General features: G+C 65.1%; 100 protein-coding genes (2 of these 100 only partly in view). 35 read left to right on the plus strand and 65 right to left on the minus strand.

Annotation, left to right across the window (positions count from 1 at the left end; genetic code table 11):
- On the minus strand, window positions 1-1,032 hold the 5' portion of the coding sequence (locus K2O51_RS06490) for an LLM class flavin-dependent oxidoreductase (RefSeq protein WP_011301540.1). The gene continues 84 nt to the left of window position 1, outside the view; 1,032 of the gene's 1,116 nt are visible here — the first part of the coding sequence; the start codon lies at window positions 1,030-1,032; its stop codon lies beyond the left edge, outside the window.
- A gap of 317 nt (window positions 1,033-1,349) precedes the next feature.
- Between K2O51_RS06490 and K2O51_RS06495 the strand changes: the two genes are divergently transcribed.
- The gene (locus K2O51_RS06495) at window positions 1,350-1,811 is read left to right on the plus strand and encodes a MarR family winged helix-turn-helix transcriptional regulator (RefSeq protein ID WP_140953246.1); all 462 of its coding nucleotides are present in this window, start codon (window positions 1,350-1,352) and stop codon (window positions 1,809-1,811) included.
- A 12-nt stretch (window positions 1,812-1,823) separates the two neighbouring features.
- Here the strand turns inward: K2O51_RS06495 and K2O51_RS06500 are convergent, their stop codons facing one another.
- The 12 genes from K2O51_RS06500 to K2O51_RS06555 all read right to left on the minus strand — a co-directional run bounded on the left by K2O51_RS06500 (window position 1,824) and on the right by K2O51_RS06555 (window position 15,656).
- Entirely contained in the window at window positions 1,824-2,441 is a 618-nt protein-coding gene (locus K2O51_RS06500; protein WP_140953245.1) for a flavin reductase family protein, read from the minus strand.
- 75 nt (window positions 2,442-2,516) lie between these two features.
- Window positions 2,517-3,290: a maleate cis-trans isomerase family protein gene (locus K2O51_RS06505; RefSeq protein ID WP_280640407.1), complete on the minus strand. Its 774-nt coding sequence runs from the start codon at window positions 3,288-3,290 to the stop codon at window positions 2,517-2,519.
- Window positions 3,290-4,324, minus strand: coding sequence for a carbon-nitrogen hydrolase family protein (locus tag K2O51_RS06510; RefSeq protein ID WP_140953244.1), 1,035 nt, complete (start codon window positions 4,322-4,324; stop codon window positions 3,290-3,292). Before K2O51_RS06510 ends, K2O51_RS06505 begins: the two co-directional genes overlap by 1 nt.
- A 68-nt stretch (window positions 4,325-4,392) precedes the next feature.
- The gene (locus K2O51_RS06515) at window positions 4,393-5,304 is read right to left on the minus strand and encodes a fumarylacetoacetate hydrolase family protein (RefSeq protein ID WP_140953243.1); all 912 of its coding nucleotides are present in this window, start codon (window positions 5,302-5,304) and stop codon (window positions 4,393-4,395) included.
- 53 nt (window positions 5,305-5,357) lie between these two features.
- Window positions 5,358-6,479 (minus strand): cupin domain-containing protein, encoded by a 1,122-nt coding sequence (locus tag K2O51_RS06520; protein WP_140953242.1) that lies wholly within the window; start codon window positions 6,477-6,479, stop codon window positions 5,358-5,360.
- A 14-nt stretch (window positions 6,480-6,493) separates the two neighbouring features.
- Window positions 6,494-8,800, minus strand: coding sequence for a bifunctional salicylyl-CoA 5-hydroxylase/oxidoreductase (locus tag K2O51_RS06525; RefSeq protein ID WP_220629969.1), 2,307 nt, complete (start codon window positions 8,798-8,800; stop codon window positions 6,494-6,496).
- Window positions 8,801-8,881: 81 nt separating this feature from the next.
- Window positions 8,882-9,310: an acyl-CoA thioesterase gene (locus K2O51_RS06530; RefSeq protein WP_220629970.1), complete on the minus strand. Its 429-nt coding sequence runs from the start codon at window positions 9,308-9,310 to the stop codon at window positions 8,882-8,884.
- 22 nt (window positions 9,311-9,332) lie between these two features.
- On the minus strand, window positions 9,333-10,826 hold the full coding sequence (locus tag K2O51_RS06535) for an indolepyruvate oxidoreductase subunit beta family protein (protein ID WP_425332984.1): 1,494 nt from the start codon (window positions 10,824-10,826) through the stop codon (window positions 9,333-9,335).
- Window positions 10,827-10,846: 20 nt separating this feature from the next.
- Window positions 10,847-13,042 (minus strand): thiamine pyrophosphate-dependent enzyme, encoded by a 2,196-nt coding sequence (locus K2O51_RS06540; RefSeq protein WP_220629972.1) that lies wholly within the window; start codon window positions 13,040-13,042, stop codon window positions 10,847-10,849.
- A 161-nt stretch (window positions 13,043-13,203) separates the two neighbouring features.
- Window positions 13,204-13,989, minus strand: coding sequence for a cyclase family protein (locus K2O51_RS06545; protein ID WP_220629973.1), 786 nt, complete (start codon window positions 13,987-13,989; stop codon window positions 13,204-13,206).
- A gap of 22 nt (window positions 13,990-14,011) precedes the next feature.
- Entirely contained in the window at window positions 14,012-14,551 is a 540-nt protein-coding gene (locus K2O51_RS06550) for a flavin reductase family protein (protein WP_245001782.1), read from the minus strand.
- Window positions 14,541-15,656, minus strand: coding sequence for an LLM class flavin-dependent oxidoreductase (locus tag K2O51_RS06555; protein ID WP_011301540.1), 1,116 nt, complete (start codon window positions 15,654-15,656; stop codon window positions 14,541-14,543). Before K2O51_RS06555 ends, K2O51_RS06550 begins: the two co-directional genes overlap by 11 nt.
- A 111-nt stretch (window positions 15,657-15,767) precedes the next feature.
- Here K2O51_RS06555 and K2O51_RS06560 point away from each other — a divergent pair, with 111 nt between their 5' ends.
- The 4 genes from K2O51_RS06560 to K2O51_RS06575 all read left to right on the plus strand — a co-directional run bounded on the left by K2O51_RS06560 (window position 15,768) and on the right by K2O51_RS06575 (window position 19,295).
- Entirely contained in the window at window positions 15,768-16,322 is a 555-nt protein-coding gene (locus K2O51_RS06560) for a winged helix DNA-binding protein (RefSeq protein ID WP_011301539.1), read from the plus strand.
- Window positions 16,323-16,793: 471 nt separating this feature from the next.
- Window positions 16,794-17,108 carry a FeoA family protein gene (locus tag K2O51_RS06565; protein ID WP_041680328.1) on the plus strand — a complete coding sequence of 105 codons (315 nt, stop codon included), beginning with the start codon at window positions 16,794-16,796 and terminating at the stop codon, window positions 17,106-17,108.
- 14 nt (window positions 17,109-17,122) lie between these two features.
- Window positions 17,123-18,976, plus strand: coding sequence for a ferrous iron transport protein B (feoB, locus tag K2O51_RS06570; protein WP_220629974.1), 1,854 nt, complete (start codon window positions 17,123-17,125; stop codon window positions 18,974-18,976).
- 4 nt (window positions 18,977-18,980) lie between these two features.
- Window positions 18,981-19,295: a DUF6587 family protein gene (locus tag K2O51_RS06575; RefSeq protein WP_011301536.1), complete on the plus strand. Its 315-nt coding sequence runs from the start codon at window positions 18,981-18,983 to the stop codon at window positions 19,293-19,295.
- 421 nt (window positions 19,296-19,716) lie between these two features.
- On the opposite strand, the gene K2O51_RS06580 is transcribed toward K2O51_RS06575, so the two are convergent.
- Complete coding sequence (locus K2O51_RS06580; RefSeq protein WP_049796517.1) at window positions 19,717-21,060, minus strand: hypothetical protein; 1,344 nt, start codon at window positions 21,058-21,060, stop codon at window positions 19,717-19,719.
- Window positions 21,061-21,716: 656 nt separating this feature from the next.
- Between K2O51_RS06580 and K2O51_RS06585 the strand changes: the two genes are divergently transcribed.
- The gene (locus tag K2O51_RS06585; protein ID WP_011301534.1) at window positions 21,717-22,367 is read left to right on the plus strand and encodes an OmpW/AlkL family protein; all 651 of its coding nucleotides are present in this window, start codon (window positions 21,717-21,719) and stop codon (window positions 22,365-22,367) included.
- A gap of 101 nt (window positions 22,368-22,468) precedes the next feature.
- Here the strand turns inward: K2O51_RS06585 and K2O51_RS06590 are convergent, their stop codons facing one another.
- Complete coding sequence (locus K2O51_RS06590; RefSeq protein WP_373460902.1) at window positions 22,469-23,956, minus strand: AMP nucleosidase; 1,488 nt, start codon at window positions 23,954-23,956, stop codon at window positions 22,469-22,471.
- A 198-nt stretch (window positions 23,957-24,154) separates the two neighbouring features.
- Here K2O51_RS06590 and K2O51_RS06595 point away from each other — a divergent pair, with 198 nt between their 5' ends.
- Complete coding sequence (locus K2O51_RS06595) at window positions 24,155-24,544, plus strand: GNAT family N-acetyltransferase (protein WP_041680327.1); 390 nt, start codon at window positions 24,155-24,157, stop codon at window positions 24,542-24,544.
- A gap of 33 nt (window positions 24,545-24,577) precedes the next feature.
- Here the strand turns inward: K2O51_RS06595 and K2O51_RS06600 are convergent, their stop codons facing one another.
- Window positions 24,578-25,345 (minus strand): NADPH-dependent F420 reductase, encoded by a 768-nt coding sequence (locus K2O51_RS06600; RefSeq protein ID WP_220629975.1) that lies wholly within the window; start codon window positions 25,343-25,345, stop codon window positions 24,578-24,580.
- Window positions 25,346-25,569: 224 nt separating this feature from the next.
- Between K2O51_RS06600 and K2O51_RS06605 the strand changes: the two genes are divergently transcribed.
- Window positions 25,570-27,882, plus strand: a complete 2,313-nt coding sequence (locus tag K2O51_RS06605; RefSeq protein ID WP_011301530.1) for a TonB-dependent receptor — start codon at window positions 25,570-25,572, stop codon at window positions 27,880-27,882.
- A 34-nt stretch (window positions 27,883-27,916) separates the two neighbouring features.
- Window positions 27,917-28,981 carry a beta-propeller fold lactonase family protein gene (locus tag K2O51_RS06610; protein ID WP_011301529.1) on the plus strand — a complete coding sequence of 355 codons (1,065 nt, stop codon included), beginning with the start codon at window positions 27,917-27,919 and terminating at the stop codon, window positions 28,979-28,981.
- A 10-nt stretch (window positions 28,982-28,991) separates the two neighbouring features.
- Here K2O51_RS06610 and K2O51_RS06615 read toward each other — a convergent pair whose 3' ends face one another.
- The gene (locus K2O51_RS06615; RefSeq protein ID WP_425332963.1) at window positions 28,992-29,660 is read right to left on the minus strand and encodes an ankyrin repeat domain-containing protein; all 669 of its coding nucleotides are present in this window, start codon (window positions 29,658-29,660) and stop codon (window positions 28,992-28,994) included.
- 302 nt (window positions 29,661-29,962) lie between these two features.
- Here K2O51_RS06615 and K2O51_RS06620 point away from each other — a divergent pair, with 302 nt between their 5' ends.
- Together K2O51_RS06620 and K2O51_RS06625 are read left to right on the plus strand one after the other, a co-directional pair.
- Window positions 29,963-31,693, plus strand: a complete 1,731-nt coding sequence (locus K2O51_RS06620) for a pyrroloquinoline quinone-dependent dehydrogenase (protein WP_140950351.1) — start codon at window positions 29,963-29,965, stop codon at window positions 31,691-31,693.
- Between the two features lie 67 nt (window positions 31,694-31,760).
- Entirely contained in the window at window positions 31,761-32,318 is a 558-nt protein-coding gene (locus K2O51_RS06625) for a c-type cytochrome (protein ID WP_235679854.1), read from the plus strand.
- A gap of 11 nt (window positions 32,319-32,329) precedes the next feature.
- On the opposite strand, the gene K2O51_RS06630 is transcribed toward K2O51_RS06625, so the two are convergent.
- From K2O51_RS06630 to K2O51_RS06695, 14 genes are all read right to left on the minus strand, one after another.
- Window positions 32,330-33,700 (minus strand): sigma 54-interacting transcriptional regulator, encoded by a 1,371-nt coding sequence (locus tag K2O51_RS06630; protein ID WP_011301525.1) that lies wholly within the window; start codon window positions 33,698-33,700, stop codon window positions 32,330-32,332.
- 38 nt (window positions 33,701-33,738) lie between these two features.
- Entirely contained in the window at window positions 33,739-35,430 is a 1,692-nt protein-coding gene (locus tag K2O51_RS06635; protein ID WP_140950350.1) for a TadG family pilus assembly protein, read from the minus strand.
- Window positions 35,427-35,777, minus strand: a complete 351-nt coding sequence (locus K2O51_RS06640) for a DUF3613 domain-containing protein (RefSeq protein WP_140950359.1) — start codon at window positions 35,775-35,777, stop codon at window positions 35,427-35,429. Before K2O51_RS06640 ends, K2O51_RS06635 begins: the two co-directional genes overlap by 4 nt.
- Window positions 35,777-36,640, minus strand: coding sequence for a tetratricopeptide repeat protein (locus K2O51_RS06645; RefSeq protein WP_011301522.1), 864 nt, complete (start codon window positions 36,638-36,640; stop codon window positions 35,777-35,779). The genes K2O51_RS06640 and K2O51_RS06645 overlap by 1 nt, the downstream gene beginning before the upstream one ends.
- A complete protein-coding gene (locus tag K2O51_RS06650) occupies window positions 36,637-37,671 on the minus strand; it encodes a type II secretion system F family protein (RefSeq protein WP_140950348.1) in 1,035 nt (344 codons plus the stop codon). Before K2O51_RS06650 ends, K2O51_RS06645 begins: the two co-directional genes overlap by 4 nt.
- A gap of 8 nt (window positions 37,672-37,679) precedes the next feature.
- Window positions 37,680-38,606, minus strand: coding sequence for a type II secretion system F family protein (locus tag K2O51_RS06655; RefSeq protein WP_140950358.1), 927 nt, complete (start codon window positions 38,604-38,606; stop codon window positions 37,680-37,682).
- The gene (locus K2O51_RS06660) at window positions 38,599-39,921 is read right to left on the minus strand and encodes a TadA family conjugal transfer-associated ATPase (RefSeq protein WP_011301519.1); all 1,323 of its coding nucleotides are present in this window, start codon (window positions 39,919-39,921) and stop codon (window positions 38,599-38,601) included. Before K2O51_RS06660 ends, K2O51_RS06655 begins: the two co-directional genes overlap by 8 nt.
- Before the next feature lies 1 nt (window position 39,922).
- The gene (locus K2O51_RS06665; RefSeq protein WP_011301518.1) at window positions 39,923-41,194 is read right to left on the minus strand and encodes a CpaE/TadZ family protein; all 1,272 of its coding nucleotides are present in this window, start codon (window positions 41,192-41,194) and stop codon (window positions 39,923-39,925) included.
- Window positions 41,195-41,242: 48 nt separating this feature from the next.
- Entirely contained in the window at window positions 41,243-42,595 is a 1,353-nt protein-coding gene (locus K2O51_RS06670) for a type II and III secretion system protein family protein (RefSeq protein WP_425291347.1), read from the minus strand.
- Between the two features lie 67 nt (window positions 42,596-42,662).
- On the minus strand, window positions 42,663-43,619 hold the full coding sequence (cpaB, locus tag K2O51_RS06675; RefSeq protein WP_011301516.1) for a Flp pilus assembly protein CpaB: 957 nt from the start codon (window positions 43,617-43,619) through the stop codon (window positions 42,663-42,665).
- Between the two features lie 98 nt (window positions 43,620-43,717).
- Window positions 43,718-44,182 (minus strand): TadE/TadG family type IV pilus assembly protein, encoded by a 465-nt coding sequence (locus K2O51_RS06680; RefSeq protein WP_011301515.1) that lies wholly within the window; start codon window positions 44,180-44,182, stop codon window positions 43,718-43,720.
- Between the two features lie 66 nt (window positions 44,183-44,248).
- Window positions 44,249-44,749 (minus strand): A24 family peptidase, encoded by a 501-nt coding sequence (locus K2O51_RS06685; protein ID WP_011301514.1) that lies wholly within the window; start codon window positions 44,747-44,749, stop codon window positions 44,249-44,251.
- A 12-nt stretch (window positions 44,750-44,761) separates the two neighbouring features.
- Window positions 44,762-44,962, minus strand: coding sequence for a Flp family type IVb pilin (locus K2O51_RS06690; protein ID WP_011301513.1), 201 nt, complete (start codon window positions 44,960-44,962; stop codon window positions 44,762-44,764).
- A gap of 371 nt (window positions 44,963-45,333) precedes the next feature.
- Window positions 45,334-46,491: a collagen-like triple helix repeat-containing protein gene (locus K2O51_RS06695; protein WP_220629977.1), complete on the minus strand. Its 1,158-nt coding sequence runs from the start codon at window positions 46,489-46,491 to the stop codon at window positions 45,334-45,336.
- Window positions 46,492-47,145: 654 nt separating this feature from the next.
- Here K2O51_RS06695 and K2O51_RS06700 point away from each other — a divergent pair.
- A complete protein-coding gene (locus K2O51_RS06700; RefSeq protein ID WP_140950345.1) occupies window positions 47,146-48,519 on the plus strand; it encodes a collagen-like triple helix repeat-containing protein in 1,374 nt (457 codons plus the stop codon).
- A 124-nt stretch (window positions 48,520-48,643) separates the two neighbouring features.
- The gene (locus K2O51_RS06705; RefSeq protein WP_220629978.1) at window positions 48,644-50,311 is read left to right on the plus strand and encodes a ShlB/FhaC/HecB family hemolysin secretion/activation protein; all 1,668 of its coding nucleotides are present in this window, start codon (window positions 48,644-48,646) and stop codon (window positions 50,309-50,311) included.
- Window positions 50,312-50,360: 49 nt separating this feature from the next.
- On the opposite strand, the gene K2O51_RS06710 is transcribed toward K2O51_RS06705, so the two are convergent.
- The 4 genes from K2O51_RS06710 to K2O51_RS06725 form a co-directional block, all read right to left on the minus strand.
- A complete protein-coding gene (locus tag K2O51_RS06710) occupies window positions 50,361-51,389 on the minus strand; it encodes an MBL fold metallo-hydrolase (protein WP_220629979.1) in 1,029 nt (342 codons plus the stop codon).
- A 206-nt stretch (window positions 51,390-51,595) separates the two neighbouring features.
- Complete coding sequence (locus K2O51_RS06715) at window positions 51,596-52,564, minus strand: Bug family tripartite tricarboxylate transporter substrate binding protein (RefSeq protein ID WP_220629980.1); 969 nt, start codon at window positions 52,562-52,564, stop codon at window positions 51,596-51,598.
- Between the two features lie 61 nt (window positions 52,565-52,625).
- Window positions 52,626-52,970: an AtuA-related protein gene (locus tag K2O51_RS06720; RefSeq protein WP_011301507.1), complete on the minus strand. Its 345-nt coding sequence runs from the start codon at window positions 52,968-52,970 to the stop codon at window positions 52,626-52,628.
- 13 nt (window positions 52,971-52,983) lie between these two features.
- Complete coding sequence (locus K2O51_RS06725) at window positions 52,984-54,345, minus strand: acyclic terpene utilization AtuA family protein (RefSeq protein ID WP_220629981.1); 1,362 nt, start codon at window positions 54,343-54,345, stop codon at window positions 52,984-52,986.
- Window positions 54,346-54,462: 117 nt separating this feature from the next.
- Here K2O51_RS06725 and K2O51_RS06730 point away from each other — a divergent pair, with 117 nt between their 5' ends.
- Entirely contained in the window at window positions 54,463-55,356 is an 894-nt protein-coding gene (locus K2O51_RS06730) for a LysR family transcriptional regulator (protein WP_011301505.1), read from the plus strand.
- A gap of 128 nt (window positions 55,357-55,484) precedes the next feature.
- Here K2O51_RS06730 and K2O51_RS06735 read toward each other — a convergent pair whose 3' ends face one another.
- The 7 genes from K2O51_RS06735 to K2O51_RS06765 form a co-directional block, all read right to left on the minus strand.
- Window positions 55,485-56,621, minus strand: a complete 1,137-nt coding sequence (locus tag K2O51_RS06735; RefSeq protein WP_011301504.1) for an ABC transporter substrate-binding protein — start codon at window positions 56,619-56,621, stop codon at window positions 55,485-55,487.
- A gap of 247 nt (window positions 56,622-56,868) precedes the next feature.
- Window positions 56,869-57,381, minus strand: coding sequence for a hypothetical protein (locus K2O51_RS06740; RefSeq protein WP_011301503.1), 513 nt, complete (start codon window positions 57,379-57,381; stop codon window positions 56,869-56,871).
- A gap of 166 nt (window positions 57,382-57,547) precedes the next feature.
- Complete coding sequence (locus K2O51_RS06745; protein ID WP_140950343.1) at window positions 57,548-58,984, minus strand: acetate kinase; 1,437 nt, start codon at window positions 58,982-58,984, stop codon at window positions 57,548-57,550.
- A gap of 78 nt (window positions 58,985-59,062) precedes the next feature.
- Window positions 59,063-60,016: a flagellin gene (locus K2O51_RS06750; RefSeq protein WP_342394085.1), complete on the minus strand. Its 954-nt coding sequence runs from the start codon at window positions 60,014-60,016 to the stop codon at window positions 59,063-59,065.
- Window positions 59,997-60,638 carry a C39 family peptidase gene (locus tag K2O51_RS06755; RefSeq protein WP_373460900.1) on the minus strand — a complete coding sequence of 214 codons (642 nt, stop codon included), beginning with the start codon at window positions 60,636-60,638 and terminating at the stop codon, window positions 59,997-59,999. Before K2O51_RS06755 ends, K2O51_RS06750 begins: the two co-directional genes overlap by 20 nt.
- Before the next feature lie 56 nt (window positions 60,639-60,694).
- Window positions 60,695-61,144: a hypothetical protein gene (locus tag K2O51_RS06760; RefSeq protein WP_011301499.1), complete on the minus strand. Its 450-nt coding sequence runs from the start codon at window positions 61,142-61,144 to the stop codon at window positions 60,695-60,697.
- 194 nt (window positions 61,145-61,338) lie between these two features.
- Complete coding sequence (locus K2O51_RS06765; protein WP_011301498.1) at window positions 61,339-62,826, minus strand: hypothetical protein; 1,488 nt, start codon at window positions 62,824-62,826, stop codon at window positions 61,339-61,341.
- Between the two features lie 673 nt (window positions 62,827-63,499).
- Here K2O51_RS06765 and K2O51_RS06770 point away from each other — a divergent pair.
- The 4 genes from K2O51_RS06770 to K2O51_RS06785 all read left to right on the plus strand — a co-directional run bounded on the left by K2O51_RS06770 (window position 63,500) and on the right by K2O51_RS06785 (window position 67,243).
- Entirely contained in the window at window positions 63,500-64,282 is a 783-nt protein-coding gene (locus K2O51_RS06770; RefSeq protein ID WP_011301497.1) for a GntR family transcriptional regulator, read from the plus strand.
- A 119-nt stretch (window positions 64,283-64,401) separates the two neighbouring features.
- Window positions 64,402-65,415 (plus strand): tripartite tricarboxylate transporter substrate binding protein, encoded by a 1,014-nt coding sequence (locus K2O51_RS06775; RefSeq protein ID WP_011301496.1) that lies wholly within the window; start codon window positions 64,402-64,404, stop codon window positions 65,413-65,415.
- Window positions 65,412-66,716 (plus strand): 3-isopropylmalate dehydratase large subunit, encoded by a 1,305-nt coding sequence (locus K2O51_RS06780; protein WP_011301495.1) that lies wholly within the window; start codon window positions 65,412-65,414, stop codon window positions 66,714-66,716. The genes K2O51_RS06775 and K2O51_RS06780 overlap by 4 nt, the downstream gene beginning before the upstream one ends.
- A 20-nt stretch (window positions 66,717-66,736) precedes the next feature.
- Complete coding sequence (locus K2O51_RS06785) at window positions 66,737-67,243, plus strand: LeuD/DmdB family oxidoreductase small subunit (RefSeq protein ID WP_140950096.1); 507 nt, start codon at window positions 66,737-66,739, stop codon at window positions 67,241-67,243.
- 15 nt (window positions 67,244-67,258) lie between these two features.
- Here the strand turns inward: K2O51_RS06785 and K2O51_RS06790 are convergent, their stop codons facing one another.
- Window positions 67,259-67,948 carry a phosphoribosyltransferase gene (locus tag K2O51_RS06790; RefSeq protein WP_140950097.1) on the minus strand — a complete coding sequence of 230 codons (690 nt, stop codon included), beginning with the start codon at window positions 67,946-67,948 and terminating at the stop codon, window positions 67,259-67,261.
- A gap of 252 nt (window positions 67,949-68,200) precedes the next feature.
- Here K2O51_RS06790 and K2O51_RS06795 point away from each other — a divergent pair, with 252 nt between their 5' ends.
- Entirely contained in the window at window positions 68,201-68,365 is a 165-nt protein-coding gene (locus K2O51_RS06795) for a hypothetical protein (protein ID WP_166487113.1), read from the plus strand.
- Here the strand turns inward: K2O51_RS06795 and K2O51_RS06800 are convergent.
- Window positions 68,358-69,260 carry a LysR family transcriptional regulator gene (locus tag K2O51_RS06800; RefSeq protein ID WP_140950098.1) on the minus strand — a complete coding sequence of 301 codons (903 nt, stop codon included), beginning with the start codon at window positions 69,258-69,260 and terminating at the stop codon, window positions 68,358-68,360. The two genes, K2O51_RS06795 and K2O51_RS06800, sit on opposite strands and share 8 nt — an antisense overlap.
- Before the next feature lie 160 nt (window positions 69,261-69,420).
- Between K2O51_RS06800 and K2O51_RS06805 the strand changes: the two genes are divergently transcribed.
- Together K2O51_RS06805 and K2O51_RS06810 are read left to right on the plus strand one after the other, a co-directional pair.
- Window positions 69,421-69,879, plus strand: a complete 459-nt coding sequence (locus K2O51_RS06805) for a nucleoside deaminase (RefSeq protein WP_011301491.1) — start codon at window positions 69,421-69,423, stop codon at window positions 69,877-69,879.
- A gap of 4 nt (window positions 69,880-69,883) precedes the next feature.
- Window positions 69,884-71,110, plus strand: a complete 1,227-nt coding sequence (locus tag K2O51_RS06810; RefSeq protein WP_140950111.1) for a cyanate transporter — start codon at window positions 69,884-69,886, stop codon at window positions 71,108-71,110.
- Between the two features lie 43 nt (window positions 71,111-71,153).
- On the opposite strand, the gene K2O51_RS06815 is transcribed toward K2O51_RS06810, so the two are convergent.
- Window positions 71,154-71,297 (minus strand): hypothetical protein, encoded by a 144-nt coding sequence (locus tag K2O51_RS06815; protein ID WP_166487112.1) that lies wholly within the window; start codon window positions 71,295-71,297, stop codon window positions 71,154-71,156.
- A gap of 486 nt (window positions 71,298-71,783) precedes the next feature.
- On the opposite strand from K2O51_RS06815, the gene K2O51_RS35540 reads away from it, so the two are divergent.
- The 4 genes from K2O51_RS35540 to K2O51_RS06830 all read left to right on the plus strand — a co-directional run bounded on the left by K2O51_RS35540 (window position 71,784) and on the right by K2O51_RS06830 (window position 74,893).
- Window positions 71,784-71,909, plus strand: a complete 126-nt coding sequence (locus tag K2O51_RS35540) for a hypothetical protein (RefSeq protein ID WP_041680323.1) — start codon at window positions 71,784-71,786, stop codon at window positions 71,907-71,909.
- 38 nt (window positions 71,910-71,947) lie between these two features.
- On the plus strand, window positions 71,948-72,265 hold the full coding sequence (locus K2O51_RS06820; protein ID WP_011301489.1) for a YXWGXW repeat-containing protein: 318 nt from the start codon (window positions 71,948-71,950) through the stop codon (window positions 72,263-72,265).
- 672 nt (window positions 72,266-72,937) lie between these two features.
- Window positions 72,938-73,885: a response regulator transcription factor gene (locus K2O51_RS06825; RefSeq protein ID WP_011301488.1), complete on the plus strand. Its 948-nt coding sequence runs from the start codon at window positions 72,938-72,940 to the stop codon at window positions 73,883-73,885.
- Window positions 73,886-73,963: 78 nt separating this feature from the next.
- A complete protein-coding gene (locus K2O51_RS06830; RefSeq protein WP_011301487.1) occupies window positions 73,964-74,893 on the plus strand; it encodes a glycosyltransferase family 2 protein in 930 nt (309 codons plus the stop codon).
- Between the two features lie 5 nt (window positions 74,894-74,898).
- Here the strand turns inward: K2O51_RS06830 and K2O51_RS06835 are convergent, their stop codons facing one another.
- Together K2O51_RS06835 and K2O51_RS06840 are read right to left on the minus strand one after the other, a co-directional pair.
- Window positions 74,899-75,990 carry a GNAT family N-acetyltransferase gene (locus K2O51_RS06835; protein WP_011301486.1) on the minus strand — a complete coding sequence of 364 codons (1,092 nt, stop codon included), beginning with the start codon at window positions 75,988-75,990 and terminating at the stop codon, window positions 74,899-74,901.
- Between the two features lie 287 nt (window positions 75,991-76,277).
- The gene (locus K2O51_RS06840; protein WP_011301485.1) at window positions 76,278-77,474 is read right to left on the minus strand and encodes a DegT/DnrJ/EryC1/StrS family aminotransferase; all 1,197 of its coding nucleotides are present in this window, start codon (window positions 77,472-77,474) and stop codon (window positions 76,278-76,280) included.
- Window positions 77,475-77,937: 463 nt separating this feature from the next.
- On the opposite strand from K2O51_RS06840, the gene K2O51_RS06845 reads away from it, so the two are divergent.
- From K2O51_RS06845 to K2O51_RS06865, 5 genes are all read left to right on the plus strand, one after another.
- Complete coding sequence (locus K2O51_RS06845; RefSeq protein WP_011301484.1) at window positions 77,938-79,932, plus strand: polysaccharide biosynthesis protein; 1,995 nt, start codon at window positions 77,938-77,940, stop codon at window positions 79,930-79,932.
- A 247-nt stretch (window positions 79,933-80,179) separates the two neighbouring features.
- Window positions 80,180-81,457 (plus strand): Vi polysaccharide biosynthesis UDP-N-acetylglucosamine C-6 dehydrogenase TviB, encoded by a 1,278-nt coding sequence (tviB, locus tag K2O51_RS06850; protein WP_011301483.1) that lies wholly within the window; start codon window positions 80,180-80,182, stop codon window positions 81,455-81,457.
- A 25-nt stretch (window positions 81,458-81,482) separates the two neighbouring features.
- Window positions 81,483-82,571, plus strand: a complete 1,089-nt coding sequence (locus tag K2O51_RS06855) for an NAD-dependent epimerase/dehydratase family protein (protein ID WP_041680322.1) — start codon at window positions 81,483-81,485, stop codon at window positions 82,569-82,571.
- A 30-nt stretch (window positions 82,572-82,601) separates the two neighbouring features.
- Entirely contained in the window at window positions 82,602-84,632 is a 2,031-nt protein-coding gene (gene asnB, locus K2O51_RS06860; protein WP_220629982.1) for an asparagine synthase (glutamine-hydrolyzing), read from the plus strand.
- Window positions 84,620-85,738 (plus strand): glycosyltransferase family 4 protein, encoded by a 1,119-nt coding sequence (locus tag K2O51_RS06865; RefSeq protein WP_011301480.1) that lies wholly within the window; start codon window positions 84,620-84,622, stop codon window positions 85,736-85,738. The genes asnB and K2O51_RS06865 overlap by 13 nt, the downstream gene beginning before the upstream one ends.
- Window positions 85,739-85,884: 146 nt before the next feature.
- Here the strand turns inward: K2O51_RS06865 and K2O51_RS06870 are convergent, their stop codons facing one another.
- A complete protein-coding gene (locus K2O51_RS06870; protein WP_084791975.1) occupies window positions 85,885-87,033 on the minus strand; it encodes a glycosyltransferase family 4 protein in 1,149 nt (382 codons plus the stop codon).
- Window positions 87,034-87,476: 443 nt separating this feature from the next.
- On the opposite strand from K2O51_RS06870, the gene K2O51_RS06875 reads away from it, so the two are divergent.
- From K2O51_RS06875 to K2O51_RS06890, 4 genes are all read left to right on the plus strand, one after another.
- Window positions 87,477-88,556, plus strand: coding sequence for a polysaccharide biosynthesis/export family protein (locus K2O51_RS06875; RefSeq protein ID WP_041680630.1), 1,080 nt, complete (start codon window positions 87,477-87,479; stop codon window positions 88,554-88,556).
- Window positions 88,557-88,570: 14 nt separating this feature from the next.
- Entirely contained in the window at window positions 88,571-89,059 is a 489-nt protein-coding gene (locus K2O51_RS06880) for a low molecular weight protein-tyrosine-phosphatase (RefSeq protein ID WP_011301477.1), read from the plus strand.
- Window positions 89,034-91,277 carry a polysaccharide biosynthesis tyrosine autokinase gene (locus K2O51_RS06885; protein ID WP_011301476.1) on the plus strand — a complete coding sequence of 748 codons (2,244 nt, stop codon included), beginning with the start codon at window positions 89,034-89,036 and terminating at the stop codon, window positions 91,275-91,277. The genes K2O51_RS06880 and K2O51_RS06885 overlap by 26 nt, the downstream gene beginning before the upstream one ends.
- A gap of 104 nt (window positions 91,278-91,381) precedes the next feature.
- Window positions 91,382-92,050 (plus strand): acetyltransferase, encoded by a 669-nt coding sequence (locus K2O51_RS06890; RefSeq protein WP_011301475.1) that lies wholly within the window; start codon window positions 91,382-91,384, stop codon window positions 92,048-92,050.
- A 44-nt stretch (window positions 92,051-92,094) separates the two neighbouring features.
- Here K2O51_RS06890 and K2O51_RS06895 read toward each other — a convergent pair whose 3' ends face one another.
- Together K2O51_RS06895 and K2O51_RS06900 are read right to left on the minus strand one after the other, a co-directional pair.
- Window positions 92,095-92,763 carry a membrane protein gene (locus K2O51_RS06895; protein ID WP_011301474.1) on the minus strand — a complete coding sequence of 223 codons (669 nt, stop codon included), beginning with the start codon at window positions 92,761-92,763 and terminating at the stop codon, window positions 92,095-92,097.
- A gap of 59 nt (window positions 92,764-92,822) precedes the next feature.
- A complete protein-coding gene (locus K2O51_RS06900; RefSeq protein WP_011301473.1) occupies window positions 92,823-93,440 on the minus strand; it encodes a sugar transferase in 618 nt (205 codons plus the stop codon).
- A gap of 172 nt (window positions 93,441-93,612) precedes the next feature.
- On the opposite strand from K2O51_RS06900, the gene K2O51_RS06905 reads away from it, so the two are divergent.
- Window positions 93,613-94,647: a DUF1839 family protein gene (locus K2O51_RS06905; RefSeq protein WP_011301472.1), complete on the plus strand. Its 1,035-nt coding sequence runs from the start codon at window positions 93,613-93,615 to the stop codon at window positions 94,645-94,647.
- A 70-nt stretch (window positions 94,648-94,717) separates the two neighbouring features.
- Here the strand turns inward: K2O51_RS06905 and K2O51_RS06910 are convergent, their stop codons facing one another.
- The 15 genes from K2O51_RS06910 to K2O51_RS06980 all read right to left on the minus strand — a co-directional run.
- The gene (locus K2O51_RS06910) at window positions 94,718-97,279 is read right to left on the minus strand and encodes a beta-mannosidase (protein WP_011301471.1); all 2,562 of its coding nucleotides are present in this window, start codon (window positions 97,277-97,279) and stop codon (window positions 94,718-94,720) included.
- A 29-nt stretch (window positions 97,280-97,308) separates the two neighbouring features.
- Window positions 97,309-98,307 (minus strand): amino acid--[acyl-carrier-protein] ligase, encoded by a 999-nt coding sequence (locus tag K2O51_RS06915; protein ID WP_011301470.1) that lies wholly within the window; start codon window positions 98,305-98,307, stop codon window positions 97,309-97,311.
- A 10-nt stretch (window positions 98,308-98,317) separates the two neighbouring features.
- Complete coding sequence (locus K2O51_RS06920) at window positions 98,318-99,526, minus strand: acyl-CoA dehydrogenase family protein (RefSeq protein ID WP_011301469.1); 1,209 nt, start codon at window positions 99,524-99,526, stop codon at window positions 98,318-98,320.
- Window positions 99,523-99,774: an acyl carrier protein gene (locus K2O51_RS06925; RefSeq protein ID WP_011301468.1), complete on the minus strand. Its 252-nt coding sequence runs from the start codon at window positions 99,772-99,774 to the stop codon at window positions 99,523-99,525. Before K2O51_RS06925 ends, K2O51_RS06920 begins: the two co-directional genes overlap by 4 nt.
- Window positions 99,775-100,046: 272 nt before the next feature.
- The gene (locus K2O51_RS06930; protein ID WP_011301467.1) at window positions 100,047-102,449 is read right to left on the minus strand and encodes a polysaccharide biosynthesis tyrosine autokinase; all 2,403 of its coding nucleotides are present in this window, start codon (window positions 102,447-102,449) and stop codon (window positions 100,047-100,049) included.
- Window positions 102,450-102,537: 88 nt separating this feature from the next.
- Window positions 102,538-103,260: a Crp/Fnr family transcriptional regulator gene (locus K2O51_RS06935; RefSeq protein WP_011301466.1), complete on the minus strand. Its 723-nt coding sequence runs from the start codon at window positions 103,258-103,260 to the stop codon at window positions 102,538-102,540.
- Window positions 103,261-103,611: 351 nt separating this feature from the next.
- The gene (locus K2O51_RS06940; RefSeq protein ID WP_220629983.1) at window positions 103,612-105,732 is read right to left on the minus strand and encodes a glycoside hydrolase family 2 protein; all 2,121 of its coding nucleotides are present in this window, start codon (window positions 105,730-105,732) and stop codon (window positions 103,612-103,614) included.
- Window positions 105,729-106,712, minus strand: a complete 984-nt coding sequence (locus K2O51_RS06945; protein ID WP_140950106.1) for a DUF1839 family protein — start codon at window positions 106,710-106,712, stop codon at window positions 105,729-105,731. Before K2O51_RS06945 ends, K2O51_RS06940 begins: the two co-directional genes overlap by 4 nt.
- A gap of 566 nt (window positions 106,713-107,278) precedes the next feature.
- Window positions 107,279-107,557 (minus strand): hypothetical protein, encoded by a 279-nt coding sequence (locus K2O51_RS06950; protein WP_011301463.1) that lies wholly within the window; start codon window positions 107,555-107,557, stop codon window positions 107,279-107,281.
- A gap of 95 nt (window positions 107,558-107,652) precedes the next feature.
- Window positions 107,653-108,123 (minus strand): response regulator transcription factor, encoded by a 471-nt coding sequence (locus tag K2O51_RS06955; RefSeq protein ID WP_041680321.1) that lies wholly within the window; start codon window positions 108,121-108,123, stop codon window positions 107,653-107,655.
- A gap of 246 nt (window positions 108,124-108,369) precedes the next feature.
- Entirely contained in the window at window positions 108,370-109,266 is an 897-nt protein-coding gene (locus K2O51_RS06960) for a helix-turn-helix transcriptional regulator (RefSeq protein WP_220629984.1), read from the minus strand.
- Between the two features lie 977 nt (window positions 109,267-110,243).
- Window positions 110,244-111,461, minus strand: a complete 1,218-nt coding sequence (locus K2O51_RS06965) for a benzoate/H(+) symporter BenE family transporter (protein ID WP_245001784.1) — start codon at window positions 111,459-111,461, stop codon at window positions 110,244-110,246.
- 310 nt (window positions 111,462-111,771) lie between these two features.
- Window positions 111,772-112,977 (minus strand): hypothetical protein, encoded by a 1,206-nt coding sequence (locus K2O51_RS06970; RefSeq protein WP_342394086.1) that lies wholly within the window; start codon window positions 112,975-112,977, stop codon window positions 111,772-111,774.
- A gap of 345 nt (window positions 112,978-113,322) precedes the next feature.
- Window positions 113,323-114,267: a glycosyltransferase family 2 protein gene (locus K2O51_RS06975; protein WP_011301457.1), complete on the minus strand. Its 945-nt coding sequence runs from the start codon at window positions 114,265-114,267 to the stop codon at window positions 113,323-113,325.
- Window positions 114,260-114,378 carry the end of an O-antigen polymerase gene (locus K2O51_RS06980; protein ID WP_011301456.1) on the minus strand. Its footprint extends 1,114 nt past the window's final position, so 119 of the gene's 1,233 nt are visible here — the last part of the coding sequence; its start codon lies beyond the right edge, outside the window; it ends in the stop codon at window positions 114,260-114,262. The genes K2O51_RS06975 and K2O51_RS06980 overlap by 8 nt, the downstream gene beginning before the upstream one ends.

The following is a 114,378-nucleotide window of genomic DNA, read 5'->3' on the forward strand; positions in this document are numbered from 1 at the left end:
CTCCTTCACGTAGTCCACGAACGACAGCGTCGTGCCTTTGAAGCCGGCTTCGGCCAGTGCGCAGATGCCATCGGCCACTTGCTCCGGCGTGCCGACCAGCGGGAAGCCACCGTGGCCCGCTGCCATGCGGTCGCGGATCAGTGCCAGCAGGTCGTGCGGGAACGATTGCGCATTGGCGAACTGCAGCGCCACGAGGTTGTCCACCGCGGCCCAGTCCGCATTGTCCTGCGCGAAGTGGCGCAGGTAGTCGCGCGCTTCCTGCTCGGTCGGGCGGCACACCACGTGCGAGAACGTCAGCACGTTCACCGGCTTGTTCGCTGCCTTCGCCTTCTGCTTGAGTTCGGCCACTTCCACCTTCGAGCGCTCCAGGTCGATCGCCGGCGTGAACAGGAAGTTCGCGTTGTTGATCGCAAACTCGCGGCCTTCGCCCGAACCCGCAGCGTTCAGGATCGGCGGACGCTCGCCGTTCCACGGCTTGGGCAGGCCGTAGATGCCCTTCAACTTGAAGTTCGCGCCGTCGTAGTTGAACGCGCCGTCGCGCTCCCAGATCTGCTTGATCACGTCGAACCATTCGCCCGCAAACGCGTAGCGCTGGTCGTGGCTCACCGCCAGGTCCTGGCCCATCGCCTCGTACTCGGGGCGGTTCCAGCCCGCCACGATGTTCAGGCCCGCGCGGCCCTGGCCAATCTGGTCCAGCGTCGCGATCTGCTTGGCCACCACCGCCGGGTGGTTGCACGCCGTGTGGATCGTCGCGAACACCGTCAGGTGCTTGGTCTGTGCCAGCAGCGCCGCTGCCCACGTCATCGTCTCGAGCACCGAGCCGTGGAAGTCCGTCTCGCCGCCGTAGCCGATCCAGCGCGCGATCGGCAGCATGAAATCGATTCCCGCCTCGTCCAGCATCTGCGCCAGCTTCGCGTTGTTCTCCCACGAGTTGTCCCAGCGCTCGCCAATCTTCGTCACCGACATCCCGCCCGAGCAGTTCGTCGCAAACGTCCCCAGGACAAAGTCCTTCGTGTTCAGAATTTTTCTCATGCCGTCACCATTCAAAGAGTTGGGGTTGGGGTGCAAACGGAGGCTGCAGCACTCCGTACAGGTTGTCTGACGCGTGATCCGTCGCCTCGCGCCGTTGTATGAATATGATTATGTTTATATATAAACTATTCCATAATCATGGTTTACCCCCGAGGCGTTTTTAGTGCGTGATGCGGTACCTGCAGGCACCTTCAAGGTGCGTTTCCGAGCGAGCGTTTCGCCGTCTCGGCGCATGTGCGCAACGGAGTGGCCTCGTGTCGTGGTATGTTCTTGGCCGTCCCGCGGCCCGCAAGGCCGCTTACCGCCTGCCAATACGCATGAACGATCCGAAAAAGACCCAAGACGAAGCGGATTTCGTCGACGACTACACCCCCGCGCTGCTGGCCCAGGCCAGCCAGCTGATCTCGGGGGAATTCCACGTTATCGTGCAAGCCAACGGCTTCACCATCTCGGACTGGCGCGTGCTGTCCTCGCTGTCGGGCGGCAAGGCGCTTAGCATTGGTGAACTCGCGCAGATCTCAGTGACCAAGCAGCCGACCGTGACGCGCCTGCTCGACCGCATGGAAGCGCAGGGCTACGTCAAGCGCATTCCGCATGAAACCGATCGCCGCATTACGCTCGTACGCATTACGCCGCGCGGGCAGAAGCTGACGTCGAGCCTGATCGAACAGGCCCGCAAGCACGAGGATGAAGTGCTCGCGCCGCTCGGCAAGAAGAAGGCCGACGAGCTGCGCGCAACGCTCAAGCTGCTGATCGACCTGCACCGCCCGGCCAACTGAGGTCGTGCGCACTTACATGGGGCGGCGCATGTGGAACAGCGTCGAGTGGCTGACCTCGAAGTAATCGCCGAGGCCGCCGCCGCGCAGGATGGGGCGTGCTGCCGCCGTGTCGTAGACGCCATCCGTCAGGAACGCGCGGTCGATATGCACGCCGACCACCTCGCCCAGCACCATCCACGTATCGACCAGCTCGCCGTCTGACTTGCCGAGCTGCATCACGCGCGTCACACGGCATTCGAACGACACCGGGCTTTCCTGCACACGCGGCGCGGCGACAAGCCGCGATGCGACAGGTGTCAGGCCCGCCAGTGCGAACTCGTCCTCATCCGGTCCCACACCCGCACTGGTCATGTTCATGCGCTCGGCCAGCGGACGCGTCACGAGGTTCCACACGAACTCGCCGGTCGCCTCCGCATTGCGCACCGTGTCCTTGTAGCCGACGCTCGAGAACGCCACGATCGGCGGCGTGTAGTTGAACACGTTGAAGAAGGCGTAAGGCGCGAGGTTCGCAACGCCTGCCTTGTCCATCGTGGAAATCCAGCCGATGGGCCGCGGCCCCACGATGGCCGCCAGCGGGTCATGCCGCAGGCCATGGCCGCGCGTGGGTTCGTAGAAGTGGATATCGTCCATGCGAGTCACAAACAACAACACGCCGTCCCCACGCAGGCGGGGACAGCGTCAGTTCAACAAAGGCGAACGGCCAGATCAGTACTTGCCGCTGAGCAGCTCGCCGCAGCCCTGCACTTGCGCGCGCAGGCCGAGCTTGCGCAGCATCTGCCACGTGGTCGCCACGGCGGCCGACACGGTCGGAATGCCCGACTCTTCCTGCACCTTCTGGATCGACGGCAGCGACTGCATCTGCACACAGGCCGACAGCACGATGGCATCGACGCCTGTCGTGTCGACGCGCTTGTAGATCTCCAGCAGATTCGCCGGATCCTGCGCCGCGACCTGCAGGTTATCGGGGATCTCGAGCGCGCAGTAGTCCTTGACCTCGATGTCTTCGCTTTCGATGTACTCGACCACCATCTTGGTCAGCGGCTTCATGTACGGGCACACCACGGAAACGCGCTTTGCGCCCATCGCTTTCAGGCCGTCGATGAGCGCACCTGCGCTGGTCACGACCGGCGCCGGGTTGCCATTCTCGACCGTGCGTTGTGTCAGGCGTTCCTCCGACACGCGGTGGTAGCCCTTGCCCATGCTCATGATCGCAACCAGGCACGCATAACCAAGCACATCGACGCGCGCGTCCGACAGCTCGATCGCGCAGCGGTCGCTGTCGCGGTCCATGGCTTCGAGTTCTTCCTTGACCACCTTCTTCATGCGCATGCGGCTCGAATGGAAGGTGAAGCGCTCGGCGAAGTCGAGTTCGCGCGCGCGGAACATGGCGGGAATCTCGGTCTCCATCGTGGTGTTGGACGACGGCACGATCTGGCCGATACGCAGCGGCTTCTGCGGGGTAAAGATTGGGGACTGCATTACTTGGTCTCGGTCAGTTCGAATGCGTTGAGTTCGGCCTCTTCGGCTTCCATGTCGATCTGCGCCGCCATGCCGTCGAGGAACTGCGCCGGCTGCAGCGCGCGGCGGTTCACGCGCAGGTCGAAGATGTCGAAGCGGTTGTAGTGGCCGGTGATGTCGTGCATCTGGCGCGGCTGGATGCAGCGCGACAGGTCGATGTCGGCGTAGACGATGCCTTCCTCGTCGATCAGCGGCTCGCCGATCACGCGGCCGTCCGGACCCAGGAAGCCGGAGAACGCGCTGTTGCGGCGCGACATCAGTTCCCGTGCCTTCGGATTGAGGGCTTCCATCGCGGCGATAATTTCCTCCGACACGGTCGAGCACGACACCGCCGTGAAGACCTTCCCCTCGAAGCAGTGCGCAGCGGCGCGCACCTTGATCGCTTCCGCCATGTCGTAGTCGGCCGGCGCGACGGGCAGCGAGATGTAGCTGGCCACGTGCATCAGCTCGCCCTGCGACAGCAGCGAAAAGCGCGCGAGCGTGTTGGTGTTCTCGCCGCACGCGAGCGAACCGAGCGGACCCACGCTGGTCTGGTGGACGCGCAATGCCGATGCATCGCCATTGGCCCACGTGAGCTTCTCGGCCCACGTCGGCACGAGCTTGCGGTGGCGGCCCAGGATGCGGCCTTCCTCGCTGATGGTCACCAGCGTGTTGTACAACGTGCCGACACCGGTCTTGCTGCGCTCGTTGACGCCGACAACCACGTTGATGTGATTGGCCTGCGCAGCTTGCGCGATCTTGCGGATCTCGGGGCCGGGAATTTCGATCGAGGCCTTGACCAGCTTTTCGAACCACGGGCTTGCGTCGACAGGGTTGGTCAACCAGCTCCAGTACGGGTAGCCGGCGACGAACACTTCCGGAAACGCGACCAGCTTCGCGCCGTTGTCGGCGGCTTCCTTGATCAGACGGCAGACCTTGTCGACGGTGGCGTCGGCATCGAGAAAGACCGGCGCGGCCTGCACCGCAGCGGCCTTGAACTTGGGCAGGTTGAGCATGGAATTCTCCGTTCTGCTCCCCGCTCCTCTACGGAACGGGGAATCGTTCATGCGAGGATGTCGAGGCCTCAGACAGCGACCACCGGGTGGCGCAATTCACCAATGCCTTCCACCTTGGCCACCACCACGTCGCCCGGCCACAGCCATTCCTGCGGCGCACGGCCCGCGCCCACGCCATCCGGCGTGCCAGTGGCAATGATGTCGCCTGGCTCCAGCGTCATGCCCTTGCTGATGTCGGCGATCAGCGCGTTGACGTTGAACAGCATGTGGCGCGTGTTGGAGCTTTGCTTGGTCACTCCGTTGACGGTCAGCGACAGGTCCAGCGCGTGCGGATCGGCGATCTCGTCGGCGGTGACGATGACCGGCCCAAACGGTGCGTAGGTGTCCTGGCCCTTCGAGTAGATCCACTGGCCGGCGCGGCGGCAGTCGCGCGCCGAGATGTCGATCATCACGCTGTAGCCGAACACGTAGTTGAGCGCGTCAGCTTCCTTCACGCCCTTGCCGCGCGTGCCGATGACCACGGCCAGTTCGACTTCCCAGTCCATTTGCTGGGTGATTTCCTTGTTGTGCTCGATCGCATCGCCCGGGCCGATCACGGTGGTCGGCGGCTTCGAGAAGATCACCGGCTCCTTGGGCAGTTCCTTCGAGGTGTCCAGGCTGCGGCTCGATTCGGCCACGTGCTCGACGTAGTTCAGGCCGATGCCCCAGATGTTCTTGCGCGGGCGCGGGATCGGCGCGAGCAGCTTGACGTTCGATGCCGGCACGGCCACGCCGAACGGGAAGCGGCCCTTGTACTCGTTGAGCAGCGCACTGGTCGACTTGACCGCTGCCGGGCCGAGGTCGATGAACGACAGCATGTCGGACGGAATGCTCGCGCCGACGGCTTCGCCGAAACGGGCCAGGTCGACGACATAGCCGTCCATGATGGCGCCCAGGCGGGCGGCGGCGGCAACTTCAGTGCGGAAGGTAACGAGACGCATGGTTTTACTACTCCGATGAGAATTCAGTAATCAGGGATAAGGGGGGCGAGGGATCAGGCCAGGCGTTGTTGGCCGTCGTTCTCCGCCAGCGCTTCCTCGCGGTACAGGCCGAGCGAGTGCATCACCGGCAGGTCGTTGAAGCAGAACAGCACGGCGTCGTCGCGGGCCGATGCGTTTGCGTGTTCGTGGAACGCCCACGATGGCACGCAGAAGATGTCGCGCTCGGTCCAGTCGAAGCGCTGGCCGTTGATGACCGAGTAGCCGCTGCCCTTGGCCACCTGGTAGATGAAGCTGCCGGTGTGGCGGTGGGCCTTGGTGGCCTCGCCGGGACGCAGCAACTGCATGCTCGCGCCGATGGTCGGCATGACGGGGCCGCCGGTGACCGGGTTCACGTAGTGCATCAGCACACCGTCGAACGGGCTGCCGTCGGTGACCTTGCTGTAGCGCACCAGTGCCTCGTAGGTCGGCGCCCATTCGTACTTGTACAGCGGCGAGTACGGCTTGCTCCACGACCCGCCATGCGGCTTCAGGCCCTTGCCGCCCCAGATAGCGGGCATGTCGTCGACAGGGTGCGTGACGACTTGCTGCAGGTTCGGGTGCACCGCATAGAAACCGGCTTCCATGGCGTTGACGAGCGGAATGTCCAGGCCGTCCTGCCAGATACAGGTGGTGCCTTCGGCCGACACCCCGTGCTCGTGCCACGTGCCGTTCGGCGTCAGCACGAAGTCATTGGCGCCGAGCGTCATCTTGTGGCCATCGACGATCGTGTACGCACCACTGCCTTCCATGATGAAGCGCAGCGCCGATGACGAATGCGCGTGCGCCGATGCGGCCTCGCCCGGATGCATCACCTGCAGGCCCGAGTAGAGCCAGCCCACGGCGGCTGACACATCCTGGCGGCCGGGGTTGTTCAGGTAGATCACGCGGCGCCCTGCCTTCTCCGGCGTTACCAGGTCTACCGAGCGCAGCACATGGTCGCGCAGGTCGCGGTAGCGCCACAGCACCGGCACCGACTCGGATTTGGGTTGCCACGGCTCGATCTTGTTGGCCACGGTCCACAGCGCCCCGGTCTTCAGCGTGTCGAGTTCCCTGTAGTAGGCCACCAGTTCCGGGGTGTCCTCCACATCGGCGCGGCCGGCGACGCTTTCGCGGTAGGTGTCGTAGTTCTCAGCCATCTTGTCTCCTTCTCTCAGGCGGCGGCGCGCTTGATACTGCGCTCGAGTTGATCCTTGGCGAACAGGTACTGCCTGGGCCATTCGACGCGACGGAAGCCCAGTTGCGCGGTTTCGCGCAGCACCCACGCCGGGTCGGCCAGGTGCGGGCGCGACAGAGCGCACAGGTCGGCGCGGCCCGAGGCGATGATCCCGTTCACCTGGTCGGCCTCGGTGATCGCGCCGACAGCGATGGTCGGCACGCCGGCTTCGTTGCGCACGCGATCCGCAAACGGCGTCTGGAACATGCGGCCGTAGACGGGCTTCTGATCGGGCGTGACTTCGCCGGACGAACAGTCGATCATGTCGGCGCCGGCTTTCTTGAACAGGCGCGCCATGTCGACGGCGTCGTCCGCGCTGTTGCCGCCCTCGACCCAGTCGGTCGCCGAAATGCGCACTGAAATCGGCTTGTCCTGCGGCCATGCGGCACGCACCGCGCGCAGCACTTCGAGCGGGAACGCCATGCGGTTCTCGAGCGAGCCACCGTATTCATCCGTGCGCTGGTTGGTCACGGGCGAAATGAAGTTCGACAGCAGGTAGCCGTGGCCGGCCTGCAGTTCGAGCCAGTCGAAGCCGGCGGCGGCAGCGCGGCGCGTGGCAGCGACGAAGTCGTCGCGCACGCGGTCCATGTCTTCACGGGTCATCGCGCGCGGCGTCTGCGAGACGCCCGGCAGATACGGCAGCGCCGATGCGGAGATCAGCGGCCAGTTGCCGTCCGCCAGCGGGTGATCCATCTTTTCCCAGCCGACCTGCGTGGAGCCGCGACGGCCCGCATGACCGATCTGCACGCCGATGCGCGCGCTGCTGTGCTCGTGCACGAACGCCACGATACCGGCGAAGGCCGCAGCCTGTGCGTCGTTCCAGAGGCCGGGGCAGCCCGGGGTGATGCGGCCATCGGGCGATACCGAGGTCATCTCGACCATCACCAGCCCGGCGCCGCCCAGCGCGCGGCTGCCGAGGTGGACCATGTGGAAATTGCCCGGCACACCGCTCTTGCATGAGTACATCGCAGTCGGCGATACCACCACACGGTTCTTCAGCTCCACGCCGCGCACGGTGAACGGCGTGAGCATCGGCGGAACAGCTGCGGGCTTGGTGCCCGCGCGCTCGGCCAGCCAAGACTCGTAGCCTTCCAGCCATTCCTTGTCGCGCACGCGCAGGTTCTCGTGCGAGATGCGTTGCGAGCGCGTCAGCAGCGAGTATGCGAACTGCTCGGGCTCAAGGTCCTCATAACGCTTGACGTTCTCGAACCACTCGGTGGAGTTGCGCGCAGCGTTCTGGATCTTGAGCACTTCGACCGAGCGAACGGCTTCGTAGTGCCTGAGGGCCTCTTCAAGCAAGCCATCGACACTCTTGATCGTGCGTGCGAGTTCGATCGCATCTTCGAGCGCAAGCTTGGTGCCCGAGCCGATCGAGAAGTGCGCGGTGTGCGCGGCATCGCCCATCAGCACGACGGGTACGCGCTTGCCGCCGATCTCGTTCCAGTGCACCCAGCGCTCGCAGATCACGCGCGGGAACTGGATCCAGATGGCCGATCCGCGCAGGTGGCCGGCGTTGCTGATCAGCGGGTTGCCGTCGAGGTACGGGGCGAAAAGCTTCTCGCAGTAGGCGATGCCTTCTTCCTGGCTCATCTGGTCGATGCCCGCCGCCTTCCACGTCTCTTCGGGCGTTTCGACGATGAAGGTCGAAGTACCGTCTTCGAAGCGATACGCGTGCGCCTGGAACCAGCCGTGCTCGGTCGGCACGAAGATGAAGTTGAACGCATCGAAGACCTTCTTCGTGCCGAGCCAGACGAAACGGCACTTGCGGGTGTCGATGTCGGGACGGAAGGTGTCAGCGTAGCGCTTGCGCACCACACTGTTCAGGCCGTCGGATGCGATCACAAGGTCCGCGCCGTACTTGCGCGCGATCTCCTGGTCATCTTCGATGAAGGTCTCGAACACGAGTTGCACGCCAACCGCTTCGCAACGCGCCTGCAGGATGTTGAGCAGCTTCTTGCGGCCGATACCGATAAAGCCGTGGCCGCCACTGCGCACGGCGCGTTCCTTGAAGTGGACCTCCACGTCGTCCCAGCGGTTAAAGGCGTCACCGATGGTTTCCGCCGACACGGGGTCGGCTTCACGCAGGTTGCCCATGGTGGCGTCGGAAAACACCACGCCCCAGCCGAAGGTGTCGTACGGGCGGTTGCGTTCCACCACCACGACGTCGTTGGCGGGATCCTGCAGTTTCATCAGCAGGCCGAAATACAGGCCGGCGGGACCACCGCCGATACATACGATCTTCATTGCAGCTTCCAGTCAAATGCTAGGGTCGGGATGCCTTGCCGGGCGCGGCGCGTACCACCCCTTGTTGGGTCTGTCGCGCCCTCAGGCCGCGGCCGCCATGCGCGCTTCGATCGCCGCATGCAGGTCGTCAGGTACGGCAATGGACAAGTGCGTGTCGAGCGAGGTGACGACAATGGTCTGGGTGACCGCCATCCTCAGGTCCCCGTCCTTGCCGGTGCAGCGCCAGGCCAGGGTGATCGACTTGGTGCCCAGGCGCATCACATCGAGCGACAGCGTGACGTCGTCGCCCATGCGGCTGATGGCGCGGAAATCCGCTTCCAGGTGAACCGTCGGCATGCCGGTGCGGCGCTGCACGATCAGGCCCTTGAATCCTTCCGGCAGCATGTCGTCGATCCATGCTTCCATCAGGTTGTTGAACATCACGAAGTACTGCGGGTAGAACACGATGCCGGCGGGATCGCACTCCGAGAAGCGGATGCGATGCTGGCGTTGAAAGACGGTCTTGCTCATGGCGGAGAATCCAGCGGTAAGTTCAGGCGAGCGCGTGTTGCGCGAGCAGCGCGTGCAGCTTCTTGCCGTGCTCGTCGGCCAGCGCGGCTTCGCGCAGTTCGCGCAGCGTGGCCGGCGCCAGGTGCGCACCGGCGCGCACGACGGCGCCCATCAGCGTCTGGTAGTTGGTCAGGCCGCGCACATGGGTGTCGCTGTAGCCCTTGACCAGGCGCTGGCACTGCACGACTTCGAGCGCGAGCGCCGGGTTGATGCGTGCAGCGTCGAGCACCTGGCGCAGCCAGCCTTCGATGCGCTCGGTTTCAAGCGCGTAGCGCAGCGTGCTGCGGCGGATTCCGCGCAGGCGCGCGACGGTCCAGAGCATCAAATAGCCGCGCAGCGAGCTGGTCGTGACCACGCGGCCCGCCTTGGTGAAGCGGCGCACGAGGCGATGCACCCAATGCGGTTTGGCAAGCCAGCGACCGAGACCTGCGGGCAGCGTCTCGCAGATTTCTTCGAGACGCGGATGCATGAACTCGTTGATGGCCAGCAGCTGGTTGTCTGCGGCGCGCACTTCGCCACGCACCCGTTCGAAGCGCGTGCCGCGGATCTTGAGGTCGGCCACGCGGATGGTGTCTTCGTACGACATCCACAGCGCGAGGTGTCGCGCGGTCTCGCGCAGCAGCACGGTGTCAGCCTGCGGCATGGCGCGGCGCACGGCAGCCAGCCGGTCGAGGTACAGGCCGGCGTAGGCGACGTCCTGGTAGTCGATCATGCGGCGCACGCCTTCGATCACGATCGGGTCGATCTCGGATGGCTGCTCCGCACGGACGCGGCCGAGGACCTTGGCCACCGCGGCATCCTTCGGCTGGGCAAGGGGCACGCCCTTCGGCGACTCGGACGGGACGTCGCCGGATTCCGTCTTTGCGAACGCAGCGCCGAACGCCCGCAGGCTCGGCTTGACGCCGACACCGCCGCGCTCGATGGTGGCTTCGAACTGCGCGCGGCTGAACGGCAGGACGCCGGTGCCCGCAAGCGCTCCGAACAGCACCGCGCTGATCACGCTGCCATTGGCCTCGGCTTCCTGCGCCATGTCGAAGCGCACGTAGCGCTTGGACGCCTTGGTCGCGTGAGCAATCAGTTCGTGGCTGTCGACGCGGCCATCGCCCATCGCGGATTTCTCGGCGATCGAGTAGACACGGTGCGTCGACGACACCAGCGTGGTGCGGTCCGGCGTGACAAGCCCGCGTTGGACGGCGCGACCGGCTTCCATCAGTTCGGAAGCGAGCACCACGTCGACATCGCCCGGCGTCGGCATCAGTGCGAGCACCGGCGTGCGACCGGCACGCTCGGCGACTTCGCGCGGGAACAGCTCGACGTAGTAGATGGTGGCGCCGGTGCGCTGAGCCACGCCCGGCACCGAAGTGGTCTGGGCGATGTAGCCGTTGTGCTCGCCGAGGTCGACAATCCAGTCGGCCAGCACGCCGCCGCCTTCACCGCCCATGGCGAGAATGGCGACCTTGATGGGTTTTGCGTTGATCATGTTCGGGCCTTCCAGGTTCAGAGTGCGTAGCGCGCGCGGCGGACAGCGTCGCGCTGCTGCAGGAAGCCGATGACGGCATCGCGCAGGCGCTGGCGCAGCTTGTCCCAGCGAGTCGGGTTGCTGACGATCTGCGCACGGTAGAACGACGGGCACAGCACCGCGGCGTGCGAGACCTCGCCGCACAGGCCGCAGCCCACACAGCTGTCAAGCACGGACGCGACCGGGTCGGTGCGCAGCGCGTCAGGGTTCGGCTTGATCGAGAGCGACGGGCAGCCGGACAGGCGGATGCACGAGTGGTCGCCGGTGCAGGTATCCGAATCCACGCCGAAACGCTCGCGCACCACACGCTCGCCATTGGCGATGGCCTTGCGGACCTTCGGCTTTTCTCGGCGCTGCTTGTTGAGCATGCATTCGCTCTGCGCGATCAGCACCTTGGGGCCCTTGGTGCCAGTGGTCAGCGCTTCCTTGAGCGTTGCCTTCATCGACTTGAGGTCATAGGTGCGGCGGATCGTGCGGACCCACTTGACGCCTACTCCGCGCACCGCATCCTCGATCGCATGGCCGGTGCTGCGCGTGTCGTTGTGCGCGGTGGACGACAGGATGTCCTGCCCGCCGGTCGCCGACGTGTAGCTGTTGTCGACGACGATGGTCAGGTTGTCGCTCTTGTTGAAGACCGCGTTGGCGATGCCGCTGGTCAGGCCGTTGTGCCAGAAGCCGCCATCGCCCATCACGGAAATCGCACGCTTGCCGGCCGGCGCGTTGAGCGCGGCTGCGCTGGCGCTGCCGAGACCGTAGCCCATGGTCGTGTTGCCAAGGTTGAACGGGGGCAGGATCGAGAACAAGTGGCAGCCGATGTCGGCGCTCACGTGGTGTTCGCCGATCTCGCGCTCCACCAGCTTCATCGCGGTGAAGATCGGGCGTTCCGGACAGCCGGTGCAGAAGCCCGGCGGACGCGCATGCACGCTTTCATCGACAATTGCCTTCGGCTCCAGCACTTCGGCGGCCACTGGGTCGGGCGTCGCCTGCACGAGCGGGATCACCTTGCGTACGGGTACGGGCTGGGGCAGCGGCTCGATCTTCTCGTACTGCTCCAGGAATGCGCGCAGGCCCTTCAGGACCGTGGCGGTGTTGTACTCGCCGGCCAGCGGCAGCACATCCTTGCCGTGCAGCGCGGCAGTAGTGCCCGCCATGCGCAGGATGTTTGCCGCGTTCTGTTCGATGAAGTTTGGCTGGCCCTCTTCGAGCACGAGCACGGCGCGCTTGTCGGCGCAGAAGCGCTCCCACTCGCTGTCGATCAGCGGGTATGCGACGTTCATGACGTACAACGGAATCTTCGATTCGCCGAACACGTCGGCCAGGCCGAGTTGCTCGAGCGCACGGATCAGCGTGTTGTAGCTGCCGCCCTGCACCGCAATACCGATGTCGGCAAAATTGTCGTCGTCACCGTCGAAGAACTCGTTGAGCCTGCGCGCTTCGATGAACTTCACGGCGGCGGGCCAGCGCTGCTTGATCTTTTCGTGTTCGTGCAGGAAGCTCGCCGGCGGCAGCACGATGCGGCTGACGTCGCGCGTGGGGTTCTCGAGCGCGTCCTGGATCGAGAACCTGGAACGACGATTGTCGGATGCGACGAACTGGCCATGCACATGGCACGAACGCACGCGCAGTTGCAGCATCACCGGCGTGTTGGACGCCTCGGACAGATCGAAGCCGTCCTTCACGGCCTGCACGATGCACGGCAGATTCGGGCGCGGATCGAGCAGCCACATCTGCGACTTCATCGCGAACGCGTGGCTGCGCTCCTGCATGATCGACGAGCCCTCGCCGTAGTCTTCGCCGACGATGATCAAGGAGCCGCCGGTCACGCCACCCGAGGCCAGGTTGGCCAGCGCGTCGGACGCGACGTTTGTGCCAACCGTGGCCTTGAAGGTCACCGCGCCGCGCAGCGGGTAGTTCACCGATGCCGCCAGCGATGCGGCGGCCGTGGCTTCGCTCGCGCTGTTTTCAAAACGGATGCCGTTCTCGGCCAGGATGTCCTGCGCGTCGGCGAGCACGTCCATCAGGTGCGAAATGGGCGAGCCCTGGTAGCCGGCCACATAGGCCACGCCCGATTCCAGCAGTGCCTTGGTCACCGCCAGGATGCCCTCGCCGCTGAACACTTCGCCAGCGCCGAGGCGCAGCTTCTTCACTTCTTCGACAAATGACCGCTCTGCCATGGCCCTTCCTTTTGAGTCTTTCGGGGGAACCGCCCGGCGCACCGCGCCGCGTCTGGCTTCCTATAGTTTAGATTTGAATATATCCAAAATCATAGATTAGGACGGACTGGGACGACAAGGATTTCGTGTTGGGCCTCGCGTTTACCCTAGGAAATGTGCCGTCAGATGGCGTCTGCCAAGAGGGCGAGCACGCGCAGCGGGCTACCGGAGCCGTTCTGGATCTTCAGCGGTGCGGCAACGATCACGGCCCCTGTGGCGGGCAGCTGGTCCAGGTTCTTCAGGCACTGCAGGCCGTATTTGTTGGCGCCGTGCATCAGCGTGTGGCACGGGTACGGCACCGGCCATGCGTACGACTGGCCTGCGTCGGTGTTGATGGTCTCGACGCCGAAACCGTGGACGTCGCGCTCCCGGATCAGCCACTCGACCGCTTCCTGCGTCGGGCCCGGCGTGTGAGCACCGTCTTCGCGCAGGCCGAGGAATTCCTGCGGGTCGGTCTTCTTGCTCCAGTCCGTGCGCAGCAGGACCCAGGCGCCAGCGGGGATCTGGCCGTGCTTCGCTTCCCAGGCCTGCAGGTACGGAACCGTCAGCGTCCAGTCCGGGTCTTCGGCGACCGGGCCGCTGGCGTCGATCACGACTGCCGGAGCGATGAAGTGCTTCGCATCGATCGTATCGACCGAGTTCTGCGCGTGATCTTTGCCGCTGATCCAGTGCACAGGCGCGTCGAAGTGCGTGCCGGTGTGTTCGCCACAGGAGAAGTTGTTCCAGTACCAGCCGGGACCCTTCTCGTCATACTGGCTGATGCGTTCCATCTTGAACGCCCAGACCTGGCCGAACTCGGGTGGCAGGACGAGGGCCGGGAAGTCCGGCGACAGCGTTTGCGTCAGGTCGACGACTTTGACCGCACCGTTGGCCATCTCAGTGGCCAGTTGCATGAGGCTGTTGCTCATGGATGTACTCCTCGTTCGTAGCTCAGTTGGCGTGTTGCGCCAGTCGCGTGTAGCGGCCTTGCCAGTACAGCAGCGGGGCTGGCGCTTCTTGCGCGACGCGGATCTCGCGGACACGGCCGATGATCAGGTAGTGGCCGTGGCGCTCCAGCAGTTCGTCGACTTCGCAGTCCATGGCCACAACTGCATCGGCCAGCACCGGTGCACCGTCGGCCAGCAGTTGCGTCCACGCATCGCTGCCGTAGCGCTCTATCCCGGCTTCACCACCGAAGCCCGTGAAGCGCTGCGCGATCGCCTGCTGCTCTTCCCGCAGCAGGTTCACGCCAAAGCGGCGCGTGCGCTGCAGCAGCTCCGCCGACGAACTCGTTGCCTTCATCGACGCCACCACCATCGGCGGCGTGGCCGAGAACGACGAGACCGACGTCGCCGTGAAGCCGCTGCGCTCGGACTCGTTCAGCGGATCGGCCACCGTCACCACGCTCACCGCGCCGGCGAAGCCGCGCATCGCCTGCTTGAACGATTGCTGCAGCGCCTCCAGCGCCGCCGGCATCTTGTCAGTTCCCATGCTTCGATCCACCGGGCTTGCGCAGCCCGCGTGCCTCCAGGATCGGCAGCACCGTGTCGCGGAAGTACGGGAACTCCTTCACGTAATCCACGAACGACAGCGTCGTGCCCTTGAAGCCGGCTTCGGCCAGTGCGCAGATGCCATCGGCCACTTGCTCCGGCGTGCCGACCAGCGGGAAGCCACCGTGGCCCGCTGCCATGCGGTCGCGGATCAGTGCCAGCAGGTCGTGCGGGAACGATTGGGCATTGGCGAACTGCAGCGCCACGAGGTTGTCCACCGCGGCCCAGTCCGCATTGTCCTGCGCGAAGTGGCGCAGGTAGTCGCGCGCTTCCTGCTCGGTCGGGCGGCACACCACGTGCGAGAACGTCAGCACGTTCACCGGCTTGTTCGCTGCCTTCGCCTTCTGCTTGAGTTCGGCCACTTCCACCTTCGAGCGCTCCAGGTCGATCGCCGGCGTGAACAGGAAGTTCGCGTTGTTGATCGCAAACTCGCGGCCTTCGCCCGAACCCGCAGCGTTCAGGATCGGCGGACGCTCACCATTCCACGGCTTGGGCAGGCCGTAGATGCCCTTCAACTTGAAGTTCGCGCCGTCGTAGTTGAACGCGCCGTCGCGCTCCCAGATCTGCTTGATCACGTCGAACCATTCGCCCGCAAACGCGTAGCGCTGGTCGTGGCTCACCGCCAGGTCCTGGCCCATCGCCTCGTACTCGGGGCGGTTCCAGCCCGCCACGATGTTCAGGCCCGCGCGGCCCTGGCCAATCTGGTCCAGCGTCGCGATCTGCTTCGCGACCACCGCCGGGTGGTTGCACGCCGTGTGGATCGTCGCGAACACCGTCAGGTGCTTGGTCTGCGCCAGCAGCGCCGCCGCCCACGTCATCGTCTCGAGCACCGAGCCGTGGAAGTCCGTCTCGCCGCCGTAGCCGATCCAGCGCGCGATCGGCAGCATGAAATCGATTCCCGCCTCGTCCAGCATCTGCGCCAGCTTCGCGTTGTTCTCCCACGAGTTGTCCCAGCGCTCGCCGATCTTCGTCACCGACATCCCGCCCGAGCAGTTCGTCGCAAACGTCCCCAGGACAAAGTCCTTCGTGTTCAGAATTTTTCTCATGCGTGTCTCCGGCAAAGTAAAATTTGTAAATCGCACGCCGCTTATAGAAAAATGATGCGCGGCTTACATCGCTTGAAATTCAATGCGCCACATTCAGGCGCTTACCTGACAATGACCAAACCCGAGCAGGAATCCGAAAAATCCGAACGCGCCGCACGGCAGCACCGCTGGCATCTGGCCACGGATGATTTCGGCGTCGAGATCACCGATCTCGAATATGCCGTGATGCGGGTTTATCAATCCTTCCTGCGCTGGCAATCCGAATGCCTGGCGGCCGTCACCGGCATTAACCTGAGCGGGCAGGAAAATACACTGCTGCACATTATCCGGATGCACGATCGGCCAAAGACCATTCGCGATCTGGCGCAAATGACCAACCGCCAGGACATCCCGAATATCCAGTACGACCTGCGGAAACTGCTCAAAGCAGGGCTCATCGACAAATACGGTACTGCCCGTACCGGGATTTATTACGTCACGACCGAACAAGGTGTTCGCGTGTGCGAGGATTTCGCTAAGCTGCGCAGCGATATATTGCTGGAATCAGCCCGACCGGAATTTGATTCCAAACCGGACGCCGGCAATATCACGGCCCGCCTGGAACAGCTGGAAAAGGTCTACGAAACCGCCACGCGCGAAATCACCACGTTTCACCGGCGCCGCTAACTGGTTATCGCTTGTACCGACATGAGGCTGACTCCTTGTTGCATGCGCTGTCTCACACACATCAAATAAATTATTACATTGAATTTTTATTTGATTGAATCGTAGCGCATGCGGGCGACCATCGCCAAGGCTTTTGGGGTAGGGGAAAACACCAAGCCCCGCTGACCGCGAGCGGAGCCGGTCAGCCAAAGAGACGTTTACTGCGCCAGGTCGGCCGCGACCGCTTCGCCGAGGGCATGCGGCTGGCCGGAATACGGGTATGCCGGCACGGCCCGCCTTGGGTAACATCACAACTTTTCTACATTGCATGCTGCAATGTGGACTGCAGACCTCCGCTGGCGCACGTTGCCGGCGCATCGGCGCCGACACCATGGCTGAGTTGAGATACAATGAAAACGATTTTCATTTACGTACCCTGGCGCGAGCTTGCTGTCCGTGCGGCTGCAGGTGCGCCTTCGGACTGGAAGCATGATGCGCTTGTCTGAACTTCCGCGGCGCACGCCCGCCGTTGTGCAATCGGTGGACGATGCCGCGCCGAACGACCCGGTTGCGCGCCGCTTGCGCGAACTGGGTTTCGTCCCTGGCGAGGCGGTACAGGTGATCGCCTTCGGCCCCTTCGGCATGGATCCGCTCGTGGCTCAGGTTGGCTTCACGCGCTTCGCGCTGCGCCGCTCGGAGGCCGCCCGCATCGGCGTTGAAGTCGTCAGCGCCACCGTTACCAGCATCGCGCCGGCCAGTGAATCCGCCGGCCAGCCTGATACCAGGGCGGCGCAACGCACCGCCTGAGTTCTCCCGCGAATATGTCTGCAGCTCCTTCTTCCTCCGCCTTGCGTATTGCGCTGGTGGGCAACCCCAACTGCGGCAAGACCGCGCTGTTCAACCGCCTGACTGGCAGCCGCCAGAAGGTGGCGAACTATGCCGGCGTGACGGTGGAGCGCAAGGAAGGCTTCTTCGTCTCGCCGGCCGGCCGGCAGATCCGCATCCTCGACCTCCCGGGCGCATACAGCCTGCACGCGGCGAGCCTGGACGAGGCCATCACGCGCGACATCTGCATGGGCAAGCGCCCCGGCGAGCCGAAGCCCGACCTGCTGGTCTCCGTGGTCGACGCCACCAACCTGCGCCTGCACCTGCGCTTCGTGCTGGAGTTGCGCCGCCTTGGACTGCCGATGGTGGTGGTGCTCAATATGAGCGATGCGGCGGCCAAGCGCGGCATCCATATCGACCGCGACAAGCTTGCGTCGGCGCTCGGCGTGCCGGTCGTGCAGACCGTGGCGATCAAGCGCGAAGGCGCGGCGGCCTTGCTCAGCGTACTCGATGGCACCCTTCCTCCCGCGCCGCAGGCCTTGCCTCCGGCCGATGACCTGGAAGTGCACGCAGAGGTCAACCGCCTGTTGAACACGGCGGTGACCATGCCTGCACGTACAGCCGCGCTGGATGACCGCCTCGATCGCATCGTGCTGCATCCGGTCCTGGGCCTTGTGCTGCTGGCCGTGCTGCTGTTCCTGATGTTCCAGGCGGTGTTCTCGTGGGCCGCGCCGCTGATGGATGGCATCGAGGCCGGCGTGCACTGGTTCGGTGAGATCGTCGGCACGCATATGCCCGACGGCATGCTGAAAAGCCTGCTTGTCGATGGCCTGATCGCGGGCCTGGGCAGCGTGGTGGTGTTCCTGCCGCAGATCCTGATCCTGTTCCTGTTCATCCTGACGCTCGAGGAATCGGGCTACCTGCCGCGCGCGGCGTTCCTGCTGGACCGGCTGATGATGGGCGCCGGGCTGTCGGGGCGCTCGTTCATCCCGCTGCTGTCGAGCTTCGCATGCGCGATCCCGGGCATCATGGCCACGCGCACCATCCAGGATCCGCGCGACCGGCTCACCACGATCCTCGTCGCGCCGCTGATGACCTGCTCCGCGCGGCTGCCGGTCTATGCGCTGCTGATCGGCGCATTCATCCCGCAACGCACGGTGATGGGCCTGTTCAATCTGCAGGGGCTGGTGCTGTTCGCGCTGTATGTGGCGGGCATCGTCAGCGCGCTGGCGGTGGCCTACGCGCTCAAGTATTTCCGCCGCGACCGCACCGACCATCCGCTGCTGATGGAGCTGCCGTCGTATCGCATCCCGAACCCGCGCGACGTGGCGCTGGGGCTGTGGGAGCGTGCCCGAATCTTCCTGGCGCGCGTCGGCAAGGTGATCCTGGCGCTGACCGTGCTGCTGTGGTTCCTGGCCACCTTCCCGGCGCCGCCGGACGGCGCCACGGGGCCGGCGATCGACTACAGCTTCGCCGGCATGATCGGGCGGGCACTGGAGCATGTGTTCGCGCCGGTGGGTTTCAACTGGCAGATCTGCATTGCGCTGGTGCCGGGCCTGGCCGCGCGCGAAGTGGCCGTGGGTGCGCTGGCAACGGTTTACGCGCTGTCGGGCAGCGACGACGTGGTAGCCGCGCAGCTTGCCCCGATGATCGCGCAGCAATGGTCGCTCGCCACCGCGCTCGCACTGCTGGCCTGGTACGTGTTCGCGCCGCAGTGCATTTCCACGCTGGCGGTGATCCGCCGCGAGACCAACTCGTGGAAGGTGATGGCCGCTTCGGCGACCTATCTGGCGGGCCTGGGCTATCTGGCCGCGTTTATCACCTACCGCGTCGCCCTGATGTTCAGCTGACGCCATGAGCCTCTATCACGCCGTCGAAACCCTGCTGGTCCCGCTGATCGTGCTGGCATGCGCGGTGTCGGTGGCATCGCGCTACGCGCCGCGCACGCGCGAGCGTATCAAGGCCGGTCTGGCCGCGCGGCTTGGCGGCCAGGGAGCCATCGGCTGGCGCGCGCGCATGGTGCGCTGGCTGGCGCCCCAGGCCGCGGCGGGTTGCGCCAGCGGCTGCGACGACGGCGGCTGCAATACCTGCGCTTCCAATACCGCCACTGCTACGGGCACGCCGGGCCAACCTGCCGAACAGGTCATCCAACTGGTGCGCAAGCGCTGATTTTCGCGCCCGGACACCCACTTTTCCCCTTCGAATTTGCACGCAGAAACGGGTACGCTCCGTGGCTTTGTCACGTCCGCAGCGGCCGTTCCATGCGACATGCGATGGCCAATTGGCCGCAATGCGGACGCTCGGGCAGTCGCGCTGAGGGCTTTCTCCCTTGCATTCAGGCACGCAGAAACGGGTACGCTTTGCCTGTCTCGCAAGTAGCGACCCTTGCCTTTTGCCTCTCGGGACCAGCAAAAAACGCGCGTTGCGAAGCGTGGGGCCGCAAGGTGCGGATGGTCGCTGGCCGGCACGCAGAAATGGGTACGCTCGTCGTCCGCCCGCTGCGTTTCTGGCACCGTCACCGGCACCCCAAATGCAGAACGCCCTCCACAGGAGGGCGTTCGGTGCTGCGGGATTTTGTGGTTCGTGCTTGTTACTTGACCGTGCCCACCAGCTTCAGCGTCATCAGCTTGCCGTCGGCAACGTTGGTGCAGCTCACCGTCAGCGTGAAGTCGCCGGCAGCCGTCCCCGTCACGAGTTGCTGGTTCGGGCCGACGCCGGAGCCGCCCAGCAGGACCGGCCCGGTCGAGGTCCAGTTCCAGCCCGTGCATGCGCTCGAAGGCGTGTCATTGCCGAAGTTCTTCAGGCCCACGGTCACCGGAATGGGGATACCGAGCATCGTCAGAACGAGCGGTTGCTGGACATCCGGCATCAGCGTCCACTCGGGGTTCTCCACCACGTTGAGGGTAGCGGTCGGCTTCGCTGCCAGCTTGGTGCTGGCAGCCGTCACCGTGAGCGTGCCCTGGGTCGGGCCGGCGCCCTTGGCAAGGCTGGTGCTGACGGTCACGTCGTGCGTACCTGCGGCTTCAGATGCCGACAGCGTCGGCGATGTCGCAACGTACGTCCAGGCGCCGTCGAAGTCCGCGGTCACGTCCTGGTCGTCGTTGCGCAGCACGCGGGCGGTGAACTTGGCCGGATAGCTGCTGAGCACCTGCAGTGCGTTGACCGGGTCACCGTTCTGCGTCGTCACCACGCGGTACGTGGCGCTGCCGTTCTTCTGCACGGTGACGAAGATCACGCCGCCGAGCACGCGGCCATCGGGCGCAGTGACCGACACCGACACATCGGCCGCGGCAGCTGCGGTGGTCGAACTGTTCGACGCCTTCAGCGAAGCGCTGTTCAGGCTCGCCGTGACCTGCACCGCGGAGCCGCTGCTGGACCAGGCCCAGCCGCTGCCATTGGCGGACACGTCGTTGCCGTTGTTGTCGACCAGCGATACCTTGACCGGGAGCGTCTGGCCGTCGGTCATCGACAATGAGGTGTTAGGCACCGACAGGCTGTAGGTCGTGGCCGATGCCGGCACCACAGTAATGGTCGCGGTCTGGGCAGGCAGTTGCACGGTCGAATTGTCGGCGGCCTTGACGGTGGCCACGACTTGCACCTTGGTGGTACCGGTATTGACGCCGGTGACCACCGCATTGCCGACCGTGGCGGTGCTGCCGACAACGGACGCCACGGCGTTATCCATGGACGTCCAGGCAAAGCTTGTCGACGACGTGACATCGTTGCCGTTGCTGTCGACAGCCGCGGCACTGATCGTGATTGTGCGGCCAACGCCGACCTCGGCGGTGGTGATATTCAGTTTTGCTGCGTAGTTCACGGCCGTCGCCGCGGTCGGCGTCGAGCTGCCCGAGCCCCCTCCTCCGCCCCCGCACGCCGCCACGAGGAACGTCGCCGCCGCGCATACGAGCCCGCCAAGCCAAGACCTCGCCTTCATGATGGTTCCCCCTGAGTCATCTATTTTTTCCCGCGCTACCAGACTATGCGGAACGGCGGCGGGGCAGTACCGGCCAGACGGCTGAGCGCTAGCGCACATAGGCGGGGAATCTCATCCTTTGGCAGAGGCTGCGCCGGCCGCCGGCGTCCCTGGCACGGTCAACCACCGCCGGCAACAGGGGTATCCCATCCCTTTGGATCAGAGGGCAATCCCGCACGCGATGGCCGGCGCAACAGGCCGGAAGCAGGGGGAACGGATGGGTAGGCACGCGAAGAAGCGGGAACGGGCGGTACGCCGGCCGCGCCATCAATGGGGCCACGGAAAAGAAAGCCGGTGTGCCCCGCCCCCACGGGGCACACCCGGAAAGACGTCCTTGGGGACGCCCACGACATGCCTGGGACCGGCCGCTACGGCTGACATGAAGCGGCCATGACGCAGAGGTTAAGGCCGCCCTTGGAGCCGCGCCACGAATAAATCCGCATATGTTTAGAAGGTGCCCTCGCGCGTTGCCGATGTCGTCTGCGCGCGCAAGGCGGTTGTGGTGTCATCGCGACGACCCTACACGCGATAGGGTTGGCCTTGTCCGCGGTCAATGTCGTGGCATAGCCGCTCGGCCAAACTGGCGGCGATTTACTACCAGACCAAAGCAAGAAACCATGAACAAGCTCTCTCTCCTGACCCGGGTCGCCTGTACTGCCATCGCCGCGTTTGCCATGTTCGGCGCCGTCTCCACGCCCGCCCTCGCCGCCGACGGCGAGACCCAGGGCAACTGGATGGTGCGCCTGCGCGCCACGTACCTCGACATGGCCGACAAGTCCGATGCCATTCCCGCGCTGGGCGTGCCGTCGGATGCCATCACGGTCAACAACAAGTGGATTCCCGAGCTCGACGTCACCTACTTCTTCACGCGCAATATCGCCGCGGAACTGGTGCTGACCGTGCCGCAGAAGCAGGACGTCTACCTGAACGGCAACCGCATCGGCACCTTCAAGCACCTGCCACCCACGCTGCTCGTGCAGTACCACTTCCTGCCCGAAGGCACGATTCGTCCGTACGTGGGCGCCGGCCTGAACTTCACGCGCATCTGGGGCGCCGACATCGCCAACAACACGCTGCAGCTCGACAACTGGAGCGTGGCACCGGCGCTGCAGATCGGCATGGATTACAAGCTGACCAAGAACTGGTTCCTGAACGCCGACATCAAGAAGGTCTGGCTCGGCAGCGACGTAAAGGCCGGCGGCGAGAAGATCTCGAAGGTCAATCTGGATCCGTGGCTGTTCAGCATGGGCGTGGGTTACCGGTTCTGATCGGGCTCGTCCGAGTCTGCGTGAAACGAAAAAAGCCAGCGCATGAGGCGCTGGCCTTTTTCATTGCGAAGCCGCTGTCCGTACAGTGCGGCGGGAATCGTTCAGCGGAATGCCGGCTCGTCGAAACTACGCAGCTTGCGCGAATGCAGTTGCTCAACACCGTTCTCGCGCAGGATGCGCACCGCTTCGAGACCGATGGTCATGTGCTGGCTGACGCGCTGGCGATAGAACGCATTAGCCATGCCGCGCAGCTTGAGTTCGCCGTGCAGCGGCTTGTCCGAGACGCACAGCAGCGTGCCATACGGCACGCGCAGGCGGAAACCATTGGCCGCCACGGTCGCGCTTTCCATGTCGATGGCAATCGCTCGCGACTGGTTGAAGCGCGCGTACAGTGCCTTGGATTTCAGCTCCCAGTTGCGGTCGTCCGTGGAGACCACCGTGCCCGTGCGCATGCGCGTCTTCATCTCGCCGCCGGACAGGCCAGTCACACGTGCCACCGCTTCCTGCAGCGCCACCTGGATTTCCGCGATCGGCGGCACCGGGACCCACGGCGGCAGGTCGTGGTCGAGCACGTGGTCGTCGCGCACATAGGCGTGGGCGAGCACGTAGTCGCCAAGCTGCTGCGAGCGCCGCAAGCCGCCGCAATGGCCGATCATGAGCCAGCAGTGCGGGCGCAGCACGGCCAGGTGGTCGGTCATGGTCTTGGCATTGGACGGACCCACGCCGATGTTCACCAGCGTCACGCCGAGCTTGTCCTCGCGCACGAGGTGGTAAGCCGGCATCTGCGGCAGCGCGCGGGGACGCACGGCGTCGTCGGGCTCGGCGCCGCCAAGCTGCTGGATGACGTCGCCGGGCTCGACGAAGCGCGTGTAGCCGCTGCCATCGCTGCTGGCCATCAGCGATCGGCCGAGCGCGATGAATTCATCGACGTAACGCTGGTAGTTCGTGAACAGCACGAAACGCTGGAAATGCTGAGGCGCGGTGCCGGTGTAGTGATACAGGCGCTGCAGCGCGAGGTCCACGCGCTCGGCGGGGAACAGCGACAGGGGCCACGCCTCGCCGGGCACCGGTTCGTAGGTGCCGTTGGCAATGGAGTCGTCGATGCGGCTCAACTCCGGCAGCACGAAGGATACTTCGAGTTCGCGCGCCTGGGTATAGCTGATGTCGGTCGTCGAGGCCTCGATCACGAACGGCAGCGGGATCGGCCGGCGGCTGAGGCCCACCACCACGGGCACGCGGTGATAGCGCATCAGCCGTTCGATCTGGTCGCGGTAGTAATCGGCGAGCAGGTCGGGACGCGTCACCGTGGTGCCATAGACGCCCGGATAAGCCACCGTGCCCCATGATGGCCGGCTGTCGGTCACCATGGTTTCGATGTTCACGGAAATGCCCAGGTACGGGTAGCACGCATGCGCCGCCGAAGGCAGCGGCTTGCCGCTGGCGAACGCGTCAAAGCGCGCGCGCACGGCGCTGACCGAAGCGTTGTAGATCTCCTTGATGCGCGCCAGCGCAGCGTCGGCATCGGAGAATTCGGCCAACTGATCGGCCGGGTGGGCAGAAGAGAAGATCGGGGCGTTCATGAAAGCCATCATACCGCGCTGCAGCGCGAGAGGCAGCGGTTGATGCGCCGGCACTGCGTACGTGCGGCGGCAAATTGACGTGTCTGCCCCCGCTCGCTACACTCCGCCAATTGCGCGGCCGGGCTTCCCGTGCCGTACTCGACTCGCGGCACCCCCCGGCAGTGGGGCGGCGAGGGGTTGTACATGCTTTTGCTAGGGGAGCCGCCGATGGAAATCCGTAATGTGTTGCCTGGAGACATCGAGGCCGCCAGGCAACTACTGATCGCCAACGGCTGGAACAACCGCGTAGGCAGCGCCGAACGCTTCGCTCGCCTGGTTGCCAATTCGCAGCGCGTGGTCGTGGCAGTGGATAAGGGTGAAGTCATCGGCTTTGCGCGCGCGCTGTGCGACGACGTTTCCGATGGCTTCCTGTCGATGATCGTGGTGGCGCCCAACTACCGCCGTCAGGGCATCGGCCGGGCGCTGGTGCGCCAGGTCATGGGCAACGATCCCGACATCATCTGGGTACTGCGCGCGGCGCGCTCGTCCGAAGCGGCATTCTTCGGCCAGCTCGGCTTCACGCCGTCGATGGTGGCCATGGAGCGCCGCCGGCCCTGAGCCTGCGGCTCACGCGCTAAAGCTCCTCTCCCTCTACTGCGCGCCCATTTTCCTGCGCATTTCCTCCACGCTTCCGATCTGCCGGAACAGCGGCCCGCCAGGCGCGAATTTATCCGCACTGGCCAGCGGCCCTACCACGACCGGTTCAAACCCCGCATCACGCACAAGCTGCTCCGCCACGCGCAACGCGGCCGCGTCGTCGCCGGCAATCGGCACGGCCACACGATCGCCCTCGCGATGGTGTTCCTTTGCGAAGTTCGCCGCCCCCATGAAGTTGAATGCGCGCACCACGCGCGCGCCGGCCAGGTATTTGCCCGTGGTAATGCCAATGCCGTTGCGCTGCGCCTCGTCGGCAATGGCACCGTCGCGCTGCGCAATCGCATTGGTCGCATCCAGCACGATCTTGCCTTTCCACGCGCCCGCGTTCTGCTCGCTCAGTTGCGGCAGCGCGTTGTAGGGCGTGGCGAGGAACAGCACGTCCGAGAACGCGATGGCGTCGGCCACCGTTCCCGCGCGCGCCAGCGGGCCGAGTTCGCCGACCAGTCTTTTCAGCGACTCGGGATGCCGCGAGGAAAACAGTACCGGATGGCCCGATTTCACCCAGAGGCCACCGATGGTCCCGCCGATCCGGCCCGATCCGACCACGCCGATCTTCACCGGCTGGCCGTTGCCACGACTGCCGGCGCCACCGTCCTGCGCGCATGCGCCAAGGCCCGGCACGGCCAGCGCCAGCATGGCAATGGCGCCGGCACCAAGCAGGCGGCGGCGGCCGGGGTCGACGGCGGGTTCGGTGATCGGCATGGGCGGCTCCTGCTGGTTCGGGATTCGGGAGATTTCGAAGTAGGCAACGCCGGGCGCAACCCCGGGGCCACTTGAAAACTCTAGGCAAAAATGGCGCATAGTGGCGGACAGGCCGCCGCTGCAACTTGGCAGTACCGGACCGCTGGACTAGATTAGGTAGCATTTGCGCCACTCGAAGTCATCCGCGACCGTGCCTGCGCGACGCAGCGCAACAAGGGGACCCCATGGCCCGACGCCGTTGCCGCACCCGTCCGCTGCGGGTGGTGCCGTGCCTGAGCGCGCTGGCACTGTCCGCGCCCGGGTCCGCGGCGGCGCAGCAGGCTACCGGCGAAGCGGCCGCTGACCAGGTCCGCAACCTGCAGGAGGTCACAGTCGTCGCACCCACCCCGTTACCGGGCTTCACCATCGAGCGACAGGCCTTTGCCGGCAATGCGCAAACCGCCACCGACGGCGACCTCGAGCGCGTGAAGGCGCCCAACCTGACAAGCTTTCTGGCGGAGACCATGACTGGCGTAGTGGTCAACGACGCGCAGGGCAACCCGTTCGCGCAGGACCTGCTCTATCGCGGCTACCGGCTGTCGCCCACGCTGGGGTCGGCGCAGGGCCTTTCGCTATACTTGGACGGCGTACGCCAGAACGCCGCGCTGGGCGACGTGATCCAGTGGGCAGCCATCCCCGAAGCTGCGCTCAGCACCATCACGCTGGTGCCAGGCAGCAACCCGCTCTACGGGCTCAATACGCTGGGCGGCGCGCTCGCGCTCCAGACCAAGTCCGGCGAAACCCATCCGGGTGTGGAAGCCGACCTGAGCATCGGCAGCTACGGGCGCGCGCGCCTGGACGTCAGCGCCGGCAAGGCGCTGGGCGACGGCTGGCACGCCTACATGGCAGGCACGGGATGGCGCGAGGACGGCTGGCGCGACCGCTCGGACAGCGACCTGGGCAACCTGTTCTTCAAGCTGGGCCGCTCGACCAGCGGTACGCAATGGAACGTGAGCGTACTGGGCAGCAGCAGCCGGCTGTCCGGCAATGGCCTGACACCGGACAGCCTCTACGCCGCCGATCGCCGCGCGATCTACACCGCGCCCGACGAGACGCGGTCGCGCTCGCTGCAGGTCGTGCTCAACGGTGCGCACCAGTTCAACGCGCAGGACCAGCTTCAGCTCACGCTGTACCTGCGGCAGACCCGCACGCACGCCAACAGCGGCGACATCAGCGATGCCTACCTCGACACCGTGCTCGATTGCCAGGGCCAGGCCGGGAGCGGCGATTGCGAGGCCGACGATGCGCCGCCCAACGCCGTGCTCAACAGCGCCACGGTGCGGGAAACGGGCTATGGGGCCTCGGCGCAGTGGTCGCATGATGGCGATACCCACCGTTTTGCGTTCGGTGCGGCGCTCGACCTGAACCGCTCGCACTATACGCAGACCACGCAGCAGGCCAGCTTCGACAGCGCCCGCAATGCCGTGGCCGATGCCGGCGCGCCGGTAGTGACCCAAGCCGCGCTGGACGGCCGCGACAGCACGGTCGGGCTGTTTGCCACCGACACCATGCGCCTGCTGGAAGGCACCTTCCTGACGCTGGCGGCGCGGTGGAACCAGGGCCGTCGCCACACGCTGCTCAATCTCCCTACGCAGTCCGACGAGAGCTTCACCTACTCGAAGCTAAACCCTTCCGTTGGCCTCACGCACCGGTTGCTGGACCGGCTGGTGGTGTTCGGCTCGGCGTCGCAGGGCACGCGCATGCCGACGGCCATCGAGCTCGGCTGTGCCGATCCCGCCAACGCGTGCCAGCTTCCCACCGGATTGCAAGCGGACCCATTTCTGCGCCAGGTCGTCACCCGCACGCTGGAATTTGGCGGACGCTGGCAGCCCGCCGATGCCACCGAGGTCACGCTGGCGCTGTACCGCAGCGACAACCGCGACGACATCGTGTTCCAGCGCTCTCCGGTCAGCCCGCTCGGGTACTTCTCCAACTTCCCCAAGACCCGCAACGAAGGCGTGGAACTGGGGCTGCGCCAACGTCTTGGCCGCCTGACACTGCGCGCGGGCTACAGCTACACGCGCGCGACTTACCAGGCGCAGGGCGAGCTGCAGACGCCGTTTGCGGCGCCCGTGGCGGTACAGCCCGGCACGCGCATGGCCGGGATCCCGCTGCACAGCTTCAGGCTCGGCGCCGACTGGCGCGCCACAGCGGCGCTCAGTGTCGGCGGCGACCTGCTGGTGTCGTCGTCGCGCCCGGTCGCCGGCAACGAGGACGGCGCGCTGAGCGCGCAGAACCCGGCGCTGTCCGATACCGGCGGCTACCTGCTGCTGAACCTGCGCGCGAGCTGGCAGTTCTCGCCGCGCTGGCAGGTCTATGGCCGCATCGACAATGTGTTCGACCGGCGCTACGCCACCTATGGCCAGGCCGGCTATAACCTGTTCGCAGGCGGATCGCTGCTGCAGCCGGGCGCGGCAGTGCCGGTGGAGCGCTTTGTCGCGCCCGGTGCGCCGCGCCTGTTCCTGGTCGGCGTGCGCTACGAATGGGACGGCCGCTGACCGACGTTGCCCGATTCACGTGAAAGGAACCGCCATGACATTGCCATCGACATCCTTGCGCGCAGCCACCGTGCTGGCGCTTGCCTCGGTGCTGGCCGGAACCGGCCAGGCCGGCGCGGCACAGGCTTATATCTCCACCGAGAGCGGCGGCATCGCCGTGATCGACCTGGAGCGCATGGAGCGCCTGCCCGGGCTGAGCACCGCCGGCAAGGGCCCGCGCGGACTCGCCCTCACCACGGATGGCAAGTTCCTGCTGGCGGCGAACAAAGAAACGGGCGATATGTCGGTGATCGACGTGGCGGCCGGCAAGGAAGTGAGACGCGTGCCGATCGGCCAGAACCCGGAATTCGTGCGCGTCGCCGGCGACCAGGCGTTCGTCACGTTCGAGCCCGGCGAGCGGCCCGGGCCGCCGGGAAAGCAGGCCGCGTCGGCAAAGGACGCCGGCAAGGACGTCGACAAGCCACTGCCGGCTGAAATCGCCGTGGTCGACCTCAAGAGCTGGCGCGTGGTGCGTACTGTCCGCAGCGGCCTGGAAACCGAGGGCATCGAGTTCTCGCGCGATGGTCGGCTGATGCTGGTCACCAACGAGGGCGACGATACGGTCACCGTCTACGACAAGGCCAGCGGCCGGCAATTGCAGCAGCTGCACATGCCCGCGGGATCGCGTCCGCGGGGCATCCGCGCAAGCCCCGACGGCAGCCGCTATGTGGTGACGCTGGAATCGGCCAATGCGTTCGCGGTCCTGGCCGCAGACGACTACCGGGTGCTGCGTACCGTACCCACGCGCACGGGGCCGTACGGCGTCACATTCGATCGCAGCGGCGGGCGCCTGTTCGTGGCGGCGTCTCGCGCGGATACGCTGCAGGTCTTCGACGGCCAGAGCTATGCGCCAGTGGCCGATATTGCCGTAGGCAAGCGCTGCTGGCATTTCGCCTTCACGCCCGACGATGCGCGCCTGCTGGTGGCGTGCGGGCGTTCCAACGCGGTACAGGTGTTCGACGCACGCACTTACCAGCCCGTGCAGCAGATCGACGGTTTGCCGCTTGCGTGGGGCATCGTGACCTGGCCGAAGAGCATCGGCACGATCGACGCGCCCTGATCGCCGAGGACTACTGGCGCGCGGCCATCATCGCCGCAACGGCCTTTGCGCCGGCCTGCTCGGCGATCTGCCGCGCGGTCAGCCCGCGATCATCGCGCAGCGACGCATCGGCGCCACGCGACAGCAGCAGTTGCACCACATCGCCCTTGTCATAGCCGGCGGCCCACATCAGCGCCGTCAGGCCATGCTGGTAGCGCGCATTGACGTCGACACCGGCATCGAGCAACTGCTTCACGATGGCCGCCTGGCCCTGGCCCGCTGCGTAGACCATCGCGGTCTTGCCGATCCGGTCAGTCGCGTTGAGGTCTGCATGGCGGGCCAGCAGCATCGTGCTGATGTCCGGGTAGCCGCCGAACGCGGCGGCCATCAGCGGCGTGACGCCCTGCAGGTTGGGCTGGCTGACGTTGGCGCCGTGGTCGACGAGCGTGCGCGCCATGCCGGTCAGGCCGCGCTTGGACGCCGTGATCAGGGCCGTGTCGCCGATGCGGTTGCGCGAATCGACGGCGGCGCCCTGTTCGAGCGCGCCACGTACGCCGGCCTCGTCGCCAGCGCGCGCCGAAGCGAGCAGACGGGCGTTGAGGCTGACGTCATCGTCGGCCAGCACGGGCGCTGACTGCAGGCACAGCACGCCCAGCATCGTCAGTCCCAATATGGAAACGCTCTGCAGTACGCGGTTCATCTGCGGCTCCTTCCGCTTCGGGCCGGTGTCGTTGCCGTTAGTGTGGTGTGCGCAAAGCACAAATTCAAGCCACACGCGAAATGCTGCAATGCACGCGGATCGCGCGTCCGGAAACGCACCGCACAACCGGGTGCGTACTGGTTGTCTTGTGCACATTCTTGCCTATACTGCCCTCACCTCGGGCCACATCGACGCGCGGCCGGGCCAGTCTGTGCGCCGCGCCGATGCCGGCCCGCGCGCCGCGATCCGGCGCACGAGGCTGGCGCCACCGGGGCTACAAGATTCGAAGAAAAGGAGCGACCATGCTCTCTGTCCCTCGCCTCTCCCGGCAAGCCCTTCCCCTGCTGCTCCTGGCCCTGTTTGCGTCCGCCGCGTACGGCGCCGACGAGATCCAGGGCGGCGCGACCACCGCTGGTGCGCCGATGTCCAGTGCGCTGCGTCCTGTCACGCAGGCGCAACTCGACGGGGCGCTCACGAACAGCAATGACTGGCTGCATTCGAACGGGTCGTACGGCCAGACGCGCTATTACGCGGGCACCCAGATCAACACGAAGAACGTCGCCAAGCTTCGGCCCGCGTTCGTGTTCCAGACCGCGGTGATGGAGTCGATGGAAACCGCGCCGATCGTCGTCAACGGCGTGATGTTCCTCACGACCTCGTACAACCACGTCTACGCGGTGGACGCGGTGACCGGCAAGGAGTTCTGGCACTACAAGCACAAGATGGGCCCGGTCACGACCTTCTGCTGCGGCCCGAACAACCGCGGCGTGGCCATTAGCGGCGACCGTCTCTACATGGGAACGCTCGACGCGAAGCTGGTTTCGCTCGATGCGAAGACGGGCAAGCTGCTGTGGGAAACGCAGATTGCCGATCCTGAACTGGGCTATTCGGAAACCATGGCGCCGGTCGTGGTCGACGACAAGATCCTGATCGGCACGAATGGCGGCGAATACGGCATCCGCGGCTTCGTCAAGGCCTTCAGCGCCAACGACGGCAAGCTGCTGTGGACCTTCTATACGATCCCCGACAAGGGCCATGAAGGTGTCTGGGCCACCAAGGACGCCACCGGCCGCGACATGAAGCGCAATATCGCCGCGGAAAAGAAGATGCTTTCCGACAAGGGCGGCGACTTCTACAAGACGCTCGGCGGCGGCGTGTGGATGGCCCCGGCCGTTGACCGCGCCAACAAGCTGGTGATCTTCGTGGTCGGCAACCCGTCGCCGGACCTGTATGGCGCGATTCGCCCGGGCGACAACCTGTACACCGACTCGATGGTCGCGGTCGATCTCAACACCGGCGCGTACAAGTGGCATTCGCAATATATCGCCCATGACGTCTGGGACCTGGACGCCGTGAGCCCGCCGATCCTGGTCGACGTGCGCGATGAAAAGGGCAACATGATTCCCGGCGTGATCCATGGCGGCAAGACCGGGCACGTCTACGTGCATGACCGCCGCGACGGGCGCCTGATCCGCTTCTCGGACGCGATGATCCCGCAGGAAAACATGTGGACGCTGCCAACCGCGCAAGGCGCACGCATGCTGCCCGGCGCCAACGGCGGCGTGGAATGGTCACCGATGGCGTTCAACCCGAAGCTGCGCCTGGTCTATGCCGCCAACCTGCACCAGCCGATGACGTACCAGGTGGAAGACGCACCGTACCCGGGCGGCAAGCTTTGGCTCGGCGGCGCGTTCAAGACGATCCCGAGCGAGCAGCAGTGGGGCAAGCTGTCGGCGGTCAATATCGACACCGGCAAGGTAAAGTGGGACTTCAAGACCGAGCAGCCGCTCATTGGCGGCGTGCTGGCGACCGCTGGCGGGCTGGTGTTCAACGGGGAAGGCAATGGCTGGTTCCGCGCCTTTGACGCAGCCACCGGCAAGAAGCTGTGGGAATTCCAGTGCGGCGCGGGCGTCAACGCGCCGGCGGTGTCCTACATGGTCGGCGGCAAGCAGTACATCGCCGTGGCAGCGGGCGGCAATACGCAGCTCGACTTCAAGCGCGGTAACAGCGTGTTCGTCTTTGCCGTGCAATAACGCGATCATCGAGGGAGGCACCATGGCAGGCGTCAGCCCGGTTCCAGCGCGGCGCCTGCCCGCGCTGATGCTGTTGCTATCCCTCTGCGGCGTGGCCGGCCAGGCCATCGCCGATGCCGCGGCCGGACAGGCCAAGGCGCAGGTGTGCGTGGCCTGCCACGGGCCGCAGGGCAACTCGACCAATCCGGCCTATCCGGAACTGGCGGGCCAGACCGCGCGCTATCTTTACCTGCAGCTGCGCGATTTCAAGGAAGGCCGCCGCAGCGACCCGGCCATGTCGCCAATGGCCGCACCGCTATCGCGCGAAGACATGCAGGACCTGGCCGATTACTTCGCCGCGCAGAAGCCGATACCGTCCACCTACAAGGTCGAGGCCGCACGCGTCGAAGCGGGGCGCAAGAAGTCCGAGGAAATCCTGTGCACGATGTGCCACCTTGGCGGCTTCTCGGGCCAGAACGAGATCCCGCGCGTGGCGGGACAGCAGTACGCCTATATCGTGAAGCAGCTCGAAGACTTCCGGGCCAAGCGCCGCACCAACGATGCGGGCAACATGACCAGCGTCTCGCGCAACCTGAGCGACGAGGATATCCGCAACCTGGCGAGCTACATCACGAACCTTAACTAGCGTCCTGGTCTTTACGCCGGTTCAGCCTCGCTGTCGGCAATCTGATACTTGCGCATCTTCTCCCACAGCACCTTGCGGCTAATGCCCAGGCTGGCAGCCGTATCCTGACGGCGCCAGCCGTTGGCGTCGAGCGCGGCCAGGATACGGCGGCGCTCATCCGCGTCGTTGCGCCAGTCGGCATGGCGGTCGCTGCCATCGAACGCGCCCGGGTGCAGCATGCTGAAAAGCGGGCGGATTCGCTCAGGGTCCCAGTCTCCGGCTTGCCGGACGGCAATGCCCATGCGCTCGGCCAGGTTCCGAAGCTCGCGCACATTACCGGCAAAGTAAGCCGTGCCGACGGCGCCCTTGATCCAGTCCGGCATCGGCGGCAGGGCGTCCAGCGCCGCCGCCCCCATCATGTGCCGCAGGAAGGCGGTCAGCAGCGCCACCTTGTCGGCCATGCCGCGCTCTTCCAGGCTCGGAATACGCATCTCGATCACCGCCAGGCGGAAGAACAGGTCAGCGCGAAAACGCCCCTGCCGTACCGCATCGCGCAGATCCTTGTTGGTCGCGGCAACCAGGCGGAAATCGAGCTTTACGTTCATGGTCGAGCCCAGCCGTGTCACCACGTTCTCTTCGAGCACGCGCAGCAGCTTGACCTGCTGGAACAAGGGCAGGTCGCCGATCTCGTCCAGGAACAGCGTGCCGCCGTTGGCCTGTTCGAAGAAGCCGCGGTGCGCGAACGATGCGCCGGTGAACGCGCCCTTGGCGTGGCCGAAGAATTGTGACTCGAACAACCCGTCCGGTATCGCGCCGCAGTTCACGGGCACGAACGGGCCCTTGCCATATGTCTTGTTGCGCTCGTGGAACAGTTGCGCAATGCGCTCTTTGCCGGCCCCGGTCTCGCCGTACAGCAGCACATTGCTGCCGAAGTCCGCGAACGTATCCACCTGCGACAGCAGTCGCTGCATGGCGGGCGAACCTGCTACCAGTTCGGCGTGCCGGTCGCCGTGGTCGTCTGTCGCCATCATCTGCGGCAACAGCTTGCCGATCTGGTTGCGCAGGTCGGCGCCGGTAAAGTCATCGGGCAGGATGTGGGCGTATTCGGGCGGGAAGCGTCCGGGATCCGACTCGCGACCCGGTGCGGCGACCCAGATCACCGGCATGCCATGCGCGGCTTCCCAGTCCAGCGCGGTGAAGCGTGCCGCGCCGATCACCGAGACGCTGATCACCGCCAGGCACGGTCTGGTGCGGGCTCCTTCGGGCAGGGCTTCCAGCGCCCCCGCGCGGATCACTTCCACACCGAGCGGCGTCAGGAAACGCGTCACGCGGTCGGCAATCTCGTACTTGCCTTCCCAGACGTAGACTTCGAGGTTTTCGTAGGCCCAGCGGTCGGTTTTCATTCGATTCCTGCCATCAGGCGAGAGGTCGCGATCATGGCTCAGTACACCAGTTCGGCGTTGTTGCAGTCGATGTTGTGCAGCCAGAGGTCGGCGGTGCCCAGTTGCAGGCCAAGGCTGCCCAGCAGTGGTACGAGCGCGCTGTCGAGTGCGGTGCCGAGCAGTGCCAGTATCGGTGCAAGGAAGCTCAGGTCGATCGCTACCGGCAAGCCAAGCAGCGAGGTGGCCTGCAGATTCAATGCCGCCGCGTTAGCGAGTACACCACCAACGGGGTCGCCACTGCTTACCTGCACATGTCCGCCAGGCGCCATCGTGACATCCGTACCTGCGCCGGCCACCTGCTGCGGGTTGTCATGTGCCCATACATTGAGCAGCCCCAGGCCGATCACACTGACCGAACCGATGTTGACCGCCGAGCTGGCGCATCCCGTACCCGCCGCATTGGCAAGACACGCCTTCACCAGCGATGGGGCGACGTGCAGCGTGGCACGCCGGTCCGCCGGCCCCGCCGCGCACTGCAGGCTGGTGAGCGACGCGTCCGCGCGTGCCGCTTCGACATAGAGCGGCACGTTGAGATTGACGACGCCCGTGTTGACACTCGCCGACAACGCCAGCCCCACCTGCGCCGTATGCGCCGCGGTCTGCCAGGTGACCGGGCTGTCGCTGAGCTTGCGCGCCGGCCCCACTGCCATCACGGGCGGCTGGATGATGCGCAGCCGCGCGCTGAGCCCGCCAAGCCCCGCCGGCAGGGTGCCGGTGACGGGCACCGTAACAGCCGAGTTGCCATTGGCGAGCTGGGCGCCCGCCAGCAACAGGTTCGCCACGTTCAGCCCGACCTCGGCCGCCGAGGACGCCGCGGGAGCCAGCACGCCGAGGTCGATTAGCTGCCCTAGCGTCATGCTGGCCGACGCGCCGCTCGCGCCGAGCTGGGTTGGGGGGCTGCCGAGCGCCGTGCTCAGCAGCGCGTCCTTGCCCGCGGCGCCGAGCACCAGCGCGTCAAACTGCTGCAGTGTCAGCCGTGTATTCAGCAGCTCGGAAACCGTGCCTACGCCGAGTTTGAGCCGCAACTGGTCCAGCGTCACATTGGCATCGACGAGCCCCTGCCAGTCAACCGCCGAGAAATTGACGGAATTCCCGAGCAGCAGACCCAGCAGGCTGTTGGCCGAGCTGAAGCTCGCGAGACCGCTGCCCAGCGAGAACGCCGCGACCGGCGGGCTACCGCTGGCAATGGCTTCGGCGTGCAGCTGGCGCGACTGCCCGCCCGGCAACACGAACAGGATCGGCACTGTCTGCGTGGCCTGCACGCGCACGGCATTTGGCGACAGCTTCGTGGCGTCGTATGCGGCATTGAAATGCCGCGCCGTATCGCTACCGCTGTTGTAAACCGGGTCCCACACGCCAAGGCAGGCCGTCATGGCGTCGGCGCTGCCGGCCGCCGCGTTGGCGCAGCCCATGGCGATGCCGGACGGATAGCCATTCTGGCTGCCAATGGTCTGCACGGTGCCGAGCACGCCGGCACTCTGTAGCGCGGCGCTGGTGGCCAGCTTGAGTTGCTGCGCACCGGACAGCGCGGACAGGTCCACCATGTTCTGCAGCTGGCGTTGGCGCATGAACACATGCCCCACATCGATGGACAGCAGCGCCACGAATGCCACCGTGGCGGTGAGGATCACCGCCACGGTACTGACGGCCCCGCGCTCGCGCGCCGTGGTGTGGTCTCTGCCTGTTGTCATCGGCCGATCGGCTGGCCGGCGGAGCCAGAGCGAACCGTGCTGGCATTGGCCTGGCCGGTGTAAAACTCCGGCAGGGCAAAGCGGAAGCTGTCCAGATAGCGTTCATAGCCCAGCGCCGCCTGCTCGCCCGTCATGGGCACCAGCGCGCCAGCCTGCGTACCCTCGCGCTGGATGGCAAGGATGGCGCGGGTGTTGGCGCCGACTTCGCTCGCCGCGGGCTGGCCGGTTGCCTCAGCAGACATGCCCGGGCGGGCGGCTGATTGCGTCGCGCCGACGTCCTGCGCCAGCGCTGGCGCGGCAAGCAGCGCTGCGGCCGCAGCCAGGCCCGACAGTTGTGTGCGGAACATTATGGGGTGGCTCCTTCCTGTGTGGCTACGGCGGCCCTGGAAATCGAGGCGACGGCCGTTGCCGTGGCAGCTTGGGCGTTCGCGGCCGGTGCGCGCGCCGCGGGGCGGGGCGGGTTGCGGTCGTGCGCCGCAGCCGCGCGGGCCACGCGGTCGGCTTCCTTGCGGATGGCGCTGCGCGTGGATTCCGGCAGCGCCGCGCGCTGCATGATGGCCGTCGCCTGGGCCCGCTTGCCGTCGGCCATCAGCCAGACCGCGGCATTGCTGATGGCGCGCGGATTGCGACCATCGAGTTCGAGCGCCTGCATGACGGGCACCCGCGCTTCCTGCAGCGCCCCCGCGCGCATCAGCGCGTAGCCGAGGTCGCCGGCGATCTGCGGATTGACCGGGTCGAGCGTGGCCGCTTCGCGCAAGTCGACGATCGCGCGCGGGAAATCGCCCTGGCGTGCCGCAATCAGGCCAAGGCCATGATGCGCATGCGCAGCCTGCGCGCCTTGGGCGGTCCTGATCAGTTGCCGGTACGCATCGGCCGCGGCGGCGTCCTGCCCGGTCTCGCGCAGTGCATCGGCGCGCATGACGAGCATTTCCGGATCGTTGCCAAAGCGCTGCCGGTAGACGTCGATATGCGCGAGCGATGCAAAATAAAGCCCCTCCTCCTGCATCTTGCGGATCAGCCCGAGATAGACGGCCTGGTCGTTGTACTCGGCACGCGCGGTCTTGTCGCGCAGCTTGGCGAGCTCGACCTGTACTTCGGCCTGCTGGTTCATCATCGCGGCACCGTTGTCGTTCGCCGCGCACGCCGCCAACATGAACGGCATGCACAGCATCACGGCCCGGCGGAACGCGGGCACGCCTGCTTGCGTCATTTCGCTCCTCCCATATGTGCGAGCATGCGGATCACGCCCAGAAAGCCCGGGCCCGCGGTAATGATCAGCAGCACGGGAAGCATGCTGACCACCATGACCGCAGTCATCTTCACGGTCAGCCGCCCGATCTCGTCCTTCATGCGCGACTTGCGTGCTTCCTGCATGCGCTGGCCGAACAGGCGCAGCGGCTCCTGCACCGCGCCGCCGTGCCGGTCCACCTGCGTGAGCAGCGTGATCAGGCTCTTCAGGTTCTCGCTGTCGAACAGGCGGCCGATGCGCAACAGCGTCTGCTCGCGCGAGCGGCCCGAAGCAAACTGCTGGTTGGAAAGCGCAAGCTCGGGGCCCAGCACGCGCAGCATGCCGCCGAATTCGGACACGATGATCTGCAGGCTCTGGTCGATGGAAAGGCCCACGCCCTGCAGCAGCCGCAGCATGTCGATCACGATCGGCAGTTCGTCTTCGACGCTGCGCAGCCGCGCCTGCGCCCGGCGCCTCAGGTAGTGCTTGGGCGCCAGGTACGAGACGGCGAACGTGGCGAAGCCCCACGCCAGGCTCGCCGCCAGCCCCTGGCCGACATGCCAGGCCACCGCGCAGAGCGCCAGAAGCACCGGCACGTTAAGCCGCAGCGCGCCGAAGATGGCGCGGGCGCGCAGGCCATGCCAACCGCATTGTTCGAGCAGCAAGATTTCCTCGGCGGTGACCACGGCGCGGCCAAGCGGCGAATCGAGCCAGCGCAGCCAGTGCGCGTCGACGCGCCCGCCCAGCCGCGCACCGATCTGCGCGGCCGAGCCGGCCGGCGCGGAGGGGGTGCCCGGTGCCGCAACCCGCGTGGCGGCAGGCACCGCGCCGTCGCCGCTCGCGGGCGTCGCAGCGGCCGGCTTCGCGGCGCCGGCCTGGCGCACCAGCGCGGCATCGAGCGTGCGCGCGGCGAGCCGGCGCTGGCGCCATTCCCGCAGCAATGGCAGCGCCAGCACCGCGACGCCGCATGCGGCGGCCAGCAGGCTGAGCGAAATGAGCGTGGCGCTGTCCATGGCGGCTCCTAGATCGACTTGGCCAGCCGGTACAGCATGAACGCACCGGCGATCTCCAGCGCAAGCGCGGTCAGCAGCATGGTCTTTCCGGTCGGGTCCCGCCACATCATCAGCACGTAGCCCGCGTTCAGCACGAACAGCCCCCCGCCCACCACCAGCGGCAACAGACCCAGAATCCACGCGGACAGGCGGGTTTCCGCCGACAACGCCATCAGCTCGCGCTGGGCCTGCTCGCGGTCGCGCATGAAGGCCGCGGTGCGCTCCATCATCACATCGGCCCGTCCGCCATAGCGCACCGACAACCGCAGCACGGAGGCCAGCAACACCAGCTCCTGGAGGTGATAGATGCGGCCCATCTGCAGCACCGCCTGATCGAGTTCCTTGCCCGCACGCTGCAAATGCACCGCCTGCACCAGGCACTGGCGCAGCGGCGCATCGGTGTTCGCGATGGAATTCTGGAACGCCGCCGGCACGCTGCTGCCAATGGTCATCAGGCGCACCACGCCATCGAGAAATCCAGGCAGTTGCAGCAGCATCTTCTGGCGGATGCGCCGCACCCGGTTCCACAGCACGAACGCGCTCACCGCGACGCAGACCACCGCCATGGCCGCGGCGCCAAGCACGCCCCCTGACGCGAGTGCCGCCAGCGTGAGCAGCACGCAAGGCCCGCCCCACTTCACGTAAGTGCGCCGGTTCGGTACCAGGTCGGCGCGGCGCAGGAAGTCCTCCCAGCGGCGCTTGAGGTCCCTGGCCGGCTGTTGCAGCTGGGGATCCTGCCCCGCCGCGTAGCGCAGCCGGACCTGCTCCGTCTGCGCGCGCACGAAGGCATCGGCCTGCTCCTTGCGGGCGCGCGCCTGCGCGTTGGCCAGCAGCAGCAACCCCAGGCTGGTGACACCCAGGGCCATGGCCGCAAGCAGCAGCGTGGCGCTAGACATCGAAGCGGTCATCCATCATGAAGCCGCCGCCCGGCGGCCGCATGCGCGCGAGCTTTGGCGAATGCGGCAGGATGCCAAGAGACAGCCAGCGGTCGGTCTCGGTGCCGTCCGGTCCGGTGAACGGTTCGTGGCGGTAAAGCTCCTGTGTCGAGACGATGTTGTCGCCGAGCCCCGTGACCTCGGTGATCGAGATAATGCGGCGCTTGCCGTTGGACAGGCGCCCGATCTGGACGATGAAGTCGATGGCGTTGGCAATCTGCCGGCGCAGGCTCTGCTCGCTGCCCTGGAAGCCGGCAAAGCCGGCGAGCATCTCGAGGCGGTAGAGGCATTCGCGCGGGCTGCTGGCGTGGATCGTGCCCATCGAGCCATCGTGGCCGGTGCTCATGGCCTGCAGCATCTCGAGCACTTCGCCACCGCGCACTTCGCCGACGATGATGCGGTCGGGACGCATGCGCAAACTGTTGCGCAGCAAGTCGCGGATCGTCACCACGCCGGTGCCCTCGAAGCCGCCGGGCCGGCTTTCCAGCCGCACCACGTGCGGATGGTTCAGCGCGAGTTCGGCCGTATCCTCGATGGTGATCACGCGCTCGCCCGCAGGCACGAACGTGGCCAGTGCATTGAGCAGGGAAGTCTTGCCGGAACTGGTGCCGCCGCTGACCAGGATGTTGCAGCGGGCCTTGACCGCGGCCTCCAGCAACTCCGAAATCTCCGGGCTCATGGTACCCAGGTTCTGCAGGTCCGCGGGCGTCAGCGGGTCCTTGCGGAACTTGCGGATCGACACCACCGGGCCTTCCAGCGCGAGCGGCGGCACGATGACATTGATGCGCCCGCCGTCGGGCAAGCGCGCGTCGACCATGGGCGAAGACTCGTCCAGCCGCCGCCCGATCGGCGCCAGGATGCGGCGCACGATCCGCAGCAGGTGGCCGCCGTCGGCAAACCGCACCGGGATGCGCTCAAGCACGCCGTGCCGGGACACGTACACATCCCGGTGCCCGTTGACCAGGATGTCCTCGACCGCAGGGTCGTTGAGCAGGTCTTCGATGGGCCCGAAGCCCGCCAGCTCCTTGGTCAGCGCCTCGGCGATCTGCCGTAGTTCCGCCTCGTTGATCGGAATGCGCCGCAGGCGCGTAAAGCTCTCTAGCTCCAGGTCGACGAAGCGCTGGATCGCGGTGCGCGACCAGCGGCCGAACTCCGCGCCCAGTTCCTCGATACGAGTGAGCAAGTGTTCGTGCGCCGCTTCCTTGATGTTGTGAAATTCCTGCGAGACGGGGAACGGTGCGGGGGCGTTGTCCGAGAATTCGATCGCTTGCGTCATGTCAGTTTCCTGGCAGTGCCGCGCGCATTGCACGCAACGCACGCAATGCATGGGGCAGCTTGTTCTTCACGCGGGTCAGCCGACTGCGCTGCACGGGCCTCACGGTGGCGTAGCCAGCGGCGGCCAGCAGATCAGCCAGCGCATGGACGTAGGGGTCTTGCGGCGAGTCATCGGCGAGTACAGCGGCGCGATTGACCGACTGCACCAGCGCTTCGCGGCGATCGGGGAGCGTGCTGACGGTAGACAGGCCCACGCGCCTGCGGATCATTTCAGCATCCAGCCCCAGGCGCATGTCGAAGCGGGAAACGAGCAGGTGCAAGTCTTCCCGCCCGATTTCGCGCGATTTCAACTCGTGCAGCAGTTCTGCAGCGGAAACGATCGCGCCCACGCTTTGCTCCGCGACCAGCATCACCGTGTCCGCCGCCTTGACGATTTGCGCGGTGAACTCGATGTTCGTGAAGCCGCCCAGGTCGATGATCTGCAGGTCGAAGTACGCGCGCAGGCGGTCCAGCAGCGCGGTCGCTTCCGAATAGGAAATGTCGCGCAGTTCGGCCAGCGATGGCGGCAGGGGCAGCACGCACGCCCCGTTGGCATGCCGGGACAGCGCCGTCTGCACGAATACCTGGTCGAAGCGGCGCTGGTTACGCACGGCCTCCACAAAGTGGAATCCCGGACTCAGGTTGAGATACAGCGCCCCGTCACGCGCCGGGAGGCCAAGATCGAGCAGCAGCACCTCGGCGCGCCCATCGGCGTGGGCGCCCGCGCGGACCTCTTGCTGGTTGCGCACGAGCTGACGGCGCGCCGTGGCCGCCAGGTTGACGGCGAGCGTGGTGACGCCGACACCGGGGCGCGCGCCCAGCAGCGCGATGATCTTGCCCTGGCGTGTGCCTTCCGCACGGCACACCTGTTCGCGCGGCACCATCAGCCGCCGCACCACGGCCATCGCGTCGGCCGGCGTGTCGCGCAGATCGATGAAGTCCCTGACGCCCATGCGCAACGCGGCCAGCATCATGCCGGGCTCGTCGGCGTCGCCGACGGCCACCAGGGGCAAGCCGGGAAAGACCTGTGCGAGCTGCTCCCCCAATCGCGCCGAAGCCGCCGCGAGCGCGGGGCAGAAATGCAGGAACACCAGCCCGGGGCGCAGTTCGCCGACGCGCTGGAGGAACGCCTCCTGGGAGCGGCTTTCAGCCTGCAACGTGCCAGCGCCACCCAGCACGTTGCCAAGCCATTCGCGTACGTCGTCCCGGGTTGCATGCAACAGGAATTGGTCCATGATTCCGTCTCTTTCATGTCCGACATAACCTTCCAGGAACCGGGCCGGCTAGCGCGAGAACCCCGGCAGCGACGGATCCACGTACTCGCCCGCCACGAATTTGCCCCATACCGCCGGGTCGGCGCTGGTGCGGCCGTCGCCGCCGATCGCAGCGACTGCCGGCGCCGCCCGGGCCAGCGGCTTCACCAGCCGTGGGGTGACCACGATCATCAGTTCTCTGTCTTCCTGGTGGAAGTTCAGGTTCTTGAAGAACGGTCCGATGACAGGCAGGTCGCCCAGGAAGGGCACCTTGTTCACATTGCTGACGGTATTGCGGCTGACCAGCCCGCCGATCACGAAACTCTCGCCGTCGCCCAGCTCGATCGTGGTATCGGCACGCCGCGTGACAATGGCCGGCACGATGGCACCGTTGATGGCAATGCCACGCGACGGATCGAGGTCGCTTGCCTCTGGCGCCACCTTGAGCGCAATGCGCTGGTCCGACAGAACCGTGGGTGACACCGTCAGCCCGATGCCGAACGGCTTGAACTGGATGGTGGTCGTGCCGAGGGCCTGCGGCACCGGGATGGGGATCTCGCCGCCGGACAGGAAGCTTGCGCTCTGGCCGGACAGCGCCACCAGGCTCGGCTCGGCCAGCACGCGCGCGAGGCCATTGGCTTCAAGCAGGCTGATGTTGGCGAAGAAGCCGTGCGACAGGGAGGCCGCGACCAGGTTGAAGGCATTGCTGATCGGCGTCGTGATGTCCGCGCTGAAACTGCCGTTGGCACCGCCCGTACCGGGCGTAAAGGTGAACTTGCTAAGCGTTGACGGCGAGAACGAGCCGAAGGCAAAGCCGGAATTGTTGCGAAAGAAGTTGATGCCGACTTCCTTGAGCACGGTCTTGCTGATTTCGACGACTTTCACGTCGACCTGGACCGTGTTGCTGACCGGCACGGTGGAGCGGTCCACCACTACCCCGCCCTTGCCGGATCCCACGCGCGCCGCCGTCTGTGCGCGGGCCGCGGCGTAGGCGTCACGCGACTGGCCGGTAATGGTGGCGCCGACGGCCGAATACGCGATATTCGCACCGCCGGTGTCCGGGGTGATGGCATCCACCTGCACCGTGTACGTCTGCTGCGCAGCGCCCCTTGGCCAGATCATCAGATCGGTGACGCCCGGCTGTTTGGCCACGACTAACACACCTGGCGGCCCGCTGCGCTGCTTGATAAGCAGCGCGTCGGCGACGGCCGGATTGCCGACCGCGACGCGCTCGATCGGCTGCGCGGGGCGGATCTCCTTCTGCGCGCCGGCCATCAACCGCAGCGTAGACGGCGCCGGCGCGGCCTCTTGCGCTGTGGCGCGCGGGATCGCTGTCACTAGCATGGCCGTGGCAAGCATGGCTGCAAGCAGCGTCTTCATCATGGCATCGCGAATCATGGAGTCAGGGAGCAGGATGGCGCCTACGCTTCGACGGATCATGAGCGTCTCGCTATTCGATCTCGCGCTTGCCTGCGCGAATCACTTCCACACCCGCAAGCTGCCGTTCCGGCCGGCCCTGTCCCGCTACAGGCGCCACACTCTGCGGCCTGACTTGCGGTGCCGCCGTGTTCGGCGCACGTGCCGATGGTGTGCTGCCAGCCGCCATGCCCGCCAGCATCACGCCGGCCACTGCCTTGTCGGCTGCGGCGCTTGGTGCGTCGGCCGGCACGCCAGCGCGCACGGCCAGCGCTGGCGGAGGCTCGGAGAACATGCCGTCGCTGGGAATGAGTTCATCGTGCGGATTGCGCAGCGCCATCAGCAGGCGGCCGGAGTGCTGAGCCATGGCCAGCTTGCTGACCTGTTCCAACGGTACGGACAGCACGGCGGTCTTGGCGCCTTCGCGGCGCGTCATCATCTGTTCAGGCTGCTGCTTTTGCGGTTCGTTGACTGCGCCGCTGCCGTAGGCAAGCACGCGCAGCCTGGGCAGCAGCATGCGGGCCTGGCTGGCGCCGATCTCTTGGCTGTCGCGCCGCAGGACCAGAAATACGTCGACATAGTCCCCCGGCTGTACCTGGTTGCCGACGCCAATCACTTCGTCCACGGCGATCGCCACCGCGCGCTCGCCTTCGGGGATCTGCGCGGCCAGTCCCGCGAGCAGCTGGCTTTCGAGAACCGGGACGTTCGCGCCGATATTGACCAGCGGCACCTGTCCTGCCACGCGTGTCACCTCGGCATAGGCGCCCGTGGGCTCGATCGGCAGCATTTCGACCTTCAGCGCGTCGGCAGGCAGGGGCTTGCCCGCTTCCACCGCACGCGCCGTCACGACCACCGGATGCGGAACCGCCGCCGCAGCCCGGGACACCGGTGGGGGTTCTGGCTGGCGTCCCACCTGCCAGGCCAGCAGCGCGAGCAGCAGCGCCACGCTGAGCAGGGCAATGGCGACAATCCGTATCTGCTTACTGGTCATGGTCGGCTTCTCCCGGCTGATGGGCTGACGATCGATGCGCGGACGTCAAGACGCGAATACCTTGGATAGCTCGGCACATGCGGCGGATGCGAGCCTGTTCACGTATCCGGGGAAAGCTGGACCATGGCCGAACCGGACAGCGTGGCCGGCACCGGCACCATCGGCACGGACGGAAGGATGCGGGTTGTCGGCAGGTTCAGGGTGACCCGCACGCAGACGTTGCCGGAGGCCGACGCGCAGGTAACGGCCTGGGCCACACCGGTCTGGGCGACAAGCGCGGCAAGGGAGGTGGGCAAGGTGGACAGCGCGGTTGCCGCAGCGGCATTGACTCGCAATGCCTGCGTGGCGGCAGCGTTGTCCGCCGACGCGCCGCTGGGGTAGCGCAACGCGGCACGCGCGCCCTCTTCGGCAGCCAGGGTCAGCACTTGCTGCAATGCCAGGACCATGCCGTAGTAGACAATGCCGATCACGATCGCGACCAGCGCCGGCGCCACGATGGCGAATTCCAGCGCCGCAATCCCTTCACAGCGCCGCCGCCACAAGATTTCATCCTGCGCACGCATGCTTCACCCGGTCCTGTTCATGTGGGCGCCGACCGGCGGCGCCATCTCGCTGCAAGGACAGGCAACTCATGCACGCGTGCCCATCCATACCAGCATGCCTGCGGCAAGGTAGGCGGCATATGGAATGCCGCGCACCTTGCTGAACTGCCGACTGCTTTGCGAGGCTGGCCTGATCGCGGTGTGCACCCGCAGCGCAGCCGGCATGCGCTGCCGAAGCGCCGACAGCGGACGCGAATCCAAGGCATACGCCAGCACCGCATGCACCAGTCCGAGCAGGCTGCCGACAACCCATACCGTGACCAACCCTTGCGGGCCCGTGAAGAGCCCTGCCACGGCCAGGAACTTGACATCGCCCGCCGCCATGCGCCCGAGGGCGTAGACGGGTAGCGTGACAGCCGCGCCAAGCCCTGCGCCGAGCAACCGTGCAGAGATCGCCGGCTCCGGCGCGTTGCCAGTCAGCAATGCCAGGCTGAGAGCCACCAGCACCGCCGCCAGCAAGGCGTTCGGAACACGTCGATATGCCAGGTCGGTCCAGAGGGTCGCCGCGCAAAACAGCACGGCGATCATGGCCGGTTCAGGTCAGGGGGTTGGTGTGCCGCCGGTGCCCGGCAGCCATGCCGCCACGCGCGTGGCCAGGTTGGAGAAACCGTTCTTCAAATTATCGCCAAGCGTGCCGGCCGAAGCCGCAATGGCGAGGGCAATGAGGCCGGCGATCAGGCCGTACTCGATGGCGCTTGCGCCACGGTCGTCCCTGATAAAGCGTGTCAGCATTTTTTTCATGATCTCGATTCCCCAGTGATCCTGTTTCCGTTGATCACGCTGTCCCGTTCGATATCGCGGCGCTCTGCGGCCCCGCTCCTTTGTGGTGTCGTCACGCTGACTGCACTTTCCTTATAGGGCACCAAATGTATCAACAATACCCCACGTTCGGGTGGTGTGCTCCCCCATCCGGGCTAGTACATGCGTTTGAAACGCAGATAGGGTTCCGAGCTTTCCCAGGTTGTCAAAGAGCGTTTGCCACGGCCGGCGCGCCGGCCTGCAGCCTGGCATTGCGGCGGATTGGGGCAGCAATGCCAGGCGGTGTAAAAGGATGCGCCACGACGGGGTAGTGACGACGGCGCACCGTGAAAGCCGAAGGAGGGATGAGACATTCAGCGGGGGAGTCCCCGCGCGGGCGGCGTGCCCTTGCCATCCTCTCCTGTTGTGTATTTGGTACCGGCGGAAGCCAGGCCCGCCACTGGTCCCAACACCGGTGCCAGGAGGCCGGCACTGTTGGCGCCGTGCTGCGCAGGCGTGCCAGCCACGGCGGCGACGAGTGTGAGGCCGACCAGCAGATTCGGGGCGCATTCATTGCCACCCGGGCCGCCATACTTTCCGCCACCGCTGGCTAGCGGCAGCGTGTTCAGGAGGCCGCCGAGCGGATTGCCACCGCCTGAAGGAGTGCCATGCACCAGCCCGCCGGCAACGGCCACCGTCCTGCCGGTTTCGGTGACTGCGCCGCTGAGGCCGGACACCGCCGGGGCAGGGCTGTTGGCCAGCAGTCCGGCTCCGCCCGCGACGTTGTGGCCGGCCCTGAACAGCAAGCCGTCCACCGGCATCCCCAGGCCGGTCGCCCCGCCCACGGTCTGCGTGGTGTCGGTCAGCCTGGTCGTCAACGGCACGATTGCCTTGCTCGAGGCTTCGGTAAGCTGCGCGACCGGGCCTGCGGAAAGCGCCTCGCCCAGCTTGACGCCGCCATACGACACGGCCATGCCGACCTTCTGGACAGCGCCTCCAACCGGCGCCGTCACGGGTTCAAGCGGTGAAAGCCGGTCCGTGCCGACGCCGCTGATCAGTTGGCCGGCACTCGTCACGGTGTCTCCTGCCTCCTGCACGACGTTGCCGGTGCTGGTCACGGTGACGCCGACAGGGTTATAAACCGAGCCCATCTTGCCCAGGCCGTCGTGAGCGGCGGCGCCCAGGGCACCGATGGTCTCGCCGGCATTGATGACCACGCCGCCGGCGCCATAGCGCGCTTGCGCCGGCAGAAGCGGAATCGGCGCATCCTGAATCTGTTTGCCGATATCGCTGACGGCATTGCCGGCGGCCATGACGGTGTGGCCCGTGCTTTCGATCACCTTCGCAGCCGGTGTGCTGTCGGACGCCGACGCCGGCGGCTGCTGCGGCGGCGGATTGGCCCCGTCACCCTTGGGGCCGAGCCCCGAATCACCGCCACCACCCGATGCGCAACCGGCCAGCAAAGCGAGTGCCGAGATGCAGATGCCTGCCAGAGATGCCAGAGGACGCTGGACCCGATTGTTGTTGTTCATTGTGCTTCTCCCGTTGTCATAGCCACGTCCGTGGCCGCGGTAAACCTCCGCGAATCGTTATGTCACCCCGTCAGCACGGGCGGCCTTGTTGCTGCCAGGGCGTCGCCGCTGTCGGAGATGGAATGGCAAGCCGCGTGCCAGCCCGGCGAGCCAGACCCGGGCGACGTGTCGTCACGCTTGCCTCGCCGCCTGCAAACCCTTTGCTGTCACCGCTTTGCGGCCAGTGGCGGGGTCCGTCCGCGTGGCAGTGGGGCGCAGTCCGCCGCGGGTTCGCCCGTGTTACGTGCTACGTAACGTGTTCCTTCCCCGTTGGAACATCGGCGGCTTCGCGCGGGGGGTCCACGCATGGCTGGCGGCGGCCGGCACGGGACTTGTTCCGGCGCGCCTTGTTCCCATCCCGCCGACACACGTTACGTAACGCGTAACGCGACGGAACCTGCGCTGCGCGAATACGAGGCCTGCGCGAGACGCCGCGCCCTCACCCGCAAAGGCAAGCCCTGCAAGGCCGTTGCGGACCCTTTCCCTACCTTGCGGGGGGATGTCCGTCTGCCAGCGCACACACTGGCACGCCCATTGCGCCATACACGCTGCCGACGCACGCAGCAGACATAGGCGGGCCGGCCAGGCGACTTAACGACGGGACAAAGGAACATCATGCGTACACAACAACTTGCCATCGCAACTCTGGTCACCACCCTGCTGGCCCTTGGCGGTTGCGCCAGCGGCAGCGGATCCACTTCCATGGGAACGGCCGGAACCAAAGCAGGCGCGGGTGGCAGCGGGGACATTGGCGCAACGGGCAGTGACGGCGCAGTGGGCACGAAGAGCGCATCAGGTGGTGACGGCGGCAATTCCGATCCCGGCGGCGGCAACACAGGCAACAACGACGGCGGCACGCAGACGCCGGCTTCGCTGACCCCCACCTCCGAGATCATCAGCAAAGGAAGCACGATCGTGACGGCGGCCGGCGGCGCCGTCAGCGACCTTGGCCAGCAGATCGGTGACGCCGGCGTGCCGCTGCTGCCGTCGCAGACCCAGGGCGGCCTGGGTGGTGCGGTCGCGTCAGCGGGCGATGCCATCAGCGCACTCGGTACGGGCCTGCAGTCTGGCCTTGGCAATATCCCGAATACCTCCAATCCTGTGGGCACCACGCTGGCCAGTACCGGCGTGGTGGTGACAGATCTCGGCAATGCCGTGGGCAGCACCGGCAGCGCGGTCAGCGGCCTCGGCACCGGACAGTTGTCGCCGCTCTCGCCACTGACGTCGACGCTGGGTTCCGTCGTGACGCAGCTCGGCGGCACCGTCAGCAACGGCGGCAGCACGCTGAGCACCGCACTATCTGCCAGCCCCGTGGAGCAGCTGACCTCGGGCACAAGCAAGCTCATCGTGCCGCTCACCACGCAACTGACCAGCAGTACCCAATCGCTTGGCGCAGCCACCAGTTTCGGAGCGCCGACCACGAGCCTGCTCGCCACAGTGGGCGGTGCACTGGCTACCGCCGGCACCGCGCTGACGCAAACCAATACGCCCGTGGTCGCGGGGCTGGGCGGCGCCGTCACGGGCACCGGCAATACTGTCGCGGCACTCGGGGGCGCGGTAAACGGTCCGTCTGCCAGCAGCCCGCTCGGTACGCTCAGCCCTGCCGTTGGCGCAGTACTCGGCCCGGTCGCGTCGCTGGGCAGCGCAGCCGGCGCGGGCAGCACCTCATCGCCGCTGGCGCCCGTGACGGGCCTGGTGAGCAGCCTGTCCGGCGGACTGGCCGCGGCTGGCACCGGCGGCGCCACGGCACCGGCGCTGGCGCCCGTGACCAGCGTTGTCAATGGCGTGGCCAACACGGTCTCCACCGTCGCCTCGGCCGCCGGCACTGCCACCCCTTCGGGCGGCACCAGCGCGCTGGCACCGGTCACGGGGATCGTCTCTGGCCTCGCCGGCGGCTCCGCCACCAAGACACCCGTCACGGGCGCCGTCGCACCGGTCACCGGACTGGTCGGCGGCCTGCTCGGCGGGCTGACCGGCACGCGAAAGTAAGCCAGCTTTCCACAGCCTGCGCGGCGGCCACGAAGCTGTCTGACAGGCGCCGGGGTAGCGGCAACCCCGGTGCCAGTGGCCTGCCCGCCTATAGCCGCAATGTCTTGTTGACAGGGGTATTGCCATGCATGCACGTCATCGTGTCGCCGCGCTGCTGGTCGGCGTCGGCGCGCTCCATTCCAGCCTCGTCCTTGCCGATCCGCGCAGCCCGGTCCAGGGCGATCCGACGGTAACGCTTCCCAAGATTGCGCCGGCTCGCCCGGAAAGCAGTGTCACGATTGAAGTCGCGCGGCCGGACGCGGCGCTGCAGAACCTGCTCAACGCGCGCCTGACGCCGAAGCACTTCCAGATCGAGGGCGTGAGGACGCTGCCCTTTGCGGACATCGCGGCCCGGTTTGCCCCGCTGGCAAACCAGGAGATCACGATTGCCCAACTGCTGGAAGCCGCCAATGCTGTGACGAAGATGTACGAGGCGCAGGGCTATCCGCTTTCCTTCGCCTTTGTGCCCGCGCAGAGCTTTGAAAACGGCAATGTGCTGATCACCGTGGTGGAAGGCTATGTCGCCAAGGTCACGGTGAATGGCAGTGCCGGCCCCGCCGAAAAGCGGTTGCGCGACATCGCCGGCATGCTCGCGAAAGACCGTCCGCTGCGCCGTGAAACCTTCGAGCGCTACGTGAACGTCCTGTCGCAGCAACCCGGCATGCAGGTTGCCGCGACGGTACAACCGCCCAGCACCACCGATGGCGCCTGCGAGATGGTGCTGGACGTCAAGCGCAAGCCGTTCGCCTTTGGCACCGCCATCGACTACCTTTCGCCAGGACTACGTGCGATCGCGACGGCGACGACCAACAGCCTGACGCCACTGGGCGAGCAAGTCTCCGTTTCGGCCTTGTTTCCCAAGGGCCGCGACAACGAGGAGTACTACGCCGCTTCCTACGCGCAGCCGATCGGCACCGAAGGCATGCTCGCCAGGCTGACCGCTTCGCACTATCGCGGTGTCCCGCAGAACGCCACGCTGGGACCGCTCGGTTTCGATCCGCGCTACGTCAACGACACCAAGCGCATTGGCGGCCAGCTCAGTTATCCCTTGCTGCTGTCCAACGCGCACGCACTCACGCTCACGGGTGGGGTCTACGGCGCCGATCAGTTCGAACGCTATACCCATGCCGCCACCGGCACGGCGGTCACGCTAGGCACCAATGTGCGCGTGGCAACCGCTGAGCTGACCTACGTGCAGCGGCGCGAAGGTCAGACACAAAATGCGCTGCTGGGCCTGTACAAGGGCGTCGATGCACTCGGGGCCAGCCGCCGGAACAATGCGAACGACCTAGACTTCTGGCGTACGCGCCTGCTCGTCTCGCAATCCAATGACCTGCCGTTCGGCTTTGGCACCAGCCTCTCGGCCGCCGGCCAGTACAGTGCCAACCGGCTCGCATCGGGCGAGCAGATCAGCTTCGGCGGCCGCTTCTTCGGGCTCGGTTACCCGGCGGGCGAAGTGGCGGGCGACAAAGGGTGGGGGGCTTCCGCAGAGCTGAACCACCTGTTCAAGCCGGATGTGGAGTACCTGCGCACCGTGCAACCCTACCTCTGGGTCGACGTGGCGCGCGTCTACTCCAACAGCGTGAGCCTGTCGCATCGCAAACTGTCGTCGGTAGCGATAGGCGTGCGGCTGTCCGACAGGAAGTACTACACGCTCGACGTGTCGGTCGCGCAGCCTGTTGGCGACAAGCCCACCAATGCCACGCACCGGTCGCCCCGGATCAACATGACCTATTCCTACCAGTTCGACTGAATCGGGCTTCAGGCCCGACTCGACGCTACCGTTGCGCCCTGCGGCACAGTTAGTGCCGCGGCGTCGTTGCGACATCCTCGCGGACCGGCCCATATTCCACCGGTACCCACTCATATCCGGCCGTCTCCCGCCGCACGTGTCCAATACCCGGGAACGGCAGGTGCGCACCGCCCACCCACAACCTGCCCTTCGCCGCATCGGCAAAGATCCGGCTGCGCGTGATTGCCGCGGCATGGCTGTCGACATCGAATTCCATCGACACCGACGGGCGGCGGAATTGCACGGCATGGTTGTGGACGATATCCCCCCACAACAACAGGCTGGCCTTGCCCGAGGTGAACAGGTAGCCGGTGTGGCCCGGCGTGTGGCCATAGGCTGCCACGGCACGAACACCGGGTACGGGCTCCGCGCCGGTGGCCGCATCGAAGGTTCGGAAGCGGTTGGCGGCCTGGTACGGCGCCACGGCATCGCGCGCCATGCCGAACAACGCCTGGCTGTCTTTAGGGGCGGCGGCGGCATTGGCCTCGCCGAGCCAGTAGTTGGCGTCTGCCTTGTCGACGTAAACCGTAGCGTTGGGGAACACCGCCTGGCCGTTGGAGACGAGTCCGCATGCATGATCGCCGTGCAGGTGCGTGAGCAGCACGGTATCGACCTGTGCCGGCTCGTAGCCCGCCGCGCGCAGGTTGTTGACGACCTGGCCCAGCGTCGGGCCGAAGCAGCTTGCCGTGCCGGCATCGACGAGCACGAGGTTGCTGCCGGTGTTGACCAGATACGCGTTGACGGCGGTCTGCATGCCTGGCGTCGAGGCCACGAACATGCGCGCGAGCAGGCGCTGCACTTCACGGGCGCTCGTGTACTTGAAGAGCTTTGGGTCGAGGTCGATGTAGCCGTCGTACAGCGCTGTTACCTCGAACTGGCCCACCATCATGCGGTAGAAACCGGGCGCCTGGGTCCTGACCTGCGCAGGTGGTGCGGCGTGCGCGATGGGCACCGCGTCCGGCATTACCATGCCGGCGAGGGCGGCCGCAGCCATCATGGAGCCGGCAAGTCGAGAGGTCAAAGCATTCGGCAGCTTCATGTCACGTTCCTGTTTTTCGATTCGCGTTCTGGACGCAAGCGGCTGGAATGACCGGTCTGGCGCAGAAGCGCAGCGTGTCAGTCGGGCAAACGCGTATCTTAAGGTGCGACAAGGGCTAGCGGTAAGCGCGAAGGCAAAAGCGTACCTACTTCTGCGTAAGAAAAACGGGGCCGTCGGCCCCGTTGCAAGCGCGATTGCGGCTTAGCCTATTCAGGCTGGATATTCGCGGCCTTGATGATGCGGCCCCATTTGGCCGATTCCTGCTGCTGGAAGCGCGCGAGTTCAGCGGGCGTGCTCGTAAACACTTCGGTGCCCGTACCTTGATAGAAACTTGCAGCGGTGTCGCTGCGCGCAGCCTTCACCAGCATGGCGTTGAGCTTGTTAACTACCGCGGGCGGCGTACCGGCCGGTGCGTATGCCGCGAACCAATAGCTCATCTCATAGCCTTTTACGCCCGCCTCGTCGATGGTCGGCACGTCCGGCGCCAGCGGCGAACGAGTCTTGCCGGACACGCCCAGCGCGCGCAGCTTGCCGCTCTTGACCTGCGGCAGGCCGGTCGCGGTATCGGTGATCATCATCTGGATCTGGTTGCCAAGCAGGTCGGTCACGGCCAGCGGGTTGCTCTTGTAGGGGACGTGCAGCAGTTCGACATGCGCCATCTGCTGGAACAGCTCGCCCGCGATGCGCGACGACGAGCTGCCGCTGCCGAAGCTCAGCTTGCCCGGCTGTTTCTTTGCCAGCGCGATGAACTCGCCCACCGTCTTCGCCGGCACCTGCGGGTTCACGACCATGATCTGGCCCCCGCGGCCGAGCGCGGTAACGGGCGTGTAGTCCTTGACCGGGTCGTACGGCAGCTTGCGGAACAGGTGCTCGTTGGCGGCGTGCGTGGTGTTGGTGGTAATGAGCACGGTGTAGCCGTCGGGGCTGGCCTTGGCGACGTCGCTGGCGGCAATGAAGCCGTTGGCGCCGGGCTTGTTGTCGACCACGACGGTCACCTTACTGTCCACGGTCACCGCTTGCCCGACTGCGCGCGCGAGCTGGTCGGTGGCGCTGCCGGCCGCAAACGGCACGACGAAACGGATCGGCTTGTCGGGGTACTCTGCCAGCGCCTGGGCCGCAGGCAGCGCGGTCAGGGCGAGTACGGCGGCGGTCAGGATCCTGTGGATTCCAGGCATGGATGTCTCCGGTTGAGGGGTCTTTTTGATGGTGGAAGCGGGTGAAGGGGCAATCGTGTGCTTACGCGCCCGCCGCGACCAGGCGCGGCGGCAATGGGATCGGCAACTGCAGCACGCGGAACGACAGCGCCTTGCCGTGTGCGTCGAGATTCAGCGCGTCGTTGACGCCGCCATCGAGCACGCCGTCGATCACGAAGTTCATCGCATGCAGCGACGGCACCAGATAGCGCGTGACGGCAGTCGGCTGGCGGTCGCGGAACTGCGCGCGCACGGCGTCTTCGGTCACATGCTCGACGAGATGCGCAAAGTCGCGCGCGTCGTAGGCGATCACGCTGATGTTGGAACGGTTGCCCTTGTCGCCGGTGCGGCCATGGGCGAACTGGTAGAGCATTGCGGTGGCGGTCATGTCGGGGCTCCGCTCAGTCGATAAAGGTGTGGTCCGGCGTCACCGCATCACGCGGAACCAGGCAGGACATGGCGTTGAGGCGCGCGCGCTGCGCGGTGCGTATGCCACCGCCGCCCGCAGGCCCGCAGGTATACAGCGCGTTGACTTCGCGCAGCAGGGCCTGGGCGACTGTCGGATCTTCATGCGACAGCGCTGCGCGCAGGCGCACGTCTTCCGCTGCGGCTTCGTGCTGGCCCGGCTGCGCAAGCATCCGGCCCGCATCGTCGGCGAGCACACTGAGCACACCGATCAGGTCGAAGCGGATCGGTACGTCGTGTCCAAGCAGCGCCATGCGCTTGCGCACGATATCCGCCGCCAGGCGCGCGCGCGCCGCGGCATTCGGGCCGGCGTAGGAGATCTCGCCTTCCGCCATCCAGCCGCCATGGAAGAAGAGGTTGGCCTTGAGCTGTTCCGGCCGCGCATGGCCGCGCACGTTGCGCACCGCCACGCGGTCTGGGCCGACTTGTGCAACGGTGACCTCGCTGATGTCGGCCACGACATCGGGCGTTAGGTACGCGGCGGGATCATGGACCTCGTACAGCAGCTGCTCCTTGACCGTGCGCAGGTCGACACAGCCGCCCGTGCCTGCCGCCTTGAAGATTTCGATCGCGCCGGTCTCGTCGAGCTGCGCGATCGGAAAGCCGACTGCATGGACATCCGGCACGTCCTTCATGCCGGGATCGGCGAAGTAGCCGCCGGTGACCTGCGCGCCGCACTCGAGCAGATGCCCGGCCATCGTTGCCGCAGCCAGGCGGTCCCAGTCCTGCCAGGACCAGCCGAAATGCGCCATGGCCGGACCCACGGCGAGCGCGGGATCGGCGACACGGCCACAGACCACGACCTGTGCGCCGGCCTGCAGGGCATCGGCAATGCCACGCGCGCCGATGTAGGCGTTGGCGCAGACGAAGCGCGCTTCGGGAAACGCGGGCCCGACGATGTTGCGCAACAGTGTGCGGCCGGTGTCATGCGAGAGGTCATCGCCCTCTACCACGGCCACACGCGGTGCCGGCAGTCCCAGTTGCTGCGCAAGCTCCCGCACACGGGCTGCCGCGCCCCGCGGGTTGGCGGCGCCGAAGTTGCCGATGATCGGAATGCCGTTGGCCAGGCAGAGGCCCAGCACGGGCGTCAGCAGCGCATCGAGGAGCGGTTCATAGCCGGCCGCCGGGTCGTTGCGCCGGGCCAGCTGCGCGAGTGCCAGCGTGCGCTCGGCCAGAGTCTCGAAGATCAGCGCGGCCGGCCCGCCTGCGGCGACCAGGGTGCGCACGACGGGTAGTGCGGCATCGGTGCGGTCGCCGGAGAAGCCAGCGCCGGAGCCGATGAGCAAGGGAGCGGTCATGGTGTCTTGGGGCGGGTTGGTCGATGTTCCAGCTCATTCTAGGCCGGCATCAGTCAGCCAAAAAATGGATTATTTGGATTAATCTAGCGACTTCCCCGATGAATCTGCCAGGCGGCCATGAACCTTTCCGTCAAACACCTGCGCGCCTTCGTGGCGCTTGCCACTCACCGCAACTTCACGCGCGCGGCGCGGGCGTGCCATCTGTCGCAGTCGGCATTCAGCGCGCTGGTCCAGACCCTTGAGGAACAGGCCGGCAGCCGCCTGTTCGAACGCACCACGCGGCACGTGGAACTGAGCGCCGATGGCATGCGATTCGAGGAAACCGCGCGGCGCCTGCTGGGAGATTTCGAGGCCGCCTTCGAGGACCTGCGGGCGCACGCGGAGCGCCGCAAGGGACGCGTCAGCATCGCTGCACTGCCTTCGATCGCGGGCGGCGACCTGCCGCCGCTGCTGGCGGCATTCCGGCAGCGTTATCCGGGGATTGCGCTGGAGTTGTTCGACCAGCTCGCCGATGGCTGCATCGACCTGGTACGGCGTGGGCGCGCCGACTTTGCGCTGGCGCCTGCGCCCGTGCAGGACGATGACCTGCGTGTCGAGCCCTTGGTGCATGACACCTTCCATCTGGTCTGCCCGACCACGCACGTGCTTGCGCGCAAGCGCCGCATCACGCCGCAGATGCTCGCGGGACAGCCGTTCATCCACCTGTCGCGGACCAGCAGCGTGCGCCAGCATCTGGACGCCGCGCTGCATCCGCTCAAGCTCAGCAGCGTGATGGAAGTCGAGCACCTGGCCACGGTCGCCGCACTCGTGCAGGCAGGCCTGGGCGTGAGCGTGGTGCCGTCGCTGGCGCTGTTCCAGTTCCAGCGCGACGGTCTGGCGGTCCGGCCGCTGCAGATGCCGTCGCTGGTCCGGGACATCTGCCTGGTGCGGCTACGCGACCGTGGCGACTCGGCCGCGGCGGCGGCGATGATCGATTGCCTCCATGTCCACTACGGCCGGCGGCGCACTTGAGGGTACGCAGAATTGGGTACGCTTTGTGTGGATTGGCACCGCTTCCACGCCTTGTCCGGGGCGGCATTGATGGCAGGGCGAAGCACCACGCAGAAATGGGTACGCCCTGCCGGCTGGCGCTGTGCCGGTCAGCGGATCAGCTTGCCTGTGGACGAGACGATCGACATCTCGACAAACGACGACCCGGTGTGGCGGCTCGGGCTGTAACTGATCAGAATGCCCCCCATGTCGTAGTCGCGCAGGTTCTCCAGCGCCGTGACCAGGCGCTCGCGGGTCAGGTCCGGCCCCGCGCGGCGCAGGCCTTCCACGAGCACCTTGGCGGACATGAAGCCTTCCATGCCGGCGTTGGTCAGCGTCACGCCCTGCTGCCGCGCCAGGCTGCGGTATTCGCTGGCCAGCGTCATCTGGCTCGAGTTCGTACCGGGAACGATCTGCGTGATGATGAGCCCGCGCGCATCATCGCCAAGTTCCTTGATGAACGAGTCGGCCGCGTTGTTCGACAGCGTGACGAACTGCGCCTGGCTGCCCGCCTTGCGCATGTCGCGAATCACGCGCGCCGCTTCCGAACCCGAACCGATGACCAGTACCGCCTGCGGGTCGGTCTTGTTCACGGTCGCGACCTGCTGCGTGATATCTCCCATCGGCCGTGCAAAGCTGGCCGCCGCGGCCGGCTGGGCGCCGCGCGCCTGCAAGGCGGCGGTGAAGCCCTCGTATACGTCCTTGCCGAAGCCGTCGTTCGCGTAGACGATGGCGATGCGGGTCATGCCCGAAGTCGACAGATGGTTGACGGCGCGCGCGACTTCATCCTGATATTTGGCGCGCACATTGAACACGTAGCGGTTGACCGGGCGGTGCAGCGTGATCGCGCCTGTCAGCGGTGCCACCAGCGGTACCTTCTCCGCCGTGATGATCGGCAGGATGCTTTCGTTCTGCGGCGTGCCGCGCACCATGAACAGCGCGAAAACCTTCTCGTCGTCGATCAGCTTGCGCACGTTGTCCGGCGTGCGTTTTGCGTCAAACCCGTCGTCGAGCGTCACCAGTTCGATGCGGCGGCCCGCGACGCCACCGTTGGCGTTGACCGCGCGCAGGTACACCTGTGCGCCTTCGATCTGTTCCCTGACCGATCCTGCCACCGGGCCGGACACGCCGGCCGATTGCCCGATGCGGATCACGGTCTTGCTGACGCCCGGCTCCGCCAATGCCGCAGGCGCGGCGATCCCAAGCGTGGCGGCCAGCATGCCGCACGCAAACCATGTTGCCTTCATTGTCCTGACCCCTCCGCCCTAGTGGCGTGCTGTAGTTGTAGCGTGGCTGCCGACTGCGCCATGCATGCGTTCATGCGACAGCGCCAATGCGACGTTTCGCAAATTACCCGAAGCACGGTACAGGAGCAAACAGCGGATGGGGAGGGTGTTGCTGCGACATCACACCGGAACCGGATGCCGGCACCGGTGTGAGTGAGGGACGCGCGCGCCGCTCAGGCGCGCGGCAAAGCAAACGGCGTAGCGCGCTTCAGGGGAACGCCGGCACGGCCGGATCCAAGCCCGCAAACGCGGCTTCCGGATGGGCCTTCTGCAGCATCATTTCGATTTCCTCGACACGTCCGCGCGGCACATCGACCATCAGCAGGATCTTGCCGGCTTCGATGTCCTTCTCGAACGCGCGCAGGCGGCTGTTGGGCGCCGAACTGCCGATCATGCTCGAAGCCCACGCACCAAATACGGCGCCGAGCACGGCCAGCACGCCGACCAGGCCCCACTGCGGGGTGTCGCTGACGATCGGGAACATGGCCACTACCGCGCCGGCCACCACGCCCACGCCGCCACCGACCATCAGGCCCATTTCAGCGGCATGGATGATATCGGACGTCTGGAACAGGTTGGCTTCGTGCAGGCCCGTCATATCAGAACCGTCGCGCGCCACGAAATGGATATGACTGTTCTCCACACGGGCCAGCAGGAGGTCGTCCATGGTGCGTCGGGCACTGACCAGATCGGGCAATAACCAGAAGATGCGTTTGCGCATGTCTGTCTCCTCTATCAGGCCGTCCCGTAAGTGGGGATACCGTCTGTGGGACGGGGGTTATTTCTTTGTACGCCGTTCATGCAGCGAGTGCAAGACAGCTTTCCCACTGGCCTGCCGATGTGACGCGCGCGTTGGTCACGCGCGTCACACACGCCGGAGTTGCGCTTCAGAATGTGATCGGCAGACGCACATTGACCTGCAGGTCGGGCGTATCGCGCGTGAGACCGGCACCCACCGACAGGTTCAGCGTGTAGCGGTTGTTGAAGCGATACGAGTAACCCACCAGCAGCGTGCCCTGCGTCACGCGCACCGAGCCCGGCACCGTCTGCCCGTTCTGCTTGGTCGGCCAGATGATGGCCTGGTCGTAGCCAATCGAGAACGACGCATGCTCGTTGAGCGCAAGGCCCATGCCGAAGCTGAACTCGAAGATGTCCCCCGGGGCGATCTTGCCCAGGTCCTCCTTCTCGCCATTGAGCACGGTGCGGCTGACGTTGTCACGAGCAAAGTTGTGCAGATAGCTGAAGGTGCCGAAGAAAACTGCCGGGTCGGTCGGCAGCAGCCACGTAATGCCGGGTTGCAGGGCCTGGAAGCCCGTACCGGTGGGCAAGCCCAGTGGCAGGCCGGTACCCGTTGCATTGCCGACGCAGCGCGTCACGCAGTCGGTCACAACTTCGAACGGATCCTTGCCGGTGTTGGATTTGTATCGCAACCAGCCGATGAAGTACGGCATCTTTTCTGTGCCGTAGTTGAGCTGGTACCGCAGCGTGGCTTCCACATCCCCAATGCCGCTGCCGCTGGCGTTGAACACGTTGTCGACTGCCGTGCCCGTGAATATCTCGCGGCTGACGGTAGAACCCGAGCTGTGCACGTATGGCACCTTGGCTTCGATCTCCAGGCGCTTGGTGATGCCGTAGCGCAGCGCGACTGAAGCGAGGTACGTGGTCGTCTTGACCTCGCGCACGTCGACCAGGCCGATCAGGATGGCAGGAATCACCGTGTACCCAACCAGCGCAACACGGTTGTTGGACGAATAGCCGTACTGGAAGCCGGGCTCGACCACGAGCTTGCCCTCGCCGGTCAGCACGCCAGGCTGGTCGGTAATCGGCGCGATTTCTGGTGGACGAGTGTCGCGTTCGGGCGGGCGGCCAACGGGTTCGTCGGCGGCCACTGTTTGCTGGTCGGTCGATTCACCCTGCTGTGGCTGTCCCGACTGAGGCTGGGCCACCATTTGCGGCGGCTGCTGCGGATTTGCCACGGCGTTTGGCACGCCTTGCGTGGCACTGGAGGCCGCCGCCGCCGCGGCCGCGTTGGTAGCGTTGTCCGAGGGCGTCACGCCTGGACCGGCCCCGCCGCGCTTTCTCGCCAGGACATCGTTGCCGATGACACTGCGCAATTCCTTGATGACGGCCTCCTGCTCGGCCAGCGCCCGCTTCATCGCTTCCAGTTGGCCCTGCTGATCGGCCAACTGGCTTTGCAGGGCTTCCATCCCCGTGGCAGGCGATGGCCCGGAGTCCGGGGAAGTCTGTGCGTTCGCCAGCCCCCCAAGCAATAGCAACGTCGAGCATCCGGCGTTCCGGATGCCCTGCATCGACCGCTTCTTCATTTCGTCTACCCTCCCCCGGGACGGCGGACTGATTATCCAGGAGTCCGCTACCTGTACTGCGCTATGCCTTCGCTACGACTACCTCATGCTGGCGGCCCGCATCAACGCGCTGTTCAGCGCTGTGTTGGCCAACTGTGACCGGAATGCCTGGAGTGTATTCACGCTGGCGTCGATTGTCATCAGGCTCCGGATGCTCTGGTTGTTCAAAGAGTTCTGGATCACGGTTGCCGGCGAGCCTGCCAGCGCCCCTATGTTCGCCACATTGCCCGCGCCATTCTGGATAATGGTCAGGGCCCCATTGGTAATGACCTGACCGGTCCCGGTGGCAATGGTCGTTATCGGCGCGCCCGTCGTTGCGGAGCTTGCGCCCGCACTGCCTGCCGCCGTGCTCGAGGCTCCTGCCGCGCTCGCCGTCGTCGCGGCGCCAGTGCCACCGCTGCTGCCGGCATTGCTGGCACTACCGCCCTGCGATCCGGCCGTGGAACCCGCCGTGGCGGGATTGCCGGCTAACGCACTGTTGACAGTTGCCTGGGTCGCGCTCACGATCGACGGCCCAAGCGTGGAGGCCAGCCGGGCGGCCTGGTCAGTCGTAATCCTTCCCACATCGGGAATATTAAGGGTGGTCGCCACAACCAGGGCACCGTTGATATACACGGCGCGTTCGATTCCGAACGAAACTTGCAGGCCGCCGGCATCGAAACCGCCCCGCATTTCTTCCAGGCGCTCATGGGCGACGGGCTTCCAACCCGCCATGTCGCCACGAGCAGCCGAAGGCGCCAAACCCGCCAAAGCAGGGCTTTCCACCGGCGTATCTTCGGTAGCCAGCACAGCCTGCGCCGGCAATACGCCTGCATCAAATACATCCGGCAAGGATTGTTCAGCCGCATGCACGGTACCCGTACATGCCATGCCGGCCCCGACCAGCAACATGGCAGTGGCCTGCCCTGCCATGCCGGATCGCCGCACGGTCAGGCCAGTGAATGAATCAGGTTGTTGGAGCATGATGTGTTCCTCAGAAATCGCCAGCGCCATGCTTTGGCATGACGGTGAAGAACAAGCTGTCCCGGCTAACTCCCATCCAGTAAGGACCCATCGGCGCGACACGCCAGTCAGCCGCAAGGTTGAACCGCGCCCGCTCGGTGCGGTTATGGATGACGAAAAGCAACTGGCTCTCCCAGATGCTTTCAAAATGCTCTCGGGAAATGGATCGCGTGCCGCGCGCAGGATCTCCGATCAGCACGCGGTCCCCCTTGACCCCTTTGACAACCACGAAATGGTGGTAGCCCCCTTCTGAGATCAGCACGATCGCGGGAATCTGTGTTTCTTCGAGCTTGGACAGCGGCAACTCATAGCCATCCGCCAGGAAGCCCCGCGACTCCAGAAAGCGCTTCATGTCCAGCAAGGAAAAGCCCTCTTGCCGAATCTTGTTCTGATCGCCGTTGACGAACATGTTGGCAAATGCCAACTCTTCGCTCACGGGATCGCCGTATTGGTAGGTCAGCAGGGTCGCCACAGCGGCCGACCCGCAACTGAAATCGTATTGCTGCCGGACCGTCGTCTTGAACCTTGCCTCGCGCAGGCTGGTTACCGGCACGTTGTAGGCTTCGCCAACCGGCCCGTATAGCGTCATCCGGTCTGCCATCGCGGGCGACATCCCGCCCAAGGCCAGCAGAAACGGTATGGTCCCCAGCACCCGTCGGAAGATCGTCATCACTTGAACTGGACGTTGATGATGGTCGCGTTCTGGATCAGCACGCTATTGCCGCTGTTCTGGATAGCGGTCGGCAAGCCTGCCGCATTGGCAAATGCGCCGTCGGAGATGAGATTGGTGCCGGTGATCGGGTTGACCACGGCGTTGTCGGCAACCGTGCCGTGCAGCCGCATGTCGTTCACAACCACTTCGGTGCCGCCGCGCACGCCATCAAGTTTGTCGCTCGCGACTGCCGCTACCGCCGAGCCGAACGGATTGCGTTGGCCGCTTGCACTCAAGTCCGTCTTTGCGACGGCCTCGGAGCCCATACCACTTCCAATTGCGCCTGCCCCGCTGGCCTGCGTGGCCGCGGAGGCAGCGTCCGCCACAGGATCCGCCTGGGCTTGAGCGAAGGGCCAAGCCAGAAGTGCAGTCGTCAGAACGGTGACTGCGGAGCGAATCGGTCGCATGGTGCGTCTCCTTGTTGCTCGCTGTGGTCCGGCCCCATCCGGCCGGTAGCGGCGATACTCCCAGGCTGACAAGCCAGGGGACTGGCATCATTCCGGAACCTTCCCCGGCGATACCAGCTCCTGGCCGCGTGAAGCTTTCCATCGGTGTGCCCGGCCTGCCAAGATCACAGCCGGCCGGGCGTTCCACTCAGACTTCAGTGGCCGACATTCAGGTTAGCCTGCACGTTGACGCTGTGCTGCACCAGGGACGCCGCACCGTTGTTCTGCGTGGCGATCATGATGCCGGCCGCAGTCTGACCAACGCTGGTCATGACGTTGGACATGGCGAACGAACCTGCGCTGACGGCGTTATAGCCGCCAGAGCCGCCGGCGCCGCCGACTGCACCGTTGCCGACGCCGCCAGTACCACCGGCACCTGCGCCGCCAGCACCGCCTGCGCCGCCTGCAGCGCCCACCGCACCGTTACCGGCCGTGGAGCTACCGTTGCTGGCAGAACTCGTCGCGCTGCCGTTCGTCGCAGAACCGCCTGCGCCACCGGTACCGCCAACGCTGGCCTGCGTGCCGCCTGCGCCGCCCGTGCCCGTGGTCGCGCCCGTCGTCGCCGTCGCGGTCGCCGTGCCACCAGCACCGCCAGCGCCGCCCGTGCCGCTGCCGGCACCGCCGGTCGCTGCACCAGCCGTCGAGGTTCCGGCGCCGCCGGCACCACCACCAGCCGTGGCTGCACCGCCCGTGCCCGAGCCAGCACCAGCCGTACCGCTGGCCGTCGCCGCACCGCCCGCGCCGCCTGCGCCAGCGCTATCGTTACCAGCGCCATTCGCCGAGGTGGCTCCGCCAGCCGAACCTGCCAGGCCGCCGAATCCAGCGCTCGCGCCAAGGGCGCTGCCGCCACGGCTGAAGGCCCCACCACCACCGCCACCAGCACCAAGCGAAGCGCTCAGAGCACCGCCGCCACGGCCAGACGCGTCACCACCGCTACCACCGCGGGTGCCCGCTGCGCTGAGCGCGCCGCCGCCCGTAGCCCGGCCGTTGCCGCCGTCGCCTGCCCAACCCACTGCACGGCCGCCATTGCCGCCATCACCAGCCTGCGCGCCGTAGTTGGTCGCGCTGCCGTTGGTGGCGCTGCCGTTGGTCGCCGTACCGCCTGCGCCGCCTGCACCGCCCGCGCCGCCTGCGCCGCCGACCGCGCCGCTGCCATTACCACCCGTACCGCCATAGCCATTGCCACCAGTGCCGCCCGACGCCTGGGCGTTACCGCTGTTGGAGGCGTAGTTGCCAACAGGCGCAATGCTGTTGCTGGTCACATAGCCGTTCAGCTTGCTGACCGCCACCGCCTTGCTGTGATTGAACGAGTTGGTCAGGTTGGCGACCGCGGTGCCGCCATTGGCTGCTGCAGCGTTGCCATATCCGCCCAATTCTTGATCAGCGCGGGTGATGGTCCGGGTCGACGTCCTTGTGGAGGTGCTCGTCCGGGTCGATGTCCTGGTGTCAGTGGCAGTGTTGCCGCTGACATTGAGCGAGCGTGAATTCTCATTCGCCTGGGCCCCCCCGCCGCCCTGCGTCGAGGTGGCGGTGGCAGTCTGCGTGTTGGTCGTGCCACTATCGTCGTTGTTGTTTGTCGGATTTGCCCATGCCGGCCCTGCGAACGCGAGGGCGACGGCAGACGCAAGAAGTGTCTTTTTCATACGATGCTCCCAGGAGAATTTCACACAGCGGCTCAGCCTCCGCCCAACGCTCTGCGAAACGATGGCTGGAGGTTCAGGTCCGGCACCGTGCCAAACCAGACCCCCTCTGCGCATAATCGGTGCCAGCTTCGTCACCCCAAACCGCGACCCCTTGCGGCATAAGGGCTTGGCAGACATTTCCCGGGAACTTTCGAATGCCGGGGGCAATCTCACCCCACCCTCGTCGCAGTGCATCACAAGCGACATGTCACACCGCTGTGACAGGGACTTCGGCCTTCCTGCTGAGGGCCGTTACGCAGTAGTCAGGAACCCTTTAATTTTCAGTGGTTTAGCGCGTGGCTCGGGGAACCCTCGATGCGACTGGGTGCGTATCGACACTGAAACAGGGTGCCCGCCGACGCACAGGCCGCTGGAATCCTTTCGGACCCGCCGGGCGGCAGAATCGCCTCGCGGTCGCATGCCGCGAACCCCGCCTGGCAGCGGCGCCGGCCAGACATGGGGCCTCCCATGGCTGTCCGGGGAGCCACCACTCCGGGCTAGATGCATCGCTGCAACAGATCGATGCCCGGCAGCATGCCGAAAGCGGCTCATCGCACGGTCCCGCTAGGACTTATGTCTGATCTACAGTACATTAGAGGCATTACAGACTTGTCATGTCTCCCCAAGCGAAACCATGAGCGAAGCCGTCGTTCCCCTGTATCACCAGATTTACGTGGTACTGCGCCAGCAGATCGTCGAGGGCCGCTTTGGCCAGGGACCCCTGCCGGGCGAAATTGATCTCGCCAAACAGTTCCACGCATCCCGCGTGACCATGCGGCGCGTGTTCGACCGGCTGGTCCAGGAAGGGCTCGTGCGCCGTCACCGCGGGCTGGGGACCTTCGTCAACCCGCACCCGGTCAAGGCCGCGGCTTCAGCCGAAGAGCGCAGCGCCAGCCTGCTCGACAACATCATCGACATGGGCCAGAAGACGGCCGTGAAGGTGATCTCCATCGATGAGGTCCACGCCACGCCGGAAGTGGCTGAGGCGCTCGATCTCTCGCCCGGCGATCCCGTGGTGAAGATCGTGCGTGTGCGCCACTACCGGAACCGGCCGCTGTCCCATATCACGGTCTATCTTCCCGCCGAACTAGGCCGGCCGATCACGCGCAAGTCGCTCGAGGAACAGCCGGTGCTGCGCCTGCTGGAAAGCGGCGGTGTGCGACTCGGCCGCGCCAGCCAGACGCTGTCCGCGCGCCTGGCCGACGTGGTGGTCGCTCCGCTGCTCGACGTGCCGGTCGGCGGCGCCCTGCTCGCGGTGCGCCGCGTGGTCAAGGACAGCGACGGGCGCCCGGTCCAGTTCCTGCTCGGCCAGTACCGGCCGGACCGCTACGAGTACCGCATGGAGCTCTCTCCCGCCGGCGTCGACAGTGCCAACGTCTGGGTGGAGAACGAAACCCGCCCCGGCCTGCGCGATTGAACTGACCCGGCCGGCGCAGGGCGCCCAACAGCCCTGCGTGCCCAACGGGATCGCTCCATGCCGCGCGATCCCCGGCGATACTTCGCATTCGTGATCACTTCCCGCCAGGAGTTGCTGTCATGCCGTTGTTTCGTCCACGCTCGCCGCTCCGGCCACGCGCGCTGAGCGCCGGGCTGCGCAATGCTGCCCGCGCCTGCGTGCTGGCTTGGTGTGCGGTGCCGCTCGCCGTGCACGCTCAGATCGCGGGCGGCAAGGCTGTCCGCATTCTCGTGGGCGCCCCGGCCGGTGGCACCACCGACACGCTGGCCCGCACCATCGCGCAGGAAATGTCCCAGCAACTGGGGCAGCCCGTGGTGGTGGAGAACCGGCCCGGCGCAGGCGGCAACATCGCCGCCGATCTGGTCGCCAAGAGCGCGCCCGACGGGGCCACGCTGCTGATGAGCTTCACCAGCCATACCATCAACGCCACGCTCTACAAGAAGCTGCCGTTCGATCCGGTGCACGACTTCACGCCGGTCACGCTGGTGGCAACCGTGCCCAGCGTGCTGGTGGCAAACCCGCGGTTACCCGCCAACAACGTGCCGGAACTGCTCCGCCTGGCCCGCGCGCAACCCGGCAAGCTGAACTTCGCCATCGGCTCGGTCGGTTCGTCGGTGCACCTGGCCGGCGACATGTTCAAGATGATGACTCACACCTACATCGTGAACATTCCGTACAAGGGCACTGCGCCGGCCATCACCGACCTGCTCGCCGGGCAATGCGACCTGATGTTCGCGAGCACGCTCAATGTCCTGCCGCATGTGCGGGCCGGCAAGCTCAAGGTACTGGGCGTGACCAGCCCCGCGCCGCTGCCGCAGTTTCCGGGCGCGGCGCCGATCGGCGCCACCGTCAAAGGCTTCGAGTCGAGCGCGTGGTTTGGCCTGTTCGGGCCGGCCGGGCTTCCGGCCGAAGTGACGCAGGCCCTCTACCAGGCCGCCCGCAAGGGGCTGGAAGCACCGGCCGTGCGCAAACGCCTGGAAGCCGATGGCGCACAGCCGCTCGGCACCTCGCCGGAATCGTTCGCCGCGTTCGTGCGGCAGGACGTCAAGCGCTGGGCCGAGGTCGTGAAATATTCAGGCGCCACGCCAGAATGAACGTCGCCGCAGCATCCGGGCACATCCCTCCCGCCACGCTGGCCCAGAAGCTGGTGGCGCGAGCCGCCGGGCTCGCGCACGCCGAGCCCGGTTCACTCGCGATGTGCCGCGTCGACCTGGCGATGTCGCACGACTCCAGCGGACCGCGCCGCGTCGCGCCGTTGCTGGAGGCGCTCGGCACGACCGTGTGGGATCCGTCGCGCTACGTGGTCGTGACCGACCATTTCGTGCCGGCCTCCGATCCCGCTGCTGAAGCCATCCTGCACTTCACGCGCGACTGGACGCGCAGCAGCGGCGCGCATCTGATCGACGGAGAAGGCATCTGCCACGTGGTACTACCCGAGCACGGCCACGTGCTGCCCGGCCGCCTGATCGTGGGCGGCGACAGCCACAGCCCGACCGGTGGCGCGTTCGGCGCGTATATGTTCGGCGTGGGCGCCACGGAGATGGCCGGCGTGCTCGCCACGGGCGAAATCTGGCTGCGCGTGCCGCAGACCATCCGGCTGCAGTGGGACGGCGCGCTGGCGCCCGGTGTCTGCGCCAAGGACATGATGCTGTTCCTGTGCGCGAAGCTGGGACTGGGCGGCGGCCGCTACGAGGCGATCGAGTATGCCGGCAGCGCCGTGGCCGCGCTGCCCATGCAGGAACGCATGACGCTGGCCAATATGAGCGCGGAGCTCGGCGCGCAGACCGGGCTGGTCGCGCCCGATGTCGTCACCCTGGACTGGCTTGCCGCTGCTGGCGTACCGGCGCAAACGCTGGCGGAAATTGACCTCGCACACTGGCGCAGCGATACCGATGCGCCACTGCTGGCGAATCATGTCTTCGATGCCGCCGCACTGACACCGCAGGTGGCCGCTCCCCATTCGCCCGCCAACAGCGCGCCGGTGGATCAGGCCGCCGGCGAATCCGTGCAGATCGCCTACCTTGGCGCCTGCACCGGCGCCAAGCTCGAGGACCTGCGCATGGCCGCCAGCGTGCTGCGCGGACGCCGCGTGGCGCCAGGCGTCAGCCTGCAGGTAGCACCCGCTTCCGCGCGCGACCAGCAGCAGGCGCAGCGCGAAGGCACGCTGGCCGTACTGGCCGACGCGGGCGCCGACCTGCTGCCCAATGCCTGCGGAGCCTGCGCCGGCTATGGCGCGGCACGCTTTCCCGCCGGCAGCCGGGCGATTGCCTCGACCGCGCGCAACTTCTCCGGGCGCATGGGCGATGCCGGCAGCGCGGTGTGGCTCGCGTCCCCGCTGACTGTAGCGGCCAGCGCCGTGACCGGACGCATCACCGACCCACGTACCCTGCTCTGAAGCCGTATTTCCATTTCCGCATGACCGAGCCTTCCGTTCCCGCGTCTGCCGGCCGCATCTGGCGCTTTGGCGACAACATCGACACCGACGCCATGGCACCCGCGGTATGGATGAAGGCCGCCCCAGAAGTCCTTGCCGCGCATTGCCTCAAAAGCCTGCGCCCCGAGTTCCCGGACCAGATGCAGCCAGGTGACGTGGTGGTAGCAGGCGCCAACTTCGGCATCGGCTCTTCGCGCGAGCAGGCGCCGCAGGCGCTGCGCCAGCTGAGGGTGCGCGCCGTGGTGGCGCCCTCGTTCGGCGGGCTGTTCTACCGCAACGCCATCAACCTCGGCCTGCCGGTGCTGGTATGCCCCGACACCAGCCGCCTGGCGGATGGCATGCTTGCGACGCTGGATCTGGACCGTGCCGTGCTGCAGCTCAGCGACGGAACAACCGTGGCGTGCGAACCCGTACCGGCATTCCTGCGCGAGATCCTGCAGGCAGGCGGCTTGATTCCCCACCTGAAGGCGAAGCTGGCAAGCCGTTGACGGGTTAGCCGGCGCTTACACCGCCCACATTGCCGCCTCGCGCAGCAATGCCAGCGCCTCGTCGTCGCTGGTCTGGGTGAAATCCAGATAGAAGGCGCCCACGGCGCCGAAGTTCGCCGGCGTGTTCAGGCAGATGACCCGGTCCGCGGCGGGCTCCAGGCTGGCCAGCCCGTCGGCCGAGCCCACGGGCACGGCGGCGATCACCTCGGCCGCACCGGCCATGCGTACGCCTTCGAGCGCGGCGCGCATCGTGGCACCCGTTGCCACGCCATCATCGACGACGATCACCGTACGGCCGGCCAGGCGCGGCAGCGGTGCGCCGCCACGGTACCGCTGCTGGCGCCGCACGATCTCGTCGAGCTGGCGTCCGCGCTCGGCGTCGAAGCTTCCGCTTTCCACGGCGCGGTGCACCCATGGATCGTCGTTGATCACGGTATGCGGATCGCGGCCCGCGTCGCCCTCCACCACCGCGCCGAGCGCCAGTTCCGGGTAGCCGGGCGCGCCGATCTTGCGCACGAGCAGCACGTCGAGCCGCGCACCAATCGCGCGTGCGACTTCATACGCCACCGGCACGCCGCCGCGCGGCAGTGCCAGCACCAGCGCCGGAGTGCCCTCGCGTGGCTGGCCGACACCGAGTTCGGCCAGGTGGCGCCCCAGGTACTGCCCGGCCTCACGTCGGTCGGCAAAGCACGGCGGCATGGACATGGCGCGCTCCTGCAGGATGGTCGGCGTGTCGGCACATGGAGTGGGTTCGGAGACCCCTCAGCCACTATAGTCTGTCGCCGGCGCTCCGCGCTGCTGGCTTCGGCCGGTCACGCATTGGTCGCAATGTGGCAACAGTGTGTTGCAGTGGGGGAGGCTGATCGCGGGTGCAAGGCCCGTTAGCATGTCTCTCAGGCGGCAACACCGCCCGTGTGATGAACCGGCCTCAGCGGCCGCACCAACCGTGAACCTGACATGACTTCGCAACGCCCCGCCAGCAACGAACAAGACGTCTCCCGCCAAGATCACGAACTGGACATTCCGTTCGGGTCGCTGGACGCCGCCGCCATGGTTGAACTGCCGTATACCTTCCGCCAGGCCGGCACCTGCACGCAGTACTTCCGCGAATTCTTCAGCTGAGCGATTCCCCGCTTGATCCATGGGTGCCGTTAGCGCCCATGGCCTGGTCACACAGCGCGATCAGGCGCCCCATCATGTCGCGCGCGGCGGCAGACGGCTCGGGCTGGGCATGTAGTGTCAGTTCGATGGCTGGCACTGCGCCGAGCCATGGTTCGTCATCGAGCAGCCGGTGTGCCGCCGAAGCCAGCCGGCGCGGCAGCAGGCTGATGCCAAGGCCGTCGGCCACCGCTGAGCTGATGCTGGCGAGGCTCGCACTGACGAAGCCGATGCGCCAGCGGCGTCCGCTCGCATCGAGCGCATGCGTCATCTCGCCGCGGTAGAGGCCACCGCTCGGGAATGCCACCAATGGCACCGGATCGCGCGCCAAGGCTGGACGCGTGCGGCTGTCTATCCACGCCAGCGGCTCGGGCCAGCACGCCACGCCGGCGGCATGGCCCACGCGCTGCTTGACCAGCGCCAGGTCCAGTTCGCTATCCTGGAAACGTTGCCAAAGGTCATGGCTCAACCCGCTGGTCACTTCCAACCGGATACCGGGCCAAGTATCGGCAAACCCGGCCAGCACCGCCGTCAGTGGCTGCGCCGCAAAATCCTCGGGCACCCCCACCCGGATCTCGCCCTGGCCTGAAGTCTGGCGCACCTGTTCCACCGCCTCGGCCATCAGCTGCTGCAAGCGCCGCGCGTAGCCGAGCAGCCGCTCGCCCTCGGGCGTGGTGGTGACGTAGCGGCCGCCCCGGTCGAGCAGTTCGCAGCCAAGCTGTTCTTCCAGCCGCCGCACTTGCTGGCTCACCGTCGATTGGGTCAGGTGCACGCGCTGCGCCGCGCGCGTAAAGCTGCCGCTTTCCGCAACGGCGACAAAGCTCTGGAGCAACGCAGGATCGAGGCGGGCGTCATGCACGGCGGTCAGGTATTTGGTTTTCCACTACTGACGATTTCATCATTTAATTTCCCAATTGCAAAGGCCGGGCGTAGATTGGCGACTGTCCCTGTCACGCCTATTGCCGCATGGTACGTGCGCTGCACGCCATACGGTGAGCCGGCGCTTACTTAGCTACGCTATGGCAACCCACGAACATCTGATGCGCGAGGCGGTCGAACTCGCCGTGACCAATCTGCGCCGCGGCGGCCGGCCTTTCGGCGCGGTACTGGCCATCGACGGCGAAGCCGTGGCCACCGGCGTGAATGACATCGTCCACAGCCACGACCCCACCACGCATGCCGAGATGGAGGCCGTGCGTGCGGCCGCCCGCAAGCTGGGCCGGCCCGACCTCAGCGGCAGCGTGGTCTACGCCAGCGGCCATCCGTGCCCGATGTGCCTGGCGGCGATGACCATGGCCGGCGTGCAGGCGGTGTACTACGCCTTCGACAACAACGACGCCGCACCCTATGGGCTGTCGAGCGAAGCCGCCTACCAGGCGCTGCGCCTGCCGCTGATACCGCCGCCGCTGCCACTGCAGCGCGTGCCGGTCGATATCTCCGCCGCGCAGCTCTACGGCACGCGCCAGCCCCGTGGCTGAGCGCATGGCAGTCGGCGCGCATGACGCGGATCGGGCGCCGGCACGCTGGCTGGTCCTGGCCGCGGTCGTGGCGATTGGCCTGAACCTGCGTCCGTTCCTGACGGCGGTTGGTCCGCTTGCCGCCACCATCCGCGCGGGCACAGGACTGGACTACGAAGGCATGGCGTGGCTCACGCTGCTGCCGATGCTGCTGATGGGCCTCGGTGCTTTTGCCGCGCCGGCCATCCGCCAGCGGCTTGGCGCGCGCCGGGCGGTACTGGGCGCGCTGGCCATGCTTGGCGCAGGATCGGCCTTGCGCGCGCTGGCGACGGACGGCGCCTTGCTGGTGGCGACCGCGGCCGTGTGCGGCCTTGGCGTTGCCGTGGTGCAGGCAGCCTGCCCGGGCCTCATCAAGCAGGAATTCCCGCGGCGCGTCGCACCGGTCATGGGCCTGTATTCGGCCGCGCTAATGGGCGGCGGCGCGCTTGGCGCGCAGATCGCACCGGTCATCGCCAACCTGTCCGGCTCATGGCAGCAGGGCCTGGCCTGGTGGGCGCTGCCGGTCATGGCAGCGCTGGGCCTCGCATGGCGGGCGTTGCCGGCGCCGGCCGGCCCGGCACCGGCCACACGTGCCACGCACCGGCCCGCAAGGCAGCTTCTGCGCCGGCGCCGGACGTGGATGCTGATGGTGTGTTTCGGCGTGATGAACGGCGGCTATGCCTCGCTCGTTGCGTGGCTGGCGCCGTTCTACCAACAGCACGGCTGGAGCGTCGCACGCAGCGGCAGCCTGGTAGCCGTGATGGCGATCGCCCAGGCGGCGGCCGCCCTGCTGTTGCCCACCCTGGCAGCGGCCCGCCAGGATCGCCGCGCATGGATGGCGGCCGCGCTCGTCATGCAGGCCGCGGGCTTTGCCGGCCTGGCCCTGTGGCCGGAATGGTCGCCGTATGCCTGGGCTGCGATCGGCGGTGCCGGGCTCGGCGGCTGCTTTGCGCTGTACCTGGTGGTGGCGCTGGACCATCTGCCCGATCCGGAAAGCGCCGGCGCACTGGGCGCATTGATGCAGGGTGGTGGCTTCCTGCTGGCGTCACTGGCGCCGTGGATCACGGCCGCGCTGCATTCGCGCACCGGCGATTTCATGGCGGGCTGGTGGTTCCACCTTGGCTGCGTCGCGTTCGTGGCCGCGCTCACGCTGCGCCTGAACCCGGCGCGCTATGCCGTGTCGATGACGGGCGCCCCGTCGATGGCCCGATAGGTCCTGCACGGCAGGAACTGCATCGCACTGGCCGGGCTCCACGTCAGCGCGGCGTAGCGCGCTCGATGATTGCGCTGACGTCGGCGGAATCGGGGTCGGCGGCCACCGGCAGCGCAAACAGCGCGCCCGCCGCGGGCGTCAGGCCCTGCACGATACGAAGGGCGATCAGGATAAGCATGACCGGCATGGCGCCTCCCTGCATGGTTGCCCGGGAATGCCGCAAGCAGCGCAAGCTTCGTGCCACAGCCCCGACGCCTTGCGGGCCATATGCGGCATCGAGGCGGCACCAGTCCGGCACCGGCGCCGGGAAAGTGTTGCCCCATCCCGAGGCAGGAATGCCCCAAGCGTACCCAATTCTGCGTACTGCGGTACAGCCCCATGCGTCATGTCGTGGGCGGCCGGGCGAGTGCGCCACCCCAAAATCCTTTGCGAGATCTATTTCCGATGTAACGCCACATTACCTTTCGCGGACGAAAACGGGCCGCTTCTGCCGGCCCGGCGCGCAGCCCGCGAACCCTTGTGCGGCAAGGGCTTGATGGCAACGGAGTGAAGCCGCGCAGGACTCGGAGCCTCGCATGCGTCATGTGAGACAGCCTTACAAGTGCAACCACTCAGCGCGGGGCCGCGTCGCTACATTGAAGCCGTGTTCAACGCGAACCGTCCGGAGCCTCACATGAAACGCGCCCTCTGCCTGGCCGTGCTGCTGTCCACCACCGCAGCGCTGCTTTCCGCCTGCATCGTGGTACCGCCTCGCGGCGGGCCGCCGCCCCGCTACCACTACTACCACGACCGCTACTGATACCGCCGGGCCGTCCACCAGACACCAGGAGAACCAATATGAAACGCCAGATCCTTCTCGCCGCAGCCGTTCTCGCCGCCGGAGGTACCTTCGGCCTGCTCAGCCCCGCACAGGCCCACGATGGCCCGCCCGCCTACAGCTATGGCCACCCGCCGCCCGCGCCGCGCTACGAGCCGCGCCCGCCGGCACGTCCGGGCCAGGCGTGGGTGCCGGGCCACTGGGTCGCAAGTGGCAGCCGCTACGACTGGCGCGGCGGCTATTGGCAGGCACAGCGCGCAGGATACCGCTACGTCCCCGACCGGTGGGTGCAGAGCCCTCGCGGCTGGGTCATGCGCCCAGGACACTGGGTGCGCTGACCGAACGCCAGGTTGGTGGCAAGACCCCGGAGCAGCAGTGCCGCACGCTGCTCCGGCCTCATCCCGAGAGGGGAATCCCCCCTCCTCCAGAAGCACTAGATCGCGTGTCCGCGCAAGCGCTTCAAGCGCCGCTGATATCGAGAAACATTGTCATCGGATGACGTTTCATAATTGCGCCATTGAATGAATCGGGATTTTCTTTTACCCCCCGAAGGGGTTATAAAATCCGTACGCAACGACACTAAATAACGGAATCGGTTTCAACCCTGCAACCATCCGGCAAAGCCGTGTCTCAGTTGTGATACGGTTGCGAACCCTTCGGGAAATGACGTCTTCAAGACAATACCCCTCGGTATGGCGGGATTTTCGGAGGGTATTATGAAGGCTGATTCATTCCCCCCTTGTCCGATGCCGTATTAGCCCCGCTTGCAATCCATACCACCACCCCATAAGATGGTTTTAAGCCGATTTAGGAGCGAGAAACTTTCGGGTTCGGGTTCGGGTCATCTTCCAGCCGCCGACAAGTTCCGAGCAGAAGAACGGAACAGGCCGGACATGGAAGCACGGGGGTCAGGGCAGTCAGCGGGCCGCAGCAGCGCGTCCGCTTGCCATGCAATGTCTCCCCATACGCAAAGCGCCCGCATTCCCTCCCGAGTAACGGGGAGTGAAACAATGAACGCCTTGCTGATCGAGGAGCATCCTCTGCTCCGGCTCGGGCTGCTGCAGATGCTCGAGAACATCCAGGATTCGGGTCACGTCGCGGCGCTTGCGCCTGACGAACTCGGGAGAAACGACAACGTGCCGCACAATGCCGACCTGCTGGTGTTCGGCATGCCGGCGGACACACGCATCGGCTGGGGGCAACTGCAGGTCGCACGCGAACTGCTGTCGCCGCAGCGCATCCTGATCCTGGCCGACCAATTGCCACTGCACATGCCAGATGCGGACAGTGCGCGCAGCGTCTGCGGCTGCCTGCCAAAATCGGCTTCGCTGGCAGTGATCGAGGCCGCCATCCGGCTCGCAGTATCAGCAGTGCAAGGCCTGCTGTTCAGCGCGGAGATCGGCACCATGCCGTCGGCATCGCGCCCGGCGCTGCCCGTCACCCAATCGCTCGCATCCGCCGCGCCGCTGCCGCCAACGGCCCAGGCCGACCCGCTGTCCTCGCTGGCAACGTGCGCCAGCGCCCCGCGCGGCGCACTGCGCAGCAGCGTTGCCGTGCGCGACCTGACTGGCCTCAGGCCCGGACAGCCACTGTCCGGCAGCTCGCGCCCGAGCGAGCCGCCCGCCGACGCCGAGCCAAGCTATGACGAAGCCGAGATGCTCAAGATCACGCCGCGCCAGTACGAGGTACTGGTGCTGCTGGCACGCGGCTATCCGATCAAAACCGTCAGCCGCATGCTGAACATCTCCGTGGCCACGGTGAAGAGCCATGCCTGCACGCTCTACCAGCGGCTCAAGGTCCGCAACAAGGGCGAGGCCGTCTACGCCGCCCTGCAGCGCGGCGCCACGCTGGAATGGGTCAGCGGCGACGAGCGCGTGACGCGGGACAGCAGCATGCGCCCGGTAGTTGCGCGCCACAGCGAAACGGCCGTCTACGAGGCCGCCAGCCCGACGATCTGAACGTCAGCACCAGCGCCGCGCCCGCGTGACAAGACGGGCCGGCGCTGCCCCGGGCATCCCGGGACCGAGGGGTCAGCCATGCCAGCCAGCACTTTCCTGCCCATGTTTTCCGTGTGCGTCTGCACGCGCGACAATCCGGACGGCCTGCGGCAAACGCTGCAGTCGATCTTCGAATCCACCATGCCGCCGCACGAGATCCTCGTGTCGGACGACAGCAGCAACTACGACACGCGGCAGATGATGCGCGAGTCGTACGCCACCATTCCGTACCTGGAAGGCCCCAGGCGCTCGCAGGCTGCGAATCGCAACCGGCTCGTGCGCGCGGCGACCGGCTCCCACGTGCTGTTCCTCGACGACAGGACGCTGCTTGGCCCGACGTTCCTGCAGCAGATGGCGGAGCGGATTGCGGATGACTACATCCATTGGGCACAGGCTGAGGATGGAGGGACGCCGCTGATTCTGACGGGGCTGGTGTTGCGGGACGGGCTCTGTTGCAGGCCGTGCAAGGTGTCGTTCCTGGGCTATCCGTTGCCCGAACATAGAAATGGCGAACGGATTTGCTCGGTCGTGCTGCATGGCGCAGTGTTTCCACGCGATCTGTTCGCGACCGAATGGTTCAATGAGCAACTCGCGCCCGACTATGATGTCAACGAACTGGTGGATCGCGCGGTTCATATGTGGAGGCATCGGATTGAACTAGTGCCAAGTGCGGTGAACCGAAATCTGGCCATTGCAGCCTCGCCCGAAGAACCCGTGCTCAACGATGCCTCGCGGTTTTACGCCATGTTTCGTGGCTACAAGAGCCTTCAGCATCGCCCCTTCACGGCATTGGCGTTCGCCTTGCTCGCATGGACCGAGATACTATGGAGGTGTGTAAGGACTGACGGCGTGCAAGGGGCAGCCACCGCTTGGCGGACGATTGGCCAGCTTCGGAGACTGCTGCGCGAATGTAGCAACGAGTATCCGGGACTCAGCGACCGGGCAAGGTTTCCGGGCACTGCGGCCTGACGGCCCTATCGCGAGCAAGCCTCGCTCGCGGCGAGGGTTTCTTCGACGCCGTCATCCAGCGCGTCTGCGATGTCGCGTCTATACGCGGGGAAATACCCCTTCAAATCAGACAGCACGGACTCATCGCCATCGCATAGCCGCACATATCGCTCCGGATGGACAACCACTCGCTGAGTCTTGAAAACATGGGTGTCGGGAGAGAATCCCCGCTTGAAATTGAACAGAGAGTCCGCGGACGACCCGCCGACCCCGCCACCCAGGTGTAGGCGCTTGAGGCCTCGATCCCGCCCCCAATTGCGTGCCGCTTGCGCAATAACTTTGCTGGGGTACCGGTGCTGGTATCGCTGGTCTGTCCCAACGAGATGGTATTGGATGATTCCGGCTTCCCACGCCACCGAAAACAGCGTGGCTCCGATGATTTCCCCAGCCTCTTTCGCCACGAAGAGTCTCAGGTTTGCGCCTGCCTCTGCAACCAGCGCGTGGTAGTAGCGTTCGTCAAAGAAGTAGCTTGGCTCAGCGCCCAAGCGGCGCATCGTTTCATTGTAGAGGCGGATAAACGTCGGCAGTGCAACAAAATCTCTATCGATATGGACCGTCACGCCAGCCTTGACAGCCTTGACGATGTTTCGGCGATGATTGATGCGCGTCTCACGCCAGTGTTCTTCCTCGGTCTTGGTCAAGTCTATGGACACAGTCATGCCTTGCTCAACGATCTCCCCGACAGAACTCTGCCAGTCGGCATTCAGCAATGGATGCAATCGAATGAACCACGAGATGCAACCCGTCTTACGCAAGCGGCCGACGATTGCGCGCAAGGCTTCGTCGATGAAATCGCTGGAGGTAGCTTCGCTGAAGATCGGACCGCCATATCCGTACGGCGACACCGCGTCCCACCCTTCGGCGTCTACCTGCCTGCGAATGATCGGCACAAGCAGTTCGCTCTGGCCGTCGGTAGCGTAGACAGCGCGGGCCTTGCCCCCGTCGCTGAACTCGGAGGCTCGCATCCAACCGGGCAAATGGTAGCAATCGTGCGCGCACCGCTTGAGCAGAGCCGCCCATTCTGAAGCCGAGGTGTCCAGGAAACCGACTCGTACCATCTTCTCCCCCCGATAAGCGGCATGATGCGCTCACACGGTGAGCGGGTGCGAACGCTTCCACGCATCGGCGCACCGGCTGTAGCAGCCAGTGCCCACTGGGGGACGTCGCACTGAAGGATCGACTCCAGTCTCACGATAGCAGACCGACCTCGCCCTTCCCATCATGGCTTCACCTGATTCTTATTGCAGACATTAATCTACGGACCGCCGCAGGACGCGGAATGGCAGTCCGCTATCGCGGTCGCGACCCAACGATGCATGCAACGCAGATCGCGGCGCCCATCACATCACCCGTCCACCGGCGCACCGCAGGCCACTGCCTGCGATGCTACCCGCGAGGCGACTTCTGCGGTCTTGCGCATCTGCGCTTCCGTCAGCGTGGGATGCACCAGGAACATGAGGCTGGTTTCGCCAAGCGCCCGGGCAGCAGGCAGCCTGTGCCGAGGTCTCAATCCGGTACTCTCGAACGCCTTCTCGAGATAGACCTCCGAGCAACTCCCGGCATAGCACGGAACGCCCTGTGCATGGATTTCCGCAATCATCCGATCCCTTGTCCACCCATCGCGTAATGCTTCGGGACGCACGAAGGCGTAGAACTTGTACCAGGCGTGCTGCATATGGGAGGGATGCTCGGGCAGCCTCAATGCCGAACATGACTTCAAAGCCTCCGTCAGCATCGCTGCGTTATCCGTGCGTCGCGCATGCCATTGCGGCATCCGGCCAAGCTGAATACGGCCGATCGCCGCCTGAATTTCCATCATGCGCCAGTTCGTGCCGAACGAGTCGTGGACCCAGCGGAACCCGGGCGGGTGATCGCGCTCGTAGACGGCCTCCCAGCTCTTGCCATGATCCTTGAATGACCACATGCGCGACCACAATTCCCTGTCGTTCGTCGTCACCATGCCACCTTCACCGCCCGTGGTCATGATCTTGTCTTGACAGAAGGACCATGCGCCGATGTCACCGATCGTGCCCACCGATTGCCCCTTGTATCGGGCGCCGTGGGCCTGAGCGCAATCCTCGACCACCTTCAGCCCATGCGCTCGGGCCAGCGCCATGATTTCATCCATCTCGCAGGGCAATCCCGCCAGATGCACACACAGGATGGCTTTGGTACGTGTGGTAATTGCCGGCGCGATCGTTGCTGCGCAAATGTTCCCGCTGTCTTCATCCACATCGGCAAACACCGGAGTCGCGCCAGCATTGACCACGCACGATATGCTGGCGATGAAAGTCCGTGGCGTCACGATGACTTCATCGCCCAAGCCGATGTCAAGGGCCTTGAGCGCAAGGTCCAGCGCCAACGTGCCATTGGCCAGGGCAATTGCATACCTTGCGCCCGACCAGGCCGCAAACTCGGATTCAAACTGACGACACTCTGTCCCGGTCCAGTAATTCACGCGATTGGACAAGAGCACCTGGCCAACCGCTTCAGCTTCTTCGGCAGTGAAACTCGGCCAGGGTGAAAATTGCGTGTCCAGCATAGGATCCTCTCCATCGTTCCTATCAACGCAGCGTCTACCTGCTCCGCAGTGAGGCTTCTTCGTCTGTGACAAGGCTTCCGGCAGCCACAGCACTTCAGTTTCTTATCTAATCAGAGTTGGACGGCTCCATGAAGCTAGCCAAGTGAATTAGAACGCCCGGCTGATGCCAGCGATGCTGGGAAAGTAACGATTCCGATTCTGCGCCTCATCGGTGGCACGCTGCGTTCGGCAGCGAACACAGAGCCGCTTCTGGTGACAGGCAACGCATGAATAATGTCCCTAACGAAGGCAGATCCAGGCGGACTGCTTCCGCAACGTTCCTGTACTCGCCTTGACGCCACCGATGAGTCAGCTGTCGCGCTCTGCAAGACGGCGACTGGACTTCGGGGGCACTTTGGAACCCGAAAGCGAGCGGTTCGACTGAAAGCCCCGCTCAAGGTCCAGTAGAAAAGAGCTCCCGAAAATGAGGATCTACCCTCCCGTCTGGCTAACGTCCCTTCCTCGTCGTCAAAAGATTGCGCTGATGGTCTGCGCGGACCTGATTGCCCTTCCCGTGTGCTTTTCGCTGGCGCTGTTCCTGCGTGCCGGCAATACAGAACTACTCCACCAGTACGGGTTCTTGCCTTCACTGATCATCTCGGCCTGCACAATTCCGGTGTTCTCATACAGCGGACTGTATCGAATGGTCGTTCGATACTTCGACCTCAGGGTCCTGTGGGTCTCCGGTGCAAGCCTGGCTTGTCTGGTTGCCCTGACTTACGCGCTATCTTATCTCGTGACTATCGGCCACCTTCCCAGGACCGGCCTCCTCATCTACTGGTTCATCGCGTTCTCATACGTCGTCATCTCGCGCTTCCTGGCGCGGGCCGTCATCACGCGCGCGCAACAGCGCAAACAGACAGGCGACCGCGATGTCCTGCGGGTTGCCATCTTCGGTGCTGGTGAAGCAGGGGCGCAACTAGCCACCGCCATGCGCGCAAGCTCGGGCCACCGACCTGTCTGCTTCTTCGATGACGACATCTCACTCGACAAGAAGATCTTCTCCGACCTCCCTGTGTACTTCAGCGACAACATGAAGGACCAGATCAACCAGTTGGGCATCAACGAGGTCGTGCTCGCAGTTCCCTCTCTCTCCATCAAGCGTCGCAAGCAAATCGTTGACAAGCTGCACCGGTACGCAGTCAGTGTTCGAACGCTCCCGACACTGCTTGAGCTTGTCGACCGCAAGATCACCATGCAGTCGGTGCGAGACATCAAGATCGAGGATTTGCTGGGCAGGGATATCGTGCCGCCGCGAGAAGAGTTGTTTGCAAGATGCACCCACAGAAAAGTCGTGATGGTTACGGGCGCAGGAGGTTCCATCGGCAGTGAATTGTGCCGGCAGATCGCCAGCCGCCAACCCAGCAAGCTCATACTGTTCGATCATTCCGAATTCGCGCTATACGTCATAGAGCAGGAGCTGCGGCGCACGTTTCCCGAGTTGCAGATCGTCGCGCGCATCGGCTCTGTCTGCGACGTCGAAGCCGTGGCGGCCGCCATGCGGGGTCAAAGGATCGATTCGATCTATCACGCCGCGGCCTACAAGCATGTACCGATGGTTGAGGCCAACATGCCAGAGGGCATACGCAACAATGTCCTTGGGTCCGCAACGATCGCCAACATGGCCGATCATTTCGGCGTAAAGACGTGCGTCTTGATTTCCACGGACAAGGCGGTACGTCCAACCAACATCATGGGTGCCAGCAAGCGCATTGCAGAGTTGGCGTTTCAGGCTGCCGCGTCACGGCCGAATACGAGCACCACGTTTTCGATGGTTCGCTTCGGCAACGTACTGGGCTCGTCCGGCTCGGTTGTTCCACTGTTCCGCAAGCAGATCCGCGCCGGCGGCCCGGTGACCATCACGCACCCGGACGTCATCCGCTTCTTCATGCTGATTCCCGAAGCGGCACAGCTGGTCATCCAGGCCGGCGCCATGGCCCAGGGCGGAGAGGTCTTTGTCCTCGACATGGGCAAGCCGGTCAGGATTACGGATCTTGCCCGCACCATGATCGAGATGTCCGGGCTTGTCGAGAAGACACGCAAGAATCCCGCTGGCGATATCGAAATCAAATTCGTCGGCTTGCGCCCCGGCGAGAAGCTCTACGAGGAGTTGCTGATCGGTGGGGAAGTGACGCCAAGCGAGCACGAACGCATCATGTGTTCGCACGAGCCCTTCCTGGAAGAATCGGAGTATCGCGAGAAGCTTGGCAAGCTGTTGGCAGCCTGTGAATCCCGTGATGATCTCGCGATCCAGCTGGCGGTGCAAAACCTGGTGCCCGAATACGCTCCCTACAGCTCGCTGGACACGCCGCGTGACAGTACAGCGGTTGCGGACGAGTCCCGGCAACCGACGCCATTGCCAGTGCTCAATCTGAAGCCCGCGCAAGCCGGGATCTCCGGAATCTCTGGCGGCTCCTGACGACAGTTACGAGTACCAGTCCCGCTTGCCGCGTGCACCACGCGGCCAAGGACACCGTTCCGCTGGCGGCAGCCGGACCTGGACCTGGCACACCGCACTCACGCGAAGCCCAGCCGCAATCAAGCGCTCCGCGTTTGTACGCCAAGACACGAAGCCCTGCGCACAGGGCGCCGCATGCCCACGATAATTCTTTAAAAGTCCCACATCCATGCCGCCGCCAGGCCCACTCACCACGGAGATTTTGGTCATGGACCTCAGCAACGCAAAGATCGCCATCATCGGACTGGGCTATGTCGGCCTGCCGCTTGCAGTGGAGTTCGGCAAGCAACGCCAAGTCGTAGGCTTCGACATCAATGCCGTACGCATTGACGAATTGCGCAGCGGACAGGACTCGACGCTCGAGGTAAGCCATGATGACCTGCGCGGCGCACGCTCCCTGAAGTTCTCCTGCGATCCGGCGGATCTGAAAGACTGCCAGGTATTTATTGTCACGGTGCCAACCCCGGTGGACCGGGCGAAGCGCCCGGACCTCACGCCGCTGATTCGCGCCAGTGAGACGGTGGGCCGGGTCATGGGACAGGACGCTGTGGTCATCTATGAGTCGACGGTGTATCCCGGCGCTACAGAAGAAGTCTGTGTACCGCTTCTCGAACAGCACAGCGGCTTGAAGTTCAATGTGGATTTCTATTGCGGTTACAGTCCCGAACGTATCAATCCGGGAGACAAGGAACACCGGCTGCCGGACATCCGCAAGGTCACCAGTGGCAGCACGCCCGAGGTCAGCGTGGCTATCGACGAGCTGTACCGCAGAATCATTGTGGCAGGTACGCATCGCGCCAGCAGCATTCGTGTAGCGGAGGCCGCAAAGGTTATCGAGAATACCCAGCGCGACGTAAATATCGCGCTGATGAATGAACTCAGCCTGCTTTTCCACAGGCTGGGCATTGACACGCTGGAGGTGTTGAAGGCAGCGGGCACGAAATGGAACTTCCTGCCTTTCCGGCCGGGGCTGGTGGGAGGACATTGCATAGGTGTAGATCCCTACTATCTCACCCATAAGGCGCAGGAAGTGGGCTATCACCCGCAGGTCATCCTGGCGGGCCGTCGTATCAACGACCGAATGGCCATCCATGTCGCGGATGAGCTGGTGAAACTGATGCTGCGCCGGGGCATTTCCGTGCTGGGCAGCCGCATTCTCATGCTTGGTCTCACATTCAAGGAAAACTGCCCCGACGTTCGAAATACGAAGGCAGTCGATATCGTGACCACACTGCGCGGCTACAACGCCTCGATTGACGTCTACGACCCCTGGATCGATGTGGAGGAAGCCGAAGCGGAGTATGGGCTCGCATGCCTGCGTGAACTTCCGCGCCATGATCAATACGACGCCATCGTACTGGCCGTGCCCCATCATCAGTTCGTCACGATGGGGGTGCGGGCGATCAGGGCCTTTGGCAAATCGCACGCCGTGCTGTTCGACGTAAAGGGCATCTTGCCGAGGAGCGATGTCGACGCCCGCCTCTAGAAGCGCACCGCCACGAAGAGCTCACATGGAATCCATCACCTACGCGAATCTGAGGACCAGTCTGGTTGCCAATCCGTGCACGTGGCTGGTCACAGGAGTGGCCGGATTCATCGGCAGCAATTTGCTGGAGGCCTTGCTGCGCCTGAACCAGCGCGTGGTCGGCCTGGACAACTTCTTGACCGGCCACCGCCGCAACCTGCATGAAGTGCAGGCGCTGGTATCTCCCGCGCAGTGGGAGAACTTTCAATTCATCGAAGGCGACATCCGGGACCTTGAACAGTGCCGGAGCGCCATGCGCTTTTGCTCCGGGGAGCGCGAAGGAACGCACGGCGCGAGCAGCCATCCGGTCGATTTCGTGCTGCACCAGGCCGCGCTGGGCTCCGTGCCACGCAGCCTGGAGGACCCCATCGCGACCCACAGCGTCAACATCAGTGGCTTCCTGAATATGCTGGTCGCTGCGCGCGACGCCGAGGTACGCGCTTTCGTTTACGCGGCGAGCAGCAGCACCTACGGCGATCACCCCGGCCTGCCCAAGACCGAAGACAGGATCGGCAAGCCATTGAGCCCCTACGCGGTCACGAAATACGCGAACGAGTTGTATGCCGACGTCTTCAGGCGCTGCTACAGTTTGCGTGCCATCGGACTACGCTACTTCAATGTATTCGGTCCACGCCAGGATCCGAACGGGGCATACGCAGCCGTGATTCCGCGGTGGATTTCCGCGTTGCTGCGGCGCGAGACCGTCTACATCAATGGCGACGGCGAAACGAGCCGCGACTTCTGTTACGTGGCGAATGCTGTGCAGGCCAACCTGCTTGCCGCTCTCAGCTGCAGCGGAGACGCGGAAAGCCAGATCTACAACGTCGCCGTCGGTGACCGCACCACGCTGAGTACCCTGTTCCAGCTTCTGCGCGACGGGCTTCGTCCTTATGGCATCCCCGCGGACACGCAGCCGACCTATCGGGCCTTCCGTGCGGGCGACGTGCGCCACAGCCAGGCTGATATCGGCAAGGCACAACGGTTGCTCGGATATCAGCCCACCCACCGCATCGGTGACGGGCTGGCCGAGGCAATGCACTGGTATGTGCAGTTGCACCGGACGCAGGACGCCTGAGCAGCACCGAAGACAAAACGGAAGAGCGCGATGTGTGGATTTGCAGGATTTCTTGGCGGTATACCGGGTTCCCTGGAAGATCGTGCGATCTTGCTGACCCGTATGGGACAGCGGATCCTTCACCGGGGTCCGGACCATGGCGACCTTTGGTGCGAGCCCGGCGCGCCTTTCGGCTTTGCGCACCGGCGCCTCGCAATTGTCGATCTGTCCCCGGCCGGTCGACAGCCGATGATTTCGGCGAGCGGCCGCTACGTCATTGTGTTCAATGGCGAAATTTACAACCATCCCGAAATACGCGCCGAACTCGAAAGCGCAGGGGCCGCGCCGCGTTGGCGAGGGCACTCCGACACCGAAACGCTGCTTGCCGGCATCGACGCATGGGGAGCCGATGCCACGGTTCGGCGAACCATCGGGATGTTTGCCTTTGCCGTGTGGGACCGGCAAACGCATTCCCTGACGCTGGCGCGTGACCGGCTGGGCGAGAAGCCGCTCTACTATGGCTGGCAGGGCTCAGGCCAGGCGCGTGCCTTTCTATTCGGATCAGAGCTCAAGGCACTGCGCCCTCACCCGGCATTCGACGGCAGCATCGACCGCAACGCCCTCACCTTGTACATGCGCTACAACAATGTCGGTGGCGGGCATTCGATCTACCAAGGCATCGCCAAGCTTCCACCTGCGCACTTGCTGACCGTGTCGATGCTGGCGCGCGAGCCTGTTTTGCGTGCCTACTGGTCGGGGTCCGCGGCAGCGCTGCAAGGTAAGCAGGACCCTTTCACGGGCGGTCCCCAAGAAGCCGTCGACAGCCTCGATGCGCTGTTGCGAGATGCTGTCGCCCGCCAGATGATGGCTGACGTGCCGCTGGGCGCATTTCTCTCCGGTGGTATCGATTCGTCGACCGTGGTCGCACTGATGCAGTCCCAGTCCACACAGCCGATCCGCACGTTCTCGATCGGCTTCCACGACGCCGGCTACAACGAGGCCGCACACGCCAAGGCCGTCGCCCGCCACCTCGGCACCAGCCACACCGAGCTGTATGTGTCCCCCGAGCATGCCATGGCGGTGATTCCGCGATTGCCGGAGATCTACGACGAGCCATTCTCCGACTCTTCGCAAATCCCCACGCTGCTTGTTAGCGGACTGGCCAGGCAGCACGTGACGGTGTCCCTCTCCGGCGACGCGGGAGACGAGTTGTTCGGTGGATATAACCGCTACCAGATCACGGCAGAGCTTTGGGGCCGGCTTGCCCGCATCCCCGGTCCGGTGCGCGCCGCGGCGGCCTGGGGGCTGACCCGTCTTTCTCCGCACCAGATCAATCGCGTCGCAGCGCTGCTGCCAATGGCATCGCGCTGGTCCCATGTGGGGGAGAAGGTCCACAAGGGCGCGGGCGTCATGGCCGCGCACACCGTGGATGAACTCTATCGCGGCATGGTCTCCCAGTGGCAATGTCCGGATGCAATCGTCATGGGCGGGGCGGAGCCGGCAACCTTGCCTGAGCCCGTTGCAAGGGCGCTGGCGATGCTCGGCGACGTGGAACGCATGATGGCGGCCGATCTGCTGACCTACCTGCCCGACGACATCCTCACGAAGGTCGACCGCGCGGCCATGGCGCGAAGCCTTGAAACTCGCATCCCCTTCCTCGATCACCGCGTGGTGGAGTTCGCCTGGCGGCTGCCGCTGGCCTACAAGATCCGGCAGGAGGACGCCGGGCACACGACCAAATGGGTACTCAGGCGCGTGCTTGACCGCTATGTGCCACGCGAGCTGATCGAGCGGCCGAAGATGGGATTTGGCGTCCCGATCGACGCATGGCTGCGTGGTCCGCTGCGCGACTGGGCCGACGATCTTCTGAGCGAGGAGCGCCTGCGTCGCGAGGGCTTCCTGAATCCGCAACCCATACGCCAGCGTTGGACTGAGCATCTGTCCGGGCGGCGCAACTGGCAGCATCCCCTATGGTGTGTGCTCATGTTCCAGGCCTGGCTAGGGCACGAGACAACAGAGCGGACCGCACCGCCGCTGACTGATATCCCGACATCCGATAGGAGGCTGGCATGCGCTTTCTGATGATCGCGAGCTACGCGGAGTCGCTGATCGCGTTTCGCGGGCCGCTGATGGAAGCATTGCAGGATAGCGGACTTGAAATGCATGTCGCGGCGCCGGGGCTACTGGAAGGACATCCCGTGCGCGTCGCGCTGGAGGCACGCGGCGTAGTCGTGCACCATTTCCCGCTCGACCGTACCGGAAAGAACCCGCTCGCCGACTTTCGCACGCTCTTCGCGCTGTATCGGCTGATGCGCGGCATCCGGCCAGACTGCATGATGAGCTATACGATCAAGCCCGTGATCTACGGCATGCTGGCCGGATGGCTTGCGCGCGTGCCGCGCCGCTTCGCGCTAATCACAGGGCTGGGCTACACCTTCCGCGATGAAGAGGGCAGGAACAGCCTGCGCGCCGTGGTCCTGCGGCTGTACACGCTGGCGCTCAGGCAGGCCCATATCACCTTCTTCCAGAATCCCGACGACGAGGCATTGTTCCGACGGTCGGGAATACTGGCCCGCCACAAGCGGTCCTGTATCGTCAATGGCTCCGGCGTCGATATCGCCAGCTTCCAGGTGGCTCCGTTGCCCGACGACGGACCCCGCTTCCTGCTGGTCGCCCGGCTGCTCGGCGACAAGGGCGTACGAGAATATGCAGAAGCTGCCAGGCGAATCCGGGCACGCCGCTCGGGGGCTCGCTTCGGCCTGGTTGGCTGGATCGATACCAGCCCCGACGCGATCGCCCAGCATGAACTGGACGCGTGGGTGGCGGACGGGACCGTCGATTTCCTTGGGCGGCTGTCTGATGTACGTCCCGCGATTGCCGGCTGCAACGTGTTCGTCCTGCCATCCTATGGCGAAGGCACACCGCGCGCCGTGCTGGAAGCCATGGCGATGGGGCGTCCCATTATCACGACAGACGCGCCGGGTTGCCGCGAGACGGTCGTCGATGGCGACAATGGACTGCTGGTGCCGGTCAAGTCCGCCAGCGCGTTGGAAAACGCGATGATGCGTCTCATTGAGGACTGGGAACAGGTGGAGCGCATGGGCCAGCGGTCACGGCAGATCGCAGAGCACAAGTACGACGTTCACAAGATCAACGCGGCAATGCTGCGTGAGATGGGATTCGGCTGAGCGCAGACGGCGTCGCGGGTTAAGGCGTTTGGCTTGACCCGTGTGCCCTCAGTTCATGAAATGATGAAGGCGCGGCGCTTCAATGCGCCCCTCCGCCGGAGTCATCGCTGGATCACAGGGACCGAATAACGCGATATATGAGAACATCATCTTCCCGATGTTGCGGCCTGCGAGAACATGTTCGCAATTTTCGGGATTACCGTCTGCACGCAATATAGGCTTTCGACGAGTCCACGTCCCGCAGTGCCCATGGTGCGCCGAAGGTCTCCGTTATCCAGCAACTGCGATAGCTTCGAAATCCACTCATCTTCGTCTCGTGCAAGAAAACCATTGACGTTGTCCCGCACGATCTCGTTGTTGACACCGACCGGAGACGCGATCACCGGCAGCCCGCATGCCATGTACTGGATCAGCTTGTACCCGCACTTTCCCCGTTCCCACGGGGAATCAAGGAGAGGCATGATTCCTACATCACACTCCGCGATACATTGCGCCTCTGTATCTTCCGTCCACGGCAGGCATTCCACGCGCACACCGGGGATCGTGACGCTGCCGCCTATGACGCGAAGCATGAATTCATGGCGTGCGCTCAGCGAAGCCAACGCCGCTCCCAGCGTAGACAAATATCCTACCGTAGAGGGGGAACCGATCCAGACAATGCGCAATGGTGCAGCCGGATCCTCGCTTAACCGACGGTGGACACCGTAGCGATTCAGGTCAACGACAGTCGGAACGGTCTCGACCCAGCTCGCGCCTGCGCGCCTTGCGCGCTCCGCGAGATATTCGTTTCCGGCTGTGACCAAGCGCGCTCCGGCCATCAATGCATCCAGGCGACGACCGAACCAAAATCGAACAAGCGCCGAATGATGAAGATCGTAAACATGGAATTGCGCGTCATCGTAGTCGAGAACGTAAGGCACGCCCTTTAGCAGTCCGCGCTCAAGCCAGGCCGGCAACCACGGCAGCGCTTCCTTTTCGATCCAGATGAGATCAAAGTCCCGTCGCCGGACCAGCGCAAGCACGCGCCGTGCGTAAGCATGGAAAAGTGGCGCCAACCCGTAGCCCCCTCCGGTATAGCGCTGACCTAGCAACGCGTCGGAAAGCAGTGGCTGCACGGTCAGCGACAAGCCGGCTTGCTCCAGCCAGGGGCGAAACTGCAGGCCTCGCAGACGCGAAGATGCACCAAGCCGCCCGTACTTCGACAAAACCAGAACCCGGACCGTGCTGGCTTCCACTTCCAATTGAGCCGAGAAGTCCCGATTCCCGAGATTGGCTGCAAAAGTGCTGTATTTCATAGACAGGGCATGGTGCGTGGCGTGAGTCCTTTGGCTCGGCCTGTAGTTCGACCTGAGGCTCTTGTTCTCCGCAGGTTACCGTTCGAAGCCGCCGTCCTTCAATACCGGTGGGTGGGTTGCCGAACGCATCGGTCCTTCTTGATGCATTCCTTCGGTCCATGGTGAAAGTGGATGAATTGATGCTTGGCTGCAACAGCCATCGCACCAGCGCAAGCCTGCTGCCACAGGGTCGGTCGCGCTCGGACAGTGTGCGAGAACGCACCGAAGCATGGTCGAAGCCTTCCTACGATGCAAAGGCGGGCATGCACTGGGCGCGATGCCCGGCCGTACTCAAGAAGGAGACTGCTATGAGACCGATCCCTGAAGGAAAGGAATCAGGCGGGCTGGGCCTGGTGAGGCACTGCCATGCCACCGCGTCGAAGTTAGCCGCGATTGTCGTGGTCATGTTGTTGGGTGCATGCGCGGCGTCACCCGGCATGTACTTTGATTCCAAGGCGAAAGTTTCAGCGATCGGGCCCGACGCCGTGCCGAACGTGACTCCGATCACGCTGGATTTGGTGCGCGAACTGAAGACCAAGCCAAAGGTGGTGAATGAAAACGTGGAGCAATTGTTCGCAAAGCCCGAGCCCTATCGGATCGGCGCTGGCGACATCCTTTCGGTGGTGGTGTGGGACCACCCCGAAATGGTCTTTCCTACGCAAACGTACAGCATTGCCGCAGCGTTCGAGGTCCCGCAATCCAGCGGTGGGTCCAATATGCCTGGGTACGTTGTCAGCGCACAAGGTGACATCCAGTTTCCCTACGCTGGCGTGATGCATGTGGCAGGCCTGACAGCAGGTGAAGTCAGAGACCGTATGGCTCGCGTTCTCTCGCGCGTAGTGAGGGATCCCCAGATGACCGTCCGGGTGCTGGGATTTCGCAGCCAGCGTGTGTATGTCGACGGCGAGGTAAAGACTCCCGGCATGCAGGCTATCGACGATGCGCCCATGACACTGGTCGAGGCACTCAACCGCGCCGGGGGCGTACTGAACCAAACCGGTGATAACAGCCGTGTGCGTGTTACCCGCGGGGAGCAAAGCTGGTTTGTCAACATCCCGGCACTGCTGGCCAAGGGCGTTGATCCCGCGCACATCCTCCTTCGGTCCGGCGACATTGTTCGCGTAGAACAACGGGAAGACAACAAGATCTTCGTCACCGGGGAAGTGGTGCGCCCTACCTCGCTGCTGATGCGAAATGGCCGTATGACCCTGAACGAGGCATTGGGGGACGCTGGCGGTGTCAACCCCGGCTCTGCCAACGCTGAGCAGATTTTTGTGATCCGCAAGATGGCCGACGGGGAACCAAAGGTGTACCACCTTGACGGAAACTCGCCGGTTGCGCTTGCTATCGCCGAAGGCTTTGAGCTCGAGCCCAAGGATGTCGTCTATGTCGACGCGCGTGACCTTGTGCGGTGGAGCCGGGTGATCAATCTGCTTCTTCCCATCACGCAGCCAGTGGTCGGCGCAGCCAGCGTTGTCAAATAGCCAAGTGCATCGCCATGATCCGGTCAATCCTTATCATCTGCACCGGCAATGTCTGTCGTAGCCCCATGGCCGCATGCCTGTTCAGGCGCGCCCTGCCCGACTGCAACGTCGCTTCCGCGGGACTCGCCCCGCCGGTCGGAGCCAAAGCTGACCCTCGTGCGGTCAGGCTTCTCGCGAGTGAGGGGTGCGACCTGGGCACCCACCGCGCACGTGCCGTCGATGCAACCATGGTGGACACCGCCGACCTGATTCTAGTGATGGATGCCGAGCAGCGCCGGAAGCTGGAGTTGCTCTTCCCGCACGCCCAGGGAAAGACATATCGAATCTGCGAGTTTGTGTACGCGGACGTACCGGATCCGTACGGCTGTTCCGCCAGCATGTTCAGTATCGTGCTCGAGTTGATCAAGCACGGTATCGAGACATGGCTAACGCAATTAGAGGCGGATTCGACTGCCGCTAAACCGATGGAGATCCACCATGAGAACGGTCGATATGCACGATGAAGCGTCCGGCGGCCGGGACATCAACGGCACATCGATGGACGTTACAGCTTATCTTGACGTCCTGGTGCGCTTTCGCTGGACGTTCCTGATTACGGTGGCTCTGGTGGTAAGTGTCGGGGTTCTCTACGCGTTTCTTGCGCGCCCGATCTACCACAGCGACGTGATGGTTCAGGTGGAAGAGTCGAATGGCAACGCCAACACCAATAACGGCAAGCTCAATGCCGGGATTTCGCCAATGCTGGACCTGAAGCCCACGGCCAGTGCTGAAGTCGAGCTGTTGCGTTCCCGTATGGTCGTTGGCAAAGCGGTCGACGTCCTGCAGCTTTACATCGAGGCGAAACCTCGCTACTTCCCGTTGGTGGGCAACGTCATTGCCCGCTTCAATCCCGAACTGTCGACGCCGGGCCTGTTCGGCTGGGGTGGCTTTGCCTGGGGCAATGAATCGATCACCGTCCGGCAACTGGACGTGCCGGCAAACATGGAGGGCCGCAAGATCTTGCTGACCGCCCTGGGAGACCACCAGTACCGGGTCAGCTTTTCCAGCGACAACGCAACCGCAACGGGCACAGTGGGAGAGCCACTGTCGATTTCCACTGCCGCGGGCCCTGTGACGCTTCTTGTCAGCGGACTGGACAGCAAGGCAGGTGGGGCCTTCACGCTGCGGCGGCTCTCGCGCAGCGATGCGATTGCGCAACTGCAGGTGCGGCTGACCATTGCCGAACGAGGAAAGCAAAGCGGGGTCATCGGGATCTCCCTCGAAGGCGAGTCCCCGGATACGATCGCCGAGATCCTGAATGAAATTGGCAGCGCCTACGTTGATCAGAACGTTCGACGCAAGGCAGCGGAAGCCGAGAAATCCTTGGCATTCCTGGAACAGCAGTTGCCGGAACTCCGGCAACAGGTGGAGACCGCGGAGACACGGTACAACGCCATGCGCAACCAGCGCGGGACCGTGGACCTGAATGAAGAATCCAAGCTACTCCTGGCGCAACAGGTGCAAATCCATACGAAACTGCAGGAGCTCAGGCAACGACGGCAGGACCTGGCATCGCGCTTCACGCCAGGCCACCCTGCAATTGGCCTGATCGACAGCCAGATAGCCGGCCTGACCGGCGACCTCAATAGCCTTTCCGGTCGCATCCAAAAGCTTCCGGACGATGAACAGAAAGTGCTGCGCCTGATGCGCGATGTCAAAGTCAAAACGGAAATGCTGCAATCCATGCTCAATGATGTCCAGCAGTTGCGGCTGATGAAGGCCAGCAAGGTCGGGACCGCTCGCCTGGTCGACCCTGCGGAGGTCCCGGTAAAGCCTGTGCGGCCCAATCGCAAGATGATCAGCATTCTTTCGGTCGTAGCTGGTCTGATAGCCGGACTCTCGCTGGTCATCTTGCGTCAGCTGCTGAATGGTGGCGTGGCCGATGCGGAAGAAATCGAAGAGAAGACCGGGATGATTGTGTACTCCACTATCCCGTTTAGCGAACAGCAGTCGCGGCTCGATCCCGCCGATAGTAATCCCCCGGGACTGCTCGCCAGCGAGCACCCCGATGACCCTGTCACCGAAAGTCTGCGCAGCTTCCGGACCGCACTGCAGTTCGCCATCACTGGCAAGAACAACAAGGTGGTGGTCTTTGTCGGGCCGGCGCCGGGGGTGGGGAAGTCGTTCGTCTGTTCGAACTTCGCCGCCATTGCGGCCTCCGGGCATCGTGTATTGCTTATTGACGCAGATCTGCGCCGCGGGGAACTGCATCGCCGCTTCAACGACAAGCGCAGCCCCGGCCTGAGCGAACTGCTGATGGGTGCGCCGCTGGATCGCGTGATTCGGCGCCAGGTGGCACCCGGACTCGACTTCATCCCTACGGGTACCGAACCACCGCGTGCAGCCGACCTGCTGTCAGGTCCAGGCATGGACCCGCTACTGGAGGAACTCAAGTCACGCTATGACCTGATCTTGATCGATACGCCGCCTGTACTGGCGGCCTCCGACGCCGGTATCCTGGCCAGCAAGGCAGGTGCTGTGTTCATGGTCGTCCGCGCGGAAAGCACCACGATCAGCGAGCTGATCGCATCGCGACGGGAGATCCAGCAAGCAGGCGCAGAGATAAAGGGCGTCATCTTCAATGGACTGATCGTCGAAGGACGCTGGTACCGGGCACACTACTACTTTGGCAAGTATCGTTACCCTGGCGAATATGGAAGCGTGAATTCAAAGCGCGCGTGATGCGGTCGTCGTGTGCCTGGTGGAATAGGCAGAACGAAGATTTTGTATAGGTCCCCCGCCGGAGCCCTCCCAGGGCCCCGGTGACTGACGAAGGCGAGGTCGCCATGCCACTCATCACTGCAACCTCAGTGGCCTCCATTGTGATAGCCGGGGCCGGCGGCCTGGGCCTGGAGCTCTTTGATTACCTGGACAGGGAAGCCCTGGATGGCGGACCGCCGGTGGTCGGCTTTATTGACGACACGCCTGGCAAGGTGCCGGATGGCGTGAACCGGCCCAACCTCGGCCCGATCCGGCAGTTCGTTGCCGCGCCACAGCAAGGCGTCATGGTCGCAATTGGTTCACCCGCAGCACGTCAAGACGTATTCCGCTGGCTATTGCAACAACGCGTCATGATGCCGTCATATGTCCATGCCACGGCTTTGGTTTCAACATCTTCCCGTCTGGGCATGGCCGCGTTGATCTTCCCGTTTACCGTCGTGAGCCGCGATGCGACGGTGGAGGACGGCGTGGTAGCCAACGCGTTCTGCGGAATCGGGCATGGGGCTTCTGTCGGTCCCTGCTCGGTGCTTTCCCCTCATGTCGTGCTGAATGGCAATTCCTCCGTCGGACCCGGCTGCTTCTTGGGTACCCGCGCGACCCTGTATCCCGGCGTCAAGATCGGCGCCGAATGCACGGTGGACTCTCACACGGGCGTGTCATCCAACGTCAAGGACCGGCAGTTCGTCACGTCGGGGGCTTACCAGATTGCATCACGCCGTCTTCGGGACGAATAGGACTGCCACCTGTCCCGCGATACTGGCATCTGCGTCAGGCGCTGCTAGGAACGTAGACGCCACTGGACACTAATGGTGACGACGGTTGCACCGGAGATCGGATCAATACCGATCCTGCGCGAATACCGCTCGGTGACGCCAAGCCAGTCCAATCCCCGCGACCACAGTTGAATGCGGATCGGGTAAAACGATACGGGGACCAGCACGACCAGAAGCAGGCCCAGCACAAGGCTATTCAGTGCGGGCGCCCGCACAGCCGCAACCTTCCTGCGGGAAGGACGCAGATTTGCCCATGTCACAATGAATCCGACTCCCATGCCAATCAGCGTTTCTGCCACCGTGTGATAGTGGCCCGCAATCAGTGCAAGGGCTGCGAGCACCGCCACGCCAATGCCGATCCTCGTTCCAGTGCGAGCCGCTCTTTCGCCCCAGATAGATCCAAGTACTGTCAACAACACGGGATAAACGCAGGCGGTCAGCATGGCGTGTCCGCTGATGCTGTAAAGGTTGGCAGCAGGGACGGACCATCCGCCGAACTCAAAAGCCAGCTTTCCTGCGACGATCACGGCCGAGCCGGCGCAGAGCGTGAAGAGCCAATAGAAAGCCTGCTTCCACAAACCTTGGTATGCAAGACGAACTGCAACAAGAGCCGCGAGTGGAAACAGGAATGAGGCCTCGCCAAACCGCGCGACAAGAAACCAGGGAATATGCACTATTGCTCCAGCTTGTTGTTGTCGTTCACTCCTGCGCAATGCTGAATCGTGCCCTTAGTTCACGCAATATCGGCATTGTGAGCGCTCGGATTGCTGCCCCGGAAACGTGGCGCCGAGAATTCTCCCACCGCACTAATGCCATCGCGCGCCAGCACCTTTCTGACTGTTCGCCAAAGAATCACAATATCCAGCCACACGGAAGCATGGTCGACGTACCAGACATCCAGCCTGAACTTCTCTTCCCAACTGATCGCGTTGCGGCCGCTGACTTGCGCCAGCCCCGTGATTCCGGGCCGAACGTCATGGCGGCGCGCCTGTTCCTGCGAATACAGCGGCAAATACTCCATCAGCAGCGGACGAGGACCAACCAGGCTCATCTCACCTTTCAGGACATTCCACAGTTCCGGCAGCTCATCGAGACTGGTCGCGCGCAGGAATGCCCCGAAGCTTGTCAGGCGGTCCGGGTCCGGCAACAGTTCCCCATCCGCACCCCGGGCATTCGTCATGGTCCGAAACTTGAGAATCTGAAAGGGCTTGCCGTGTATACCCGGCCGCACCTGCCGGAAAAAGACCGGGCTGCCGAGCTTGCGGCGGATCGCGCAGACCAGGATGGCCAGCGGAACGGCAAGCAGCAAAAGACCCAGTGACGACAGAACAACATCAAAAATGCGCTTCATGGCGATCTCGCATTCCAGTCGAGCCGGCAGGCCACGATGCCGCCGACAGTCATGCTCTGATGCTACTCGCACAGGGCTTGCAGTCTGTGGGAGAGCGCACCGAAAGCCTTCGAACGGATTGCTAGTGTGACAGCAGGGGCATTGAAGGGCATTGAAGCGTGCCGAGGACATGATGAAATCAACGACCGTACCCAGCGAAGGCGGTGGCGGACTCGACGCCACCACGCGAACCTCCGTTCAACCCCACCCCCTGCACGGCCCCGACGCCACCTGGCAGGAAACCAATTGCTATATCGACCTCTGGATCGAACTGCTGCACGCCTGGGGACTCGACCCGCGCGCCGCGCTGCCGTTCACCGTCGCGCAAGATTTCGAAGGCGACCACTTCACCTTCTTCAAATACCCGCAAGCCGACCTGGAAACGCTGTACGGCACCGTGGTGCAGGAGATGGCGGTCTATGACACGCTGCAGGCCCACGTGGTGACACAGGTCGAACGCGGCCATACGGTGCTCGTCGAGGTCGACAGCTACTATCTGCCCGATACACACGCGACCGCTTACAAGCGCGAGCACGTGAAAACCACGGTGGCGATCGATAACATCGATCCTCACGCGCAACGGCTTTCGTACTTCCACAGCCTCGGTTACCACAGCGCGCACGACGAAGACTATCGCGGCCTGATGAGGTTGTCGCGCGAACTGAGCGGCAATGGGAACATCCTGTTCCCATACGCCGAATGTGCAAAGCGCGTGCGCCCCGCCCTCACCATGCCGGCCATGGCGGACGCGTCCGTTGCGCTGATGCGCCAGCATCTGGACAGGCTGCCCGCCATCAATCCGGTCACCTTGTGGCGAAGGGAATTCGACGCGCACATGGACACGCTGCTGGCGCGCGACGACGCCTATTTCCACCTCTACACCTTCAACCTCCCACGTCAGCTTGGCGCGAATTTCGAGATGTTGCATCACTGGCTGCGATGGCTCGACGAGCAGGGCCGCGGCAACCCGCTCGCGGCCCGCGCCGCGGAGTCTGCCGCCACCATTGCGGCCGAAGCCAAGGTCCTGCAGTTCCGGCTGGCGCGTGCGGTCGCACGCCGCCGCGCTGACCCGTGCACGCAGAGCCTTGACGTGCTGGAGTGCTGCTACGACAAGACCGTGGAAGGATTACTCTCCGCTTTCGGTGACACACGGCTTGCTGCCGCATAGGCAGACGGCGCCAGGCAAACACCGGCGACGTCCCTGATGTCGCCACAATCAGCCCACAATGAGCCCACAATCAGCCGTCGTAGCCCAGCGAGCGCTCGGCGTTGACGGCGTAGATCTCTCCTGACGGCACCGCATCGACCTGGCTTGTGTCTGCGCTATCCCGCATGAGGCGCACGCGCCGGCTGCATCCCGGGCCAAGATGAAACCAGTTCTCGGTGGCCTGATAGGCGTGGTCCTCGATGTGTACCCAACGTGCAAAACGGCGGGCTGTGATGGTCAGCCACCAGTCGTCATCCACACGTTCGACCTGCGCCTGCAGTTCAGGCGGCTTCAGCGCGGCCGCGCGGCGGTCAGGCAGGTACACGGCCTGGCTCAGCGGCTCGCCGCCGTTCTCGTCCATCAGCGTCGCGATCACCACGTCGTGCGACGGCGGACCGAAGCGGTACGCATAGGTGAAGTCGACAAAGCGATCGAGCAGCGCGGCGGCTTCCACGCGTTCCGCGCCGTGAGCCGGCAACCGAAGAGAATGCCGGACCTTCTCCACGACGATCTCGCCGTCACGCAGGCAACACAGCTCCAGCAACAACCGGCGCGGCTGCGGCGTCTCGTTGAGCACGTGCAGGTGCAGCCCGTTGAGGCCTTCGTCGGTGATGAGCACCTGCAGCGGTTGCCACGCCTGCTGCAATGCATGCCACGCCGATTTTGGACGCCCGCGTGCATCGACGATACCCCAGCCCGCACCGGGCACCAGATCCTGGAATTGCCAGATCAGGCCGCCCGCGCAACCGGAGCCGACGCGCCGCCATTCGGCGAACACATCGCTCATCACCTCGGCGACCACCGCGCGCGACAGTATCAGGTAACGCTGCGGCTGCTCATAGCGCAGACGCGACGGATCGACATCGTAAAGCGTACGCAGGTAGTGATCGCGCACGTCCTCGAAATCCCACGGCGCGCCGGCGTCGCGCGGCACCGTGGCCTTCCAGCGCGGCGAATGCAGCGGCGGCGTCCCCATCTCCGCAAGCGTGCGGTCACACGGCACGTTGGAGAAGGCCAGACATTCCGATGCGAACCGTACCTGGGCCAGGCGGGCATCCGCGAGCGGACGCTCATAGGCGCCTACGCCGTAATAGTGGCTGACCCCGCCATCGGGCTGGAATGGCCATGCGCCGCCGTTGGGCGAATTGCCGACATACACGATATCTGGTCGATGAGCCGCAACGAGCTGCGGAATCAACGTGTCGAACAAAGGCTGCTTCCATTCGCTGCGCGAGGTGCCGAGCATCGCGGCTTGCTGCTCCGCTTCACTGCCGCCACAGGCCACCGCAATGCTCGGATGGGCCCGCGTCGATGCCAGCCACTCGCCAACTTCGCGCGTCGCATCTTCGGTGAGGCCAACACCCGGCCCAATACTGCCGTAGTCGAAATTGGCGAACATGAAGTCCTGCCAGACCAGCAGTCCGAGTTCATCGCAGTTGCGATAAAAGGCTTCACCCGGATAGCATGTCACGCCGCTGATGCGGACCATGTTCATGCCGCCCGCGCGTGCGAGTTCGAGCCAGCGCCTCGACGCCTGGTCGGTATCCGCCAGCCCCGTGAGATCGATGCTGGAAAAGCAGGCACCTCGGCAGAACAGCCGTTCGCCGTTGATGCGCAGCGTGAACGCTCCGGCTTCTGCCGGGCACTCCGTTGACACACTGCGAAAGCCGACACGTCCGCAAGGGATCGAACGACCGTCGATGGTGGCATCGACACGATAGAGGCTTGGTTCGCCATGCGTATGCGGCCACCATAACCGCGGGCGCTCGACATGGATGGTGCCTTCAAGCGTGTGCCGGTCGATACGAACCAGCGCGGCCTGACCCTGGCAGCCGGCTTCGTCGCTGAGCTCCACGGCGCCGGTGGCAGGCGCCGACGCAGCAAAATGCAGGCGCACCGACACCTCGCCATCCTGCTCGTGCAGCCGCGCCCACAGGTCTGCCCGCAAGCCATGCAGGATGTCGCTGCCCGTGGGGTCAAGCAGTTCAACGGGCCGCCACGGTCCGACAGCATGAACCGGCGGGCACCATCCCGGCATATGGCCAAGCAGCGTCGCGCGCACGGTCCGCAACTGCGGCGGCACGATCATGCGGGGCTTCCATCGTACCGGGCCCCGCTGCCTGCGCAGCCATGGATCGAGCGCCCGGAAGCAGAGATGAAGCAGATTGCTGCCGGCCAGATCCACCTCAACCTCGTGGGCAACGAACATGTGCCGTGTGCTCAGCACAAGCCTGCCGTTCAGCCAGACTTCGGCGAGCGTGGCCAGGCCGTTGAAACGCAGCACGCGCCGGCCGTCGCCGGTAAAGACAACCCGATACCAATGGTCATGTACGTGCAACGGCAGCGGCGCAGCGTCGTCCCAGCGCCCCGCTGCGCGCAGGGCGCTGGCGACAGTGCCCGGCACGGGGGCAGGCAGCCATGCCAGCCCCGGGCTCAATGCCGCGGGACTGTCTGCGGCACCGGGAGGGGTCTGGGTCCACGTCCACTCGCCTTGCAGCGCGGCATCGACTACGGCAATCCCCGGGCGCTCAATGCGCGGGGATTGCCTGCCAGGCGCGGCAAGGCTTGCATCCAGGCAAGTCTGCAGCTTCATGAGACCGTCTCGGCGGCGCGTCAGAGGGGTCAGAGGCCTCCGAGCACTTCACGCACTCGCTTGGGCCATTTCGCCAGTTCAAAGCCATGGTGGCGCAGCAGCGCAAGCGTCAAGCGCTCGATGCCGAATCCCACGCACCCCGTATGGGCAGGCTCCCCATCCGCAGTACGCAAAGGCCATGCGTGAGCGAAATGGTCCATGTGGTAGTTGAAGCTCATGCAAGCCGTAGGCGGCGCGCCATCGTTGATCGGGACCAGTAACTCGAACTTGAGCTTCAGCTCGCGCTGGCTGTCGGCCACGATCTTTCCGCCGCGGCCAAAGAACGGATCGTTAGCCAGATCGACTTCATGGGGCAGTTCCAGCATGCCGGCAAGCTTCCTGCCACGCTCCATCCATACCTCACGGAACGCGACGATCTGCTCGGCGGTGCCAAGCCGCACGTATTCGCGCTGACGGAACATCTGCATGCGCGCCGGGTCAATCGACGGCTCATGGCGGAAGCAGTAGGTCAGCACGTCGACCACCATCCCGTCGGCGGACATCGGCCCACGCGCGGCGATCACGGGGTACACCGGGTAGCAGGCTGCCGGCGCGAGCACCACGTCCGTCGGGCGCTGCTGATCGGCCCAGTCCTCGCCCTGCTCCAGCCGTGCCAACAGGCGGTGGTGGTCGCGATCGCTGCCGCAGAAGCAGTGCACCGTGCCCGCCAGTTGAGGAAAGCTCTTGAGGTACTCGCTGGCCTCGAAGTCCTTGCGGGGCATCGCCGGGGGGAACCGCATCACTTCCGCATGCTGGTCTGCGCCGAGCTTGCTGATCGCGGCGTTCAGGCCGTCGGCGATGCTCTCGAAGAGCCCGCTCCGGCCATAGATACCCTCGACCGCGCTCGGATACAGCACCCGGGCATCGACCAGCGCCTGGCGAAACGCCCGGCGGCCGACGTCAGGGTCTTGCGTTGTTTTTGGCGCGGCATAGCTGCCACCGGCCGCCGTATCGTCACCTGGTTCGTAAGCGTTGCTGACATCTTCCATTGTCGGCTCCTCAGGCGGACCGGTCCGCCAGCAGCAGGTTGGCGGTGTTGGTCAGGATGCGATCATTGTTGATCATGAGCGGCGCCGACCACAGGTCCCGCAGGTGGCGGCCCAGGCTGAAGGGCGTGCCGTGCTTGTATCCGGCCATGCCGCACACCAGCATTGCGATGTGCACAGCTTCGAGCGCCATGGCCGACACGCTGGTCTTGAGGCCGTTCATTTCCGCTGCAAGGTTGAAGACCGCCGACATGCTCTGACCGCTGGCGTCAGCCTGGCGCTGGCGCTGGTGGGTCAGGGCGAGTTCCAGCCGGCCTTCCAGCATCTGGATGATCGCCACGGCCTCCGCCACACGAGTGGCCGAGGGCGGCAGCGTGCCCGGCCGGGCGCGGGCCTGGCCCTGGAACAGGGCCTTGGCACGGTGCACGGCATCTGCGGCAATGCCAGTCCACAACGCCGACCACAGGATGTGCGACACAGGGGTCATGGTGACATCGGCGATCTCGCCGAACGGCACCGGAATGACCTGGTCGGTATGGCCACGCGCTTCGAGCCTGAAGCCGTTGCTGCATGTGCCCCGCATGCCCAGCGTATCCCACGCGGACAGGCCTTCCAGCGCGTAGTCGGGCTTGAGCACGCTGACCATCACCTGGTCCGACGGCGACGCGTCAGGACTGCGCCGTGCAGTCACGAGGATGCCGTCCGCGTGCGCGCCATAGGAGATGGTCGGCGCCATCTTGAGCAGGTGCAGGCTGGTGCCGTCGACATTGACGGCACAACCGCTGTTGCGCAGCGCGCCGCCGATGGCTTCTTCGGACGTGGCCGAGGCCAGCAGCAACTGTTCGCCGGCAAGGCGCCGCAGCAGCTGCGCATGCCATGCGCTGCCGCTCGCATGGTTGACCAGGCACGCGACCTGGATCTGGTGCATGGCGTAGATCATCCCCGCCGACGCGCACGCGCCGCCGATAACGCGGCAAACAGCCGCGATGGTTTCCAGCGACGCGCCGCCTCCGCCAAAGGCGACAGGCACCATGGCACCCAGCAGTTTCTGCTCGCGCAGGACCCCAAAGGCTTCGTGCGGGAATCGGGCTTCGGTATCGACCTGGTCCGCAAACCGGGCGGCCTCGGTCGCCGCCAGATGAGCACCGGTCAGGCACTGCGCGGCGTCCATGGCCTGCGCATGCGAATGCGCCAGTTCCACGCTGGCGAGAGCGGGCTTCATGCGGCCTCCTGTTCTTGCTTGATCTGCTCGGCCGCGGCGGCGAGCGAGCTGATGCTGCGGAACAGCTGACGGGTCAGCAGGCGATCGGGAATCTCGATGCCAAGCGTGTTCTCCATCGCGAGCATTACATGCACGGTTGCCAGCGACGAAAGCCCTGCGGCATACAGGTCGGCCTGATCGTCCAACGACTCGACCGGTACATCAAGCCGGGCAACTTCCGAAAGGATGGTACGTATGGCTGCTTTCATGCTGGCGCTCCCGTGTCGGGTTTCTTCCCGGTTTATTGGCATTAGGCCAAAAGAACGGGGCCGAATCGGTGCGCTTCCCCACCAACGTTGCATTTTGGAAGCAGCCCGTTCCATCTTGGTAACGTCGTTACCGAAGGAGGGCGCATTCGCTGGGCAAAGGGAGGAACCTGTCGCGGTGCCAGTCTCGGCTGCGCGACGTATCGCATCCCCGTCGCGCCCCGCAGAAACGGGTACGCCCGGCAGGGCCGGGCGTATCGCTGTGGCGTAGTAGGTCAGGCTTTTCCGGTCGCGTCGACCTCGGCGGTCAACGCCGGATGCTTCGCTTCGGCGCGTGGCAACGGCATCCCCAGATACGGATTAATGCTATTGAAATCCGCCCGATTACTGCGCCGCTGCACCACCCCATTGAGTATGCCGCCGGCCAGCCGCGCATCGGCGCGCGCCAATCGCTTGAGCGTTTCATTCACCTGATCCGCCGGCGTGACGTCCGCGCGAATGACCAGCAACGTCGATCCGGCCAGGCTGGCGACCAGCGTCGCATCGGCAACCGCCATGACGGGCGGCGTGTCGACGATGACCAGATCGAAGCGCCCTGCGCACCGGCGCAGGTTGTCGGCCAGCGTCGGCAACATCAGCAGCTCCGACGGGTTGGGCGGCGTCTGCCCGTGGGTGAGGATGAACAGGCCATTGACCACGGTCGGCCGGACAGCTTCGGCAATCTGCAGGCAGCCAGACAACACCTCCGCGAGCCCGCCTTCAGGTGATTGGTCAAACCACTCGGCAATCTTGCCCCGGCGCAGGTCAGCGTCGACGAGCAGCACGCGCTGCCCCGCCTCCGCGAACAGCACCGCGAGGTTGACCGCGGAGAACGTCTTGCCCGCGCCTGCCGCAGGACTCGTCACGGCGATGACGCTATCGGGTGCCACGCGCAGCGAGAAATGCAGCGCCGCGCGCAAGGTGCGCAGCCCTTCCACCGCGAGCGAGTGCGGCGCCCGCCGGGCCAGCAGGAAATGATCGTGCAGTCCCTGCCTCAGGAGCCGTTCGCTTTCCGCGTATTCGCTGTCGGCTTCGTCGACGCCCGATGCATCGACCACCGAGGTGCCCGGACGCGGCGCCTCCAGGCGGCCGTTTGCCTGCAGGGCAAAACCCGCAGCAATACCAAGGCGACGCTTGGCTTCGATCTCGCGTTCGAGTTCCACCTGTTCGTCGCTGAACGCGACATCGCCGAGCATGGCGATGCCGAGCCGCTCTTCCGCGTCGTTGGTCGTCGCCACCGACGGCTTCAGCCGCTGGCGTACGCCGACACCGACCACACCAAGGCAAAGCCCCAGCAGCATGCCACTGGAAACGAACGGCCACGCGCCAGGCCCTACTGGCCGCGTCGGGACAATCGCGGTGTCGACCACACGCATCTGGCTTGAGTTGTCCGCGCGCAGCAGGGACAACTGCTCGACCTTCGTGCGCAGCGTCATGTACATGTCTTCAGCCACCTTGACGTCGCGTGCCAGTGCCACCGATTCGCGCTCGGAAGCCGACAGGCTCTGCATGCGCGCATCGATCTCCGCGCGCTCGCGTGTCATCTGCTGGATCTGGCTGTCGACGGTCTTGACCTCGTTGGCGTCCGTGGTGAAACGCTGCAGCAGCTTCGTGCGCTCGAGCCTGAGGGCCGCAATCTGGCGCTGGTACTCCATGCTGTTGTTCAGGAACGATTGCGCGTCGCGGCTGGGCTGCATCGAACCGGTGCGGGCGCGATAGCGGCTCAGCGAATCCTCAGCACGCGCGAGTTCGGCCTGCACGCGCGGCAACTCGCCGGTCAGGAAGGCAAGCGTGTCGGCGGCGTCGCCGCGGCGCTGCGCGGTCTGCCCGTTGATGTAACCGCGTGTCACGCCGTTCACGAGCGCGGCGGCGGCATCCGGGTCCGGGAACTGCCATGCGATGCGTACGGTGCTGCCGGCTGCGTCCGCGCTTTCGTTTTCGACGGCAAGGCCCAGCCGGATCGCGTCGGCGGTACGCGCCGGGTCATGGCGCGTGAGCAGGAAGCGCGTGCCGGGCGCGGCATCAATGCGCGCTACCCGCAGTTCCACGCCATTGCCCGCGGCATTCTCGCCGACGACGCCCTCTACCAGCTTTGTGTCCTGGTAGCTGATGCGGTAGCTGCCATCGCGCAACACTTCGAACAGCATGGGCTGGTCCACCAGCCTTTCGGGCACCGCAAGGCTGTCCAGCTGCAACCGTTCACCGCCCCATGCATAGCCCAGCCAGCTGCCGCGCGGCTGTCCCGGCGTGGACCACCGCTCGACGAGCCTGCCAACAAGCGGCGCGCGCACGGGCCTGGCGGAGATGTCCAGGTGCAGTTGTTCGACCACCGGCGACACCACCGCGCGGCTGCGCAGCAGGCCCGCGTCAAGCGGTGCGCCCTGCGGCGTCTGCGCGACGTTGCCGATGTTGCGTACCGCGCCGTCCTTGCCCTCCACCTGGACCAGCGCCTGGGCGCGGTACTCCAGCGGGGACGACAGTGCGATCACGCCGCCGATCGCCGCGCCAGCCACGCCGGCCGCGACGATCCACCCCATATGGTCCAGCAACGCGCGCGCCTGCAAAGCGCGCGGCGCCGGGGCTTCACGCCGGGGGGCCTCCCGGTCGGCCGGTGCACCGGCATATGACAGTCTGCTCACGGACACTGCTCCTCAAAACCATGAAGGCCGGATACCGCAGCGCAGGCTGCGTCACCGGCCATACCTGCTCACTTCCGGCTTTCCGGTCTCAGGCATGCGCCAGGGCGGGCAGCAGGCGGTCGTATTCGCGCTTGACCAGCTTGTAGCACTCGCAAGAGTGCTTCTCCAGCCCGCATCGGTCGAGCACCGTGATGTGGCCGCGGCTGTGATGGATCAGGCCGAGGTCTTCGAGCTTGCCCGCGGCTTCGGTCACGCCCTCGCGGCGCACCCCCAGCATGTTGGCGATGACCTGCTGCGTGATCACCAGCTCGTTCGAACTGAGCCGGTCGACGGCCAGCAGCAGCCAGCGGCACAGTTGCTTGTTCAGGGAGTGGTGGCGGTTGCACGCCGCGGTCTGTGCGATCTGCGTGAGCATGGCCTGCACGTACAGCAGCGTGACGCGTTGAAGCGTGGGCGTGCGGGGCAGCTCGGAACGCAGCAGGCGAGCGGGGATGCGATAGGCCAGGCCCGGGCTGCGCACTTCCACGCGGCACGGCATAGTGTCGCCACCGGTGACTACGGGAACGCCGACCAGGCCTTCGTTGCCGACCGCGGCGATCTCCACGGTGGCGCCGTCCTCGAGCAGGGACAGCAGCGACACCACCGACGTGGTCGGGAAATACACGTGGACGATGCGTTGTCCGGAATCGGTCAGCAACTCGCCGGCGCGCAGGCGCACCAGTTCGACGTGCTGCGCCAGCGATTCCCATTCGCTGCGCGGTAATGCATTGAGCAGATAGTTGGCATTCAGATCCGAGCGATGCGTGATCATTTCCTACCCCCCTGTCCAATCCCAAGCCCGTCTCCGGGCAAGAATCTACCCGCCGGCGCCGCGCACCCCCAACTACTCTGCCGCAGGGCCCGGCCGCACCAGACCGGTCTGTCGCCTGCCAGGATCGCAGGCCCGGCGTTTGCGTTCGTTTTCCCGTCAGCGTTGCCGCGGACCCCATCCATGCGGCAATCGAGCTGGTCCGGTGTCTTTATTAAGCTCCATGGAACGTCAATGGGACAGTAGGCAGACGGTTGGTGCCCCGTCATCCATTGGTAGGTTGGCCGGATAGCGGACATGCTTGCCGCACGCACGCGGGGGGTGGCCTTTGGGCAGGAACAGAAGCGGAAAACGCTACGCCCCGTAGTGGACGGGCGCGTCCTGGTTGAGTGCGCGGACCTTTCCAGCGGGGCACATGGCAGGATGAAGGGCATGCCCGCCTTCATGCAAAAGACGGATGCGGATGCGTCCGCCCGGTGCAAGGTGAAACCAGTCCTGCGACGGCTGAAGCACGTCGTCTTCGATATGCACCCAGCGCGCAAAATGCGTGGCCGATATCTCAAGCCACCACTGCTCCGCATACCGCTGCACTTCGACGTGCAGGCCGGCTTGCGGCAACGCGTCGGCGCGGCGATCGGGCAGGTGCGCGGCCTGGCTGAGCAGCTCGCCACTGCGAGCGTCCGACAACGTGGCCAGCACGACATCTGCCGCTGCCGCCGCTCCGCCCTGTTGTGGCTGCGGCGCCAGCACAAGCACAGCGCGCGCTTGCAGGCAAAGCACATGGTCGGCCTCGGCGTGTACCTGTGCGCCGTTCCGGATCCAGCAAACCCGCACGCGGACCTCACGCGGCGCGGCTGTTTCATTGGACAAGTCCAGCCGGATGCTGTCGCTGCCGTTGCTGCCGTTGTTACTGATCAGCACCTGCAACGGACGGCATGCCGCACGCATGGCATGCCAGCCGGATTTCGGGCGGCCGCACACATCAACCAGGCCTGTGCCGTTGGCCAGCAGCACATCGTGCAGCGATGGCGCCAGCGCCAGTCCCGCGCTACTGCCGTCGCGACGGCAACCGGCGATGAGATCATTCACGAGATCGGCAGCGAGCGCGCGCGACAGGCGCAGGTAGCGCTGCGCATCGGTCCGGCGCAGATGCGGGGGATCCACGTCATACAGCGTGCGCAGCTGGCGGTCGCGCGCATCCTCGGCATCCCATAGCGTGCCGACCGGATGCGGCACGCTGGCCTTCCAGCTCGGATCGGCCACGGCGTGCGACAGGCCGAGCGCTTCAAGCGTACGCGCGCACGGCACGCCAGCGATCTCGGGCAGCCATGCGGTGTCTGCCGGAGCCATGCCGTCGCGCCAGAGCAGCATGCCGGCGGCCTCGCACGCAGCTCGAATATCCGCGGCAGGCGCGCCATCGCGATCGAGATACAGCACGTTCAGGCCCGCGCCGCGCGCGAGCCGCATCCAGCGCCGCGTGGCCAGCGGCGATGCTGCCAGTGCGGCCAGTTCCTCGGCGGCCAGTCGCGCGCCGCGGCAAAACACTGGCACGTCATTGATGCGGGGGTACGGCATGTGTCCCTGCCTGTCGCGCCGGACGCTGCGCAAACCGATTTGCCCGCAGTCGAGTGCATGCGCGCCAGCCTCGGCCACGATGCGATAGCGGGCGGGCCGGCCGTGGGTATGCGGCCACCATGGATCGGGATGCGCAAGACGCACCTGCGCCGTCAGCGTGAAGGCATCTTCGCGCGTGAGTGACGCCTGGACTGCGCATCGCGCATTGCCGACGTTCAGCGTTGCCCGCAACGGTGCCTCGCCATGCAGGTGCAGGCGCATGCGGACCACGCCGTCGCCGTCTTCCAGTCCGGCGGAAAGGTCCATGGCAGCATCGGCAAGGACATCGCCACCGGCGACGTCAAGCACTTCGACCGGCTGCAGCACGCCGACGGCATGCAAAGGCTTCCCCTCTGCCGCCGCATGTCCGATCACACCGGACATCGGGAACGCACCGGCCTGGCGCCAGAACAGCGTGGCGCGCGCGCCATGCAGCCGCGGCACGATCGCGCGAAAGCACAGGTGCAACGTGTTAAGGCCTGCCAGTTCGACCTCGGCATCGCAGGCATCGCCCGGCGCTTGCGGAGCGGAAATCTCGCGGCCATTCAGCCATGCCTGCGCAGTGCCGGCCAGCCCGCGCAGGCGCAGGACCCGACGGCCAGTCGCGGCGAAACGCAGGCGGTACCAGTAGTCGTGGCGATGCACGGCCACCGGCGCCGAGTCGCGCAAGCGTCCCGACACGCGCATCGCGTCGGCCACTGTGCCCGGCACCGGCGCCGGCAGCCACGACGCGCGTTCGTCGAGGCACGCGGGGCTGTCGGCGGCGCCGGGCAGGGTCTCCAACCACGACCAGTCGCCCGACACGCGCCAGCCGCCTGGCACGCGCTTGTCGCCGCGTGCGATCGTGGCCGGAACCGTCACGCCGTGCTCCCGCCGAAATGCCGCGCCAGCACTGGCACGCAGGCTTGGTACGAGGCTTCGAGCTGGTCCAGGCAATCTTCGCAGGTATCCGGCTTGCGGCTGATCACCGCGCGCATCAGCCGGAACTGCATGACCATCGCTTCCGATGCCATGGTGTAGCAAGCCTCGGCCGTCTTGTCCGGCACCTGCTCACCTTGCATGACCAGCCAGCGCAGATAGCGCGCCAGCAGTTCGAAGTTGGCGCCGAGCTGGCGCAGCACGCCGGCCGCGTAGTGATGAAAGCCAGGCTCGCCGCGCGCCATCAGGCGATCGAGATGCTCGGGGAACGCCGCGCGGAATGTGCTGACCGGGTTGTCGCGCGGGCGGTTGGCCAGGTGAAAGCGGAAGAGTTCAAGCGACGCCTGCAGCAACGATGCCTCGCTGTGCGTGCAGGGATTGCGGCGCACGACGTCGGCATGGGCATAGAGCTGGACTTCCGGTATGCGCCCTCCCGGCGCGCGGCCGAAGAGCGCGGTGTAGTCCTCGCCGCTGGCGGTGTGATAGCCATCGGAGTGGAAGTAACCGACGGCCAGCGCATCGGGAATCATCACGTCGATGCCAATGCATGAGAGCGTGCGCTGTCGCTGGTAAGCCGCGCCCGGCGCGGGCGGCAACTGGGTGCTGTCGACCTCCATCACCACGATATTGCCGCGGCAGGTCTGCGCGGCGACGTGGCTTTCGAGCGAGTCGTATAACGTCAGGGCATGGATGCTCAGGCCGAACAGCCGCTCGAGGTCGGCATCGGGTATCCGGCACTGCGTGAAATGGTCGGCTTCAAACGCCTGCCTGACCGTGCAGGGCAGCGCGGCCACCGGTGGCAGGTCCAGGCCATGCAGCAGTTCAATCCAGAGATCCACGTGGCTGTTGACGTGAGACCAGACCGGATTCCCGCCTCGCAATCCCGGACCGCCACGTCCACGCATCTTCGTGTCGCCGTACACTATTGGCCTCCGCGCGTGCCAAGACGTTGCGTTCGCGGGCGCGCACGGTCAGGGTTGCCGGCGCACCTACGCGCCAGCAACTCGATTGTCCGTGCATTCACTCCTGTCCTGCGCGCCTTCCCCCAACCGTGTCCGTTGCTTTCGCGACCGGTTGTGCTGGCGATCATTGCGCGGCGTGTTCCCGCCAGTCTGTTGGACGGCGCACAAAGTTCTGCAGCCCTGTGCGCGGCGGCTCGCGCAAGGCGTTAGAGACCCCTCCGCTAGGGTTGAGGCATGGATGAATACTTGGTGCGCGGGGCCGCACGCATGATGCTTCTGGCTAATGGAGCGAGTGACGGCGATTGCCTATCGTCGATGAGACGTGCAAGCGCTACATGCCTTGCACGGTTCAAAGCCCGCATGGTCCCCCGGTCGGCGGGCTTCTTTTTTGGAGGCGTCCCATCGGGATTGCGCGGGGCGTGTGAAACCGGGGTACGGCATGGCAGATGCCATCTCCCCGAACCGTCTCCGGGGGTGCATTGCGCAGAAAGTCCGCCGAAAGGACCGGACGGGACCAAGGACGAGAGTCAGGGCACGAACGATGGCGGCAGGCGGTGCCGGTGCTGCGCGACGATGAGTGCCTTCAGGCTTTCCACGCGCAATCGCGCTTCGCGCTCGCCTGCTTCGCGTGCCGCCTCGGCCGCAGCCAGTTCGCAGTCGAATTGCCGGCCGTGCAGTTCACCGCGATACAGCAGCGGTTCATCGCTTTGCGTTGCCAGCCGGATTTCGAAGCAACAGGCCCACTTGCCCCGTCCTTCACGCACGGCGAAGCCGCGCACGACGAGGAATTCCAGACCGACCTCCATACGACCCCCTTGCACTCCCGCGACGGCGGCCTCTGAAACGGGCCAGCTTCTGCCGCAGGCATCTCAAGCATAGCCGCGCAACGGCTGGCGCGCCCTCATCCGGTGGCCGTAGTCCCAGCCGGACAAACGAGTGAGGGCTGAGGCGTACCCGTGGGCAGCGTAACAGCGGTGCGCGGGAAACACTGCCCGCCGGCCCAGACCAGCGCCGTGGCGGCACACACCAGATCATGCGATACGGGTGCGGCAAGGCAGCCGCTCGCACCGAGCAGCGCGGCATGAAGCATCAGCGAGGCATCGAGGCGATCGGAGATCACCAGCCAGCGCCGAGGCGCGAGCCGCGCATGCAGGCGGTCAAGCACCGCGCGCGGATCGCCTTCGACGCCGCTGCAATCAAGCAACGCGATGTCGGCGGGATCTTCGGCATGCTCGGAGGACATCGACACTTCGGCCTCATCGAGCCAGCGCAGCGCTCGCCAGCGGATCGGGCTGGGCAGGTTGAGCGCCTGCAGGCGGCGGGCCAGGACCCGGCACATCACTTCGTTGCTGGCAATCAGATAGGTCGACATTGACGGTGCGTGGCCCGTGCCTGGCCACAGATGCGGTACCACCGTTGCAGGAACAAGGCGCGGGGCGCCCCGGCTTTCCGACACGTCAGGCGGGCGGCGCCACACTGTTGCGCACAAGTGCCTGCCGGTCCCTTTACTGAGAACGTAGCAACCCGCCTCAATATCCGCCTCATGCTTTTGGATGAGACGGGGTCGCCAGAAGGATGAGTCAGCCTGGCCGCACTGCACGGCCAGACCCCGCAAGCACTATGCCGCGGCCATTCCGAAGCCTGCCGGCGCCTGCGAGGGGCTGGCCGGTGGCGGGCCAGCCCAGTTCAGCGTGGCGCCGCGCTGCAGTGCGACGTAGACCGCCTCACCCTTGTTGCGGACATGCAGCCGCTGGTACAGCGTGCAGGCGTGCGTCTTGGCCGTGGCCACGGAGATGTTGAGAACGCGGCTGACCGTCTTGATCGGATAGCCGCGCGCCAGCAGCGCGAGCACCTCGTACTGGCGCTCGGTAATGTTCAGCAGGTGCGCGCCCGCCGCAGGCGTTTCCTGGCCGCCAGCCTGCACTGCAGGTGCCATTCGTGGCGCCGCTGATGACGCAGTGTGCGCAACCAGCGCCGATTCGTTCCGGACGCATGCCCCGGCAGCGGGTACAACATGGGCCCGCGGCAACGCCACGACGTGCCGTTCGTCGTCGTCAGGCACCACGTCGGCCAGCATGCCCTGCGTCGCTACCTCGTCGTCGATCACGGCGCATGGGCTTTCGAGCTGGACACGGGACGGAAAGCACTCGCCGCCCGCCAGTACCAGCCGCACCGCGGCGTCAAGCGCCGCTGCACTGCTGTGCTTGTGCATGCAACCACGCACGCACTCGGGCAGCGCTGCCGCGACGAGTGCGGCGGCCGGCGATTCGGCCAGCACGAGCACGCGCTGCGGCTGCAGGCGTGCGCACACCTCGGCAAGCAAGGCGCAGCCGCTGCCGTGATCGGACGGCAATCCGAACACCAGCAGCTCCGCATCATGCAGCCACAGGTCCGGTTCAATCGGTGCCAAGGGATCGATATCGATCAGGTCACCCGCGATGTGCGCTTGCGCCAGGAGATGGCGCAGCCCCAGGCGCAACAGTGGATGAGGCTCAATCAAGAGGATGGTGGCCATGGCCGCTCTCTTTTTATAGCGGCAAGCGCGGACCCTGCGACGACCCGCACTTGCTGTTGGAAACAGCCTCGCTATCTTGCGAGATGCGGCTTCCATACGATCCGACAGAGCTCCAGCGCCTTCAGCCTTCCCGTCCGGCCGGCTGACAGCCCTTCCCGTGGAGGTGTCGAAATCGCCCCGTTTGCGTCTATCCGACGCTTATGTCCCGCAGGCGCTCTTAGACGCCATTGAAAACAGATGTAAGAAAATGTAATTCCGGTTTCCAGCTTATGAAAGGGTCGTTGGGAAAGCAAGGCAGCAGCATCCCGGAGGGGTTTTCCCTATGGACTGTTTGATGGATGCGCGCAGGCGAAAATCGGCGTAACGCGAGGCGCGAATGTGGCGCAAACGCTGCCACATGGCAGTATGACTAGTCCGTGCGGCCTGCGTTGTGAAGTAATCGTTGCCTGGCCAGGCGCCAGCGAAGGGAAAAAACCCCTGATCGGGTGAGAGGTGCTGTGTCATGCAAGCGCGCTCCCCGCTGAAGAGGGGTATCGCCCTTTGGACTAGGGTTGACGGTGCACGAACGGCCGCCAGGGCCTGGCGGCCGCCGAGGCGACTAGAACTGCGCCCACTCCTCCGTAGCCAGCGCCTCGGCCCTGCCGGGGCTGCCAGCAAGCCGGCTGATGGCAACGCTGACCGCTGGCGTCGCGGCGCGGGGGGGCATCGCTGGCGATTTCACCGGCGCGGCTACCATGGCGCGGACAGGTGCAGCGGCATGCGCATTCAGCGCCGACGGGGACAACCGAGCGCCGCCATCGATCCGGCATGTCTGGCAGACGGCCTGAAGCGATGGTTCATTGCAATCCGCAAGGCGGATTCGCGCGCCGCCACGCCGGACGTTCATGCCAGCGAAGCGAAAGGAAGGGGCGTGCTCATGGGAGTCAGTGAAATTGGCGCCCACACTGTCGCCGTGCACTGGCTGACGCCAGCAAGCGTCAACGCGCGGCGGATCGCTTCCCGTGGAGGATGCACCAGGCCGCGCTGCCGATCGCGATTCCCCAGAACGCAGAGCCCAGACCGAACATGGTCATGCCCGAGGCCGTGGCCAGGAACGTGATGACCGACGCTTCGCGGTGATCGTCCTGCGTGATGGCCTCCATCACGTTGGACATGATGGCACCGATCAGCGCGAGCCCGGCCAGGATCGCGACAAAGGCGTGGGGCAAGGCATCAAACAGCAGCACGATGGTGCCCGCGAAGGTCCCGCCCACGAGATAGAACACGCCATTGGCAACGCCGGCCACATAGCGGCGCGCAGGGTCTTCATGTGCGTCCTTGCCCGTGCACAGCGCGGCAGTGATGGCAGCCGTCACGATGGTGATGCCGCCGAAGCACGCGACCGCGGCACTGGCCAGGCTGGTCGCCGCAAGAATGGGCCGTGCCGGCGTGTGGTACCCGGACAGGCGCAGGATTGCCATGCCGGGCAGGAACTGCCCTGTCAGGCTCACGATCACCAGCGGAATGGCAAGACTCAGCGTCGCGCTCAGCGACCAGTGCGGCGCGGTGAACACCGGCCTCGCAACGGCCAGATGCAGATCGCCCGCATGCGTGAGCCCCAGCGCCGCAGCCGTCGCGACACCCACGGCCAGCACCACCACCATGCAATAGCGCTGCAGCCAGCGCCGGCACACGAGATACGTAGCGATCATCACGCCCGCCAGCAGCGGCATGGTTCCCGCCGCCTTGAATGCGCCCGCACCGAACTGGAACAGGATGCCCGCCATCATGCCGGCCGCGATGCCGCGCGGGATCCGTTGCACGAGCCAGTCGAAACTGCCGGAGATCCCGATCACGAACAGGATCGCCGCGGCGCTCACGTAAGCCCCCACCGCGTCGGCAAGGCTCATCTGCGGAAACAGCGTCACCAGCAGCGCCGTCCCGGGCGCGGACCACGCGGTGATGATTGGCACACGGAGCCACGCGCTCAGCAGCAGCCCGGAAACGCCAGCACCGATCGAAATCCCCCACACCCATGACGTGACCATGTCGGCGGGCAGGTTGGCAGCGTGCGCGGCCTGAAAAAAGATCACCAGCGGGCCGGAATACGAAATCAGGACCGCGAGGAAACCTGCCGTGATCGCGGAGAGCGACAGTGGATTGCCGGCGCGATCCGCATGGTGTTGCGGAGCCGGAGAGATGAGGGGTTCTGGCATAGGGCGATTGAAGGCGGTGGGCCTTCCTGTCTCCGTTCTGGCCCAACACGGGGGCCGGATGTTATTCCTGGGCTGCGCCGCACTGACGGTGCAACCCATGGTGCACCTGCCGCTCGCGTCTTGTGCGGTGGGCGCGAACCGAGAATAGACAAGGATCGCGTGGAGCGTCCAACACTGATTGGGTATTGGGTTGATACGCCGGAGGTATGGTGGTGAAAGGGGCTTTTCGTTAGGGTAGGGCTATCGCGTGAAGCGACCGTTCCTCACGATCCCTGGTGAATCACGGCTTCGCTGGGTATCCAGCCCTTCGTCAGAACGTTTTTTTCTTTACCTGCCAAGCGACGCCCGCACTTGCTGTCGTAGCAGATGCAAAACCGATAGTGAATGTAGTAGGTGATACGGCAGCGATATACGGCCTGGCATTCGCTGCCTCTCGGTTGGTCGCTGTCAATACGATCTCGCTCTTGGCCGGCGTATAGCTCAAGCCATGCTTCACCGTGATGGCAGATGCATCTGCTGCAGCTATTGCCTCGCCACTTCCCTCGGTAGCGAACCCCAAGTTGCTTTCGACCCTGGCGAATAGCGTAGATATCCGCAGTCCCCCAGTATCATTTCGACTCACGCTGTTGCTACTGTCACCATCCGCCGACTCAATAATCGCCGTCGTGGCAGGCGAGCCCGCCCCCCGAGCCAGTGTGTTCTCGTTAACCTGGAAGCGTGTGCAGCCAGCAAAATCGACCCCAAACCGTCTGAAGAAGGAAATCGTACAGTGCACCAGGAATCCGGAAGCCACGCCCCGCAGCCTTATGCAATCAGCTCCGGCACCGTTTGAATGGTTAAGTGCTGAAATAAAGCCGATCTTGAGGTTTCGCGTGGGGTCGCCGTTGCTTGCCAGGCTGACATCCAACGCGGGATTAGATCCCCCCCCACGAAGCTGGCGACTCGACAGGTAGCACCCACCGTTGATCTCGGCGCCGTCAACCCCACGTAGGACCACGGGGGCATCACAATAATCAATGACCGCTCCCCCTGTGATTGTTACCAAATCAGTTCCCTGCGAATAGACGCCAATTGCACAGCCGATGGCGACACCGCCATTGATGACAAGACCAGCAGAATAAGGGCCGTAGTCGCCGTCATCATTGACCATGTATGCGGTATTCTTCCAATTGCAGCCTATAAACTGCGTATTAACTGTCCTGACACGATAAACGCCCTTGTTACCAAACGCACCGTCAAAGGAACATCCAACTAGCGCCCCTTCGCGCACCCCATCGAGATACACGCCGTAGTCGGCATTCATGAATTGGACGCCGTCCAGCAAGAAATCATCGTATTGAGTAGTGCTGGTGCCGGTCACCCACCTGACGCCGATACCCCGTCCAGTGAATCTGCCACCGCAGATTGTCAGCTTCTTTCCGTGATCGCTTTTCCTTAGAGCGCCCTTGCCTTCCGTGGCACATATGATTTCGGCCCCGTAGGCAATGAGCGTGACCGCCTTTCCAGACAGGTCCACCTCCGTCAGCCTGTAGCGACCGCCGGCCGGAAACACTAACGTCCCGCCATCCCTGATCCCAGCCACGGCAGCCACGACGGCAGGCGTATCATCGGCAACACCATCTCCCCGTGCACCAAACCTCCTAACGCTTGTCGGTTCCTCCCCCGGACCACGCGACGGAGACCGCTCCTCAGTGCCTGCGAGACTTGTTTGCCACCGGAGCAGTGAAGCACCGATGGCCGTTGCAAACCCTCCGAAAAGGATCCTCCGCCTTTTACTCATATCCTGGCAACTCCATACTCATTTGCCACCGCCCGAGCGCGGTTCAGGCATGGATCGCGCAACAGCAGAACAAGACAACTTTCATGGCCGGCTTGCCCTCATCAATATATCGCCGAGATCTGCAATCAGCATACGATAGGCCATCCATGTATTGCGAGCATCATCAACTCTGCCGGCGATTAGCGAAAAACCTATCCGACTTAACGGCTCCAGGCAAAGGGTCACAAAAACCAACGTCCACGCAGGAATCCGCTTAAAATGTTTGAACCCGTAAAGCAAGCGGCTACGCAAAGAGTAAAACAACCGATGCCCCTTTACCTGTTGCGAAGTGCCGCCACCGGCATGGTACGCCTGGACGTCAGCTATATACATACTCCTGAATCCGGCTTGACGAGCACGCAGCGATAAATCGACCTCCTCAAAGTAAACAAAGAATCGCTCGTCAAATCCGCGCAGTGCCACAAACAGGTCACGGCGCATTAAAAAGAAAGCCCCTATCACCTGGTCTACTTGCCTGTTCGAATCGTGCGGCCATTCCACCATGGCTTGCGTCCATCGCCTTAGACCCGGAAGGCGATTGAGTCCGGTAGCGTTAGCAAAAAAAGATGCCATCGTCGGAAAACGCGAGCAACTGCGAGACACTTGATTCTTCTCGTCCACAAGTGAAACGCCGACAATCCCGACGTCCGCCGCCCCCGGTTCCCTAAGGTAGGTCAGCGGTCTAAGCAACGATTCGGCAAATATTCTCGCATCCGGATTCAGGAAGAGCACAAATTCTGCCCTGGCAAGCGCCGCACCTTGGTTGCAGGCCGCCCCGAATCCGCGATTCGAGGTATTGACTATTACCTTTACATCAAATGGTGAATTCGTCGCCGAGGCTTTCGCCAACGACAGAGAATCGTCACTCGACGCATTATCGACAATAATTACCGATTCAACCAATCCGCCGTGATACTGCATAATGCTTTCGATTGCATCCGAGAGCTGCCCGCGGCTATTCCAGTTCACCAGAACAATATCAAGCATGACCGAGCCCTCCCTTTTTCCAGCTGAATCGGTGCGGCGTCGTAAGGAGCCAATACCAAAACCAGACCTGTATCCAGGTTGACAGCAACGAAAAATACTGGTCCTGGAAGA

This window comes from Cupriavidus pinatubonensis (assembly GCF_019602855.1).
In the GTDB taxonomy this organism is placed as follows: domain Bacteria; phylum Pseudomonadota; class Gammaproteobacteria; order Burkholderiales; family Burkholderiaceae; genus Cupriavidus; species Cupriavidus pinatubonensis.

What these genes read in the sequence shown, in the direction of transcription:
- K2O51_RS06495 (WP_140953246.1), top strand. Translation starts at nt 1,350, where the DNA reads ATGAACGATCCGAAAAAGACCCAAGACGAAGCGGATTTCGTCGACGAC.
- K2O51_RS06500 (WP_140953245.1), bottom strand. Translation starts at nt 2,441, where the DNA reads ATGGACGATATCCACTTCTACGAACCCACGCGCGGCCATGGCCTGCGG.
- K2O51_RS06505 (WP_280640407.1), bottom strand. Translation starts at nt 3,290, where the DNA reads ATGCAGTCCCCAATCTTTACCCCGCAGAAGCCGCTGCGTATCGGCCAG.
- K2O51_RS06510 (WP_140953244.1), bottom strand. Translation starts at nt 4,324, where the DNA reads ATGCTCAACCTGCCCAAGTTCAAGGCCGCTGCGGTGCAGGCCGCGCCG.
- K2O51_RS06515 (WP_140953243.1), bottom strand. Translation starts at nt 5,304, where the DNA reads ATGCGTCTCGTTACCTTCCGCACTGAAGTTGCCGCCGCCGCCCGCCTG.
- K2O51_RS06520 (WP_140953242.1), bottom strand. Translation starts at nt 6,479, where the DNA reads ATGGCTGAGAACTACGACACCTACCGCGAAAGCGTCGCCGGCCGCGCC.
- K2O51_RS06525 (WP_220629969.1), bottom strand. Translation starts at nt 8,800, where the DNA reads ATGAAGATCGTATGTATCGGCGGTGGTCCCGCCGGCCTGTATTTCGGC.
- K2O51_RS06530 (WP_220629970.1), bottom strand. Translation starts at nt 9,310, where the DNA reads ATGAGCAAGACCGTCTTTCAACGCCAGCATCGCATCCGCTTCTCGGAG.
- K2O51_RS06540 (WP_220629972.1), bottom strand. Translation starts at nt 13,042, where the DNA reads ATGGCAGAGCGGTCATTTGTCGAAGAAGTGAAGAAGCTGCGCCTCGGC.
- K2O51_RS06545 (WP_220629973.1), bottom strand. Translation starts at nt 13,989, where the DNA reads ATGAGCAACAGCCTCATGCAACTGGCCACTGAGATGGCCAACGGTGCG.
- K2O51_RS06550 (WP_245001782.1), bottom strand. Translation starts at nt 14,551, where the DNA reads ATGGGAACTGACAAGATGCCGGCGGCGCTGGAGGCGCTGCAGCAATCG.
- K2O51_RS06555 (WP_011301540.1), bottom strand. Translation starts at nt 15,656, where the DNA reads ATGAGAAAAATTCTGAACACGAAGGACTTTGTCCTGGGGACGTTTGCG.
- K2O51_RS06560 (WP_011301539.1), top strand. Translation starts at nt 15,768, where the DNA reads ATGACCAAACCCGAGCAGGAATCCGAAAAATCCGAACGCGCCGCACGG.
- K2O51_RS06565 (WP_041680328.1), top strand. Translation starts at nt 16,794, where the DNA reads ATGCGCTTGTCTGAACTTCCGCGGCGCACGCCCGCCGTTGTGCAATCG.
- feoB (WP_220629974.1), top strand. Translation starts at nt 17,123, where the DNA reads ATGTCTGCAGCTCCTTCTTCCTCCGCCTTGCGTATTGCGCTGGTGGGC.
- K2O51_RS06575 (WP_011301536.1), top strand. Translation starts at nt 18,981, where the DNA reads ATGAGCCTCTATCACGCCGTCGAAACCCTGCTGGTCCCGCTGATCGTG.
- K2O51_RS06580 (WP_049796517.1), bottom strand. Translation starts at nt 21,060, where the DNA reads ATGAAGGCGAGGTCTTGGCTTGGCGGGCTCGTATGCGCGGCGGCGACG.
- K2O51_RS06585 (WP_011301534.1), top strand. Translation starts at nt 21,717, where the DNA reads ATGAACAAGCTCTCTCTCCTGACCCGGGTCGCCTGTACTGCCATCGCC.
- K2O51_RS06590 (WP_373460902.1), bottom strand. Translation starts at nt 23,956, where the DNA reads ATGGCTTTCATGAACGCCCCGATCTTCTCTTCTGCCCACCCGGCCGAT.
- K2O51_RS06595 (WP_041680327.1), top strand. Translation starts at nt 24,155, where the DNA reads ATGGAAATCCGTAATGTGTTGCCTGGAGACATCGAGGCCGCCAGGCAA.
- K2O51_RS06600 (WP_220629975.1), bottom strand. Translation starts at nt 25,345, where the DNA reads ATGCCGATCACCGAACCCGCCGTCGACCCCGGCCGCCGCCGCCTGCTT.
- K2O51_RS06605 (WP_011301530.1), top strand. Translation starts at nt 25,570, where the DNA reads ATGGCCCGACGCCGTTGCCGCACCCGTCCGCTGCGGGTGGTGCCGTGC.
- K2O51_RS06610 (WP_011301529.1), top strand. Translation starts at nt 27,917, where the DNA reads ATGACATTGCCATCGACATCCTTGCGCGCAGCCACCGTGCTGGCGCTT.
- K2O51_RS06615 (WP_425332963.1), bottom strand. Translation starts at nt 29,660, where the DNA reads ATGAACCGCGTACTGCAGAGCGTTTCCATATTGGGACTGACGATGCTG.
- K2O51_RS06620 (WP_140950351.1), top strand. Translation starts at nt 29,963, where the DNA reads ATGCTCTCTGTCCCTCGCCTCTCCCGGCAAGCCCTTCCCCTGCTGCTC.
- K2O51_RS06625 (WP_235679854.1), top strand. Translation starts at nt 31,761, where the DNA reads ATGCTGTTGCTATCCCTCTGCGGCGTGGCCGGCCAGGCCATCGCCGAT.
- K2O51_RS06630 (WP_011301525.1), bottom strand. Translation starts at nt 33,700, where the DNA reads ATGAAAACCGACCGCTGGGCCTACGAAAACCTCGAAGTCTACGTCTGG.
- K2O51_RS06635 (WP_140950350.1), bottom strand. Translation starts at nt 35,430, where the DNA reads ATGACAACAGGCAGAGACCACACCACGGCGCGCGAGCGCGGGGCCGTC.
- K2O51_RS06640 (WP_140950359.1), bottom strand. Translation starts at nt 35,777, where the DNA reads ATGTTCCGCACACAACTGTCGGGCCTGGCTGCGGCCGCAGCGCTGCTT.
- K2O51_RS06645 (WP_011301522.1), bottom strand. Translation starts at nt 36,640, where the DNA reads ATGACGCAAGCAGGCGTGCCCGCGTTCCGCCGGGCCGTGATGCTGTGC.
- K2O51_RS06650 (WP_140950348.1), bottom strand. Translation starts at nt 37,671, where the DNA reads ATGGACAGCGCCACGCTCATTTCGCTCAGCCTGCTGGCCGCCGCATGC.
- K2O51_RS06655 (WP_140950358.1), bottom strand. Translation starts at nt 38,606, where the DNA reads ATGTCTAGCGCCACGCTGCTGCTTGCGGCCATGGCCCTGGGTGTCACC.
- K2O51_RS06660 (WP_011301519.1), bottom strand. Translation starts at nt 39,921, where the DNA reads ATGACGCAAGCGATCGAATTCTCGGACAACGCCCCCGCACCGTTCCCC.
- K2O51_RS06665 (WP_011301518.1), bottom strand. Translation starts at nt 41,194, where the DNA reads ATGGACCAATTCCTGTTGCATGCAACCCGGGACGACGTACGCGAATGG.
- K2O51_RS06670 (WP_425291347.1), bottom strand. Translation starts at nt 42,595, where the DNA reads ATGATGAAGACGCTGCTTGCAGCCATGCTTGCCACGGCCATGCTAGTG.
- cpaB (WP_011301516.1), bottom strand. Translation starts at nt 43,619, where the DNA reads ATGACCAGTAAGCAGATACGGATTGTCGCCATTGCCCTGCTCAGCGTG.
- K2O51_RS06680 (WP_011301515.1), bottom strand. Translation starts at nt 44,182, where the DNA reads ATGCGTGCGCAGGATGAAATCTTGTGGCGGCGGCGCTGTGAAGGGATT.
- K2O51_RS06685 (WP_011301514.1), bottom strand. Translation starts at nt 44,749, where the DNA reads ATGATCGCCGTGCTGTTTTGCGCGGCGACCCTCTGGACCGACCTGGCA.
- K2O51_RS06690 (WP_011301513.1), bottom strand. Translation starts at nt 44,962, where the DNA reads ATGAAAAAAATGCTGACACGCTTTATCAGGGACGACCGTGGCGCAAGC.
- K2O51_RS06695 (WP_220629977.1), bottom strand. Translation starts at nt 46,491, where the DNA reads ATGAACAACAACAATCGGGTCCAGCGTCCTCTGGCATCTCTGGCAGGC.
- K2O51_RS06700 (WP_140950345.1), top strand. Translation starts at nt 47,146, where the DNA reads ATGCGTACACAACAACTTGCCATCGCAACTCTGGTCACCACCCTGCTG.
- K2O51_RS06705 (WP_220629978.1), top strand. Translation starts at nt 48,644, where the DNA reads ATGCATGCACGTCATCGTGTCGCCGCGCTGCTGGTCGGCGTCGGCGCG.
- K2O51_RS06710 (WP_220629979.1), bottom strand. Translation starts at nt 51,389, where the DNA reads ATGAAGCTGCCGAATGCTTTGACCTCTCGACTTGCCGGCTCCATGATG.
- K2O51_RS06715 (WP_220629980.1), bottom strand. Translation starts at nt 52,564, where the DNA reads ATGCCTGGAATCCACAGGATCCTGACCGCCGCCGTACTCGCCCTGACC.
- K2O51_RS06720 (WP_011301507.1), bottom strand. Translation starts at nt 52,970, where the DNA reads ATGACCGCCACCGCAATGCTCTACCAGTTCGCCCATGGCCGCACCGGC.
- K2O51_RS06725 (WP_220629981.1), bottom strand. Translation starts at nt 54,345, where the DNA reads ATGACCGCTCCCTTGCTCATCGGCTCCGGCGCTGGCTTCTCCGGCGAC.
- K2O51_RS06730 (WP_011301505.1), top strand. Translation starts at nt 54,463, where the DNA reads ATGAACCTTTCCGTCAAACACCTGCGCGCCTTCGTGGCGCTTGCCACT.
- K2O51_RS06735 (WP_011301504.1), bottom strand. Translation starts at nt 56,621, where the DNA reads ATGAAGGCAACATGGTTTGCGTGCGGCATGCTGGCCGCCACGCTTGGG.
- K2O51_RS06740 (WP_011301503.1), bottom strand. Translation starts at nt 57,381, where the DNA reads ATGCGCAAACGCATCTTCTGGTTATTGCCCGATCTGGTCAGTGCCCGA.
- K2O51_RS06745 (WP_140950343.1), bottom strand. Translation starts at nt 58,984, where the DNA reads ATGAAGAAGCGGTCGATGCAGGGCATCCGGAACGCCGGATGCTCGACG.
- K2O51_RS06750 (WP_342394085.1), bottom strand. Translation starts at nt 60,016, where the DNA reads ATGGCGCTGGCGATTTCTGAGGAACACATCATGCTCCAACAACCTGAT.
- K2O51_RS06755 (WP_373460900.1), bottom strand. Translation starts at nt 60,638, where the DNA reads ATGTCGCCCGCGATGGCAGACCGGATGACGCTATACGGGCCGGTTGGC.
- K2O51_RS06760 (WP_011301499.1), bottom strand. Translation starts at nt 61,144, where the DNA reads ATGCGACCGATTCGCTCCGCAGTCACCGTTCTGACGACTGCACTTCTG.
- K2O51_RS06765 (WP_011301498.1), bottom strand. Translation starts at nt 62,826, where the DNA reads ATGAAAAAGACACTTCTTGCGTCTGCCGTCGCCCTCGCGTTCGCAGGG.
- K2O51_RS06770 (WP_011301497.1), top strand. Translation starts at nt 63,500, where the DNA reads ATGAGCGAAGCCGTCGTTCCCCTGTATCACCAGATTTACGTGGTACTG.
- K2O51_RS06775 (WP_011301496.1), top strand. Translation starts at nt 64,402, where the DNA reads ATGCCGTTGTTTCGTCCACGCTCGCCGCTCCGGCCACGCGCGCTGAGC.
- K2O51_RS06780 (WP_011301495.1), top strand. Translation starts at nt 65,412, where the DNA reads ATGAACGTCGCCGCAGCATCCGGGCACATCCCTCCCGCCACGCTGGCC.
- K2O51_RS06785 (WP_140950096.1), top strand. Translation starts at nt 66,737, where the DNA reads ATGACCGAGCCTTCCGTTCCCGCGTCTGCCGGCCGCATCTGGCGCTTT.
- K2O51_RS06790 (WP_140950097.1), bottom strand. Translation starts at nt 67,948, where the DNA reads ATGTCCATGCCGCCGTGCTTTGCCGACCGACGTGAGGCCGGGCAGTAC.
- K2O51_RS06795 (WP_166487113.1), top strand. Translation starts at nt 68,201, where the DNA reads ATGACTTCGCAACGCCCCGCCAGCAACGAACAAGACGTCTCCCGCCAA.
- K2O51_RS06805 (WP_011301491.1), top strand. Translation starts at nt 69,421, where the DNA reads ATGGCAACCCACGAACATCTGATGCGCGAGGCGGTCGAACTCGCCGTG.
- K2O51_RS06810 (WP_140950111.1), top strand. Translation starts at nt 69,884, where the DNA reads ATGGCAGTCGGCGCGCATGACGCGGATCGGGCGCCGGCACGCTGGCTG.
- K2O51_RS06815 (WP_166487112.1), bottom strand. Translation starts at nt 71,297, where the DNA reads ATGCCGGTCATGCTTATCCTGATCGCCCTTCGTATCGTGCAGGGCCTG.
- K2O51_RS35540 (WP_041680323.1), top strand. Translation starts at nt 71,784, where the DNA reads ATGAAACGCGCCCTCTGCCTGGCCGTGCTGCTGTCCACCACCGCAGCG.
- K2O51_RS06820 (WP_011301489.1), top strand. Translation starts at nt 71,948, where the DNA reads ATGAAACGCCAGATCCTTCTCGCCGCAGCCGTTCTCGCCGCCGGAGGT.
- K2O51_RS06825 (WP_011301488.1), top strand. Translation starts at nt 72,938, where the DNA reads ATGAACGCCTTGCTGATCGAGGAGCATCCTCTGCTCCGGCTCGGGCTG.
- K2O51_RS06830 (WP_011301487.1), top strand. Translation starts at nt 73,964, where the DNA reads ATGCCAGCCAGCACTTTCCTGCCCATGTTTTCCGTGTGCGTCTGCACG.
- K2O51_RS06835 (WP_011301486.1), bottom strand. Translation starts at nt 75,990, where the DNA reads ATGGTACGAGTCGGTTTCCTGGACACCTCGGCTTCAGAATGGGCGGCT.
- K2O51_RS06840 (WP_011301485.1), bottom strand. Translation starts at nt 77,474, where the DNA reads ATGCTGGACACGCAATTTTCACCCTGGCCGAGTTTCACTGCCGAAGAA.
- K2O51_RS06845 (WP_011301484.1), top strand. Translation starts at nt 77,938, where the DNA reads ATGAGGATCTACCCTCCCGTCTGGCTAACGTCCCTTCCTCGTCGTCAA.
- tviB (WP_011301483.1), top strand. Translation starts at nt 80,180, where the DNA reads ATGGACCTCAGCAACGCAAAGATCGCCATCATCGGACTGGGCTATGTC.
- K2O51_RS06855 (WP_041680322.1), top strand. Translation starts at nt 81,483, where the DNA reads ATGGAATCCATCACCTACGCGAATCTGAGGACCAGTCTGGTTGCCAAT.
- asnB (WP_220629982.1), top strand. Translation starts at nt 82,602, where the DNA reads ATGTGTGGATTTGCAGGATTTCTTGGCGGTATACCGGGTTCCCTGGAA.
- K2O51_RS06865 (WP_011301480.1), top strand. Translation starts at nt 84,620, where the DNA reads ATGCGCTTTCTGATGATCGCGAGCTACGCGGAGTCGCTGATCGCGTTT.
- K2O51_RS06870 (WP_084791975.1), bottom strand. Translation starts at nt 87,033, where the DNA reads ATGAAATACAGCACTTTTGCAGCCAATCTCGGGAATCGGGACTTCTCG.
- K2O51_RS06875 (WP_041680630.1), top strand. Translation starts at nt 87,477, where the DNA reads ATGTTGTTGGGTGCATGCGCGGCGTCACCCGGCATGTACTTTGATTCC.
- K2O51_RS06880 (WP_011301477.1), top strand. Translation starts at nt 88,571, where the DNA reads ATGATCCGGTCAATCCTTATCATCTGCACCGGCAATGTCTGTCGTAGC.
- K2O51_RS06885 (WP_011301476.1), top strand. Translation starts at nt 89,034, where the DNA reads ATGAGAACGGTCGATATGCACGATGAAGCGTCCGGCGGCCGGGACATC.
- K2O51_RS06890 (WP_011301475.1), top strand. Translation starts at nt 91,382, where the DNA reads ATGCCACTCATCACTGCAACCTCAGTGGCCTCCATTGTGATAGCCGGG.
- K2O51_RS06900 (WP_011301473.1), bottom strand. Translation starts at nt 93,440, where the DNA reads ATGAAGCGCATTTTTGATGTTGTTCTGTCGTCACTGGGTCTTTTGCTG.
- K2O51_RS06905 (WP_011301472.1), top strand. Translation starts at nt 93,613, where the DNA reads ATGAAATCAACGACCGTACCCAGCGAAGGCGGTGGCGGACTCGACGCC.
- K2O51_RS06910 (WP_011301471.1), bottom strand. Translation starts at nt 97,279, where the DNA reads ATGAAGCTGCAGACTTGCCTGGATGCAAGCCTTGCCGCGCCTGGCAGG.
- K2O51_RS06915 (WP_011301470.1), bottom strand. Translation starts at nt 98,307, where the DNA reads ATGGAAGATGTCAGCAACGCTTACGAACCAGGTGACGATACGGCGGCC.
- K2O51_RS06920 (WP_011301469.1), bottom strand. Translation starts at nt 99,526, where the DNA reads ATGAAGCCCGCTCTCGCCAGCGTGGAACTGGCGCATTCGCATGCGCAG.
- K2O51_RS06925 (WP_011301468.1), bottom strand. Translation starts at nt 99,774, where the DNA reads ATGAAAGCAGCCATACGTACCATCCTTTCGGAAGTTGCCCGGCTTGAT.
- K2O51_RS06935 (WP_011301466.1), bottom strand. Translation starts at nt 103,260, where the DNA reads ATGATCACGCATCGCTCGGATCTGAATGCCAACTATCTGCTCAATGCA.
- K2O51_RS06950 (WP_011301463.1), bottom strand. Translation starts at nt 107,557, where the DNA reads ATGGAGGTCGGTCTGGAATTCCTCGTCGTGCGCGGCTTCGCCGTGCGT.
- K2O51_RS06955 (WP_041680321.1), bottom strand. Translation starts at nt 108,123, where the DNA reads ATGTCGACCTATCTGATTGCCAGCAACGAAGTGATGTGCCGGGTCCTG.
- K2O51_RS06960 (WP_220629984.1), bottom strand. Translation starts at nt 109,266, where the DNA reads ATGGCCACCATCCTCTTGATTGAGCCTCATCCACTGTTGCGCCTGGGG.
- K2O51_RS06965 (WP_245001784.1), bottom strand. Translation starts at nt 111,461, where the DNA reads ATGCCAGAACCCCTCATCTCTCCGGCTCCGCAACACCATGCGGATCGC.
- K2O51_RS06975 (WP_011301457.1), bottom strand. Translation starts at nt 114,267, where the DNA reads ATGCTTGATATTGTTCTGGTGAACTGGAATAGCCGCGGGCAGCTCTCG.